This window comes from Rathayibacter sp. PhB1 (genome assembly GCF_004362935.1).
GTDB lineage: Bacteria > Actinomycetota > Actinomycetes > Actinomycetales > Microbacteriaceae > Rathayibacter > Rathayibacter festucae.
On record NZ_SNYD01000002.1, the window covers coordinates 684770 to 796334 of the forward strand.

Sequence of the window (111565 nt, forward strand, 5' to 3'; positions counted from 1 at the left end):
GCGTTCCACCGGGCGGGGCTCACCTCGCTGGTCGTCTCGTACCGCAACGACGGTGACGCTCCGGAGAGCCCGGACCGGCGCTACGCGCTGGGGGAGACGGAGTGGCGCGACGTCGACGCCGCGATCCGGTTCGCCGAGCGTCGCGGCGCGCGCCGGGTCGTGCTCGTCGGCTGGTCGATGGGCGGTGCGATCGTGCTGCAGACCGCGCTGCGCTCGAGCCGCCGCGACCTGATCGCGGGGCTGGTGCTCGACTCGCCGGTGATCGACTGGCGGGTGACCCTGCGGAAGCAGGCCCGGCTGAACCGGATCCCGGCGCCGATCGCGGCGCTCGCGCTCACGGCGATGCAGCGGCCGTGGTCGGCCGCGCTGACCGGCCAGAGCAGTCACGTCCCGCTGGCGGCGATGGACCTGGTCGAGCGGGCCGCAGAGCTGACCGTGCCGGTCCTGCTGCTGCACAGCGTCGACGACGACTTCGTGCCGAGCGGACCGTCCGAGGCCCTGGCGGCGGCGCGGCCCGATCTGGTCGAGCTCGTGCTCTTCCACGGGGCCGGGCACACCCGGCTCTGGAACGACGACCCGGAGCTCTGGGAGGCGTCGGTCGAGCGCTGGCTGGCGGAGCGGGCGCTCAGCCGGTCCGGGTCCAGCGCGCGTAGGTGAAGCCGGCGTCGTCCGCGGCGAGCGACGTCAGGGCGTAGGAGTCGTCGATCCGCTCGCCGGTCGACGCGACGGGGAGGCCCGGCAGCACGACGCGGGGCGCGGTCGTCAGGCAGAGCTCGTCGACGCGGCCGGAGGCGAGGAACTGGCCCGAGAGCGAGGCGCCGCCCTCGCAGACGACCCGCTCGAGTCCGAGGGCGCGCAGGGCCGCGAGGATCGCGTCGACGCTCATCCGCCCGCCGGTCGCGGCCACCGGGACCACCTCGACGCCGCGAGGGAGATCGGCCGGCGTCGCCCGCCCCTCGGGGAGCAGCAGGAGCACGCGCGCGCCCTCCTGCACCTCGAGGCGGTGGCCGGCCAGGTCGCCGGAGGAGGAGACGATGGCGAGCGGCGCGCGCTTCGGCACGCGGTAGCCCTCCGCGCGCACGCTCGCGGCGCCGACGAGGACGACGTCGGCCTGCGCGCGGATGACCCCGAGGATCGTGCGGTCGACGCGGTTGGTCAGCGTCTCGCTGGTGCCGTCGGAGCCGATGCTCGAGCCGTTGACGCTCGCGATCATGTTGAGCCGCACGCGGACGGCGGCGCCGGGGAGGTAGGCCGCCTCGATCGCCGCTCGCGCGCCGTCCTCGCCGAGGCGGATCGGCTCGCCGGCGGGGACGAGCGGCTGCAGGATCACGGTGCCGGGCTCTCGCGCGAGGCTCAGGCGGCCAGGTGGGCGCGGATCTGGCGCTTGGTGCGGCCGAGGAGCGCGCTCATCCCGCGCAGCCGCAGCGGCGAGACCGCCTCGGACAGGCCGATGGTCTGCGGGAAGTCGTCGGGAACCGCGAGCACCTGCTCGGGCGTCAGACCGTCCAGGCCCTGGGCGAGGATCGAGGCGAAGCCGCGGGTGGTCGGCGCCTCGCGCGGCGCGGTCGCGTGCAGGTGGATCACGTCGCCGTCGAACTCGACGACGATGAAGACCGGCGACTGGCACTCCTCGACCCGCTCGAACAGGTCGGGGTGATCGCGGTAGCGCTCGGGCAGCTCGGGGAGGTCGTTCGAGAACTCGAGGAGGAGCTGGAGGCGCTCCGGCTTCTCGAGGGCGAGGAACTCGTCGCGGATCTCGCGGAGCGCGGGGCCGAGCAGGTCGGTGGCGGGGGTGTCGGTGGTCATCGCTTCCATTCTTCCCTACGCGGGGACGACGGGGCAGGACGCCGAGGGCCCCGGCACAGGTGTGCACGGGGCCCTCTGGTCGCGGTCGGAGCGGGCCGGTCAGCGGGGCGCGGGGGCCTCGCCGGGCTCGGCGCCCTGGACGATCGGCACGCGGACGGCGCTGCCCCACTCGGTCCAGGAGCCGTCGTAGTTCTTGACGCCCTCGAAGCCGAGGAGGTGGGTGAGCACGAACCAGGTGTGCGAGGAGCGCTCGCCGATCCGGCAGTAGGCGATGACGGTGTCGCCGTCGGCCAGGCCGGCGCCGTCGCGGTAGATGCCGTTCAGCTCGTCGAGGGAGCGGAAGGTGCCGTCCTCCGCCGCGGCCTTGCCCCACGGCACGTTCTGCGCGCTGGGGATGTGGCCGGCGCGCAGGGCGCCCTCCTCCGGGTAGGCCGGTGCGGTGGTGCGGGCGCCGGAGAACTCCTCGGGGGAGCGGACGTCGATCAGCGGGTTGCCGAAGTGGGCGAGCACGTCCTCCTTGAAGGCGCGGATGTCGCCGTCGCGGCGCTCGACCGCCGGGTACTCGACCGCAACGGGGCTCGAGGCGTCCGTGGTGGTCGGCCGGCCGTCGGCGATCCACTTGTCGCGGCCGCCGTCGAGCAGGCGGACGTCCTCGTGGCCGAAGAGGGTGAAGACCCAGAGGGCGTAGGCGGCCCACCAGTTGTTCTTGTCGCCGTAGATGACGACGGTGCTGTCGCGGGCGATGCCCTTGGCGCCGACGAGCGCGGCGAAGGCGGCGCCGTCGATGTAGTCGCGCTGCACCGGGTCGTTGAGGTCGGTGTGCCAGTCGATCTTGACGGAGCCGGGGATGTGGCCGGTCTCGTAGAGCAGGACGTCCTCGTCGGACTCCACGACCACGAGGCCGGGGGTGCCGAGGCGCTGCTCGAGCCACTCGCCGCTGACGAGCCGTTCGGGGTGCGCGTAGGCGGCGAACTTCGGCGACGGATCGAGTTCAACGGGCAAGGGGGACCTCCAGGATGGTGCGCGGGGCGCAGACGTGGTTCTCGGATGGGCGGCGGTGCGGGCGGGCTACGCTGGAGACCGCCCTCAGCGACAGTACGCGCCCTCGTGCGCGGGTGCACGGACGGCCCCGTAAGAGTTCGACACAGTGCCGCCGGCGTCCGCCGCCGTGCGGCTCGACACAGTACTGCGACCCTGGATGCGAGACCGCGTGACCCCCGACGACGTCCGTTCGACGAGCAGCCTGACCGCGCGCTCGCCGCAGATCAGCGGCCACGAGATCGCCTCGACCCTGGTGCCGCCGCGGCAGTTCGAGGGCGCGACCTTCGAGAGCTACCGGCCGGACCCGGAGTACCCCTCGCAGGCGGAGGCCGTCGAGGCGCTGCGGGCGTTCGCGGCCGGCGGCGGCTCCAAGGGCGGCGGCGGCGGCTTCCTCGGCTTCGGCCGGAGGAAGGCGCCCGCGGTGAAGCCCGGCGTCTACCTCGACGGCGGCTTCGGCGTCGGCAAGACCCACCTGCTCGCGGCGATCTGGCACGCGGTGCCCGGCCGCACCTACTTCGGCACCTTCATCGAGTACACCGCCCTGGTGGGCGCCCTCGGCTACGCGGCGACCGTGTCCCTGCTCAAGGGCTCGGCACTGCTCTGCATCGACGAGTTCGAGCTGGACGACCCGGGCGACACGATGCTGATGACCCGGCTGCTGGGCGAGCTGGTCGCCTCCGGCACCCGCATCGCGGCGACCTCGAACACCCCGCCGAACGCGCTGGGCGAGGGGCGCTTCGCCGCAGCGGACTTCCTCCGCGAGATACACGCGATGGCCGAGCACTTCCAGACGATGCGGATCGACGGCACCGACTACCGCCGCCGCGACATCGAGGGCCACGCGGTCACCCGCTCGGACAGCGCGATCGACGAGCTCGTCGCCACGGCCCCCTCCGGCGCCGTCGTCACCGACGACTCCTTCCGGGCCGCCGTCGACCACCTCGGCTCCGTGCACCCCTCGCGCTACATCAAGGTCATCGACGGGGTCGACGCCATCGTGCTCCGCGACGTCGCCACCCTCACCGACCAGACGGACGCGCTGCGCCTCGTCGCCTTCATCGACCGCGTGTACGACGCGCAGATCCCGGTCCTCGCCTCGGGCGTCGCGCTGGACGAGGTCTTCGGCGGCGACATGCTCAGCGGCGGCTACCGCAAGAAGTACCTCCGCTCGATGTCGCGCCTGATCGCGCTGACCTCGATGCGGCCGTTCGCCTGACGACGGATCGGCTCCTGACGACGGACCGGCGCCTGACGACGCGACGGCGCGCGGCGCCGGTCCTCCGCGGCATCTCCCCGGCTCGTGCGCGGGGGATCCGCGGCGCGCTGTAACGCACTGTTCACACGAGAGCCGCGCTCGTAACATCCGCGAAACCTCGTGCCGCACGGGTCGTAACGTCGCGCGGCCAGACTGTCGGCTACCCGAGGTGACCCGACACCCCCGCGTCCTCCGAGACGCCGTGTCTTCGGGGTCGTGCAGCGACTGCCGGCCCGCATCGGGCTCTGCACTGCCCTCACTCACGACTCCTGCACGACTCTGCTTACTCACGAGAGGTTCAACAATGGATCAAGGCAATACCGCGTTCCTGCTCCTGGCGGCGGCGCTGGTCCTGCTCATGACCCCCGGGCTCGCCTTCTTCTACGGCGGTCTGGTCCGAGCGAAGAGCGTCATCAGCATGATGATGCTGAGCTTCGGCGCGATGGGCCTGATCGGCGTGCTGTGGGTGCTCTACGGCTACGCGATCACCTTCTCCAACGCCGGCGTGGGCGACTTCGTCGGCATCGACGGCGTCCTCGGCATCGACCTCAGCCAGCTCGGCCTCGCCGGTGCCTACGCCGAGGCCCGCGGTGACATCGAGTCCGCGTACCCGACGCTCGCCTTCGCGGCCTTCCAGGCCACCTTCGCGATCATCACCGTCGCGCTCATCTCCGGCGCGATCGCCGACCGCGCCAAGTTCGGCGCGTGGATGGTCTTCGCCGGCGTCTGGGCGACCATCGTCTACTTCCCGGTCGCCTCCTGGGTCTTCAACTTCGCCCTCGACCCCGAGACCGGCGCCACCTCGGACGGCGGCTGGATCGCCTACAACGTCGGTGCGATCGACTTCGCCGGCGGCACCGCCGTGCACATCAACGCCGGTGCGGCGGCCCTCGCCCTCGCCCTGGTCCTCGGCAAGCGCGTGAACTTCACCAAGGGCGCGCACCAGCCGCACAACCCGCCGTTCGTGCTCCTCGGCGCCGGCCTCCTCTGGTTCGGCTGGTTCGGCTTCAACGCCGGCTCCGAGCTCGCCGCCGACGGCATCGCCGCGATCGCCTTCCTCAACACCATCGCCGCTCCGGCCGCCGCCATCATCGGCTGGCTGATCATCGAGAAGATCAAGGACGGCAAGCCCACCTCGATCGGCGCCGCCTCCGGTGCCGTCGCGGGTCTCGTCGCGATCACCCCGGCCTGCGCCGTGCTCTCGCCCTTCTGGGCGATCGTGCTCGGCCTGATCACCGGTGCCGTCTGCGCCCTGGCGATCGACCTCAAGTACAAGCTCGGCTACGACGACTCGCTCGACGTGGTCGGCGTGCACCTCGTCGGCGGTCTGATCGGAACGCTCTACATCGGCTTCTTCGGCACCGATGTCGGCCTCTTCCTCACCGGCGACGCCAGCCAGCTCGGCAAGCAGGCCCTCGCGGCCTTCACCGTCCTGATCTACTCCTTCGTCCTCACCTACGCGATCGGCTGGGTCATCCAGAAGACGATCGGCTTCCGGGTGAAGAACGAGGACGAGATCGCCGGCATCGACACCGCCATCCACGGCGAGGCGGGCTACGTCCTCGCGGACTAGTCCTCCCGCTGCCTCGTCGCGCTCGCCGCGACACCCCGGTGGAGCCGGCTCTTCGGAGCCGGCTCCTTCCGTTTCCGGGCTAGGGTTTTCAGGTGCCCTCCTCACGCTCCGTCGTGTCCCTGCTCCTCCGACTGCTCGGCCGCGCGAGCGCCCCGCGCGCCGACGCCGGCGCCCCCGCGCAGCGGCCGTACCTGAGCACCACGGCGCCCACGCCGGGCGCGAACGGCATCGGCAGGACCTCCGAGGTCGACCCGACCCGGCTGCGCGGCGTCCACCTCGGCTACGCGCCGACGCCGGACGGCGATCCCGACCCGGGCGAGGTCGTCTGGACCTGGGTGCCCTACGAGGAGGACGACGGCCGCGGCAAGGACCGCCCCGTCCTCGTCCTCGCGGTCGAGAAGGCCGGCACGGCGCTGGCGATCCGGCTGAGCTCGAAGGAGCACGACGGCTACCTCGCGGTCGGCGCGGGGCCCTGGGATCCGGAGGGGCGGCCGAGCTTCGCCGATCCGGAGCGGGTCTTCCGCGTGCACCCCGCGGGGATGCGGCGCGAGGGCGCGGCGCTCGAGCGCGCGCGGTTCGACGCGGTGGCGCGGGTCGTCTCGGCGCGCTACGGCTGGCGCTGAGCCGGCGCCGACCTCCGGCTGCTCCGCCTAGGCGCTCGGGGAGATGCGCACGAGCTCCGGGTGCTTGGCCGTCCGGCCGTCGCCGGAGGACGTGCCGGTGAGCCGGCGGCGCAGCCACGGCGCGACGTGGGTGCGGTAGTACTGCGCGGAGCCTCCGCTCGCTGCGGCGGGCCGCTCGGGCGCCTCCTGGGCGGCGGGCGGGACCGGCAGGCCGAGGGAGGCGAGCACGCGGGCGCTGACGCGGTGATGACCGCGGGGGCCGAGGTGCAGGCGGTCCTCGGACCAGAGCGACGGGTCGGCGAAGGCCGGGTCGGTCCAGTTGTCGGCGACGACGATGTCCGGGCGCTGCCGCGTGCGGCGCAGGACAGCCGAGGTGAGGGCGTCACCGCGGCGCTTGATCAGCCGGCCGAGCGGCAGCCGCGCGGACGGGTCCGGGGCGGAGAGGGCGATCAGGGTCACGCCCTCGGCGTCGCAGCGGGCGAGGACCTCGAGGTAGCGGTCCGCGATGCGCTCGATGTCGGCGCGCGGACGCAGCATGTCGTTGCCACCCCCGTTGAAGGAGAGGTGGGTCGGCCGCAGGGCGAGCGCGGGCTCGAGCTGCTCGTCGACGATCGGGTCGATGAGGCGGCCGCGGATGGCGAGATTGGCGTACTCGATCGGCTCGCCGAGCGCGTCCGCCCAGCCCTGCGCGGTGAGGTCGGCCCAGCCGCGGGCGGTGCCGTCGGGGAGCTCGTCGCCGACGCCCTCCGAGAAGGAGTCGCCGATCGAGACGAAGCGGACGGCGGTCATCGGCGCGGCGATCGGGGCGGGGTTCCGGTGCGGGGCATCGTCGCACTGTAGCCCGGGAAAGCGTGTACCGTCGGCCGCATGGACCAGGACTCGCCGACCTCCGTCGAACTGCCGGACGGGGTCGGGCGCCTCGTCCTCCTCGATCCGGAGACACTCGCTCGGGACTCGCCGCGGCCGTACCTGCATCCGCTGCGGACGCCGGCGGGGCGGGTGGTCAGCGATGTTCGGCCCGCCGACCACGACTGGCATCTCGGGCTGTCGCTCGCGATGTCGAACATCACGATCGGCGACGACGAGCTCGACACGAACCTCTGGGGCGGGCCGACCTGGCTGACGGGGACCGGCTACCGGCAGGTGGACAGCAACGGGTCGCAGCGGCCGGAGGGCGCGGACCCGGGGGACCTCGCGCTCGGGTGGTTCGATGCGCGCGGGCGGCGCTTCCTCGACGAGCGGCGGCGGCTGAGCGTCCGGCGGCTCGGCGACGTGACGGTGCTGCGGATCGAGAGCCGCTGGCGCGCGCTCGGGGAGCGTTTGGTCTTCGGGTCGCCGACCACGGCGGGGCGGCCGGACGCGGGCTACGGCGGGCTGTTCCTGCGGCTGGATCCGTCGTTCGAGGGGAGTGCCGTGAGCGGGCCGGACGGGGCCGTCGCGGAGCCGATGGGGATGGTGTCGCGCTGGCTCGCGGTGGCGGACGGGAGCGCGACGATCGCGCTGCGGGCGGACGAGGGCAGTCCCGTCGATCCGTCGACGTGGTTCGTGCGGACGAGCGGGACGCCGATGCTGTGCGCGGCGCCGTTCTTCGGCGCGACGTGGACGCTGGACGCGGGGGCGGAGGCGAGCTGGAGCTGGCAGCTGCTGCTCGCGGACCGGGTGCTGGGTGCGGAGGAGATCGAGGCGAGCTGGGGGCGGGGCGGCTGAATGCTGGCGGGGCCGGGGGTCTCGATACGCCGCTGCGCGGCTACTCGACCAGCATGAAGGGCGATGGCACGGCTGCTCGACCAGCAGGAAGGCGGCTGCGCGGCTGCTCGACGAGCAGGAAGGCGGCTGCGCGGCTGCTCCGGTGGCCTCGAGGGGCGGGCGGTCCATGCTGATCGAGTAGCCCGCGGAGCGGGCGTATCGAGATCCGGCGGCGCCGGAGGGAGGCCTGCGGGCCCGGGTGCTGAGAGGGTGGGTCTCGATACGCCGCTGCGCGGCTACTCGACCAGCATGAGGGGGCTGCTCGGTCGGCAGGAAGTGAGGGGGCGGTGCCCCCGGGAGAGGAGGAGGCGGACATGGGGCGGAGCGGGAGGCTGGTGCTGCACGGCGCGCGGAAGGTCGACGCGGGCGGGACCGTGGAGGACTTCTGGCTCGTTGCGGACGACGGGGTGATCGTCGAGGTCGGGACCGGGGGCGGCTGGGAGCGGGCGGCGGAGGGCGCGCGGGTGCACGACGCGGGCGGGCTGATCGCGACGCCCGGCTTCGTCGACCTGCACGTGCACGGCGGGGCGGGACGCGGCTTCGACGAGGGGGTCGACGCGATGCGGGCCGGACTCGCCCTGCATCGTGCGCACGGGACGACGCGCTCGCTGGTGAGCCTGGTGTCGGCGCCGCTCTCGGCGCTCGAGACGTCGCTGGACGCGGTCGCGTCGCTGGCGGAGGGAGATCCGCTCGTCCTCGGTGCGCACCTTGAGGGGCCGTTCCTCGCGCCGTCCCGCCGCGGAGCGCACGACCCGGGTGCGCTGATCGCGCCGACCGACGAGGCGGTCGAGCGGCTGCTCGACGCGGCCCGTGGAGCTCTCCGGCAGGTCACGATCGCTCCCGAGCTGCCCGGTGCGCTCCGGGCGATCGAGCGGCTGGCCGAGGCGGGGGTGGTCGTCGCCGTCGGCCACACCGAGGCGGACGCCGGGACGACACGCGCGGCGATCGAGCGCGGCGCCCGGCTGGTGACCCATGCCTTCAACGCGATGCCGGGAATCGGGCACCGCGCCCCGGGGCCGATCCCGGTGGCGCTGGCCGACGAGCGGGTGGTGCTGGAGCTGATCCTGGACGGCGAGCACGTGGACGCGGACGTCGCGCGGATCGCCTTCGCGTCCGCCCCGGGACGGATCGCGCTGGTCACCGATGCGATGGCGGCGGCGGGAGCGGGGGACGGCGCGCACCGGATCGGCGGGCTGCGCGTCGAGGTGCGGGACGGCGTCGCCACGCTGGCCGGCACCGCGACCCTCGCCGGCTCGACCCTCACCCTGGACGCGGCGGTCCGCCGGGCGGCCGGTGCGGTCGGGACCGGAGTCGGCCTGGGGCTCGAGGCGGCGGTCGGCGCCGTCACCGCGACTCCGGCGCGCGTGCTCGGCGAGGCGGGCCGGCTCGGCTCGCTCACGGTCGGCCGGGCGGCGGACGTGGTGCTGCTGGACGACGAGTTGCGGGTGCGGGCGGTCTGGGCGGCGGGCGCGAGCGCCGGTCCTCCCGGGCGGTGACCTCCCGGACGGTGACCTCCCCGCCCGGTGATCTCCTCGGGCGGTGATCTCCTCCGGGCGGAGGCGACGGTGCGCCAGGATGCGCAGCCCGCGCCAGCCGCGTTGTCCCGGCCGCGAAGGGATGGTTCCATTCCTCCGTGACGAATGATGCTCCCCGGGCCGCGGCCCGCCTCGTCGGCGTCGACGTGGGCGGGACCAAGACGCACGTCCGCGTGATCGACACGGACGGCGCGGAGGAGGACCTGATCCTCCCCTCGAACGACTGGCGGGCCGGCGAGCTCTTCGCCGACCCGGGCAACCTGCCGCGCCTCGCCGACGTGCTGCTCCGCCTGCGCCCGCTCGCCGGGGACGCCGTGCTGGTCCTCGGCGTGCACGGCTGCGACACCCCGGGGCAGATGCGGGAGGCGACCGCGACGCTGTCGCTCCGCCTCGGCCGGCCGGTGACGGTCGTCAACGACGCGGAGCTGCTCGGCTTCGCGGAGCAGGAGGGTCCGAGCATCCAGATGATCGTGGGCACCGGTGCCGTGATCTGCGGGACGACCGCGGACGGCGTGCGGATCACGGTCGACGGCCACGGCTGGCCGCTCGGCGACCGGGGGAGCGCGCACGATCTCGTGTCGACGGCGGTGCGCGAGACCCTCGCGGCCTGCGACCGCGGCCGGGCTCCCGACGACGGGGCCGAGGACCCTCTGATCGGCGCCGTCCTGTCCGCGTTCGGCGCGAGCGACGCCGCCGAGCTCGCTGCCGGGGCGACGCGCATCGCCGGCGGGGCGTCCTGGGGCGCCTTCGCGCCGCTCGTCTTCGCGCAGGCGGCCGGCGGCTCGGCCCTCGCCCGGCGGATCGTCGAGGACGCGGCGGAGGCGCTCGCCGGCGGGGTCGCCTCCCTCGTGCGGCGGGGCGCGCTCGGCTCCCTGGTGGTCGCGGGCGGCGGCGTGATCGTCAACCAGCCCGCCTACGAGCGGCGGATCCGCGAGCGGCTGGCCGAGGAGGCCCCGCAGCTCGACTTCGTCGTCGTCCGGCGCCCGCCCGTGGTCGGCGCGGTCGCCCACGCGAGAGCTCTCGCGGCGGCGCGGCGCCCGCTCTCGCACGGGGTGGCGGGAGCGTGACCGGCGTCACCTCCGGGGCCACCGCTCCCGGCCCCGCCGTCCGCGTCTTCGACTCCTTCGCGGAGGCCTCGCGGGCCGCCGCCGACCTGGTCGCCGCGCGCGTCCTCGCCGATCCGCGCGCGGTCCTCGGGGTCGCGACCGGCTCGACTCCCGCGCTGCTCTACCGCGAGCTCGCCGCCCGAGTCGCTGCGGGCCGGATCGACTTCTCCGGAGTGAGCGCCTTCGCTCTCGACGAGTACATCGGGATCGCCCCCGGCCACCCCGAGAGCTACCGCGCGGCCCTCGACCGCGAGGTGCGCGTGCCGCTCGGGATCGCCTCCGTGCACGTCCCCGACGGCGCTCGGGCGGACGGCGAGCAGGCAGGCCGCGACTACGACGCCGCGATCCGGGCGGCCGGCGGCATCGACGTGCAGATCCTGGGCATCGGCGGCAACGGGCACATCGGCTTCAACGAGCCGGGCACACCGCACGACATCGGCACGCACGTCGTCCGGCTCGCGCGGAGCACCCGGGAGGCGAACGCCCGGTTCTTCGGCGGGCGCCTCGACCTGGTGCCGGAGTCGGCGATCACGCAGGGGGTCGCGACGATCCTGTCCGCCCGCTCGCTGGTGCTGCTCGCCTCCGGCGCCGTCAAGGCCGAGGCCGTCGCCCGCGCGCTGCTCGGACCGGTCGGCGTGGACTGCCCGGCCTCGGCGCTGCAGGGTCATCCGGACGTCGCGGTGCTGCTCGACCGCGAGGCGGCCGCGGTGCTCGAGCGGCGGCTCGGCTGAGCGGGACCTCGGCGGAGATCGGCGTCCGCGCTCAGCGCCGGTGCCACCACCGGCGGCGCGGCGGCTCCGGGTCCTGCGCCTCGGCGGCCGCGAACCGGGCGCTCCGGCGCTCGGTCCAGGCGGCGACCTCGGCGTCGATGTCGCGGAGCGGCGTGACCACCGGCGGGCCGCCGAGCAGCTGGCGGCGCGCCTCGACGACCCGCTTGTTGAAGTCGGCGAGCACGGCCCGCACCTCGGACTCGCGCATCAGCCGGTCGAGCTGCTCGTCCAGCCGCCGGTCCTCGGCGCGGAGCAGGAAGGCGGCGGGACCGATGCCGGTGAGGTTCTCGCGCTCGATCTTGCGGCGGATCCACCAGTCCGGGTCGTGGTGCTCGCCGAGGCCCTCGAGCGGCTTGCCGGCGCCCGGCAGGCCGTCGAACTCGCCCCGGCGGATCGCCTGCTGGATCGACGTCTCGATGAACGCGGCGCGGTCCTCGGCGTTCTCGGGCAGCGAGCCGGTGCGCTCGTCGCCGGTCTCCGGGCGGCCGCCGGTCGCGCGCTCCGCGGCGTACCGGGCGGCGCGATCCCTGGCTTCGGACATGGGGACCTCCTCTCCCTCCAGGCTAAAGACCCCCGCCGAGGAGGGGTACCGTGCGGTGGCATGCGCGACCTCGTCTACTACATCGCCGCCTCGCTCGACGGCTGCATCGCGGATCCGGCGGGGGACGTCTCCGCGTTCCCGACCGCGCCGGAGACCCTCGCCGACCTGTTCGAGCGCTATCCGGAGACCTGCCCGGCGCACCTGCGCGCGGCGCTCGGCGTCACGGCGTCGCCGCGCCGGTTCGACACCGTGCTGCTCGGCCGCCGGACGCACGCCCCGGCGGTGGACGCCGGGCTCGTCGACGGTGCGTACCCGCACCTGCGCCAGATCGTGGTGACCCACGGACGCCTGCCCACCTCCGACCGGGTGGAGACGATGGCGGGCGACGTGCGGGCGCGGGTCGCGGCGCTCAAGCGGGAGCCCGGGCGCGATGTCTGGCTCTGCGGCGGCGGCGACCTCGCCGCGCAGCTGATCGGGGAGATCGACGAGATCCAGGTGAAGATCTCGCCGCTGCTGCTGGGCGCAGGGGTCCCGCTCTTCGGCGGGCTCCCGCAGCCGGTGGCGCTCGAGGCCGTCGACCTGCGCGCGCTGCCCGGCGGAGTGGCGCTGGCGACCTACCGCAGGCGGGACAGCGGTCAGTTGTAGGACCGCACCGACACGTTCTGGCCGAGGGCCGTCCAGTCGAGACCGGGAACGTCCTCCGGCTCGACGCCGTCGGGATGCACCTGCACCACCACCGAGGTGCGCTGCGACACCTCCAGGTCGCCGCCTCCGCCGCAGCCGCTCACGGGCCCGTCGTCGCCGTCGATGATCACGCAGTGGTCGTCGCCGCGGATCGACGAGCCGAGATAGACGTCCACGCCCTCGGCACTGCCGACGAAGCGCACGGAATCCGGTTCGATCTGCTCGCTCACGTCGCCGAGATCCGGCAGCACGTCGCGCTCGTCCCGCGTCCGGTCGAAGTCCGAGTAGGGCGTCGGTCCCGCGCACCCCGCGAGCAGCGGCAGGGCGAGCAGAGCGATCGCGGCGGCGGTGGCTCTGTTCCGGTGGTTCCGTGGCATCGCGTCCCCCTCGTGCTGCGGTGTGCTCACCCTAGGCGCGCCGCACGGTGAACAGCCAGCCGGAGAGCTCCTCGTCGCCCTCGCTCCGCCGCGCGAAGCCCATCGCGTAGGCGTGCCCCTCGGCGTCGGGCTCCGAGTGCGGCCCCCAGTCGATCTCGGGGACCGGCCTGCGCGTGTCCGCGGTGGAGCGCAGCGGCTCGAGCACCGCGGAGCCGGGCCGGACCGTCCAGACGCCGTCGTCGCGCCGGGTCATGCGGGTCCGGATCGCCGCGACGGACTCGACGACGCCCTCGATCCACACCGTGTCGGCGGCTCCGATCGCGTCGCCGTAGCGGTCGAGCATCCACGGCGTCTCGTCGAGGTCGCCGCCGAAGTAGCCGCCGCGGTGCGGGACGGCGAGCCGCCGGATCCGGTCGCCGACGGCGACGACCTCGCCGTCCTCGTCCAGCTCCGAGGTCGTGCAGAGCGCCCGGAGCAGGACGTCCTCGCCCGCGCTCACGGCCAGAGCGTGCCGACCCGCGCGGCGACCTCGCGGAGCGCCGTGCCGTCGAGCACGACGCGCGATTCGGGAAGACCCTGCGCCGGCCACTGGGCGACGATCTCGAGCGGCCCGGCCGGCGGCAGCGGCCAGAGCCAGTAGCGGTCCTCGGCCGTGTAGACGCGGTCGGACCCGTTACCGCCGCCTCCGGTCGGAGTGAGCCGGTGGCCGCCGTCGGGCTCGACCGGCTCCAGGAACCGGTCGTCGGCGACCAGCCGCTGGCCGTCGCCCAGCGCGACGCCGTAGCGGAGCCGGCCGGGGTTCCCGCGCTCGACGAAGCCGTGGAACTCCTGCTGCGCCAGCTGCCACTCGCGCTCCGACCGGTCTCCCCGCCGGGCTCTGCGCTCGATCAGGATCTCGACGCCGGTGCTGAAGACGCGCACGCCGACCACGACGATCGCGACCAGATCGCCGACCGCGAGCACCTCGGAGACGGCCACGAGGATCGGCAGCTCGTCCTCCGGGGGCGAGCGCCACGGCTCCGGCTCGGGGGAGACCGGCGGTTCGTCGTTCTGCGGCGGGTCCTGCGCGAAGAAGTCCATGGGGCTACCGGACCACGCGGCCCGGTCCTCGCGCAAGAAGGACGGCGGAGCGGCTCCGGCTCGCGAAAGGGCGTCGGGCTCGTCGGAATGGCCCGCTTTAGCGAGCCGAGGCCGGATTCACGAGCCGAAGGTGGGCCTGCACGCTCACGGGCCGCCGAGCCAGTGGTCGATGCGGTGGTGGTCGGGGGTGAAGCCGTGCTCGACGCCCCAGAGGACGGCCTGGGTGCGGCTGGAGGCGCCGATCTTGCCGTAGACGCTGCGGATGTAGGACTTCACCGTGTTGGGGCTGAGGTAGGTGAGGGCGGCGACGTCGGCGTTGCTCTTGCCCTGGGTGATCAGGGCGAGGATCTCGGACTCGCGGTCGGTGATGCCCTCGTGGCGGCCGGGCCAGTCGAGGCCGGGGGCGGTGCCCGCGCGGCGGGGCGGCTCGCTGACGACGAGCTCGCCGGAGCGGACGGCCTCGAGGGCGGCGACGAGCTCGCGGGCGGGCAGGGTCTTGGAGAGGTAGCCGCGCACGCCCTGGTCGAGGGCGTCGGCGACGAGGTCGGGGTGGAAGTTCCAGGTGTAGACGACGACGTGCTCGGCGCGCGGGTTGCGGACGAGGTCGGCGAGCTCCTGCAGGTCCGACTCCGGCTGGGCGAACGAGTCGTAGAGGACGATGTCGATGCGGTCGGAGAGCGCGGCGTTCGCGTCGATCTCGGCGACGACGACGCGGTCGCGGTAGTGGTCGAACATGTGCGCGAGGCCCTTGAGGACGACGTCGTAGTCGTCGACCAGGGCGACGGTCAGGGGCGCCGGCATGCTCTGTCCATCCACGGACCGTACCGCGCCGCCGGGCACCGTGACTACACCCCCAGGGGTGTACCGGCCACCCCTCCGCCCCTGCTTGGGTGGGCCATCGGCTCAGCGACCGCAGAGCCCCACCGCACGGTCCGCCGTGCTCGACAGGAAGGTGACTCCCGTGCTCGGACTCATCATCAGCCTCATCGTCGTCGGCCTCATCGCCGGCGCTCTCGCCCGCCTCATCGTGCCCGGGCGCCAGAACATCAGCATCCTGATGACCATCGTGCTGGGGATCGTCGGATCCTTCGTCGGCGGCTTCCTCGGCTTCCTGATCTTCCAGCACGACCCGATGGAGGGCTTCCTCCAGCCGGCCGGGATCATCGGCTCCATCATCGGCGCGATCATCGTGCTGTTCCTCTACACCCGCTTCGGCGGACGCGCCCGCAGCCGCGCCTGATCGGATGCGGAACGACACGACGCCGGCCCGGGATCATCCGGGCCGGCGTCGTCGTGCGTGCGGAGCGCGCGCGGTGCCGCTACTCGAGCAGCTTGCCCGCGGTGGCGACCTCGCGGATCAGCGCCTGGATCTCCTCCGGGACCGCGGGGATCTCCTCGCGGGTGATGCCGGTGGACGGCGACCAGACCAGGTTCACCTGCAGCGCCGGGTCGATGTCCGGGTAGTCGCTGCGGTTGTGGCAGCCGCGGCTCTCGCGGCGCTCCAGCGCGGCCTCGAGGGTCGCCCGCGCGGCCATCGCGGCCGACTTCAGGTCGAAGGCGTGCGCCAGGTCCTGGAAGCCCGCGATGTCCGGGTGGATGCCGATACCGGCGATGCGCGCCTCGATCGCGTCCAGCTCGGCGAGACCGGCCAGCAGGCCCGCCTCGTCGCGGACGACGCCGGCGTGCTCGGTCATGGTGTTGCGGATCGCGCGCTGCAGGGCCCGCACGTTCTCCTCGCCGTCGGCGGCGAGCAGGTCGGCGATCTCGTCGCGGGCGACCTGCACCGACGCGGCGGAGCGGGTCTGCGCGGTGAGCGACGCGGAGTACTCCGCCGCCGCCTGGCCGACGATGCGGCCGAAGACGAGCAGCTCGATCAGCGAGTTGCCGCCGAGGCGGTTCGCGCCGTGCAGTCCGCTGGACGCCTCGCCGATGGCGTAGAGGCCGGGGACGTCGGTGCTGTGGTCGTCCGAGCGGACCCAGACGCCGCCCATCGAGTAGTGCGCGGTGGGCGCGATCTCGATCGGGTCCTTCGTGATGTCGAGCATCTGCAGCTCGAGCATCGTCTGGTAGACGCGGGGGAGGCGGGTCATGATCGTCTCGCGCGGGAGGTGCGAGACGTCGAGCCAGACGCCGCCGTTCGGCGTGCCGCGGCCCTCCTTGATCTCGGTGTAGCAGGCGAGCGCGACGCGGTCGCGGGTGGAGAGCTCCATCCGCTCGGGGTCGTACTTGCCCATGAAGCGCTCGCCGAGGCCGTTGCGGAGGATGCCGCCCTCGCCGCGGGCCGCCTCGGAGATCAGCGTGCCGGCCGCGTTCTCGGGCTCGATGATGCCCGACGGGTGGAACTGCACCAGCTCGGGGTCGCGCAGGCGGCCGCCGGCCTCGACGGCCAGGCGGAACGAATCGCCGGTGTTCTCGTCGCGGCGCGAGGAGGTGCGGCGCCAGATGCGGTTGTGGCCGCCGGCGGCGAGGATCACCGCGTCGGCGTGGATGAGGTAGCGGGTGCCGTCGACGAGGTCGAAGCCGTAGGCGCCGAAGACGGCGCCGTCCTCGTTGACGAGGATGCGCGTGACGTAGACGGTGTCCAGGATCGGGATGTCGAGCTGCGCGGCCCGGTTGACGAGCGTGCGCTGGATCTCGAGGCCGGTGTAGTCGCCGGCGAACGCGGTGCGGCGGTAGGTGTGCGCGCCGAAGAAGCGCTGCGAGATGCGGCCGTCGTCCTCGCGGGCGAACGGCATGCCGTAGCGCTCGAGGTCCTGGATGCCGCGGGCGGCGTTCGAGGTGACGATCTCGACGGTGTGCGGGTTGGCGAGCTGGTAGGACTCGGTGATGGTGTCGGCCGCGTGCTGCTGCCAGCTGTCGTCGGGGTCCATCGTGGCGAGGGCGGCGTTGATGCCGCCGGCGGCGAGCGAGGTGTGGGCGTCCGACTTCGAGCGCTTGCCCAGCGCGAGGACGTCGACGCCGGCCTCGGCCAGCTCGATCGCGGCGCGGAGGCCCGAGCCGCCGGTGCCGATGACGAGGACGGAGGTGGAGATCCGGCGCTCCGGGGTCGTGGTGGTCGCTGAAGTGGTCATGCCTCCACGCTAGGCAGGGCGCTTCGATTACTCCAATGCATAATGCTGGGGCCGGCCATGCGCTTACGCTATGGTAATGAATTTCGAGCAGCTGTCCGGATTCGTCGAGGTCGCGCGCCTCGGCAGCTTCACCCGTGCCGCGGAGGAGCTGCACCTCGCGCAGCCCTCGCTGAGCCGGCAGATCTCCTCGCTCGAGCAGGACCTCGGCTCCGAGCTGTTCCAGCGGGCGCGCTCCGGCAGCACGCTCACCCCGGCCGGCGAGCTGCTGCTGCCGCTCGCGCGGCGCATGCTCGCCGACGCCGAGTCGGTGCGCCGCGAGCTGGCCGAGCTCGCCGGGCTCGAGCGCGGGCGGGTCCGCTTCGGCGCGACGCCGACGCTCTGCATCAGCCTGGTCGCGGAGGTGCTGCACGCCTTCCACGCGGCGCACCCGGCGATCGAGCTGCACCTGGCCGAGGACGGCTCGCGCAGCCTGCTCGACCGGCTCGCGCGCGGCGAGCTGGACCTCGCGCTGGTGACGACCTCGACGGCGGCGGCCGTCGGCGCGTTCACGGTGACGCCGCTGCTCGTCGAGGAGCTCGTCGTGGTCTCCTCCGCGGCCGAGCCGGCGCTCGCCGACGGCGACGCTCTCGGACTGGCGGCCGTGGCGGGTCTCCCGCAGATCGTCTTCAACTCCAGCTACGACCTGCGCCGGACGACCGACGCGGCCTTCGCGGCGGCGGGCCTGGTGCCCGACGTGGTGCTCGAGGGCGCCGAGATGGACGCGGTGCTGCGCTTCGCCGAGCGCGGCCTCGGCGTCGCGATCGTGCCGGCGATGGTGCTGCAGGGCCGCCCGGGGCTGCGCTCGATCCGGCTCGAGGAGCCGACGCTCAGCCGCACCATCAGCCTCGCGCGCCCGGCGGACCTCGCGCCGACGGCGGCCGTGCGGGTGATGCAGCGCACGATCGCGGCGACGGCGCGGGCGTTCGCGGCGCGGGCGGGTGGCACGATGCGGCTGGCGGAGGGTCAGTCCGAGAGGACTCCCGACCGCGCGTAGCCGCGACTGCGGATCGAGAGGACCGCCGCGCCGAGTGCCGCGGCGATCACGGAGCCGGCCAGCACGCCGACCTTCACGTGCTCGTCGGCCTCGCTCCCGACGCCGAAGGACAGCTCGCCGACGAGGAGGGAGACGGTGAAGCCGATGCCGGCGAGCATCGACATGCCGACCAGGTCCGGCCAGCGCAGCGCCGGGTCGAGGCGGAGGCCTGGCAGGCGGGTGATCAGGAAGGTGGTCGCGAGGATCCCGAGCGGCTTGCCGAGCACCAGGCCGACGATGATGCCGAGGGCGATGCTGTCCTGGAACGACTCGACGAGGCCGGTGAGGCCGCCGATCGTCACTCCGGCCGAGAAGAAGGCGAAGACCGGGACGGCGACGCCGGCCGAGACGCCGCTCCAGCGGTCGGCGAAGTGCGCGGCGAGTCCGTCGTACTCGGGCTCGCCGTCGCTGCCGGTTCCGGTGCGGACGCGGGCGCGGGCGGTCGCGACGACCGGGACCGCGAAGCCGAGCAGCACGCCGGCGACGGTCGCGTGGATGCCGGAGGCGTGCACGAGCGCCCAGGTGGCGACGCCGAGCGGGATCAGGATCCACCAGGTGCGGACGCCGCGCTGGACGAGGACGGCGAAGATCCCGAGCGGGACGAGCGCGAGCAGCAGCGGCAGGAAGGCGATGGCCGAGGTGTAGAAGACGGCGATGATCGTGATGGCGAGCAGGTCGTCGACGACGGCGAGGGTGAGCAGGAAGGTGCGCAGGGCGACCGGGAGGCTCTTGCCGACGACCGCGATCACGGCGACCGCGAAGGCGATGTCGGTGGCGACCGGGATCGCCCAGCCCTGCAGGGCGTCGGGGCCGGCGGTCGCGTTGATCGCGACGTAGATCAGGGCGGGGACGGCGACGCCGCCGAACGCGGCGGCGACCGGGAGGGCGGCGGTGCGCGGGTCGCGGAGCTTGCCGACGACGAACTCCTCCTTGAGCTCGAGGCCCACGACGAAGAAGAAGATCGCGAGCAGTCCGTCGGCCGCCCAGGCGCCGACGCTGAGGTTCAGGTGGAGCGCCTCGGGGCCGAACTCGTAGTCGCGGACGGTCTCGTAGAAGCCGGCCGCGGGCGAGTTGGCGAGGACCAGTGCGAGGACGGTCGCGCCGAGCAGCAGGGCGCCGCCGACGGCGTCGGAGCGCAGCGTCTGGCGCAGGCCCCGCCAGATCGCGTGCGGCGCCTGGTGGGTGGGCTCGGAGGCAGGAGTGTGGGGCACGGAGGGGCTTCCTTCGGGAGGTCGTCGGATCGCGTCAGAACACGGCAGAGGGCCGCGTCCGCCGACCAGACTTCCCGGCACACCGCCGACCATCGTACCGGGCGGTTCCTCCCTACACTCGGACGATCCCTACACTCGGACGATGCGACACGGCATCGTCATCCTCCCGCAGGAGCCCTGGTCCAGCGCCCGCCGCAAGTGGCAGTCCGCGGAGGGGCTCGGCTTCGACCACGCCTGGACCTACGACCACCTCTCCTGGCGCTCGCTCGCCGACCAGGTCTGGCACGCGACGATCCCGACGCTGACGGCCGCCGCGGTGGTCACCGAGACGCTGCGCCTGGGCACCTTCGTCGCCTCGCCGAACTTCCGGCACCCGGTGCCGTTCGCGAAGGAGGTCGCGACGGTCGACGAGATCTCGGGCGGCCGCTTCGTCCTCGGGGTCGGCTCGGGCGGGACGGGCTTCGACGCGACGGTGCTGGGCCAGGAGCTGCACTCGCCCCGGGAGCGGCACGAGCGCTACGTGGAGTTCGTCGCGGCGCTCGACGTGCTGCTGCGGCACGAGACTCCCGGGTCGAGCGGCATCGACCTCGACGGCGCCTGGTTCACGGCGCGCGGCGCCCGGATGGTGGGGGAGCCGGCGCAGTCGCCGCGCGTGCCGTTCGTGCTCGCGGCGAACGGGCCGAAGGGCCTCGCGCTCGTGGCCGAGCGGGCGCAGGGCTGGGTGACGACGGGTCCGGAGGGCCGCAGCACCGAGGAGTGGTGGGCGGCGGTCGCCGAGCTCTCGCAGCGCCTCGACGACGCTCTCGAGGCCGCCGGGCGCGATCCGCGCTCGATCGAGCGGCACCTCTCGCTCGACTCCGGGCCGGACTACTCGCTCGAGAGCGTCGACCGCTACGCCGACTCGGCCGGCCGCGCCGAGGCGCTGGGCTTCACCGACGTGATCGCGCACTGGCCTCGCGCCGACGGCCTGTACGCCGGCGACGAGGACGTGCTCTACGAGGTCGCGGCGCGGTTCTAGCGCTCCCGGCGCTCGAAGACGAGGTGCACGACCCCGGACGGCGAGGGTGTCGCCTCGATGCGGAAGCGCTGCTCCAGGCCCTCGAGCCCGTCCCACAGCCGCTCGCCGCGGCCGAGGACGATCGGGACGAGCACGACGTGCATCCGGTCGACGAGATCGGCGGCGAGGAACTCCCGCACTGTCGCGGCACCGCCGCCGATGCGAACGTCGCCGCCGCGGCCAGCTCGCGGGCCCGCTCGAGAGCGGTCGCCGGGTCGGCGTCGACGAAGTGGAAGCTGGTGCCGCCGGCCATCGTGACGGTCGGGCGCGGGTGGTGCGTGAGGACCACGACCGGCGTGTGGAAGACCGGGTCCTCGCCCCACCAGCCGGTCCACTCCTCGTCCTCCCAGGGACCGCGCTGCGGCCCGAACTTGTTGCGGCCCATGATCTCGGCGCCGATGCCGTCCGCCCAGGCGCCGGCGAACGCCTCGTCGACGCCCTGCGAGCCCTCGCCCGGACCTGGCATGCCCATCCTGCGGAAGGTGCGGGTCCCCATCGCCCACTCGACCAGCCGGGAGCCGGCGTGGCCGAACGGGGTCTCGAGCGACTGGCCCTCCCCGGCGGCGAAGCCGTCGAGCGAGACGGAGAAGTTGTGGACGCGGACCTTCGACACGGGGTCTCCTTCGGGCGGGCGGCGGTTCAGCCGAGCGTAGGCGGGGGCGGGCGTCGCAGTCCACGGGCCGCGAGCGCGACGCAGGCGAGGATCGCGAGCGCGGTCGCCGCGAGCAGCAGCGGCATCGGCAGGGCGACGGCCAGCGCCGCCAGGATCGCCGGCACCAGGAAGCCCGCGTAGGTGACGGAGTAGTAGACGGCGGTGACGCTCGCCAGGTCGCGCGTCTCGACGAGGGCCTGCGAGGCGGTCAGTCCGGAGACCATCGCGAGGCCGTAGCCGCAGCCGAAGACCGGCGCGGCGACGAGGACCGGCCAGAGCTGCTGGCCGACGGCGGCGGGGATCAGCAGCAGCGCCCCGAGGGCGGTGAGCGCGCCGCCGACGAGGGCGCCGCGGCCGCGCAGCAGCGCGAGGAGCGGGCCGGAGAAGAGCTGGGTGACCCAGCCGCAGCCGAGGGTGATCACGGTGACGAGGGTCGCGAAGCCGACGGTGAGACCCGGCAGGCGGTCGGCGACCAGGCTCGGCCCGACCGCGAAGGACAGGGCGGGTGCCGCGAAGACCCAGGGGGCGAGCGGCAGGACGACGGCGGCGAAGCGGGCGCGGGCGGCGCGCGGGATGCTCAGCTCGCCGGTCAGCCGGCCGGCGGAGGGGTCGTAGGCCCGGGTCTCGGGTGCGCGGAGGAGCACGAGGACGGCCGCGACGCAGGCGGCGGACTGGACGATGTAGGGGAGCACGGTCGGCCAGGGGCCGAACTGCGCGAGCGCGCCGCCGACTCCCGCGCCGCCGCCGAAGCCGATGGTGAGCATCGCGGAGGCGCGGCGGGCGCCGGCCGAGGACGCGCCGGTCGCGATCGAGAGCTCCTTGATCCAGGCCGTGCCGACGACCATCCCCGCCGCGACGCTCAGCCCGCTGATGAAGCGGCCGACGCCGAGCCCGAGCACCGAGGCGGGGGAGCAGGCGAGCACGACGCTGCCGAGGATCCCCAGCACGAGGCCCGCGAGCAGCACCGGCCGCCGCCCGAAGCGGTCGGACCAGCCGCCGGCCAGCGCGAAGCCGGGCACGATGCCGAGGACGTAGGCGGCGAGCAGGATCGTGACCTGCGTCTGGGTGTAGCCCTCGAGCTGGCGGTAGAGCTGCATCAGCGGCAGGAACTGGTTGCCGCCCCAGCCGAGGACGACGAGCGACGGCGCGACGAGGAGCCAGGAGCGCGCGGAGGGAGCGGACGATCCGGCGGGAGAGGGGAGCGGCACGGTCCATAGTGGCGCACCCGAGCGGCTCGCGGTCAGAGCCGCACGACGAGCTTCCGCGCGGACACGCCCCCGTGCAGCCGGTCGAGCGCGCCCTGCACGGCGCCGAGACCGGTGCCGACGACCTCGGGCTCGGGCGCGCAGCGGTGGCGGCCGTCGGCGAGCGCGCTCGGCAGGTGATCGCGCCAGAGCATCGGTCCGACCTCGTTGCCCATCAGCGTGGCGCCCCAGACGTAGCGGGCGCGGATGCCGCGACGGCGGGCGGCGAGCTGGAGGCGGAGGTTCGCGCCGACCAGCCGCGACATCGTCCGCACGAACGGGAGCGAGAGCCCCGCCCTGCGCGGCAGCGAGCCGAAGGAGACCGAGGGGCTGGCGAGGGCGACCCGGCGGGCTCCGGTGGCGGCCGCGACGGCGACGCAGGGCTCGGCGGAGCCGGTGCCGACCGCGAGGATCCCCGCCACCTCCGCGCCGCCGATCGCGGCGACGACGTCCTCGACCGCGCTCGGGCCGCGGTAGTCGACGACCACGTCGGCGCCGAGCTCGCGGAGGCGGGCGTGGTTGCCGGACGAGGCGGTGGCGACGACGCGGTGGCCGGAGGCGACGGCGAGCTGGATCGCGTTGCTGCCGACGCTGGTGGCGCCGCCCCAGACCACGACCGTCCGGCCCGTGGCGACCGGCTCGGCCGAGGGGTGGGGCAGCGCCAGGTGGTCCTTCTGGAAGAGCGCGGTCGCGGCGGTGGAGACGGCGAGCGGCAGCACCACGGCCTGCTCGTCCGTCAGCTGCGGCGGGATCGGCGCGGCGAGGTCCGCGCGGACGACCGTGTACTCCTGGAAGCCGCCCTCGGCGTCGTGCCGGCGGCCGCGCTCCATGCCGACCGCGTAGGCGACGACGCGGTCGCCGACGGCGAAGCGGTCGACGCCGGGCCCGACCGCCGCGACCTCGCCGGCGACGTCCTCGCCGAGGATCGAGGGGTAGGGGAGCCAGCGGTACATCAGGTCGCCGGTCCACTGCTTGAGCTCGTCGAGCGGATTCACGGCGATGGCGCGGTTGCGCACCAGCAGCTCGCCGGGCCCGGGCTCGTGCAGCGCGGCGGGACCGACGACGAGGTCGGCGCGGGGCGAGGGGAGGCGCGCGGCGGTGTTCGTGAGTGCGGCGGTGTTCGAGGGCAAGGGGTCTCCAGTGCTCGACGGCATGACGTGTCATCACTCTAGCCCTGATGACACGTCGTGTCATCGGCTAGCCTGGCTGCATGTCACGCTGGGCCCCCGATGCCGCACTGCGCCTGGAGCGCGCCGCGATGGAGCTGTTCACCGAGCACGGCTACTCCGCGACGACGGTGCCGTTGATCGCCGAGCGGGCCGGGCTCACGACCCGCACCTTCTTCCGGCACTTCGCCGACAAGCGCGACGTGCTGTTCCTCCGCGAGCGGGAGTTCCCGGAGGTGGTGGCCAGGCTGCTCGCCGGCGCGCCCGCGGGCCTGGATCCGCTCGGGCTGCTGATGCACGGGCTGGAGACGGTCGCGGCGGGGGACCTCGAGGGCTGGCGCGGCGAGATCGCGGCACGGCGGGCGGTCGTGCTGTCCGAGCCGGCGCTGCGCGAGCGCGAGCTGCTGAAGTCGGCCGTGCTCACCGACGCGATGCGCGACGCGCTGGTCGAGCGGAGTGTCCCGGCGGAGGACGCGGCGCTCGCCGCCCGTACGGCGGCCGCGCTCTTCGACGCGTCGCTGGAGCAGTGGCTCGGGGAGCGAGACAGCACGCTGGTCGTGGTGCTCCACGAGCAGTGCCTGCGGCTCCGGAGACTGGTGAGCGCGGTGGAGCAGGCGGGCTCGCCCGAGTAGGCGAGCCCGCCGCGACTCACGCCTTCGAGGTGGCCGTCGCGTTGCCGACGACGCCCTGGGGGGTGGACGTGGTGTCGGTCAGCACGAAGCGGATCTCCTGCGGGAAGGCGGTCGGCTTGACCCGCACCCAGGTCGTCTCCGCCGCGCGGGTCAGGGTCCAGGAGTAGGTGTAGAGGCCGTCGGTCAGGACGCCCTGCACGCCCGGGGCGAGGCTGGTGGTGTCGTAGGTGATCGTCGACACCGGCTTCGCGGAGGTGATGACGTACGTCCAGCCGGTCTTGTACGAGGCGTAGTCGCCGTCGTCCGGGACCGCGGTGAAGTCGGTGCGGGCGTAGCCGGTGTTGTTGGTCGCCTTCAGGCTCGGGTCGCCGACCGACTGGCGGGTCGCGGAGAAGGTCGGGTTCGGGTAGGTGTCCGGCTGGCCGGGGACGACCTCGACGGTGGAGGCGCTCGCGAGCGGCGCCGCGGCGGCGACGGCGATCACGGGCAGCGACCAGGCCGCGGCGACGGCGACGGAGCGGCGGGAGGGGGAGAGGGGGGAGGAGGTGAGCACGGGGTCCTTTCGGGGCAGGGAGGGGGGAGTTCCGTCCAGAAAGTAGCGACAGCCGCCCCGTCCTTCCGCGCCAGCGCCCGCCCCGCCACGGCCCCTCTCAGGGGGAGGGAGCACGCCGTTCCTGGGCTCCGGCTGACACGGCCGGGTAGAACCGCCTAGTCCCGGAGAGGTCCTCGTTAGCCTGGTCCGCATGGCCAGAACCGTCTCCACCACCACCGCCGTCGACCGCGACGGCATGCTCGACTTCGTGCGACCGCGGCACCGGATGCTCGTCGCCACCACCCGCGCGGACGGCCGGCCGCAGATGTCGCCGGTGTCCGGCGGTGTCGACGTCGAGGGCCGCCTGGTGATCTCGACCTATCCCGGCCGGGCGAAGACGCGGAACGCCGAACGGCGCTCCGCGGCGTCGGTCCTCGTGCTGTCCGACGACTGGAACGACGCGTGGATCCAGGTCGACGGCGACGCGGAGGTCCTGCACATGCCGGAGGCGGAGGACGCGCTCGTCGACTACTACCGCAGCATCTCGGGGGAGCACCCGGATTGGGACGAGTACCGCGCGGCGATGCGCCTGCAGGACAAGTCGCTCCTGCGCATCACGCCGACGCGCTGGAGCCCGATCGCGACCGGCGGCTTCCCGGCCGACGTCGCGGCGCGGCTCGACGCCCCTCGCCCCGATGTCCTGAACCCCGACGACCGGGCGTGATCCGCCCTCGCCTCGCCCGGGCCGGCCGGGCCTGGCGTGACGCGGTCGCCGGCCCGAGGCTGCTGCTCGCGCTGAAGACCGCGGTGGCGGTGGGCATCGCCTGGGCCGTCGCGCCGCACGTGCCCGGCGTCGCCGAGCAGTATCCGTACTACGCGCCGCTCGGCGCGCTGGTCAGCATGTACCCGACGCTGATGGGCTCGGCGAAGACCGGGCTGCAGACGCTGCTGGGGCTGGCGGCCGGCATCGGGCTGGCGGTGCTGGTCGTGGTGACGGTCGGCCCGACCTGGTGGACGATCCCGCTGATCGTCGGGATCGGCGTGGTGCTCTCGGGCACCGGCTGGTTCGGTGCGGGCCGCGAGTACGTGCCGATGGCGGCGCTCTTCGTGCTGATCATCGGCGGCGCGAAGGCGGAGGACTACTCGCTCGGCTACCTCGTGCAGATGGCGGTCGGCGTGGTGGTCGGGCTGCTGGTCAACCTCCTCGTCGCTCCTGGGCTGACCTCCGAGGCGGCGTCCGCGCGTGTGGACGAGTTCGAGCGCCAGCTCGGGCGCCACCTGCACGACATGGGCGCGGCCCTCGAGGAGACCTGGCCGCCCGAGCACGAGGCCTGGTCGACCAACGGCGAGCAGTTGGCGGCGACCGCGACCGAGGTGCGGCGGGCGCTGGTCGACGGCGACGAGAGCCGCAAGGGCAATCCGCGCGCGCTGCTGCACCGGCACAGCTCGCAGACCGACCACCTCCGGCTGGCGACCCTGGACGGGACGCTCTTCCACGTCCGCGACATGACGGCGGCGCTCGCCGACACGATCTGGAACCGCCCGGGTGCCCTGCCGTTCGACGCGGAGCTCGCGGCGCCGCTGAGCGCGGCCTGCCACGCGGTGGGCGACGCGGTGGTGACGGGCGGCTCGCCCGAGGACCGCTCCCTGGAGCCGGCGGAGCGGGCGGTCGACGAGCTCGCGCGCGCCGTCGACGCCCGCGCTGCGGCGACCGGAACGAGCATGGGCCCGGGTGTGCTGGTCGCGATCCACCTGCGCCGAATCCTCGTGGAGCTGCGCAGGGACGACCCCGTGCGAGCTCCAGGGGCGAGTGCGGAGGGATCGCGTGCGGAAGGATGAGGGGATGACTCCGGAGCTCCTCGACAGGTTCGCGCACTGGTTCGACGAGGGGGCGCCGGTCGCGCCGTCGCTGAGCTGGGCGCTGTTCGACCGCGACGGGCTGATCGCCCGGCACGGTCGCGGGGAGCACCGGCTCGACGGCGCCGCGCCGGACGCCGGCACCGTGCACCGCATCGCGTCGATGTCGAAGAGCTTCGAGGCGGCGGCGGTGCTGATCCTCCGTGACCGCGGGCTGCTCGACCTCGACGACCGCGTCAGCGCCCACGTGCCGGAGTTCGCGGACCCGGTCGACGCCGCGGGCCGGGAGCTGCCGGTGACGCTCCGGATGCTCCTCAGCAACTGCTCGGGGCTGCCCGAGGACAACGGCTGGGCCGACCACGTGATGGCGATGCCGCAAGTCGAGTTCCTCGCGCTGATCGCGCGCGGGCTGACCTTCACCGAGCGGCCGGGCGAGGTCTACCAGTACTCGAACATCGGCTTCTGGCTGCTCGGGGTGATCGTCGAGAACGTCTCCGGCGAGGACTTCGTCGCCTTCGCGACCCGGACGATCCTCGAGCCGCTCGGCCTCGCGAGCACGCGCTACGACGTGGGCGCCTACCCCGAGGGCACCGACCTCGCGCAGGGCTTCAGCAGCTTCGACGAGGGCGCCACCTGGATCGCCCGCCCGCACACCGGCACCGGTGTGGGCGCCTGCGCCGCGAGCATGTTCAGCACCGTCGGCGACATCGCGCGCTGGAGCGCCTGGCTGTCGTCGGCGTTCGCGGGCGCCGACGCAGGCGTCGAGGGCGGGACCGCCGACGACGCCGTCCTCAGCCGCGCCTCGCGCCGCGAGATGCAGCGCGGCTGGACCCCGTTGTCCGCGCTCAGCCCGCGCGCCGGGGAGAGCACGCTCGACGGCTCCGCCTACGGGCTCGGCCTCGTGATCGAGCAGGACGTCCGCTTCGGCGCGATCGCGCACCACTCCGGCGGCCTGCCCGGCTGGTCCTCGAACATGCGCTGGCACCTCGAGTCGGGCCTGGGAGTCGTGGTCTTCGCGACCACGAACGGCGCCAAGCTCGCGGCGGCGGCCACGGGCCTGCTCCGCGCGGCGCTCGAGGACGCGGAGCCGCCGGCGCGCACCATCGCGGTGCACCCGTCGACACTGGCGGCCGCGGCCGCCGTCGAGGCGGCGATCGTCGGTGCCGGCGACCCCGCTCGGGCCGAGGAGCTCTCCGGCGGCGTGCTGTTCAGCCCGAACCTCCTGAGCGACGTGCCCGCCGAGGTGCGCGCCCGCCGCCTCGCCGCGGTGCTGGCGGAGGTCGACGGACTCGCGGACGAGCCGACCGCCCGGCCCCTGCGCGACCGACTGCTCTGGAGCGCCTCCGCGGCGCAGGTCGCCTTCTCCCTGCCCGGCCGGGACGGCGAGCTGGAGGTCCGGCTCGAGATGACGCCGACGATCCCGGCGCTGCTGCAGCGCCTCGACGTCGTGAAGCGGGAGGCGCTCGAGTCGCCCCCGGTCGTCCGCGCGTACCGCCCCACCCTGGACTGAGCGCACATCGGAACAGGGCAGGCTGGTCCGATGACTGCGCGCACTCCCGACGACCACCGCCTCGACCGGGTCCGCGTCCGCGGCGCCCGCGAGAACAACCTCCGCGACGTGGACGTGGACATCCCGCGCGACGCGCTGGTCGCCTTCACCGGCGTCTCCGGCTCGGGCAAGAGCTCTCTCGCGTTCGGCACGCTCTACGCGGAGGCGCAGCGCCGCTACTTCGAGTCGGTCGCGCCGTACGCGCGGCGGCTGATCGATCAGGTCGGGGTGCCGGACGTCGACGCGATCGACGGACTCCCGCCGGCCGTCGCGCTGCCGCAGCGGCGCTCCGGCGGCTCGGCGCGGTCGACCCTGGGCAGCGCGACCACGCTCTCGTCCGTGGTGCGGATGGTGTTCTCGCGGGTCGGCACCTACCCCGAGGGCGCGCCGATGCTCCTCGCGGAGGACTTCTCCGCGAACACCGTCCAGGGCGCCTGCCCGGCCTGCCACGGGATCGGCCGCGTCTACGACGTGCCCGAGGAGCTGATGGTGCCGGACGACTCGCTCTCGATCCGCGACGGCGCGCTCGCGGCCTGGCCGACCGCCTGGCACGGCAAGCAGCTGCGCGACAGCCTGATCTCGCTCGGCTACGACATCGACGTGCCCTGGGCGACCCTGCCGGCGGAGGAGCGCGAGTGGATCCTGTACACGCAGGAGTCGCCGCAGGTGCCGGTCTGGACGGATCGCGGGCCGGCCGAAGTGCGGGCGGCGGTGGCGGCGGGGGCCGAGCCGCGGTACATGAGCACGTTCCTCGGCGTGAAGCGCTACGTGATGGACACCTTCGCGGGCTCCAAGAGCGCCCGGATGCGCGAGCGCGCGGCCACGTTCCTGGTCAGCGTCGCCTGCCCGGACTGCCACGGCGAGCGGGTGAAGCCCGAGGCGCTGGCGGTGAGCTTCGAGGGGTTCGACATCACCGAGCTCTCGGCGCTGCCGCTCGAGGAGCTCGCGGCGCTGCTGGCCCGCGTGCTCGAGCCGAACTGGGTGCCCGTGGGCGGTGGCCCGCTCGCCCCGGAGACCCGGCTGGCCGCCCAGCGCCTCGTCTCGGACCTGCTCGGCCGGATGGCGCCGATCGTCGACCTCGGCCTCGGCTACCTGTCGCTGGACCGCTCCACGCCGACCCTGTCCTCGGGTGAGCTGCAGCGGATGCGCCTCGCCACCCAGGTGCTCTCCCGGCTGTTCGGGGTGGTGTTCGTCCTGGACGAGCCGTCGACGGGGCTGCACCCGGCCGACACGGAGGCGCTGCTCGGCATCCTGCGCGCGCTGAAGAACAGCGGCAACACGGTCTTCTTCGTCGAGCACTCGCTCGACGTGATCCGCGAGGCCGACTGGATCGTCGACATCGGCCCGGCGGCCGGCTCGGGCGGCGGCACCGTCGTCTACTCGGGTGAGCTCGACGGGCTGCGCGAGGTGGACCACTCGATCACTCGGCGCTACCTCTTCCCCGAGACCGCGGAGCCGACGCCGCCGCTGCCCGCCCGGCGGACGCCCGACGCGCAGGTCCGGCTGGTCGACGTGGCGCGCAACAACCTCCGCGGGCTCGACGTGTCGTTCCCGCTCGGCGCGCTGACCGCGGTGACGGGGGTCTCCGGGTCGGGCAAGTCGACGCTGGTCAATCGGGCGCTCCCCGACCTGCTCCGCGCGAGCCTGCAGGCGGATCTGGCGGGGGAGGGCCCGGTGCCGGACGAGTCCTCCTCCGACGACCCGCTGCTCGACGCCGACACCGCCGTCACCACCGGCAGCGCGACCGGTCCGGCGGAGCGGCTGCGCCGGGTCGTGCAGGTCGGCCAGACGCCGATCGGGCGCACCTCGCGCTCCAACGTCGCGACCTACACCGGGCTCTTCGACCGCGTCCGCGCGCTGTTCGCGGCGACTCCCGAGGCGAAGCGGCGCCGCTACGGTGCCGGCCGCTTCTCCTTCAACATGCCCAGCGGTCGCTGCCCGGTCTGCAAGGGCGAGGGGACCATGGAGGTCGAGCTGCTCTTCCTGCCGACGGTGCAGGCGCCGTGCACGGAGTGCGGCGGGACGCGCTACAACGCCGAGACCCTCGAGGTGACCTGGGGCGGGCGCTCGATCGCCGAGGTGCTCGCGCTGAGTGTCACCGAGGCGCGCGAGGTCTTCGCCGAGGAGACGGAGATCGGCCGGCACCTCGATGCGCTGCTCGACGTGGGTCTCGGCTACGTCGCGCTCGGGCAGCCGGCGCCGGAGCTGTCCGGCGGCGAGGCGCAGCGGGTGAAGCTCGCGTCGGAGCTGCGGCGGGCTCAGCGCGGCGACACGCTCTACCTGCTCGACGAGCCGACGTCGGGACTGCACCCGGCCGACGCCGACCGGCTGCTCGGCCACCTGCAGCACCTCGTCGACGCGGGCAACACGGTGATCGTCGTCGAGCACGACATGCGGATCGTCGCCGACGCGGACTGGGTGATCGACCTCGGACCCGGCGCCGGGGACGCGGGCGGCGCGATCGTCGCGACCGGCACGCCGGAGCAGGTCGCGCGGGCGGAGGGCAGCCGGACGGCGCCGTACCTGCTGGCCGCGCTGGAGCGGCGCTCGTAGGGCATCGGCGTCGCGCGGAGGGGGAGTGTCCGGCGGGTGGCCGAGGGGCTAGCGTGTGCCGCATGCCCGCCTCCTCCCGCCGTGTCGTCCCGGCGCTCCTCGCCTCCGCCCTCGTCGCCGGGGCTCTCGCCCTGCCGACGCCCGCCCTCGCCGACACCGCTGTGAAAGCGGGGACGAGCGGAGGCACCAGCTCCGGCGACCCGTACTTCCCCGGCCTCGGCAGCTCGGGCTTCGACGCGCTCAGCTACAGCCTGTTCCTCACCTACGACCCGGCGCCGCGGGCGCTCACCGGCCGGGCCGTCGTGACCCTCTCGCCGACGCAGGAGCTGAGCTCGTTCTCCTTCGACCTGCGCGGACTGACGGTCTCGAAGGTGTCGGTGAACACGAAGGGCGCCGCCTTCACGCAGGTCGGCGACGAGCTGACGATCACGCCGTCCCGCTCGCTGAAGAAGGGCGCGCCGACCCTGGTCGACATCCGCTACGCCGGCACGACCGGCAATCCGGTCGACGGCACCGGCGCCCCGTACGGCTGGTGGTCGACCGACGACGGCGCCCTGGTCGCCAGTGAGCCCGACGGCGCCTCGACCTGGTACCCGGTGAACGACTCGCCCGCCGACAAGGCCCGCTACTCCTTCACCCTCACGGTCCCGGAGGGGCGCACCGCCGTCGCCAACGGGGTGCCGGTGGGCTCGCCGGTCACCCGCAACGGCTGGACCACGTCGAGCTGGGTCGAGACGAGCCCGATGGCGAGCTACCTCGCGATGGTGAACATCGGCGACTACGACCTCGTCCGCTCCCGGGCGGGCGGCGTCGTCAGCATCGACGCGGTCGATCGCGACATCACCGGCGAGGCGCGGGCGAGCACCGAGGCCGCCCTCGCGCGCCAGGGCGAGATCATCGATTACTTCACGGGCGTCTTCGGCGCCTACCCGTTCCGCTCGGGCGGAGCCGTCGTCGACGACGAGGAGATCGGCTACGCGCTCGAGACGCAGGGACGCTCGTTCTACTCGGGCAGCGCGGACACCTCGACCGTCGCGCACGAGATCTCGCACCAGTGGTTCGGCGACAGCGTCACCCCGCGGCTCTGGTCGGACATCTGGCTGAACGAGGGCTTCGCGACCTACGCCGAGTGGCTGTGGGCGGAGCACGACGGCGGCCCGACCGTCGAGGAGTCGGCCGCGGACGTCGCGGCGATCCCCGCGGACGACCCGTTCTGGGCGACGCAGGTCGCGGATCCGGGGGCGCTCGGCCTCTTCGACAGCCCGATCTACGCGCGCGGCGGATTGACGCTGGTCGAGCTGCGCTCCACCATCGGCGACGAGGCCTTCGGCACGCTGCTGCAGCGCTGGGCGGCCGAGAACCGCTACGGCACCGTCACGACGGCCGACCTCCAGGAGCTCGCCGAGTCCGTCTCCGGCCAGGACCTGACCGCCTTCTTCGACACCTGGCTCCGGACCCCGTCGAAGCCCGCGGGCCTCTAGCCGCCGGGCACCGCCTCGCGGAGTGGTGGATCTCGATACGCCCTCTGCGAGGGCTACTCGATCAGCATGGGCGGTACCGGGGCAGAGCGTGTGTCAGCGTGTCGGCGCAGCATGGGCGGGCGCGGGCGCGGGCGCGCGCATTTCATGTTGGTCGAGTAGCGCGGAGCGCGTATCGAGACCTAGCCACCGGGTGACGGTGGATCTCGATACGCCCTCTGCGAGGGCTACTCGATCAGCATGTGCGGCCCATGCTGGTCGAGTAGCGCGCAGCGCGTATCGAGACCCGCCCGCCGGGTGACGGTGGATCTCGATACGCCCTCTGCGAGGGCTGCTCGATCAGCATGGGGTGGCGCAGGTGCAGACCCGCGTCCGTCAGAACGGGGGCGGTGCGTCCCTGAAGCGCGGGCCCGGCGGGGCACCGGCGAGTGCGGGTGGGCGGATCGTGACGAGGCGGCCGGTGGGGGTGGTCCAGACGATGCTGCCGTCCTTGCGGGGGACGTAGGTCCAGCGGTCGCCGTGGCGGACGTGGTGGTGCGAGGTGCAGAGGCAGACGAGGTTCTCGAGGGACGTCTCGCCGCCGTTGCGCCACTCGATCGTGTGGTCCGCCTCCGCCCGCGACGCGGAGCGGGTGCAGCCCGGGAAGCGGCAGGTCTGGTCGCGCAGCTGCAGGTGCAGGCGCATCTGGGGCGGTGGGACCCGGTAGGTGCGGCCGACGGAGACGACCGCGCGGGTATCGGGGTCGGTGAGGACTCGGGTGAAGGAGGCGCCGGTGGCGACCAGGGCGCGGGCGAGGTCGGCGGAGATGAGGCCGTAGCCGTCGAGGTCCGCGGGGGCGTCGTCGAGGCCGACGGCGGTGGATGCGGCGAGGGTGAGGCGCACCTCGGCGCGGATCCCGGGGACGAACGATGGGGTCACTTGAGGACCGTCGCCTGCGGGGGTGGTGCCGGCGATGTCGCCGTCGCGCAGCAGATCCGTGAGCACGTCGGCCTTCAGTTGCGCCAGGGTGCGCTCGTCGCCATCGTCGCCATCGTCGCCATCGTCGCCATCGTCGCGGAGACTGCGGGCGATGCGGTCGACGCGCTCGGCGATGCCCATCGCATCGAGCGCGGGGAGCAGGGCGCAGAGCGTGGCCATGCCGTCGACCTCCGGCGAGACCCAGACGGCGCGGTCCTGCCGGGCGCGGACGTGCCGTTGGGTGAGGGGCTCCTCGTGGAGCTCGTCGCGGAGTCGGGCGACGATCCGCTTCAGCTGCGTGGGCGTGACCTCCGGCGCGACCTCGGCGGCGCGCTCGTCGAACCGGGCGCGGGAGCCGGGAGGCAGGGTCGCGGCGGTGGCGCAGACGATCTCGCTCGAGTCCCAGAGCAGTCGGCCCTCGGCCAGCAGCGCGCGGGTGCACGGGAGATCCTCGACGAGCAGCCGGGCGTGTTCGAGGACCGTCTCAGTGGCACGCTCGGACAGGCGGAGCTTGACTGCGAACTCGGCCCGGATCGACCGCTCGACCAGGGTGCGCGCTTCGCTGCGGGAGAGCGAGCTCCCGCGGGCGAACGCGTCCGGGATGGTGACCGCGGCGCGGTAGGCGAGGTGCAGGGTCTGCGCGCGGGTGAGGAGCAGCTGTGCGGAGGTGCGTCCGATCTCCGCGGCGATGTCGGTCAGCGCGTCCACAGCGGCGAGCGCGCTCGACTGCCCTGCCGCTCCCGGGTCGCTGTGCTCATCCATACGCGTATTGAAGCAGGGACCACCGACACCCGAGCCCCCCTTGGGCGGAACCCCGGGAGAACCCGCGAATGTCCGATCTGTGGAGGAGCTATGCCCCCACGTCGGCCGTCGCACCGGCGGCCCGCCCGCGCAGGGTGACGATCGGCGCCACCTCCGTCCAGCCGAGGCTCGTGTGGAGCGCGCGCCCGCCGACGCTCGCCATCAGGAGTCCCGTGATCGCGCCGTTCTCCGCCGCCCAGGCGCTGAGGCCGGTGATCACCAGGCCGCCGAGGCCGCGGCGGCGGAACCGCGGAGTCGTCTCGATCCGGTCGAAGACGACGTCGTCGCCGCTCAGCGCCGCCTGCCCGCGGGCCGCGACCTCGCCCTCCGCCTCGATGCGGGCGTGCGCGACGCGACCGCTCGTCTCGATCCGCACCTGCGGCGGCCTCGCGGCCCTTCGGAGCCGGGTGGTCATCATCCGCTCGTCGCTGGTCACGGGGTCGAGGCCGGCCACCGCGTCGCGACCGCGCTCATCGAGGTCGCCGACGATCGTCAGCCAGACGTCGGGCGCGGTGACGGCGGCGGCCAGGCGGCGCAGCTCGGGCAGCGACGGCTCGGCGATCACGTACTCCCGGGAGCGGGTCTCCGCCGCGACCGCGACGAGCCGGCCGTCGCCGTCGCGCCGCGCGAGCATCCCGCGAGATGCGCACCACCCCGCCACCCCGCGGTCCACCAGCTCTCGCGACGCGTCCATCACGGCACCGTACCCGGACAACCCGGCCCGGTCGCTCCTGCCGATCACGGCGCGAGGTGCTGGGTGATCGATCCGCTCGCGCCGTTCAGCCGGACGTCCGCGAGCGCGCCGTTCACCAGCGGCAGCTGCGGTGGCTGATGTCCCGTGTCGAAGTCCAGGACCACGGGGAGATTGAGATCACCGAGCGCCCGACGCACCGCCTCGTCCTGGCTGAGTTCGGGAACGGCACCGCCGCCGGTCCGGCCGATGAGGACGCCGTTCGCGTCCTCGAACCAGCCCGCGAGGCGCAGCGAGGTGAGCATCCGGAGGACGGTGACGGCGTCGGACTCGGCCGCCTCCAGGTGGACGATCGTCCCCTCCGGTGCCTGCCGGCGCACGAATCCGGGGACGTCGCCGTACGGCGTGCCCGCCAGCAGCGAGACCGTCTCGAGGCAGCCGCCGATCAGACGGCCGCGGATCGCGACGTCCGCACTCCCGTCGAGGGAGCGCCAGCGGGTGGGCGTCTCGTAGGCGCGATCGCGGTCGAGCGGCTCGTCCGCCCACGCTCCCCAGGGCCGGCCCCGGCGGCGCGGCGCGGCGCGCTGGGTGAAGGAGCTCCCGGGCGGGAGGGCGGCGACGTCCGTCCACCGCTCGAACTCGAGCGGGAGCTCCCACGGCTCGTCCATCAGGTTCGCGCCGTTCAGCGTCGCCAGCCCGGTGATCGTCGTCAGCGGGAGGAGCAGGGTCGAGACGTCCGACCAGCCCACGAACCACGCACGAGCGTCGGCCAGAGCCTGCCAGTCGACCGCGTCGAGCAGCTCGATCGCCAGCTCGCCGCCCCACGGCGGCAGGACCGCGTCGCCCGTCCGGAAGGCGTCGTGCAGATCGGCGACCCGCGCCGCAGCGGACGCCGGCACGAGTCCGGACGTGAGGGCGTGCGGGCGGACCCGGACGTCGAAGCCGCGGGCCGAGAGGCTCCCGACCGCGGCATCGAGCCGCTCGTGCAGGTGCTCCGGCACGCCCATCGACGGCGCGGGGACCTCGACGCGCGCTCCCGGGCGCAGCGGAGCGGGGTAGGTGGTGCTCGCCATCAGGCGACGGTAGCAATCCCGTCCGGCGAGGATTCGCGACGAGAGCGCTCGGCGCAGGACGACCCCGGCACGAAGCGCGGGCGGAGCCTCCTCGGGGCCGACGTCGTCCGGTGGTGGATCTCGATACGCCCTCTGCGAGGGCTACTCGATCAGCATGCTTGTGCGCAGGCGTGAGCACGGGCCGCAGCGTGGGCCGACGCGGGTGCGCTGGGCGGATTCGTGCGTCCCATGCTGGTCGAGTAGCGCGCAGCGCGTATCGAGACCCACCTCCGGCAGGACGGTGGATCTCGAGACGCCCTCTGCGCGGCCTGCTCGATCAGCACGGCGCCCGCATCACTTCTCCGGGGTGACGACGAGGCCGACGCCGCCGCCGCGGCGGACGGGCTCGGCGGCGGCGGTCATCAGGCCCGAGGGGTCGACCTCGATGGCGGCCACCGCGCCGATCTGCGCGGCCGAGGTGAAGGTGTCGCCGGAGGGCGTCAGCTGCTGGCCGAAGGGCGCGAGGTCGTCGGCGTAGGCCTCGATGAAGCCGGGCTCGGCGGAGGTCGACGCGGTGTTGCGCTGCGACGCCCGCGGCGCGGCCACCGCCTCCGGCAGGGTCATGCCGAGGTCGATGCGGTTGACCAGCGTCTGCAGGACGGTCGTGATGATCGTCGCTCCGCCCGGCGAGCCGACGACGAACTTCACCGCGCCGTCCTCGAGCACGATCGTCGGCGACATCGAGGAGCGCGGGCGCTTGCCGGGCTCGATCCGGTTCGGGTCGCCCTCGACGGGGGTCGCGGAGAAGTCGGTCAGCTCGTTGTTGAGCAGGAAGCCGCGGCCGGGGACGGTCATCGCCGAGCCGCCGGTCTGCTCGATCGTCAGCGTGTAGGACGCCGCGTTGCCCCACTTGTCGACGACGGAGAGGTGCGTGGTCGAGACGTTCTCGGTGTCCGGCTGCTCCGCGGTGAGGGCGGTCGCGCAGCCGACGCCGTCGAGCGCGCCCGGGGCGACCGGCCGCGTGGAGGCGGCCGCGGGGTCGATGGTGCAGTCGCGGGAGTCCGCGAACTCCTGGCTGAGCAGCGTCTCGGTCGGCACGTCGACGAAGGCCGGGTCGCCGACGTACGCGCCGCGGTCGGCGAAGGCGCGGGCCGACGCCTCGAGGTAGAGGTGCAGGGCGCTGCCGGTGTCCTCGGCGGCGAGGTCGTGGTTCTCGAGGATGTTCAGCGCCTCGCCGATCGCGATCCCGCCCGAGGAGGAGGGCGCCATGCCGTAGACGTCGAGCCCGCGGTAGGAGGTGTGCGTGGGCGCCTGCTCGGCGACCGAGTAGCCGGCGAGGTCGTCCTCGGTCATCGAGCCGGCCGGGGCGGGGAGGGTCGAGCCCTCCGCGAGGCGCGGGTTCTGCACCGTGTCGGCGATCTCGGCCGCGAGCGGTCCGTCGTAGAACGCGCTCGGCCCGCGGGCGGCGATCCGGGCGAGGGTCTTCGCGAGGTCCGGGTTGCGGAAGGTGCTGCCGACCGCCGGGGCGTCGCCGCCGGGGAGGAACAGCTCAGCGGTGTCGGGGAACTGCTGGAAGCGCTCGAGGTTGTCGAGCGTCTGGCTGCGGAAGGTCTCGTCGACAGGGAAGCCCTTGGCCGCGAGCACGATCGACGGGGCCAGCACGACCGGGAGCGGGAGGGTGCCGAAGCGGTCGACCGCGGCGTCCCAGGTCGCCACGGTGCCGGGGACGCCGACCGCGACTCCGGACGAGACGAGCTGCGGGCTGAACGGGTACGGCGCACCGGTCGCCGGGTCGAGGAACGCGTCCGGGGTGATGCCGGCCGGTGCCGTCTCGCGGCCGTCGATGGTGCTCACCTCGCCGGTCTTCGCATCGAAGTAGACGAAGTAGCCGCCGCCGCCGATCCCGGCGCTGTACGGCTCGGTGACGCCGAGGGCCGACGCCGTCGCGACGGCGGCGTCGGCCGCGTTGCCGCCGCGCTTGAGCACCTCGAGGCCGACCCGGCTCGCGAGCGCGTCGACCGAGGAGACCGCGCCGCCGTAGCCGACCGACGTCGACGGCGAGACGACCGGACCGCCGAGGGCGTCGCGGAGCTCCTGCGCCGACGGGAGACCGCGGTCTGGGACGCCGGGGAAGGGCCAGTCGAGCGCGGCGGCCGGTGCGGCGCCCGCCACTCCGAGGGAGGCGACGGCGACCAGCGCGAGCGCCGCCCGTCGGAGACTGCGGATCGTGGCCATGGGGTTCCTCCATCGGAACTCGGTGCGGGCGGAGCAGGTGCGTCCAACCTAGGCCGGTGGCGGGTCGAGGGGCCAGCACTCCGCGCCTCCGAGACGGGGGAGGGCGGGCCGGGGACGGCGGAAGGGCCGCCCCGGTGGGACGGCCCTTCTGCGATCAGCGCCCGAGGATCAGTGCCCGGCGATCAGTGCCCGGGGCTCAGCGCCCGGGGATCAGCGCTTCACGGTGAAGGCGAGGGTGATCGCCTTGCCCGACTGCGCGCCGGTGACCGTCACGCTGTAGTCCCCGGGGGTGGTCGGGGCCTTCGCGGTGGCGGTCAGCGCGCCGTCGTTGAGGTCGCGCGTCGCCGTGCGCTCGGTGAAGAGCGGCGCGGAGCCGATGAGCTGCGTGTCGCCCCGGAAGCCCTCCGCCGTCAGGGTGATCCGGGCTCCGGGGGCGAAGGTGCTGCCCGAGAGCTCGGCGGTGGCGCCGAAGCTCAGGTTCCGGATGTCGCGGTCGAGGCCGAGCGCGTTCGCGATGGTGAAGAACGTGTCGGTCTGGTCGGTGAGGCCGGCGACGTTGGCCGCGCCCGGTCCGTAGGCCGCGATGCGCAGCTGCGTGCCGGTGTGCTGCTGCGAGCCGCCCTCGGCGGCCGTGCCGTAGGACACCTTCATCGTGCTGCCGTCGACCGTCTTCAGCGCGGTGCTGAGCGAGGTCGGCGGGGTGGAGTCGACGATCTGGCTGGAGTGGGCGTGGTCGGCGGTGACGATGACGAGGGTGTTCCCGTCCGCCTCGGCGAACGCGAGCGCGGCCTGGACGGCCTCGTCGAGGTCGACGGTCTCGCCGATCTGACCGCAGGCGTTCGCGGCGTGGTCCTGCTTGTCGATGCTGGCGCCCTCGACCTGGAGGAAGAAGCCCTCGTCGCTGGTGTCGAGCAGGTCGATCGCCTTCTCGGTCATCGCGCGCAGGGTGGGCTGCTCGGCGGGACGCGAGGGATTCGCGACGCAGGTCTGCGGCGCGGCGTCGGCGCCGCCGACGGTCGCGGGGGTCGGCGCGTAGCGCACGGGCAGGTTGCCGGAGTTGAACAGGCCGAGCACCGGCGCGTCCTGGTCGGCGACGGTCAGCGCGTCGAGCTGGTCCGCTGTACCGGCCGTCGTCGCGTCGCCGAGCACCTGGTAGCCGCGCGCGTCGGCCTGCTGGAACAGGGTCTGCCCGGCCCAGTCGCCCGCCTTCGCGGTCTGCGCGAACGTGGCGGAGCCGCCGCCGAGGGTGAGGTCGGCGCGGGTGTCGAGGATCTGCTCGCTGATCGAGCCGAGTCCGCCGTTCTCGAGCGCGTCGTTCCCGCAGCTGGCGCTGTCGGGTCCGTAGCAGCTGCGCGCGTCGACGTGCGCGGCCTGCACGGCCGGGGTCGCGTCCTGGATCTCGGCGGTGGTGACGTTGCCGGTCTTCAGGCCGTTCGCCTTCGCGATCTCGAGGAGGGTGTCCTTGCGCTCCTGGTCGATGTCGACCGAGATCGCGTTGTCGTAGGTCTTGGTGCCGGTCGCCCAGGCGCTGCCGGTCGCGGCGGAGTCGGGCACGTAGTCCGGGGCGCCCTTGACGGCGCCGGTCGCGGGGTCGTCGGCGCGGTAGAGCGAGTACGTCGTGTACTGGCCGGTGATCGGCAGGGCGTCGATGCCGGGGAAGCGGCCGGCCGCGCCGTAGGCGTAGTTGCGAGCGACGGTGATCTCGGAGTCGCCCATGCCGTCGCCGATGAGGAGGATGACGTTCTTCGCGTCCTGCTCCTTCACCGCCGCGCGCAGCGAGTCGGAGAGGTCGGCGTCGACCGGGGAGATGCGGGCGGCGCCACCGGTGGCGGCGAGGTCGGCGGCGCCGATGGCGGTGGCCGCGCCGGGGGCGGCCAGGGCGGCGGCGCCGACCAGGGCGACGGCCGTGAGGGCCAGTGCGGTGCGTCCGCGGTGCGCGGAGCGGGGCAGTCGTGTCACGTCGGGGACTCCTTGGGGTGAGGGCCCCTGAGAAGGGGCTCACCCAGCACACTCCTGATTCCCTCTCCCGTGGGTGAACGGAGATGCATAGCCGGGTGAACTTTCCGCGCGCCGGTCCCCGTGGCGACCGCGTGCGGTGACCCCGTGCGGGGGACAACCCGGCTGGATCCGGCCCCGGGCCGACCGGCGGGCGCTAGCGTGACGCCCGGTGTCCCCCGCACCGCCGAACCCGCCGAGAGGACCCCATGACCACGCCCCGCCCCGTCTCGCGCCGCACCGCGACGACCGCCGCCCTGTGGAGCGCCCCGGTCCTCCTCGCCGCCTCCGCCGCCCCGCTCGCCGCGGCCTCCGGAGAGGTCGGCGCCGCGCTCGGTGTCTCCGGCGGCCTCTCGAACGGCGGCGGCGACCTCTACGCCGGCCAGTTCACCCCGGTGGTCTCGGCCTCGCAGGGCAGCGAGCCCGTGCGCGACATCGTCGCCCGGGTGACGTTCGACACGGGCGACAGCGACGTCGTGCTGTCCGACTTCGTCCTGGAGGAGGGCCCCTGGGTCGTCGTGGAGCCGCTCGGCTCCCGCACGCCGGGCGTCGTCGTCCTCGCCTGGTCGGACGCGACCGGCCTCCGCGACGGCGAGTCTCCGGTCCCGCCGCAGTTCAGCGTCCACGCGTCGGGCTACATCGTCAGCTGCCTCGTGGAGCTGTCGAGCACCTCGGCCGCTCCGGCCAGCGACTACCTGATCATCGCGGTCGTCTGACCGGCGGCCCTCAGAGCGTGACCGGCGGCCCTCAGAGCGCCCGCGGCCGGTAGGTCTCGATCAGCGCGTCGAAGAGCCGGTCCATCCGCTCGTCGACCGTTCGGCGGGCCGGGTCCGCGTCGTGCCACTCGACGATCTCGCGCGCGCCGTCACTGAAGCGGGTGACGGGCGAGAACTGCGGCACCAGGCTCCGGATCTTGGCGTTGTCGAAGACCATCGAGTGCGCCTTGTCGCCGACGATGCCCGCGCCCAGCTCCGGGTCGGCGGCGGCGATCGCGTCGGAGGTGACGTGCACGATCCGCGCCTCGGTGCCGGCAGCGGCCGCGAGGTCGTGGTGGATGCGGTCCCAGGTGGGCGTCTCGTCGCCGGTGATGTGGAACGCCTCGCCGATCGCCGCCGGCGCGCCGAGCAGCCCCACGAGGCCGACGGCGACGTCGCGGCTGTGGGTGATGGTCCAGAGCGAGGTGCCGTCGCCGGGCACGACCACCTCGAGTCCGCGCCGCATCCGGTCGATGACGGTCCAGCCGCCGTCGACCGGGAGCGAGGTGCGGTCGTAGGTGTGCGAGGGGCGGACGATCGTCACCGGGAAGCCGGTGCGCCGGTACTCGCCGACCAGCAGGTCCTCGCAGGCGATCTTGTCCTGCGAGTAGCTCCAGTACGGGTTCCGCAGCGGCGTCGACTCCGTCACCGGCACGCGCGCCGGCGGCTTCTGGTACGCCGACGCGGAGCTGATGAAGACGTACTGGCCGGTGCGGCCGGCGAACAGGTCGATGTCCTGCTGCACGTGCTCGGGGGTGAACGCGGCGAACTCGATCACCGCGTCGAAGCGCTCCTCGCCGAGGGCCTCGCGCACGGAGGCCGGATCGCGGACGTCGGCGGTCAGCGTCCGGACGCCGTCGGGCAGCGGGCGGATCGAGGTCCGGCCGCGGTTCAGGACGGTCACCTCGTGGCCGACGGCGAGAGCGCGGCGGACGCCCTCCGAGCTGATGATGCCCGTTCCTCCGAGGAACAGAACGCTGAGGGGCACGGCGGACCCGGCCTTTCCTGATGAGGGCTGCGCGCTCCGCTCCGGAAGGGGAGGGACGTCGTCGAGCACCGCCTCCATCAGCGCACACTCCGGCGCTCCCGTCGAGGGGGTGGCGGGACCCTCCCTCCGGCGGCGATCGCGTCCTAGCGTGGAGGCATGACCCTGCAGCTCACCCTCAACAACGGCGTCACCCTTCCCGCTCTCGGGCTCGGCGTCTTCCAGAGCGCGCCCGAGGAGACGACCGCCGCCGTGCAGTCCGCCCTCGAGGCCGGCTACCGCCACATCGACACCGCCGCGGCCTACGGCAACGAGCGCGAGGTCGGCGAGGGCCTCCGTCGCTCGGGCCTGGACCGCTCGGAGGTCTTCGTCGAGACGAAGGTCTGGGTCACCGACTACGGCTACGACGAGACCCTGCACGCGTTCGAGAAGGCGACCGGCAAGCTCGGCGTCGAGCAGCTCGACCTGCTGATCCTGCACCAGCCCGTCCCGTCCCGCTTCGACACCACCGTCGCCGCCTACCGGGCGCTGGAGAAGCTCCTCGCCGACGGCGGCGTGCGCGCGATCGGCGTCAGCAACTTCACACCCGCGCACCTGGCGCGCCTCCTCGCCGAGGTCGACGTCATCCCCGCTGTCAACCAGGTCGAGCTGCACCCCTACTTCGCGCAGCCCGACCTCCGCCGCGAGCACGCCGAGCGCGGGATCCTCACCCAGGCCTGGTCGCCGATCGGCGGCATCACCTTCTACCCCGGCTGGGGCGACGAGCGCCGCAGCGTGATGGACGACGCGACGATCGGCGCCATCGCGACCGAGCACGGCAAGAGCCCGGCGCAGGTGATGCTGCGCTGGCACCTGCAGCAGGGCCGCTCCGCGATCCCCAAGTCGACGAACCCCGAGCGGATCGCGGCGAACATCGACGTCTTCGACTTCGAGCTCTCCGACGACGAGCTCGCCCGGATCGACGCCCTCGACACCGGCGTCCGCAGCGGGCCCGACCCCGACGTGGAGCGGCCGGCGCTGTTCGAGCGCACGATCCCCGAGGCGTGAGCCGTGACGACGTCTCCCGACGCCCCGCACCCCGACCCGCACCCCGCACAGGAGGAGACACCATGACCGACCCGATCGGCATCCCCGAGGCCACCGCTCTCGAGAGCACCCGCCGCACCATCGCGATCCTCGGCGCGGGCGGCGATCTCACCGAGCGGCTGCTCCTGCCGGGGCTCGGCCGCGTCGCGGAGCTCGCCCGCGACTCCGAGCTGACCCTGATCGGCGCCGCCCGCACCCCGCAGACCGACGACGAGTGGCAGGGGCTCGTCCGCCGCAGTCTCGAGGCGGCCGGGATCGCGGCGCACACCGTCGACGACCTCGCCGCGCGCGCCCGCTTCGTCGCCACCGACGCCTCCGACCCGGAGCAGCTGAAGGCCCTGCTCGACGCCTGCCCGACGACGCCCGTGCTCTACGTCGCGCTGCCGCCGGCGATGGGCCACAAGGTCGCCGACTCGCTCTCGAAGCTGGACCTCCCGGAGGACCTCGTCGTCGCGATCGAGAAGCCGTTCGGCGAGGACCTCGACGACGCGATCGCGCTGAACGCCGCCTTCGCGCCCGTGATCTCCGAGGACCGGTTCTGGCGCATCGACCACTTCCTCGGCAACGCCACTGTGATGGGCATGCTCGGACTGCGCTTCGGCAACCGGCTGCTCGAGGCGAGCTGGAGCGCCGAGCAGATCGAGAAGATCGAGATCGTCTACGACGAGACGCTCGGGATCGAGGGGCGCGCCGCCTTCTACGACGGCACCGGCGCCCTGCGCGACATGCTGCAGAGCCACCTGCTGATGGTGCTCGCGCTCACCACGATGGAGCGCCCCGAGGAGGTCTCGCCCGAGGACGTGCACGAGCGGATGGCCGAGGCGCTCGGCGCCGTCCGCCTCTGGCGGGACGACCCCGCCACCGCCCGCCGCGCCCGCTACACCGAGGGCCGGGTCGACGGCCGGTTCTTCCCCTCCTACGTCGACGAGCCCGACGTCGATCCGGAGGCCGGCACCGAGACGCTCGCACAGCTGCTGCTCCAGGTCGACACGCCTCGCTGGGCCGGGGTGCCGTTCGTGCTCCGCTCCGGCAAGGCGATCGGCGACCCGCGCCACGAGGTCGCGGTGCACTTCCGCGCCGCGACGCCGCCGCGCGGCCTGGCCGGCGCCGACGACGGCGCGGGCACCGTCCTGCGGATGTCGCTCAAGGGCGGCGACGTCAGCCTCGACCTGCTGGTGAACAGCGCCGACGACCTGACCGACCTCGAGCGCACGACGCTCCAGGCGCAGCCCGGCGCCGCCACGCTCGACCCCTACGCGCAGGTGCTCGCCGGCATCCTCCAGGGCGACACCCTGCTGTCGGTGCCGGGCGCCGTCGCCGAGCAGTGCTGGCGCATCATCACCCCGGTGCTCTCGCACTGGGCCGAGGGCGGCACCCCGCTCGACGAGTACGAGGCCGGAAGCGCGGGCCCCGAGGGCTGGTGACGACCGCGCTGCCTGCTGGTCGAGCAGCCTCGCACGGGCGTGTGAGCTTCATGCTGGTCGAGTAGCCCCGCAGGGGCGTATCGAGACCCGCCGTCGCCGGCAGGGTGGATCTCGATACGTCCGGTGCGCGGGCTACTCGATCAACACGCCTTCCTCATACGTACGAGGTACCGTTCGAAGGAGACCCGCCGGCACCGCTCTCAGACGTCGACGAGGAGCGTCCGGGACGGGAGGCCGAGGAACGCGGGGGCCTCGCCCTTCGTCTCGGGCGTGCCCGGGCCTCGCGTCACGGTGGCCGTGACGCGGAAGCCGCCCGGGGGAACCGGCGTCAGCGCGCAGTACATCCGTCCCGGGCCGAGGGGCGCGACCTGCATCACCCGCCCGTCGCGGTCCGTGTAGGTGCCGCGGCTCCGGTAGCTCCCGGCCGGGACCACGAGGTGGGCGGAGCGCGGGCGGTCGACGACGAGCCACTCCGACCAGTGCTCGACGTCGTGCTCGGCGGTCACGTCCATCCGGGCGTCGCTGAGGAGCTCGACCGGTGCTCCGGACTCCCCGCTGCACGCTGCCCGGAGCTCGACGATGAAGTTCCCCGAGGACAGGGAGTCCAGGAAGAGACCGACGTACGGTCCGGCCTCGAGTGGTCGCGGAGCGGTTGCGGCGGACCCGGGGGCGCCGACCGCCGCGGCGAGGACGGGCGCCGTGCAGACCATCGCGATCGCGGCGCGGCGGGTGACTCCCGGACCGTCCGAACGACTGCCGGACATGAGATCTCCCTCCGGTCGCACGGCTCCTCGCGACCCGTCGTGCCGCGAGCCCTCGGCTCGCCGACACCGGACGGATGCCGCAATGCTCGCTCACCTGTCCGGATCCGCCGAATCGCTGGCGCGATGCGGTGAACCTGGCGCTGGGACGTCGATCGGCAGGCAGGGGCGCCCGCCGTCGTCCGCAGCGCAGGCCGCGGGTCAGCTCGCGGTCAGGGCGTCGCGGAGGCGGACGCGGGAGCCCATCCGCAGCAGCGAGTTGGTGTAGATGCGGCTCGCGACGGCCATCACGGCGGCGGTGGCGACGACGAGGAGGCCGAGCGAGACCAGCGGCTCATACCACTCCGCCTCGCCGAAGAAGAGCCGGACCGGCATCGCGACCGGGGCGCTGAAGGGCACGTAGGACAGGATCGTCATCACCAGCGGGTTGTCGCCGAAGATGACGACGCCGAAGTACGGCACCATCACGAGCATCATCGCGGGGGTCATCACCGAGCCGGTGTCCTCCTGGCGGGAGACGAGCGCGGCGCCGGCCGCGAAGACGCTCGCGACCAGAACGAAGCCGAAGACGAAGAACACGACGAACCAGATCAGCGGCGCCGAGAGCAGGTCGAGCAGCTCGGTCTGCCCTGTGATCGCCAGCCCGAGGGCGGACGCGGCGGCGATCGCGGCGGCCGTGCCGACGCCGATCACCGAATTGCCGAGGATCTTGCCGGCCAGCAGCGCCCGGGCGGGCACCGCGGCGAGCAGGATCTCGACGATGCGCGACTGCTTCTCCTGCACCGTGTTCTGCATGATGGTCGCACCCGAGCCGAGCACGGCGAGCATGAACACCAGGCCGAACGCCAGGCCGATCAGCGTGCGCAGGCCGGAGGGAGTCTCGGAGGGCTCGAGCAGCTCGACCGCCGGGCTGACGGAGAGCGCCGCGACCAGGCCCTCCGGCGCCTCGTCGAGGGCGAGCACGGAGAAGCCGACCGCGTCGTCGCTCGGGACGAGCGCGGCGTCGACGTCGCCGGCTCGCACCAGCTCCTCCGCCTCCGCGACACTGCCGACCTCGGTGACGTCGAGGGCGTCGGCGGCGGCCAGGGAGGACCCCGCGGAGCCGACGACCGCGACGGGGGTCGCGTCGGCGGTGCGGCTGCTCAGCACGTTCCCGAGCACGATGCCGCCGATGACCAGCACGAGCGTGATGACCGTCGAGACCAGGAACGCCTTCGACCGGACCTGGGAGAGGATCTCGCGCTCGGCGACCAGGAGCGTCGCGCCCCAGGTGCTCAGCCGGCCGTCCTGGGCGCCGGTACCGCTCGCGCTCCTCGTGCTGCTCGTCGTCATCGGACCGCCTCCGTCTTCTTCTCGGCGCCCGCAGGCGCGCTCACCACGATGTCCCGGAAGATCTCCCCGAGGGTCGGCCGCACCGGCCGGAACGACGCCACGATGCCGCGCTCGACGGCGGAACGCAGCACGGCGTCGGCAGCCGCCCGGTCCGCGTGGAAGAGCACCGACGTCCCGGCCAGCTCCGCGACCTCGACGCCGAGGACCCCGCGGACCCAGCCCGCGTCGCCGTCCGTCTCGAGCGCCCAGCGGTCGCCGGAGTACTGCTCGCGCAGCGCCTCGCGCTCGCCCGCGGCCTTCACCTGGCCGCCCGCGATGATCACCAGGTCGTCGCAGAGCCGCTCGACCACGTCCAGCTGGTGGGAGGAGAACAGCACCGGGATGCCCCGGGCCGCGTGCTCGGCGATCACCGTGACGACGTCGTCGACGGCGAGCGGGTCGAGGCCGGAGAACGGCTCGTCCATGATCAGGACGTCCGGGTCGTGCACGAGGGCGGCCGCCACCTGCACGCGCTGCTGGTTGCCGAGCGAGAGCGCCTCGAGCTTGTCGCGGCGGCGCTCGATCAGGCCGAGGCGCTCGAGCAGATCGTCCGCCCGCTGGACGGCGGTGGCCTTGTCGATGCCGTGCAGCCGGGCGAGGTAGGCGAGCTGCTCGCCGATCTCCATCTTCGGGTAGAGGCCGCGCTCCTCGGGCATGTAGCCGAAGCCGTGCAGCGCGGCCTGGCCGACCGGCGTGCCGTCCAGGGTCACCTCGCCGGAGTCCGGCCGGAGGACGCCCAGGATCATCCGCATGGTCGTGGTCTTCCCGGCGCCGTTCCCGCCGACGAAGCCGGTGAGCCGGCCCCGACCGACATCGAAGCTGACGTCGTCGACGGCGCGGTGCGTCCCGAAACTGCGACTGATGTTCTGCACGCTGAGCATGCGACCTCCTCGGATCCGACTGACCCCTCCACGCTACGGAGGGCGCGTCTCCGGCACCTCCGGCGCGGGGGTGAACGGCGGTCTCCACCTCAGGACGGAGGAGCCTCCGAAGTCCGCCGCGGGTCGACCAGGCCGGAGCGGTAGGCGAAGGCCACGGCCTGGACGCGGTCGCGGAGCGAGAGCTTGGCGAGCACGTTCGACACGTGCGTCTTCACCGTCGCGCGGCCGACGACCAGCAGCTCGGCGATCTCGTCGTTGGAGAGGCCCTGCGCGAGCAGGCGGAGCACCTCGGTCTCGCGGGCGGTCAGGTTCTCGGGCGCGGTGCCGGGCTGCGCGCTGTGCCCCGCGGGCGGCTCCGCGAGCGGCGTGCGCTCCCGCTCGCGGGCGACGGCGCGCTCGATCACCGCGCGGGTCAGCTCGGGCGCGAGCAGGGCGTCGCCGGCGGCGATCGCGCGGACGCCCGCGACGAGGCGCTCCGGCGGCGAGTTCTTGAGCAGGAAGCCGCTGGCGCCGGCTTCGAGCGCCGCCAGCAGGTAGTCCTCGCGCTCGAAGGTGGTCAGCACGAGCACCTGGACCGTCGCTCCGGGCTCCGCGAGGATCCGCCGGGTCGCCTCGAGCCCGCCGATGCCGGGCATCTCCACGTCCATGCAGACGACGTCGGGCCGGGTGCGCGCCACGACCTCGACGGCCTCCTCGCCGCTGGACGCCTCACCCACGACCTCGATGCCGGCCTGCAGCGAGAGGATCGTGCGGATGCCCTGCCGCATCAGTGCGTGGTCGTCGACGAGGACGACGCGCACGCCGCCCGCAGTGCCGCTCATGCCCGCACCGCCGCTCATGCCCGGACCGCCAGGGGCACGGCGACGCGGACGACCCAGCCGGAGCCGGCCCGCGGCCCCGCCTCCACCGTGCCGTCGAGGGTCGCCGCGCGCTCGCGCATCCCGAGCAGGCCGAGCCCGCCACCGCGCGGGCGCGGACCCGGTCGCCCGAGGCCGTCGTCCGCGATCTCGAGCTCCACCGACTCGCCCTGGTAGCGCAGGTGGACGCGCGCCCGGGTGCCGGGTCCGGCGTGCTTGAGGACGTTCGTCAGCGACTCCTGCGCGATGCGGTAGAGGTTCAGACCCACCAGCGCGGGGAGCTCGACGGGCTCGCCGACCACCTCCAGCGAGACGCGCAGGCCGGAGGACTCGGCGTCGCGGACCAGCGCCGGCACTCCGCTCAGATCGAGTGAGGCCGTGACCGGGTCGAGCGCGGACTCCTCGTCGCGGAGGGTGCCGAGCAGCTGGTAGAGCTCGCCGACCGCCGCGCGGGAGGTGCCCTCCAGCGCCTGGAGCTGCTCGTGCGCCTTCGCGGGGTCGGCGTCGACGAGCATCCGCGCCGCTCCGGCCTGGACCCCCATCAGCGAGACGTGGTGCGCGACGGCGTCGTGCAGCTCCCGGGCGATCCGCAGTCGCTCGATGGTGATCGCCTGGCGGGCGACGGTCGACTGCTCCTCCTCGAGCTGCCGGGTGCGCAGGTCGGTCAGAGCGCGCTGGCGGGCCGAGGCCCAGGCGTGGTCGCCGAACCACCAGGCGCCGGCGAAGTAGAGGACGTTGATCAGGATCTGCTGGAGCATGTAGGCCGCGATCGGAGTGAGCGCGCCGATGCCGGCACCCTCGAAGTCGAGGTCCTGCGTGCTCGCGCGGAAGAAGGTGATCAGCAGCCAGACCGCCATCACGGCGACCAGCACGCCGCGCGCCCAGCCCGCCCGCGTCCGGTTCTGCTCCCAGGCGCCGACGCTGTACAGCGCCATGAACAGCGCGATGTTGCTGATCGTCAGCTCGGGCACCTTCAGCTCGCCGACCAGCAGGAACGCGGCCCCGATGACGGCGAGGACCGCGACGGGCGCCGTCCGCCGGAACGCGAGCGGGAGGACGACGACGGCGAGCACCGCGGCGCTCAGCGCGGGCGACGCGGGATCGGTGAACAGCCCGATCGCGCGGCCGAGCACCAGCGAGAGCACGGCGGCGCCGAAGAGCACGGCGGCGGTCGCGACGTCGGCGCGGCGCTGGTCGGGCGTGGCGGGCGACCGCCGCCAGGCGCGGGAGTCCGGAGCGGCAGTCATCCCGCCAATCTAGCCGCGGGGCTCAGGCGTGCGGGTGCGGGTGGGTCCGCTCGAGCGCGGCGCCCTCGAGGTCGACGTCCGGCAGGAGCCGGTCGAGCCAGCGGGGGAGCCACCAGGCGGAGCGGCCGAGCAGGTGCATCAGCGCCGGCATCAGCAGCATCCGGATGACGAACGCGTCGAGCAGGACGCCGAAGGCCAGGCCGAAGCCCATCGAGCGGATGATGGTCGACTCCGAGAAGATGAAGCCGCCGAAGACCGCCACCATGATCAGCGCCGCCGCGATCACGACCGCCTTGCCGGCCTGGAAGCCCTGGGCGACGGCGAGCCGGGCGTTCGCCCCGTGCACGTAGGCCTCGCGCATCCCCGAGGCGAGGAAGAGCTGGTAGTCCATCGCCAGCCCGAACAGGATGCCGACCAGGATCACCGGCAGGAAGCTCAGGATCGGCCCGGTCGAGTGCAGCCCGATCAGGTCGGCGCCCCAGCCGAACTGGAAGACCGCGACGATCAGCCCGTAGGTCGCGAACAGCGACAGGATGAAGCCGCCGGTCGCGATCAGCGGCACGAGCAGCGAGCGGAACACCAGGATCATGATCAGCAGCGAGAGGCCGACGACGACCGCGAGGTAGGTCGGCAGGACGTCGTTCAGCCCCTCGGAGATGTCGATGTTGGTGGCCGCCTGGCCGGCGACGCCGAGAACGACGTCGTCGTCCACCGGCGGCAGGGCGCGGAGGTCTTGCACGAGGGCCTCGGTCGAGGCGCTGTTCGGGCCCTCGGTCGGCAGCACCTGGAAGGCGAGCAGCGTGCCGTCGTCGGAGGCGGCGACGGGCGCCACGGCGACGACGTCGTCCTGCTCGGCGATGGTGCGGGCGACGTCGACCCGGGTGGCGAGCAGCGCGTCGTCGGCGACCCCGCCGGGGACCGTCGCGGTCACGAGCAGCGGGCCGTTCGCACCGGCACCGAACTCGTCGCCGACGATCTCGAAGGTGCGGGCGCTCGTGGAGCCCTCGGGCTCGCTCGCTCCGTCCGGCAGACCGAGGCGCATCGAGAGCGCGGGGATCGCGATGACGAGCAGCACGGCGACGGTGCCGACGACGGTGAGGACCGCGCGCAGCGTGGACATCGGCGCGACCGTCTTCACCGCCGCGTGGTGCACGACGGCCGAGCGGGCCTTCCGGCGCAGGAGCCGGGTGCCGAGCAGGCCGAGGATCGCCGGGGCGAGCGTGACCGCGATCAGCACGGCGACCGCGACGCAGACCGCGCCGACCGTTCCCATCAGGCCGAGGAACGGGATGCCGGTGACGTTCAGGGCGAGCAGCGCGACGACGACCGTCGTGCCGGCGAAGACGACGGCCGTGCCGGAGGTGCCGTTGGCGAGGCCGATCGACTCGCGGACCTCGACGCCCGAGAGCAGCTGCTTGCGGTGCCGGTTGACGATGAAGAGGGAGTAGTCGATGCCGACCGCGAGGCCGAGCATCACGCCGAGCACCGGGGTGACCGAGGCCATGTCGATGACGCCCGAGAAGGAGAGCGAGGCGGTGACGCCGACGCCCACGCCGACCAGGGCGGTGACGATCGGGAGCGCGGCGGCGACGAGCGAGCCCAGCATCACGATCAGGACGACACCGGCGAAGACCAGGCCGACCGCCTCGCCGACGCCGAAGATCTGCGGGACGCCCTGGGCGAGATCGGTCGCGAACGTGACGTGGGCGCCGGCGACCGGTGCGGACTCGAAGTGGTCGATGACGCCCTGCTTGACCTCCTCCGGGAGCTCCAGGCGCGGCTCGGTGAAGGAGACGTTGACGATGGCGGTCGAGCCGTCCGCCGAGACGACGCCGATGCCGTCCGCGAGGGCGAGCAGCTCCTCGCCCTGGTCGAGCGGTGCCGCGCCGGCCTCGAGCTCCGTGCGGGAGGCGTCGAGCGCCGCCTGCTGCGCGGTCAGCTCGGCCTGCTGGGTGTCGAGCTGCGCCTGCTGGGCGTCGAGGGCGGCGAGCTGCTGCGCCGGCGCGCCGGCGGCGACCGCCTGCTCGCGAGTCGCGGTCAGCTGCTGCTGGCCCGCCGTGAGCTGGGCCTGGCCCGCGTCGAGCTGCGCCTGCCCGGCGTCGATCTGCTCCTGCCCGGCCTCGAGCTGCGCCCGGCCGTCGGCGAGCTGCTGTGCTCCGTCGAGCTGAGACTGGCGCGCGGCGAACGGATCGACGACGGCGGCGACGCCCTCGAGGTCCTCGGCGGAGGCGGCCAGCGCGGAGATCGCCGACTCCTGCTCCGCGGTCAGCGCGGAGCCGTCCGCCGTGCGGTAGACGACGGTGCCGGTGCCGCCGGCGGTGTCCGGCAGCTTCTCGGCCAGCTGGTCGGTCACGGCACCGGACGCGGTGCCCGGGATGTCGAAGCTGTTGGTGAGCGTGCCGCCGACCGCGAGGAAGGCGCCGACCGCGACGCCGAGGATCACGACCCAGGCGACGATCACCGCCCAGGCGCGGCGAGCGGCGAAGGTGCCCAGACGGAACAGCAGGGAGGCCAAGGGTGTGTCCGATCGAGAGAAGGTCAGGCGTGAGCGGGGGCGGCGGTCGCTAGATCATACGGTACGTCTCGTCTAGAGCCGCTGTACGCTCGTCGCATGACGGAGCACCGGAGCGGACCGGTTCGCAGCGCCGCGGCACGCGAGTCGGTCCTCGAGGCGACCGCTCGGCTGTTCCTGCAGCGGGGCTGGGACCACCTCACGATGGAGGGCATCGCGAAGGACGCCGGGGTCTCCAAGCAGACCGTCTACCGCTGGTGGCCCTCCCGCGGCGCGCTGATCGCCGACTGCATGATCGAGGGCCGGCTCGTCGCGATCGAGGTGCAGCTCCCGGACACCGGCGACCTCCGCCGCGACCTCGGGGTGTGGCTCGCGCCGATCCTGGAGCTCGCGGGCAGTGAGCCCGGCGCGTCGCTGGTGCGCTCGCTGATCGCCGCCGGTGCGGAGGACGCCGCGGTGGGGGAGCGGCTGGGCCGCGCGTTCGGCGTGGACCAGACGCTCTCGGACCGCTTCGCGAAGGCGGTCGAGGCGGGGCAGCTCCCGGCCGACGCCCCGGTCGACGAGCTCGGGCTCTCGATCCTCGGGGCGATCATCCTGCCCGTCGTCGGACGCCGGCCGCTCGTCGCGGCGTCCGTGCTCGGGCACGTCGACTTCCTGCTCCGGCCGCGCGGCTGAGGCGGCGGCCGGAGCAGGCTCACGTCAGGATCAGGCCCAGGCCCAGGAGGCGAGCACCGACTCGGCGACGGCCTCGCGCTGGTCGTCGTCCACGGTGGGGCTGAACGAGAAGGTGACGACGTAGGTCTGGCCCTCGTCGGTGACGTAGTACTGCTCGACGGCGTAGCTGGTGCCCGACGCGCTGAGGTTCGCGCTGAGGTGCGCGGACTCGGCTCCGGCGACGACGACGCGGTCGTTCGCCTCGACGTCGGTCGCCCCGGCGTTCTCGAGCTCGGTGACCCCGGCGTCCTCGACCTGCTCGGCGGAGACCTCGCCGGCGGGGCTGAGGACGACGTTCACGTTGTCGGCGAAGCCGTCGGTGTCGGTGAGGTCGGCGGCGAGGGTGTCCGCGCCCATGCTCGCGGGGTCGGCGTCGGGGGTGCCCCAGCCCTCGGGCACGGAGTAGGAGTAGCCGTCGCCGGTGATCGTGTCGCCGGTCGCGGCGGCCGTGTCGATGGTGTCGGCGTCGCTGCCGGAGTCGGTGCCGGCGGGGGAGGAGCAGCCGGCCAGGAGGACGAGGAGGGCAGCGGCGGCGGTGGTGGTGGCGCCGAGGCGCGCGGGAGCGCCGTGGCGCGTGATTCGTGACATCCCTGCACGCTAGCGACGCCGACCGGGCCGCCGCATCCCCCTCGCCGGGGACGACGGCGCCGCGACTACGCTGGTGGCCCTATGGCATCCGACAGCGAACCCTCCGTCACCCTCACCGATCCGCTCGAGGAGCGCCTGCGCGCCCAGGTCGCCCGCGAGGGCGAGCGCGCGGTCGCCCTGCGCTCGGCCGCGCTGCTCACCGGCGGCTACGAGGGCGAGGCCTTCCTGCTCACCGTCGGCGGCGAGCACGCGGCGGGCGTCCTGCAGGGTGCTCCCTCGCTGTACTGGCCGGAGCTGTGGGGCGCGCGCGCCCTGCTCTACGTCTGGGACGACACTGCGGCCGACGCGGTCCTCGCCGGGCTGGCCAACCCGGCCTGGCGGGTGCGCGAGATGTGCGCCCGGGTCTGCGCCGAGCGGGTCCTCGGCGGGCAGAAGAAGCTGGCGCGGCTCACCACCGATGAGCACGCGCGCGTCCGCGCGGCCGGTGCGCGGGCGCTCGTCGCCGCCGCGGTCGCCGGGATCGGCTCGGGGCGCGACGCGAAGGGCGAGTTCGCGGCGAGCGTCGAGCAGACGCTGACCTCGATGGTCCGCGACCCGGACAAGGACGTGCGGCGCGACGTGCGGGCCGCGCTGGACAAGCTCCGCGACGCCCGCCGCTGAGAAGCCCCTCGGGGGCGCCGCTCAGCCGCCGACGTGCGAGCCGAAGCCGGACTTGCCCGTGCCGCCGAAGCCGCCCGCGAGGGTGGCCTTCGAGCCGGGAGCCGCTCCGGCCGGCGCCTTCTGCACCACGTCGGGCTGGGTCGCCCCGCGCGCCGCGAAGCCGCCGGTGGTGACCGGCGCCCAGCTGGTGGCGCGGGTCGAGTTCCAGCGCGACGACGCGAAGATCAGCGGGCCGACCCAGAAGCCGCCGGCGTAGTGCCCGCGGTACTCGTCGGTCGCCTCGCAGAGCTGCTCGGGATCGTCGCCGACCTCCTCGCCCTGGGCCTGCAGCTGCGCGATCTGCTCCCGGACGTCCGCCAGGCAGTCCTCGCGGCTGGCATAGACCGGGCGCTCGGCGTTCTCCGGGATGACGTAGTCCTGGCCGTCGGCGCCGGTGGTGACCACGCCGTCGGTCGAGGGGTTCGCGGAGTTCAGCGCGACCGCGAGCCCGAGCACGCCGACGGCGACCACGCCGCCGATGACGAGCCCGCGGCGCTTGGAGGCGATGCCGCTGACGCCGACGTCGCCGGAGCGGCGGCGGGTGCGGGTGGTGCCCGGGTCGCCGGCGGGGGAGTCCTGCGGAGCGTCCTGGGGTCGGTTCTCGGGACGGTTCTCGGGACGGTCGTCGGGGGTGGTCATCGGGTCTCCTCGTCCTGCGGGCGGTTCTCCCGCGCGTCCTGGGGTCGCGTGTCCTGGGGTCGGCCGTGCTCGGGGCCGCCCTGCTCGGGTCGGCCGAAGACGGGCTCGTCGCGGGGGGTCCGGCCCTCCTCGATGAAGTGCGGCACGAACTCCGCGAGGTCCCCGGTGATCGGTCCGCCGGTCTCGCGCACGTCGATGCCGGCCGGCGTCTCGCCGACGATCCAGCTGCCGATCACGACCGTCCGGCCGTCGATCCGGGCGAGGTCGGCCCGGGCCTGGTGCACGAAGCCCTCCTCGCCGTAGGCGCCGCCGTTCTCCGCGACGACCGCGCCGTCCGCGTCGAGGATCGTCACGTTCGCGCCCTCCCGGCCGAGCCTGGGCTTGCGCACCTGCGCCGTGCCGACGAGCGGCTCGACGGAGGCCGGGAGCAGGTTCGGGTGGCCCGGGAACAGCTCCCAGAGCACCACGAGCAGCTGCTTGTTGCTGAGCAGCAGCTTCCAGGCCGGCTCCACCCAGCGGGTGCGCTCGCGCCGGTCGAGCAGGAGCCCGCCGAACTGCTCGCCGAGCATCCACTCCCAGGGGTAGAGCTTGAAGATTCGCCGGATCGGCTCGCCGTCGGCGTCGAGGAAGCCGGCGCCGTCGAGCTCGTAGCGGATGTCCTCCACGAAGATCAGCTTCGGGTCGAAGCCCGCCTGCGCCGCGGTCTCGGCCATGTAGGCGACGGTGTCCGCGTCCTCGACGATCAGCTCGCCGTCGCCGGAGTCGTGCAGCGAGGCGAGGTGCAGCCGCGCGCCCTCCTCCAGCTGCCAGCGGTCGACGCGGAGGTGCCGCCACTGCTCGACGAGCTGCTCGTGCAGGCCGTTGAACTGGTCGGCCTCGGGGCCGCGCGTCTCCTCCAGCCACTGCCACTGCGCGGCGGCCGTCTCGACCAGCGAGGTCGGGGTGTCGGCGTTGAACTCGAGGAGCTTCACCGTGCCCTCGCCGTCGTAGGCGAGGTCGAACCGCCCGTAGACCGTGGGGTCGTCCTCGTCCCAGGAGGTGCGGACCAGCTCGTGGAAGCGCTCCGGGATGCCGAACTCCGCGAGGCGGCCGGTGCGGACGACGTGCTCGCAGGCGTCCATGCAGCGGTCGAAGAGCTCCTGGGTCGCCGTCTCGAGCAGCTCGATCTCGGCGAGCGAGAAGCCGTAGGCCGCCGACTCGTTCCAGTAGGGCCGGCCGCCCTCCGAGGGGAGGTCGTAGAAGCTGAAGCCGACCTCGTCGCAGCGGGCTCGCCAGTCGGGACGCGGGGTCAGGCTGTGTCTTCGCATGGGGTGGTCAGTCTACGACCGACCTCCGACACGCCCTCGGGGCCGGTCGCACCGGGCCGGGCGCCGCGGCGGGTCAGAGGTAGTCGACGCCGTAGAGGTCGTCGTAGTCCGGCGCCGCGTCGCCGTGCGGGGCTGTCGGGAGCGGGGCCTCGTCGTGCAGCTCGAGCACGACCGAGCTGGCTGCGGTCAGCAGCACCTCGACCCGCCCGCCGAGCACCGTCGTGAGGGACAGGAAGGCCGGGGCGGTGCGCATCGCCTCGAGCACGTCCTGCTTCGTCCGCTCCATCGTCGCGTCCGCGGCGAGGAGGTACGTCCGCTCGGACACCGTCACCTGCAGCATGGTTCCCCCGTCTCGTGGGGCCTCTCGGCCCGAATCCTCAGCGTACGGAGCGGAGCGGATCGGGATGACCGCGTTGACCGGCCGACGGCCGTCGGCTAGGGCGCGCTCCCGCGGCCGGTGCCAGCGGGGGGCCGGGGCGGTGATCCTCATGCGCTGTCCCGCCACTCCGGCCACGGCGTGACGACCGTCATCGGACCCGCGGCACCCGCACCGCCCGCGCCGCCGGGGGACAGCAGCTCCGCCAGCCGGAGCGCCGCCGCCCGGGCGATCAGCGCGCGGTCGATGGTGAGCGAGGTCAGGCTCGGGAGCATCGCCGCGCCCAGGCTCAGGCCGTCGATCCCCGCGATGCGGACGTCGCGCGGCACCTCGAGCCCGAGGCGGCTCGCCCGCTGCAGGGCGCCGAGCGCCATCATGTCGTTGAACGCGATGACGGCGTCGACCTCGGGGTGCGCGGCCAGCAGCTCGCCGAAGGCGTCGGCTCCGCCCGCGATGGTCTCGCCGCCGGTCGCGACGAGCGCGGCCTCGCCGGGCGCGAGGCACTCCTCGAACCGCAGCCGGCGCGCGCTCGGGGCGTACTCGTCCGGCTCGGCGTGGTCGAGCATCCCGATGGTGCGCGCCCCGCGCTCGCGCAGCCCGTCGACCAGCGCGCGCATCCCGGGTGCGAAGTCCACGGCGATGGCGTGCACGCCGGGCAGCTCGTCGTCGCGCTCGATCAGCAGGACCGGCACCCCGCGCGCCGCCCGGCGGATCGACTCCAGGCTCTCCCGGGCGAGATAGCCGACGATGACGTCGACCTGGGTGGCCAGGTCCGCCACGATCTGCTCCTCGGACTCGTTCGTCTCGGCGACGACGACGACCTGCCAGCCGCGTGCGGCGAACTCCTCCAGCAGGTCGGCGGCGAGGTCGGTGTAGTACGGGTTCCGCAGCGAGGTGATCACGAGGCCGACCGCGATGCTCTTCTGCCGGGCCATGTTGGCGGCGAACCGGCTGGGGACGTAGCCGAGGGCCTCGCTCACCGCGAGCACCCGCTCGCGGGTCGCGGCGCTGATCTCGGACATGCCGTTCATCGCGCGCGTCACGGTCTGCCGCGAGACGCCGGCCTCCCGGGCGACGTCGCGGATGGTGGCGCGGCGACCCGGCTGGTCTCTCGGCGGACGAGGGGGCATCGGCGGTTCGCCGGAGCGGTCCACGGCGGCCCTCTCTTTCTCAGTCTCGTCTGGCAACACGCATGTGGCGACAGCGCCTCGCGTCTTCGGCGACAGCTGCCTTGACAGGTCGACGGCCGCCAGCTTAGCGTGTGGGCACTCGCGGTCCGTGACCGTTCACGTGAACGGTCACGGTCACCGCGCTCCGCTGCCCCGCTCACCCTTCGATGGAGAAGAACACCATGCCCCTCGTCTCGAACACCCTGCTCCGGCGATCGCTCGCCGGAGCGACCGCGCTCTCGCTGACGGCGGGCCTGACGGCCTGCACGGACAGCGGTCCGGCCGCCGACGACGGCGCCGTCGACGTCCTCGTCGCGCAGAGCACGGCGCAGGTGCCGGTCGGCGAGACCCCCTGGGCGGCGGCGCTCGCGGCCGAGACCGGCTGCACGGTGAACTGGAACACGATCGACGACACCGCGTGGACCCAGCAGAAGAACCCCTCGCTCGCCGCGGGGGACGTGCCGGACATCGCGCTCCGCGCGGTCGGCGCGAACGACGCGGTGCAGTACCCGGGCCTCTTCGAGGACATCGCGCCGCACCTGGACGACCTGCCGAACGTGCGGCGGTTCTTCGAGGAGAAGCCCGAGGCGCGCCGGCTGGTCGAGAACGAGAAGGGCGAGATCCACTCGCTCTCCTCGTCCCGCGGCAGCGGCTACCGCGGCTCCGGCCAGCACATGATGATCAACCGGGCCTGGCTCGACACCCTCGGCCTCGAGGTCCCGCGGACCTGGGACGAGCTGACGACGGTGCTGCAGGCGTTCAAGACGCAGGACCCGAACGGCAACGGGCAGGCGGACGAGGTCCCGTTCAACGTCCGCCGCCTCGAGACGGCCGGCTTCGGCTGGTACAGCCCGTTCCTGCTGCTGAACTCCACCGGCATCGCGACCTCGTTCAACAAGGGTCCGTCGGCGCAGGGGATCCACGTCTCCGACGGACGGGTCGCCAACTTCCTCGTCTCGGACGAGTACCGCCGGGTGGTCGCGTACCTGCACGAGCTGCTCGCGGCCGGCCTGATCCCGGCCGACGCGCTCACCAAGGACGATTCGGCGTACTACGCCGCTCAGGCGGGGGACGGGGAGACCGCGCAGATCGGCCTGATCTTCGGCTGGTCGCTCGCCGACTTCGGTGATCTCCGCGACCAGTACGTGGCGATGCCCGCTCCCGCCGCCTCCGCGAGCATGTCCGCCGAGGACGTGGTCTGGGACGGCTCGGACAACGAGTTCGAGGGCGGGAAGCTCGCCGTCTCGGCGGCCGCCGCGGGCGACGAGTGCGTGTGGAAGGTGGTCGACGCCCTCTACAGCGAGAAGTACTCGATCCAGCAGTTCACCGGATCGATCCCCGAGTTCGTCACCGACGACGGCGACGGCACGTACTCGGTCACCGAGGCGTACCGGGCCGCCGTCGCGGACGGTCGCGACCCCGCGCTCGCCGACCGCCTGGCCGGCTGGATCCCCGACTCCGTCACCCTGAACGGCGACTGGAACCGGGACGATCTCCGCGAGGTGGACGACGTCTACACCGAGCAGTACTCGCACTACGACCACGTGCGCGACCTGATGCCCGACTACGTCCGGCTGTCCGCCGAGGACGCGATCACCGCCGCCAACAACGACACCGCCGTGCTCAACTACGCGCTGCAGAAGACGTCGCAGTGGATCGCGGAGGGCGGAGTCGACGAGGAGTGGGACGAGTACGTCGCCCAGCTCGAGTCGGTCGGCCTCGTGCAGAACGTCGAGCTCTGGCAGAAGGCCTACGACCTCGCGACCGCGGCGTCATGACGCGGACGGCTCTCGACGCGTCCGCGGCCGGAGCACCCGTCGCCCCGGCCGCGGGGGCGACACTCCCGGTCCCGGTCCCGCCCCGGCCGCTGCGCGCGCTCCGCAGTGTGCGGAACCAGTGGCAGCTCTGGCTGATGGTGCTGCCGGCGCTGGTCTTCACCGCCGTCTTCGCCTACGTGCCGCTCTACGGGCTCCAGCTCGCCTTCCGGACCTACGTCCCCGCGCGCGGGCTGAGCGGGGGCGAGTGGGTCGGCCTCGACTACTTCGTGCAGTTCTTCGAGTCGCCGCTGTTCTCGACGATCGTGCTGAACACCGTGCAGATCAGCCTCTGGACGCTCGCGATGGGATTCGTCGCGCCGATCGTGCTGGCGCTGCTGATCAACCAGATCAGCGCCGGCCGCCTCAAGAGCTTCGTGCAGACGATCACCTACATGCCGCACTTCATCTCGGTCGTGGTGATCGTCGCGATGATCAACATCTTCCTGCGGCCCGAGAACGGGCTCCTCGGCCGGTTCCTGCCGGGTCAGAACCTCCTCGCCGAGCCGGACGCCTTCTCGGCGATCTACTGGGTGAGCGAGGTCTGGCAGCACTGCGGCTGGAACGCGATCATCTACCTCGCCGCGCTCTCGACCGTCGACACCTCGCTCTACGAGGCCGCGAAGATCGACGGCGCCGGGCGGCTCCGGCTCATCCGCTACGTCGACATCCCGACGATCCTGCCGACCGCAGCCATCCTGCTCATCCTCAACATGGGGTCGGTGCTGAGCGTCGGCTTCGAGAAGGTCTACCTGATGCAGAACTCGCTCAATCTGTCCTCCGCGGAGGTCATCGCGACCTACACCTACAAGATCGGCATCCTCAGCAACCAGTTCTCGTACTCCACCGCCATCGGCCTCTTCAACACGGTGATCAACTTCACCCTGCTGATCGTGGCCAACCAGCTCGCCAAGCGCGCCACGGGTTCCAGTGTCTTCTGAGCGCGGAGGGTCTTCCGAGCGCGGAGGGTCGTCGGAGCGCGGAGGGCCGAGCCGCCGCTGGGACCCCTGGACCCCGAGGGAGAGGACGTCCATGACGCCTGCACCGGACACCCGCGGCATCGCCGTCGCCGACGCCCGGACCGGCGGCGGCGCACCCCTTCTGCCGCGCCGACGGCGCCGGACGGTGCCGAAGCGGCCGCTCGACCGGGTGATCGACGCCGTCGCCGGCCTCCTGATCGCGATCGTCGTGCTCGCCGTGCTCTACCCGCTCTGGTTCATCGTGGTGGCGTCGTTCTCCGATCCGGGCGCGGTCTCCTCGGGGCGGCTCACGCTGATCCCGGAGGGGTTCCGGCTCTCGGGCTACGAGCGGCTGCTGCAGGACGAGCGGATCTGGAACGGCTACCGGAACTCCGTCGTCTACGCCGTCCTCGGGACGGCGCTGAACCTGCTCGTCACGATCCCGGCGGCGTTCGCGCTCTCCCGGCCCGAGTTCCGGCCGCGGCGGGTGCTGCTGCTGGTGTTCGCGGTGACGCTGTTCTTCTCCGGCGGACTGATCCCGAACTACCTGCTCTACCGCGATCTCGGGCTGCTGAACTCGATGTGGGTGTTCGTGCTCCCGGGCGCCCTCAGCGTGTTCAATCTGATCATCGCCCGGTCGTTCTTCGAGACCTCGATCCCCGAGGAGCTGCACGACGCGGCCCGCATCGACGGGGTGACCTACCTCGGCTTCTTCCTGCGGATCGTGCTCCCGCTCTCCGCCGCGATCATCGCCGTGATCGGGCTGTACTACTTCGTCGGGCACTGGAACGACTACTTCACGGGCCTGGTCTTCGTCCGCGACGCCTCGCTCCTGCCGCTGCAGAACGTGCTCCAGAGCATCCTGCTCGCGAACCAGTCGGTCGCGGGGCAGGGCGGCAGCGGCGGTCAGTCCGCGCAGCAGCTGCAGGAGACCGCGGACCAGATCAAGTACGGCGTGATCATCGTCTCGACGCTGCCGCTGCTCGTGCTCTACCCGTTCCTGCAGCGCTACTTCGACAAGGGCGTGCTGGTCGGGGCGGTGAAGGGCTGATGGCGTCGCTCGCCGAGCGCTACGAGGCGGCCTGCCGGGTCGTGCTGCTCGTGCTGGTCGTCTCGGCGGCGATGCTGCTCTTCACGCTGCGCGGCGCGGTGGTCACCGGATTCTTCCCCTCGGTGGCCGCCGCGCACGCGGTGCACCGCGCCCGGCTGCTCGACCCGGACGGTCCGTGGTCGCTTCGGCAGACCGTCTCGCTGTTCGCGCGGTGCTGGCGCGACGAGTTCCCGCGGGCGAACGTGCCGGGGTACGTCCTTCTCGGCGTCGGCGCGGTCCTCTGGGTCGACCACCGGATCCTCGGCGGCGTCGAGGTCGACGGACTCGGCGTGGCGGTGACCGGTGTCCTCCTCGTGGTCTCGACCCTCTTCGCGCTGTTCGCCGTGGAGTTCTGGGTGGTCCGCGCGCACTTCGCGGAGCGCACGCGCTGGCAGCTGCGCACCACGGCGCAGCTGCTGCTCGCGCGGCCGCTCTGCACCCTGATGCTGGGCGCGGTGCTGCTCCTGCTGCTGGCGCTCGCGACGAGTCTCCCCGGGCTCGGGCTCGCGGCCGCCGGGGCCGTCCTCCCGTTCGCCGCGACCGCCGTCGTCGCCGCCTTCGGCCGGCTGCCCGGCCTCAGCCGATCGGCGGCTCGGTGCTGAGGGAACGGACGCGGCGTCGCCCCATGATGCTGGTCGAGCAGCCCCGCGGGGGGGACATCATGCTGGTCGAGCAGCCCCGCAGGGGCGAGATCATGCTGGTCGAGTAGCCCCGCAGGGGCGTATCGAGACCCGCCGTCGGCAGCAGGGCGGTCTGCAGACTCGTCTTCTGACGCTGGTGGGTCTCGATACGCCGCTCCGCGGCTACTCGACCAGCATGAATCGAGACACGACTGCGCGGCTACTCGACCAGCAGGTGTCGGCGCCCCGCATGCTGATCGAGTAGCCCTCGGAGAGGGCGTATCGAGATCCACCGTCGTCCGGTGCGTGGGTCTCGATACGCCGCTGCGCGGTTACTCGACCAGCATGTGTCGAGACGCGACTGCGCGGCTCTCGACCAGCATGCGGCGGCGGTCAGAAGCGGGGCGGGAGGGCGGCGAGCAGCGTGTCGGGCTGCACGGGGAGGTCGCGGACGCGGACGCCGGTGGCGTGGAAGACGGCGTTGGCGACGGCCGCGGCGGTGCCCACGTTGCCGATCTCGCCGATGCCCTTGCCGCCCATCGGGGCGAGGTGCGGGTCCTCCTCGTCCAGCCACTCCGCGCGCAGGTCGACGACGTCGGCGTTCGCCGCCACGTGGTAGGTCGCGAAGTCGTGGTTGGCGTAGTCGCCGAGTACCGGGTCGAGGGCGCCGTGCTCGTGCAGCGCCATCGAGAGACCCATGGTCATGCCGCCGAGGAACTGCGAGCGGGCGGTGCGCGGATTGAGGATCCGGCCCGCGGCGAAGACGCCGAGCATCCGCGGCACCTGGATCTCGCCCGAATCGAGGTCCACCCGCGCCTCGACGAAGTGGGCGCCGTAGGCGTAGCGGGCGAAGTCGCCCATCCCGGCGACGTCCTCCGTGGTGTCGACGACGACGTCGAGGCCCTCCGGGGGCAGCGGCTGCCCGTCGGCCAGCAGGGCGAGCAGGCGGTGGCAGGCCTTCGTGACGGCCCAGCCCCACGATCCGGTGCCCGAGGAGCCGCCGGCGACCGGGCCCTGCGGCAGCGCGCTGTCGGCGATGACGATCTCGATCCGGTCGACCGGCACGTCCAGCGCGTCGGCGGCGACCTGGGTGAGCACCGTGCGGGCGCCCTGGCCGATGTCGGTCGCGTTGACCGCGATCACGAAGCGGCCGCCGGGCAGCGCGGTGGCCCGTGCTCCGCTCGGCGAGGTGAGCACGGGGTAGGTGGCGCCCGCGACCCCGGTGCCGACCAGCCAGCGGCCGCGACGGTCCCTGCCGGCCCGCGGATCGCGGTCCTCCCAGCCGAACAGCTCCGCTCCGCGGCGGAAGCACTCGAGGTAGTGCCGGCTGGAGAACGGCGAGCCCGAATCGGGATCGACGTCCGGCTCGTTGCGCACCCGCAGCTCGATCGGGTCGATCCCGGCGGCGACCGCGAGCTCGTCCATCGCCGACTCGAGCGCGTACATGCCGGGGCACTCGCCTGGCGCGCGCATCCAGCGCGGCGTCGGCACGTCGAGCGCCGCGACCCGGTGGGTGACCAGTCGGTTCGGCGCCGCGTAGAGGTGGCGGGTGGCCTCGCCGGTCTGCTCGGCGAACTCCTGGATCGTGGAGGTGTGCGAGAACGCCTCGTGCGCGATCGCGGTGAGCCGCCCCTCCGCGTCGGCCGCGAGCCGGACGTGCGAGATCGTCGGCGTGCGGTAGCCGGCCAGCGCGAACATCATCTGCCGGGTGTAGGCGATCTTGATCGGCCGGCCGGTGAGGATGGCCGCCATCGTCGCGAGGACGACGTTCGGCCGCGGCGAGCCCTTCGAGCCGAAGCCGCCGCCGACGTGCTCGCTGCGCACCCGGATGACGGAGGGATCGAGCGAGAAGAGCGTCGCCAGGGTCGACTGGACCGAGCTCGTTCCCTGCGAGGAGTCGAGGACGTCGAGGCGGCCGTCGGACCAGGTGATGACCGAGGCGTGCGGCTCCATCGGCGAGTTGAACAGCGCCGGCGTGGAGTAGCGCGCGTCGATCGAGACGGCCGCCGCCGCGATCGCCGCGTCCACGTCGCCGTCGGAGCTGTCGGTCGGGAAGCCGGCGTTGACCTGCTCCGGCGCGTAGAGCTTCGGCTGGTCCTCGGTGAGCACGACGTCGGTCCCGGAGTCGACGTACTCGACGTGCAGCGCGGCGGCGGCCTCGCGGGCGGTCTCGAGCGTGTCGGCGAGGACGAGCGCGATCACCTGGCCGCGGTAGGCGACCGCGTGCGACTGCAGCACCTGCAGCTCGCCGTCGTCCGCGTCCTCGAGGGGCAGCGCAGAGTCGGGGGTGATCACCGAGTGCACGCCGGGCAGCGCGAGCACGGCGTCGACGTCGATGCGCCGCACCATGCCCGTCGCGACGGCCGACTGCACCGGCCAGGCGTGCAGCAGACCCTCCGGCGAGTGCTCGAAGGCGTAGCGGGCCGCGCCGGTGACCTTGTCGCGGCCCTCCAGCCGGGCCAGCGGTGTGCCGAGCGCGGTCATGCCGCCACCTCCTCGTCGAGTCCGGCGAGCTCGGCGAGGACGCCGACGATCAGCCGCGTGAGCAGCGGGATCTTGAAGGCGTTCTGCTCGGTCGGCGTCGCGGCGGCGAGCTCCGCCTCCGCCGCACGCGTGAACGCCTCGACGGTCGCGGGGCCGCCGCGGAGCAGGTCCTCCGCGATGCGAGCGCGCCAGGGCGCGTGCGCGACCGCGCCGAGGGCGAGGCGGACGTCGGTCACGGTCCCGTCGGTCACGTCCAGCGCCGCGGCGACCGAGCCGAGCGCGAAGGCGTAGGACCGGCGGTCGCGGGCCTTGCGGTAGGTGGAGGTCGCGGCGAACGGCAGCGGCGGCAGCTCGACGGCGGTGATCAGCGCTCCGGCCGGCACGTTCGTGTCGCGCTCGGGGTGCTCGCCGGGGAGCCGGAAGAAGTCGGTGATCGGCAGGCTCGCCGGCCCGTCGACGGTCTCGAAGCGGACGGCGGCGTCGAGGGCGGTGAGTGCGACGGCCATGTCGCCGGGGTGGGTCGCGATGCAGACGTGCCCGGGGTCGGCGTCGGTGGCGATGCCGAGGATCGCGAGCTCGCGGGAGACGCCCCTCAGCGCGGAGCAGCCGGTGCCCGGCTCGCGCTTGTTGCACGGCTTCGAGACGTCGGTGAAGGAGGTGCAGCGGGTGCGCTGCAGCAGGTTCCCGCCGGTAGAGGCCTGGTTCCGCAGCTGGCCGGAGGCGCCGGCGAGCAGGGCGCGGCTGAGGGCCGGGTAGCGGCGCCGGACGAGCGGGTGCGCGGCGAGGTCGCTGTTCGCGACTCCCGCGCCGATCAGGAGTCCGCCCGCGGCCGTCTCCTCGATGCCGCCGAAGTCGACGCGGCTGACGTCGACCAGCACGGCGGGGCGCTCGACGCCGAGCTTCATCAGGTCGACGAGGTTGGTGCCGCCGGCGAGCGGCTTCGCCTCGGGTGACGCGGCGAGCAGGCGCACGGCGTCGGCGACGTCCGCGGCCCGCTGGTACTCGAAGGTCCTCATCGCGCGGTCTCCGTCTCGCTCGGGTGCTCCGCTGCGTCGTGGACGGCGGGCACGATGTTGGCGTAGGCGCCGCAGCGGCAGAGGTTGCCGCTCATCCGCTCGCGCACCTCCTCGTCGTCGAGCACCACGGCGTCGTCGGTGCTCAGCTCGGCGGTGACGTGGCTGGGCATGCCCGCGCGCGCCTCGGCGAGCATCCCGACCACCGAGCAGATCTGCCCCGGCGTGCAGTAGCCGCACTGGTAGGCGTCGCGCTCGAGGAACGCCCGCTGCACCGGATGCAGGTCGTCGCCGTCGGCCAGGCCCTCGATCGTGGTGACCTCGCGGCCGTCGACCGACACCGCCAGCACGAGGCAGCTGTTGGTCCGGCGTCCGTCGAGCAGCACGGTGCAGGCGCCGCACTGGCCGTGGTCGCAGCCCTTCTTCGAGCCGACGAGGTCGAGCCGCTCCCGGAGCAGATCGAGGAGGGTGGTGCGGTTGTCGACGTCGACCGCTCTCGACTCGCCGTTCACGGTGACGTCGATCGCGGTCGACGGCACGGAGCTGGTCTCGCTGCGCTGCGCCATGGCTGAAAGCTACCCGCGGGAGAGGCCGCACGAGGGGGCCCTTCTCGGGCGGGCTGCGGAGGGCTACCCTCCGCCCGCCGAGGTGCGCGCCGGGTAGAGCGCGACCGCCTCCGGATCGATCACGAAGTCGACCTCGTCGTCGATCCCCGCGCCGAGGGCGGCGAGCTGTGCGGGGGAGAGGTCGGCCGCGATGCCCGCGGCGCGCACCCGCACGAGGTCGCCGCGGCGCTCGAGGTCGCGGATGCGGGCGCGGATCCGGCCGGCGGCGGGCGATCCCGGCAGGGTCGGCGCGACCGTCACGGAGGCGGGCCGGAACGCGGCCGCGGCCCGCACGCCCGCGGCGACGGAGCCCGCCGCGCGCAGCTCCACGCCGTCGTCGGTCCGCAGCCCGGTACCGGTCGCCGTGCCCGTCAGCAGATTGAGCGCGGCCAGCTCGGCGGTGAACGGGCTCTGCGGCCGCTCCAGCACCTCGTGGGTGGGGCCGTCCTCGATCACCCGACCGCCGTGCAGCACCACGACGCGGTCGGCCAGCGTGTAGGCGTCGAGCACGTCGTGGGTGATCAGGATCGTGGTCCGCCCGGGCAGGACGCGGCGCAGCATCCGCCGCAGCAGCGGGGCGACCGCGACGTCGAGCGCCGCCATCGGCTCGTCGAGCAGGAGCAGCTCCGGACTCGGGGCGAGCGCCCGGGCCAGCGCCACCCGCTGCGCCTGCCCGCCCGAGAGCTGCGCCGGTCGGCGGTCGGCGAGGTCGACGGCGTCGACGGCGTCGAGCCAGGTGCGCGCCGTCTCGGCCGCGGCGGAGCGGCCGGCGCCGGTGCTGCGCGGGCCGAAGGCGACGTTGTCGAGCACGCTGAGGTGCGGGAAGAGCAGCGGGTCCTGGGCGAGCAGCGCGACGCTGCGGCGGTGCGGCGGCAGGTGCAGGCGGCGGGCGGAGTCGAACAGGGTCGCTCCGGCCAGGGTCGCGCGCCCCTCGTCTGCGCGGAGCAGGCCGGCGAGCAGCCCGACGAGCGTGGACTTGCCGGCGCCGTTCGGGCCGAGGACGGCCGTGGTCGTCCCGGTCTCGACCCGCAGCGCGACGTCGACGCCGCGGGCGTGCAGCCGCGCGTCGATCTCGAGCGTCACGGGCGCACCTCCGTCCGGGCGGCGCGCGGCCGGCGATGCGCGAGCCCGATCACGAGGACCGCGACGACGACCAGCACCAGCGAGAGGGCGACCGCGGCGTCCGGGTCGGTCTCGCGCTGCAGGTAGATCTCGAGGGGAAGGGTCCGCGTCACGCCCTGCAGGCTCCCGGCGAAGGTCAGCGTCGCGCCGAACTCGCCGAGCGCGCGGGCGAAGGAGAGGATCGCGCCGGAGAGCAGCCCGGGCAGGATCAGGGGGAGGGTGACCCGGCGCAGCACGGTCGAGGGCCGGGCGCCGAGGGTCGCGGCGACGCTCTCGTAGCGGTCGCCGGCCGAGCGGAGCGCCCCCTCGAGGCTGAGCACCAGGAACGGCAGCGCGGCGAAGGTCTGCGCGAGGATCACCGCGGTGGTGGAGAACGCGATCCGGATCCCGAGCGCCTCGAGGGCGCCGCCGAGCAGGCCGAGCCGCCCGAAGGTGTAGAGCAGGGCGATGCCGCCGACCACCGGGGGCAGCACGAGCGGGAGCAGCACGAGGGCGCGCACCAGGCCCTGGCCGGGGAAGGAGGTGCGCGCGAGCGTGAGCGCCATCGGCACGCCGATCACGACGCAGAGTGCGGTGGCGGCGGCGGCGGTGCGCAGACTCAGCAGGAGCGCGGCGATCGAGGAGTCCGAGGTGATCAGCGGGACGAACCCGGCCCAGTCGACGCGGGTGAGGATGCCGACCAGCGGCAGCAGCACGAAGGAGCCGCCCACGACCGCGACGGCGACGACCCAGCGGGGGACTCCGGCGGAGAGCGTCACCGGCCGGCGGGTCGCGGGCGAGCGGGTCACGGGTGCGCGGTTCACGCCTTCCCGCTCGGGGTCTCCACCACGACCATCGTCGCCTTGACGATCGCGATCGCGGGCGAGCCCGGCTCGAGGCCGAGCTCGCGGACGGCCTCGGCGGACATCAGCGAGACGACGCGGTGCGGGCCGCACTGCAGCTCGACCTGGGCCATCACGCTGTCCGAGACGACCTCGGTGACGATGCCGACGAAGCGGTTGCGCGCCGAGCGGCCCACCTCGCTCGGGTCGACGGGGAGGATCGCGTTCTGCCGGGCGAGCCGGGCGAGGTCGAGCCCCTCGACGACGCTGCGGCCGGCGGCGTCCTTGCTGCTCGCGAGGGTGCCGTTCTCGATCCAGCGGCGGACGGTGTCGTCGCTGACGCCGAGGTAGTCGGCGGCGTTCCTGATCCGGATCTGCGGCATGGTCAGCGTGCTCCTGTCTCGGGGGCCCCGAATCCGGCAGCGGCGAGGACACGGCGGCCCTCGTCACCGGCGACGTAGGCGGTGAAGGCGGCGGCGAGGTCCGGGTTCGCGGAGGCGGCGACCGGGGCGATCGGGTAGGTGTTCACGGCCTGCGACGATTCGGGGAACTCGATCCCCGTCACCGCGTCGCCGGCGGCGGCGACGTCGGTGACGTAGACCAGGCCGGCGTCGGCCTCGCCCGAGGTGACCTTGCCGAGGACGTCGGTGACCGACGACTCCTCGCTGACCGGCCGGAGGTCGACGCCCGTCGCGGTCTCCACGGTGACCGTCGCCGCGCCGCACGGGACCTGGGCAGCGCAGACGACCGTCTTCACGCCCTCGCGGGCGAGGTCGGCGAACGAGGCGATTCCTGCGGGGTTCGCCGGCGGGACGGCGATCTCGAGGGTGTTGGTCGCGAAGTCGACGGGGTCGCCCTCGATGAGGTCGGCGTCGGTGAGCTTCGCCATGTTCTTCTCGTCGGCCGAGGCGAACACGTCGGCGGGGGCGCCGTTGGTGATCTGGGTCACCAGGTCAGACGAGCCGGCGAAGGTGAGCTCGACGGTGGTGCCCGGGTGCTCGGCCTCGAAGGCGGTCGCGATCTCGGTGAAGGTGCCCTTCAGCGACGCGGCGGCGTAGACGGTGATCGAGCCGGAGAGCGCGCCCGGGGAGCCGGTCGCGGCGGGCGTCGCGGAGGCGGAGCAGCTCGCCAGCGCGAGGACCGCGGCCGCGGCGGCGAGGGCCGCGGCGGCGATGCGGGGGAGTGGCATGGGAGGGACCTTCCGGCGTGCGGGGGCGGGGAGGTTCTCCGCATTCGCGTCTTCGAGATCACTCTACTGCCGCAAATCGGGAACTGCATGCTGATCGAGTAGCCCGCACAGCGGGCGTATCGAGATCCACCCGCCCGGCAGTGCCGGGTCTCGATACGCCGCTGACAGCGGCTGCTCGACCAGCATGAACCGCTCGACCGGCAGAGTCGGGTCTCGATACGCCCCTGCGGGGCTACTCGACCGGCATGATGGCGGCGGCCACGCCCTTCCGACTCCTGGGAGGGAGCGTCCTCTTCGTGTCGGCCGTTCCATGCTGATCGAGTAGCCCGCGCAGCGGGCGTATCGAGATCCACCGGCGTCAGCAGGACGAGTCTGCAGACCTGACGTGCTGGTGACGGCGGTCTCGATACGCCCCTGCGGGGCTACTCGACCAGCATGAGGCGCGATATGCCGCCCACGGCGGCTACTCGACCAGCATGAGCTGTCACCGGGTGGCGGCGAGCACGTCCGCGTAGCGCTCGCTCGGGTCGAGGGCGAGGCCGGGCTTGACCGCGCGGGCGACATCGTCCGCGAGGACCTCGGCGGCGCCGCGCTCGAGGCCGTCGAGGGCGGCCGTCACGATCGCCTCGGGGCTCGACTTCGGAGCGTCCGACCACGAGGCCATGTCGGTGTCGACGAGGCCCATGTGCAGGCCGAGCACCTGGGTGCCCTGCGGGGCGAGGGCCAGGCGCAGGCCGTCGGTGACGCTCCAGGCCGCGGCCTTGGACATCGAGTACGACTCCGAGCCCGGGAACGAGACGAAGGCCGACACGGAGAGCACGTTCAGCACGGCGCCGCCGCCCGCGCGGCCGAGGCTCCCGGCGAAGGCGCGCGCGAGCATCAGCGGCGCGAAGGCGTTGGTCTCGACCGTGCGGCGGATCTCGTCGAGGTCGCCGGTGACGAAGTCGACGGTGGGGGCGATGCCGGCGTTGTTGACGACGATCGACACGTCGCCGAGGGTCGCCGCGAGCTCGGCGATGCGGTCCTGATCGGTCACGTCGAGCGCGATCGGTACGACGCCCGGCGCGGCGGCGATCGTCGAGGCGTCGCGCGCCGCGGCGTAGACGGTGCGGGCGCCGCGGGCCGTCAGCTGCCGGACGAACTCGGCGCCGATGCCGCGGTTGGCGCCGGTCACGAGTACGACGGAGTCCTGGATCTGCATGGGAGTGCCTTTCTGTAATGGTCGATAAAGAACTGGTGCGACGCACGCTAGCACGTTCCGTAGCGACTGTTATAGAATCGGAGCATGGCAGGACGACCGAGGGGCTTCGACCGCGACGAGGCGCTCGACACGGCGATGCGCCGCTTCTGGAGCGACGGCTACGACGAGACGACGGTCGCCGTGCTCACCCGCGAGATCGGCATCTCGGCGCCGAGCCTCTACGCGGCCTTCGGCGACAAGGACGAGCTCTTCCGTGCCGCGGCGAGCTGCTACGCGGACACCGCCGACGCCGCCCTCGCCCGGCTCCTCGACGCGCCGACGGCCTGGGACGCGCTGGCCGCCGTCGTCCGCTCGAGCGCCGCGGGCTACTCCGACCCGGGCACGCCCTCCGGCTGCTTCGTGCTGAGCGAGCCGCGCCTGGCCGAGCGCCGACGTTCGATGGAGGACGTCATCGCCGCGCGGATCGAGCGGGGGATCGCCGAGGGGGATGTGCCGGTGGGCACCGATGCCGCCCGCACGGCCGCTTTCGTCGTCGCGGTGCTGACGGGGATGTCGACGCAGGCCCGCGACGGCGGCAGCGCGGAGCGCGTCGCCGAGATCGGCGAGCTCGCCCTCGCGGCGCTGCCCCGCACGTGACCGCCGCGCCCGTGACCGCCCCGCCAGGGACTGCACGGCAGCACCTCGCCGCCGCCGCCGATCTCGCCCGCCGGCACCTGGAGCACCCGGAGCGCGCCGCCGCGCTGAACCTGCGGCTGCACCGGGTCACGGCGCCGACCTCGCTGGTCTACACGCGCTTCCCGCCGACGCTGAGCCTCGTCCTTTCCGGCCGCAAGCGCTCGATCGTCGGCGACTCGGACGAGCAGTGGGGCGCCGGCCGCTTCCTGATCACGCCGGTCGACCTGCCGGTCATCGCGGCCGTCGTCGAGACCGGCGAGCAGGGCGACTTCGTCTCGGCCAACTGGCACCTCGATCCGGTGCTCGTCGCCGAGGTCGCCGGGCTGGTCGCGCACCGGCCTACCGCGGCGATCCCGGAGCGGATCGGCACGATCACCCCGGAGCTCGCCGACGCGCTGCACCGCCTGTTCCGGCTCCTCGACGCGCCGGAGGAGATCCCGGTGCTCGGGCCGGCGGTGTCGCGCGAGCTGGTGCTCCGGCTGCTGCAGAGCGACCAGGCGCCGCGCCTGCTGTCGGCGTCGTCCGCCGTCCGCTCGGCCGCGGTGACCCGGGCGGTCGACGCGATGACCGGCGCTCTCGCGCGCGGCTGGACGCTCGACGCGCTGGCCGCTGAGGCGAGCACGAGTGTGCCGACGCTCACCCGGCGGTTCCGCGAGCTGACCGGGATGTCGCCGCTCGGCTACCTGCGCTGGCTGCGGCTGGGCGAGGCGCGGCGCCTCCTGCTGGTGCGCGGCGAGACGGCCGCGGGCGCAGCGGCGGCCGTCGGCTACGCCAGCGCGTCGCACTTCGGCCGCGACTACCGCCGCGCCTACGAGACGACCCCAGCCGCCGACGCCGCGCTGCACCCAGGCCGGCTGGTGCAGGTCGACTGACCTGCTCCCCGGCGCCGACTCCGGTCAGCGCCGCGCGCCGACGATGCCGCCGTCGACCAGCAGGGTCGTGCCGTGCACGTAGGACGCCTCGTCGGTCGCGAGCCAGCGCACGGCCTGGGCGATCTCGTCCGGGCGGCCGGGGCGGCCGGCAGGGGTCGGGGCGGTCATCGCGTCGAGGATCGCCGAGGCGTGCTCGTTGCCGGGGGTGAGCGTCGCGCCGGGGGCGACCGCGACGACGCGCACGCCGTCCGCGCCGTACTCGGCCGCCCAGGCGCGGGTCAGGTGGTCGAGCGCCGCCTTGGTCGCCGGGTAGAGGGCGGTGCCGAGGGTGCCGACGCGCGCCATCCACGAGGTGATGTTGATGATCACGCCGGAGCCGCGCTCGGCCATCGTCGGCGCGATCGCTCCGACGAGCTGGTGCGGGACCCGGATGTTGGTGACGAGCAGCGCGTCGACGTCGGCGTCGCTCAGCTCGGCGGTCGGGCCGACGGGGAAGACGCCGGCGTTGTTGACGAGCACGTCGATCCGGCCGCCGAGCAGGCGCAGCGCCTCGGCGGCGACGGCGCGGGTGGCGTCGGGAGCGCCGCCGAGGTCGGCGACGAGCACGGAGGCGGTGCCGCCGGCCGCGGCGATCGTCTGCGCGACCGCCTCGGTGCGCGCGCGGTCGCGGCCGTGCACGAGGACGTGCGCGCCGGAGGAGGCGAGCCGGTGGGCGATGGCCTCGCCGAGCCCGCTGGAGGAGCCGGTGACGAGGGCGGTGCGGCCGGCGAGCCGGTCGTCGGCGGGGAGATCGGTGGGGAGGAAGGCTGTGATGTCGGTCATGGATCCAGCCTCGCGGCGGGGGTCGACGGTGGGTGTCCTGATCGGATTGAGGGCTGTCGCGATCCGATCACGACGCTGCCCCTGCCCCGGACGCGTGCTGATCGAGCAGCTCCTGCCTGCTGATCGAGTAGCCCGCGGAGCGGGCGTATCGAGCGGAGGGGGCGCCTTTGGCGCCAGCGCAGGACGGGGAAGAGACCGACGTCTTTGGGGTGGGTGGGTCTCGATACGCCCCTGCGGGGCTACTCGCCCGGCCTTTTTGCGGTCGTCCCTTCCCAGTAGATCCACCGTGCCGACCTGGGCGGGTCTCGATACGCCCCTTCTGGGCTGCTCGACCAGCATGTGCGGGTCCGGAGCGCACGCCTGTGTCGCGCGCGCTGCCTGCTGATCGAGTAGCCAGCGCAGCGGGCGTATCGAGATCCACCGTCGTCAGAACGGCGCGGGGACGTCGACGAAGCGGGGCTTCGGCGGCGGCTCGGGCGGTCGGCCGGGGAGCGGCGGCGGGCGGTTGCTGATCCGCCGGCCGGTCGGGCTCGTCCAGACGATCATTCCGTCGTCGTGTCTGACGTACGTCCACTGGTCGCCGTGCCGGATGTGGTGGTGCGAGGTGCAGAGCGAGACGAGGTTCTCGAGCGAGGTCTCGCCGCCGTTGCGCCACTCGAGGGTGTGGTCCGCCTCGCTGGTGGCGGCGGGCCGGGTGCAGCCGGCGAAGCGGCAGGTCTGGTCCCGCAGCTGGAGGTGCAGGCGCATCTGCGGCGGCGGGACCCGGTGGGTGCGGCCGACGGAGACGACCGCGCCGGTCTCCGGATCGGTGAGGACGCGGGTGAACGAGGCGCCCGTGGCGATCAGTTCGCGGGCGATCTGGGCGGGCACGGGGCCGTAGCCGTCGAGGTCCGCGGGAGCGTCGTCGAGACCCACGGCGGTGGAGGCGGCGAGGGTCAGCCGGACCTCGGCCCGCACTCCTGGGACGAAGGTCGGGTCGGGCCGGTGCTCGGGGTCCGGGGTCGTTCCCGCGATGTCGCCGTCGCAGAGGAGATCGATGGCCGCGTCGGCGCCGAGCTGCTGGAGGGTTCGGGGGTCGCCGTCGTCGCGGAGGGTGCGGGCGATGCGGCGCAGCCGGTCGTACGCGCCCGTCACCGCCGGCGCGGGAGCGTGGACGCAGAGGGTCGCCATGCCGTCGATGTCCGGGGTGACCCAGACGGCGCGGTCCTCTTTCGCGCGGGCGTGCCGCTCGGCGAGGGGCTGCTCGTGCAGCTCCTCCCGCCAGCGGGTCAGGGCTCGGCGCAGCTGCGTGGTCGTCATCGTGAGCGCGGCGTCGGCGGCGCGCTCGTCGAGTGCCGCGCGGGAGGCTTCCGGGAGGCTGCTCGCGGTTCTGCAGATCGCCTCGCCGACCTCCCAGAGAATCCGTGCGTCCCGCAGCAGGGCGCGCGTGAGGGGGAGGTGCTCCATCAGCATCTGCGCGGTCTCGAGGCGGCGGCAGACGTCCCGCTCGGACACGCCGAGCGTCACCGCGAGCTCGGCGCGGATGGAGCGCTCGACGAGGTCACGGGTCTCGCTCCGGGTCGCACCGCGGGCGAAGGATTCCGGAACGGTGAGCGCGACGCGGTAGCCGCGGTGGATGCGTTCCGCGGCTCTCAGGCGCGTCGGGGATGCGGCGCGCTCGGCGGCCGCGGCGTCGGTGAAGCAGTCGCTCACCTCCGCGAGTGCTGCCGCGTTCTCATCTTCTGACATACGCGTATTGAAGCAGGGACCACCGACACCGAAGTCGGAACCATGGGCTGATCGGGGATAACGCGGTCGGATCGACGAGTGTGGAGGAGACTCGCTCCCGGATGCTTCGGTGATGGTGGGTCTCGATACGCCGCCGGAGGCGGCTACTCGACCAGCATGCATGGGCATGAGCAATACGCGTGGACTTCGCGCGCCGCATGCTGATCGAGCGGCCCCTGCATGGTGATCGAGTAGCCCGCGGAGCGGGCGTATCGAGATCCACCGTGCTGAGCTGGGCGGGTCTCGATACGCCCCTCCGGGGCTGCTCGACCAGCATGAATGGCGCCGGAGGCGGCTGCTCGACCGGCATGAAGGGCGGCGAGGGCGAGACCAGGGGCGGCCGAGGCGGCTACTCGGCAGGCACGGCCGTCTGCCCGCGGACCGCGGCGACGACGGCCGCGACCGCGCGGTCGACGCTCGCCGCGCGTGCGGCGGCGTCCTCCTGCTCGGAGTCGTGGACGAAGGCCGTCGTGCCGCGGACCGCGCCGCAGTACTCGACGACGCCGTGCTCGATCTGGGTGCGCAGGGACTGCTCGTAGGCGTGCCGGTCGTACACTCCGGCGCTGTCGCCGGCGATCGGCAGTAGGTGGACGGTGAGCCCGCCGAGCTTCCGGCGCATCCCGTCGGCCGGATCGATCTCGAAGGCCCAGCCGTTGACGAAGACGCGGTCGATCCAGCCCTTCATCAGCCCGGGCATCGACCACCAGTAGACGGGGAAGACCAGCACGAGGTGCTCGGCGGCGTCGAGCCGGCGCTGCTCGCTCGCAACGTCGGCCGGGTACTCGCCCGCGACGCGGTAGGTGTGCCGGTCGGCCGCACTGAAGCGCGGGTCGAAGCCCTCCGCGGCGAGATCGGCGAGCTCGGCCGGCTGCAGCTCCTCCGCGAGCCGTCGGGCCAGAGCGAGGGTGAGCGAGTCCTGATCGGGGTGGGCGGCGACGATGAGCGCGGTCATCCGTCCATCCAAGCGCAGCCGGCCGAGAGCACCGTGCGACCCGTCACCGCCGCGGCGTGCGACGATGCGGCATGCGACAGCACGACCGCGGAGGAGACCGATGACCGAGCCGGACCCGCAGGAGGTCCTGCACCGCGACGGCAGCCTCCGCGCTCGCGGCGCCACGCTCGAGGGCGAGCTGCACGGGTACTGGGAGTGGTTCCGCCTGGACGGCACCCGGCTGCGGAGCGGGTCGTTCGATCGAGGGCGCCAGGTCGGAGTCTGGACCACCTACGACCGCACCGGCGCTCCGCACAGGGAGACGCGCTTCGGCGACTGAGGGGGCCGCGTCTCGGATCGCGCGTCTCAGGAACCGCCGCGCGCCAGGACACCGGTGACGAGCAGCTGCACGAGGGCGTCCGTGTCGTAGCGCGGGTCGCCCGCGCCGCCGATGCAGAGGTTGCCGATTCCGCGCAGCAGGCCGTACGCCTCGACGGGCGGGGCGTCCGGCGCGATCGCCGCCTCGAGCAGCGTCGCGCAGACCGGCACCAGCCGGTCGACGAAGAACGCGTGCAGGGCATCGGAGCCCGCGCCGTCGCCCTGCAGCGCATCCGGCAGCCCGTGCTTGGTGACCAGGAAGTCGACGAACAGCGCCAGCCACGCGCGCAGCGCCGCCTCGGGTGAGTCGCTCTCGGCGAGGAGTCGCGGCCCGGCCTCGGCGCAGGCCTCGACCTGGTGCCGGTAGACGGCGACCACGAGGTCGGCCCGGGTGGGGAAGTGGCGGTAGATCGTGCCGGTGCCCACGCCGGCGCGCGTCGCGATCTCGCGAACGGGGGCGTCGACGCCGGACTCGACGAAGACCGCGGCGGCCGCGTCGAGGAGCGCCTGCGAGTCGCGCCGAGGCCGGCCGACGCGGGGGGCCGCCGGGCCGGTGCCGCCATGATCCGTCACTGCTGCTCCTCCTCCGAGCGCTCTATCCGAACGCTCCGCTTGCTTAACGGAACAGTGCTCCGTATTGTTGCGGAACGTCGCTCCGATAACCAGTATCGCAGAGCGCGAACCGGAAGGCACCAGCATGACCAGCACCGTCCCCACCTCTCTCCCCGAAGCACTCCCCGAAGCACTCCCCGTCGTCGCGGTCGCCCCCGTCGAGCTCGATGCTCCGGGCCGCCCCGTCCCGCTCACCGTGCGGATCTCCGCTCCGGTGACCGGCACGGACCTGCCCGTGGTGCTCTTCTCGCACGGCAACGGCTGGAACCACGACGGCTATGCGCCGCTCACCGCGTTCTGGGCCTCGCGCGGCTTCGTCGTGATCCAGCCGACGCACCTCGACTCGAGGCGTCACGGCTTCGGCTTCGACCACCCCGTCTTCCCGACGATCTGGGAGCAGCGGATCGCCGATCTCACGCGCGTGCTCGACCGGCTCGACGTCCTCGAGGCGACCGTGCCCGGTCTCGCCGGTCGTATCGACTCGAGCCGAGTCGCCGTCGCCGGGCACTCCTGGGGCGCGCAGACGGCGCAGACGCTGCTCGGCGCCCGCATCGTCGGAGAGGACGGCTCGCTCAGCCCGGACCGCTCCGACCGCCGGGTGCGCGCCGGCGTCCTGCTCGCCGCGACGGGGGTCGCCGGCGACGACCTCGAGCCGTTCGCGCAGGCGGCCTTCCCCTTCCTCCGCCCCTCCTTCGCGCAGCTGAGCACGCCGACCCTCGTCGTCGCGGGCGACCGCGATCAGTCGCGGCTCTCCCGGCGCGGGCCGGACTGGTTCACCGACGCCTACACGCAGAGCCCGGGCGCGACCGACCTGCTCACCCTGCACGGCGGCGAGCACTCGCTCGGCGGCATCGTCGGCGAGGAGGTCGCCGAGACGACGGACGCGGATCCCGCGCGCCTGAGCGCGATCCAGCAGCTGACCACGGCCTACCTCCGCACCGCGCTCGGCGTCGACGCGAGCAGCTGGTCCGCCGCGCGGGCGGCGTTCCGCGAGGACGGGCGCGAGATCGGCCGCATCGACAGCGAGTGACGCCGCGCACTGCCATCGGGCGTCAGTCCTTCGCCGCCGCGGCCCCTCCGGCGAGGTCGTCTTCCGTCGGCTCGGTCACCCCGATCGTGCTGATGATCGGCATCGTGCCCGTCCGCGCGAGCGGCTCCTCGGCGGTCGGCGCCGGCTCCGGATGCGGGGAGCGGCGCGCCCGGACCGGCGCCACCGCCCGGACGACCGGAGTGCGCAGCCGCCGGTACGCGATGCGGCCGAGGGTGACGCCGCCCGCGAGCCCGATCGCGATCATGCCCGCCTGGAGCAGCAGCTCGATCCCGCCCTCGGGGCCGCGGCCGGAGGTGAGGTCGAGCACGCCGCGGTAGAGGGTGAGGCCGGGGAGCAGCGGCACGATGCCGCAGGCGGTGGTCACCACGGCGGGCACGCGCCAGCGCTCGGCCAGGGTCTCGCCGAGCAGGCCGATCACGATCGCGGGCACGGCGCTGGCGAGCAGCGGCGCGGCGCCCAGCCCGCTCAGCGCGTCGGAGGCGACCCACGCTCCCGCGCCGGTGAGCGCGGCGACGAGCGCCGGCCGCGGGGGCGTGTGCGACGAGAGCGCCCAGGCTCCCGCCGCGATGCCGGCGCCGAGCACCTGCACGCTGGCCGGCCAGGGGCGGGCGTAGGAGTCGACCAGCACCAGCTCGACGCCGAGGGTGCGCGCGCCGTCGAGCACGGCGGCGATGCCGACGACGATGCCGAGCGTCAGCAGCCCGACCTCGAGCAGCCGGCCGCCGGCCGTGATCGGGAAGCCGTTGATGGCGTCGTCCGCCGCTCCGACGAAGGAGAGCCCGGCGAGCAGCACGACGACCCCGGAGGCGACCACCAGTGCCGGCGGCAGCACGGCGAACTCGACCGGCAGCTGCGGCACGACCGCGAGCAGCAGCACCGCGACCCCGGTCGCGAGCGCGGCTCCGGCGATCTGCTGGAAGAAGGCGGGCAGCCCCCAGCGGCCGAGCAGCTGGTTGACGCCGTCGATCGCGGCGGTCGTGAGCGCGGCGAGGAGGACGATGAGCGGCCCGCCGCCGAGCAGGATCGCGACGCCCGCGGCCATCACCGCGAGGGTGAGCGTCACGACGCTCCGCCGGTAGCGGTGCGGCTGGACGAGGATCGCGTCGAGCCGCTCGTGCGCGTCCTCGAACTGCTGCCGGGCCTCGTCGCGCGCGGTCGACGAGTCGACGGTGTCGGCGACCCTGACCTCGGGGGAGCCGTCGGTGATCGCGGTGACCAGCGTCGTCACGCGGGCGAGCCGCTCGTAGTCGGCGCTGCGGGAGGCGACGACGCGCAGCACGCTGACGCTGGGCGAGTCCTCGCTCCCGTCGTGCACGACCAGGATCGAGGTGAAGGTGAGGTCGACCTGCACCTCGATGCCGTACGCGCGGCAGACCCGCTCGATGGTCTCGGTGACCTCCGCCGCCGCGGACCCCAGCGAGAGCAGGGTCTCGCCGAGCCGCACCGCCAGCTCGAGCACACCGCGCACGGTCTGCTCGGCGAGGACCGCGCGCTGCGAGCGCCGGCTCACCGGCGCGGCGGGGCGCTGGCCGCTCAGCGTGCCGACGAGCTGCCGGAGGAGTCGCTGCTGGAAGGGTCGAGGATGGGGCACCCCCCGAGCGTACGGAAGACCACCGTCACCGGAGGACCGTCACTGGAGGACCGGCTCCTGAGGACCAGCACCGCACCGCCGTCACCGCGCCTCCGTCACCAGGGCACCACCGCGCCGCGGAAGTCGCGGTAGGCGATCCCGGGCGTGCCGAGGCGGCCGATCAGCACGTCGACCACCTTCGGCACGTTGTCCTCGATCGTGAACGGCGCGTCGTCGCCGCCGAGCGCGGTCCGGATCCAGCCCGGCGCGATCAGCACGATCGCCCGGCCCGTGCCGGACTGCCGCACCGCGAAGCTCTTCAGGAACTGGTTGAGCGCCGCCTTGCTGCCGCGGTAGACCTCCCGCCCGCCGCCGGTGTTGTTCGCGATGCTGCCCTGCCCCGAGGACATCGCGCCGATCAGGCCGTCATCCGCGACGAGGTCCTGCAGTGTCTCGATCACCCGCATCGGGCTGAGCGCGTTGGTGACGAAGACCTCGATGAAGTCCGCCGTCGAGACCTGGCCGATGGGGGTGCCCTCGCTCGTCGTGGTGCCGGCGTTCACGAAGAGCAGGTCGAGCACGCGACCCGTCAGGCGCTGCCGGAGCGCCCGCGTCTCCTCCTCGTCGGTGATGTCGAGCCGCTCGATCGCCAGGCGGTCCGCGCCGACCTCGTCCTGGAGCTCGTGCAGAGGGGTGCGCCTGCCGGGATCCCGGACGGTGCCGATCACGTCCCAGCCGCGGCCGAGGAACTCCGCGGCGAGGGCGTGACCCAGCCCGCGGGAGGCTCCGACGAGGAGGGCGGTGCGGGCGGCGCCGGACGGGGGAGTCGGTGTGGTCGATGTCGTGGTCATCCCGTCACTCTCACCCTGCCGCAGGTCGATCCGCGCGGTCTGTCAGCGAACCGTGCGCTGCGCGGCGCCGGTTCTCAGAGTCGGGCGGGCGGACCCGTCGTCACCGGGAGTCCCGCCACCGCTCCCAGCATCGGAAGAGCTGGAGCAGTCCAGCGAGAGCCGTCACGACCCCCGCCAGCGCCAGGATCAGCGTGAGCGGCTCGAGGGACCCGCCGATCTGCTCCCGATCCGCAGAGACTCCGGCCTCCAGTAAGTGCTGAACGGCGAGAGCGGCGAGCAGCGTCCCGACGACGACGAGCGCGATGCCCGATAGCAATCTCATAGGTCGACCGGTGTCATGTCGGGTTGCACAATGCTGCAGCGGTCGCAGCGTAACCGACGTCCGGCCGCCATGAATCGAGGTTCCACGGGGTCTTGAAGTACACGGCGTTAGCCCAGTGGCAGACGAGCTGGTCGTGGAACTTCGCGCCCTCATAGCTCGAAGGCACGAGAGCGTCGTATGCAGGCAGCCCTGTGCTTCGTGGCATTCTCCCCCAGTTGATGTTCGGAGCCGGGGTCACGGACACGACATTCTTCGCAGTTGCCATATCGATGTTCAGGGTGACATTCGAGTAGAGGGAGTTGCCACCGAAGTCTTGTGTCGGGTCTGCGACGATCGGGTACTCGAACGAGTCAGTCGTGTGATCCACAACCTGCGTCAACGTACCGCCGGAGACCTCGTAATGAGTGGGCACCGAGGTTCCTGCGGCATCGATCGCCCAAGGTTCTAGAAAGTACCCCACCATCTCCTGGCCCCGCCATATCATCACTCCGCCGTCGTCGGCCTGCTTCAGGGTACCGACGTCCCTGTAGCCGTAGCTGTAGCGCGATGGCGCCCGCGGACTGTCAAGGATTGAAACGAAGGTGACTGAGTCGTCGGAATTCGCGAGGACGACCGTGGTGGACTCGTCTCCATTCCGATAGGTGATACCTGCGTCGGGCGTCCCGGACTGGACGGCCGAATCGGCTGCGGGCAGCACGACACTCGCAGTGATGTCACCCACGGTGATGGTCACTCCGTCCTTCGCGTCCTGGGGCGTTCTGACCGAACCCGACGGCAGGGACAGCACGGCGCCATCAGGCATGGCTGTCACGCGCGAAGGCTCGGCCAGCTCGATGACGTCCGGCGCAACCGCCGCGATGATAGCCGTGGATGCGCTCGGCGCCTCTTTCGCTTCGACGGTGGAGGTGACGAGAAGTGCGTTGCCGCTGGCGAACACCAGAATTGCGACGGCTCCTGCAATCCCTGTCCTCTTTGCATGTGGCACAGATATCCCTTTCGATCTCGACTCTGACGAGAGTTCGCAAGAACCACCTCGATGTGGTTCTTGTGTTGGAATGGTGCACCTGGGTCTCATGGGAAGCAAGCGCGTTCGCTGTACGTCGGGTATCTCGCGCCAGGACGCCATAGTCGACAACGTGTGACCGGCACTGTCAGGGCGCGGGCGTGCGGGCGGGGAGGCCGCGGGTCTGGTCCCGCACGAGGAGGCGTAGGTGCCCCGAGGAGGCGGCCCTGCGCCGGATCGGACGGACGGCTTCGGCTCACGGCCCGACGGTGGTGGGCCTCGAGACGCCCAGTGGTCTACTCGACCAGCACAGAGGGCGGTGCGCGTCGATCGAGGGTTCGCGGGCTGCTCCACCAGCGTCTGGTGCGGTGCGCGTCGACCGTCTGGTGACCGGTCGACCGCTGCGCAGGTGCTCAGAATCGTTTCTGTGGCGACGTTCCGGCCGTCGTGTCGCGCCAGAGCGGCCCTTCTCGCCATCCGCTCCCAGGTCTGCTCCGAACCATGCGTACACATCAACCTCACGACCGGAGCCCGCATGCTCGCCACCGCCACTGCCCCCACCGCCGCAGCCCGCCGCTCGCGCACCGTCCTCGCGCCCGCGCTGCCGCTGCTCCCGCCCGACTCCGACCGGATGCTCGTCATCCGCTCGGCCTCGGGCGACGACCGCGCGTTCGCCGAGATCGTCCGCCGGCACACCTCCCTGCTGCGCGCGACGGCGCTGCGCATCCTCCGCGCCTCGAGCGAGGCCGACGACGTGGTGCAGGAGACGTTCCTCGCCGCCTGGACGCACATGGACAGCGTGATCGACGGCGAGACGATCGTCGGCTGGCTGCTGACCACGGTGCGCCGGCGCTGCTACGACCGGCTGCGCTCGATCGACCACCAGAACCACGCCGAGCTGGAGCAGGACGTGCCGGAGTCGCTCGACCACTGCCCGACCGCGGTGTCGGAGCGCGCGGCGCTCGTCGCCGAGGCGCGCGCCGTGCTCGGCCGGATGCCGGAGCTGCAGCGCCGCTGCTGGGAGCTCCGCCAGCTGCAGCAGCGCAGCTACGACGACATCGGCGCCGAGCTCGGCGTCAGCGCGACCGTGGTCCGCGGGCAGCTCTCCCGCGCCCGCCTGCTGATGGAGGCCACGCTCGCGCACTGGCGCTGAGGCCCCGAAGCGCTCCCCGCGGGCGGTCGATCCGTCGCGGACGGCTCTCGCCGACGCGCCGAGGGAGCCGTTGGCGACGGGTCGATCGGCCGATCGCCGCGGCTTCGGGGGTGAGCGCACTCGGCTCGGGACGGACTCGGCGGTTAGCGTGGAGGGCATGGAACCCAGCTTCGGAGCCCTGCTCACCGGTCTCGTGATCAACCTCTTCTGGTTCGCGCTCGTCCTCGTCGCGGTCTACTTCGTCGTCCGGGCGGCGGTGACGAGCGCGCTCAGGCGCGCCGGCGTCATCACTCCGGCGAGCGCCGCCGCCCTCGATCGCGAGGACGAGGCGCACCGCCGCGCGATCGACGACGAGCGGCGTCCGGAGGCCTGAGCCCGGCGCACCCGAGCCCGGCGCCCTCGAGCCGGGCACACTGCCGCGGCCTCAGCTCCCGAGGATCGCGAGCACCGTCGACAGGATCCCGCAGGCCGCGCCGGTGCCGACCAGGATCAGGCCGGTCAGCCGCAGCGCCCGCACCGGATCCGCGCGCCGGTGCAGCCGGATCCGCTCCGGGTCCTCCTCGCGGTAGTAGACCTCGCGCTGGTCCGAGCCGACCGGCGTCAGCGGGTCGTCGGCGGCGAGCGGCCGCGAGCGGACCTCGCCCGCGCGGGTGACCCAGTGCAGCGCGCGCGGCGGCCCGTCCTCGAGGTAGGCGGTCGTCGTCGACCACCGCCCGTCGATCAGCAGCCCCACGAACGCCGCGAACAGGAACAGCAGCCCCAGCGGGAGCGTGATGAGGGAGAGGGCCTCCAGGATCGTCTCCAGCACCGGTCGCCTCCCTCTCGGATCCGCTGACGAGCGTACCGGGCGGAGCCGGCGCGGGCTGCGCCGACCGGCCACCGTTCCCCGCCGACGCCGGGCGGCGCGGCGGCGCTTCCGTACACTGGCGGCGACCGCGGCTGCTCCGCCGCGCAGACGGCGGCACGAGCTGCGGGGGTGACGGGGACGGATGGCGACGACGGGTGGCGCACGGCACGGACGGCTCAGGCCGCGCTCGAGCGTTCGGACTCTGCTCCGCGGCGCTGCCGCCGCCGTCGCGGTCCTCGCCGTGAGCGGCACCTGCCTGGTCGGGATCGCGACAGCGAGCATCACGAGCAACGTCGCCGGCAACGCGGTCGACCTCGGGATCGCGCCCTCCGCGGAGCCGCGGGCCGTGCAGCTGGGTGCGATCGAGGGCGGCTTCAGCGTCCTCATCGTCGGCACCGACAACGACGCGGTGCAGGGCGACGCGTTCGGGGTCCGCGACGGCACGCTGAACGACGTCACGATCCTGCTGCACGTCTCCGCCGACCACCGCAGTGCCACGGTGATCAGCTTCCCGCGCGACCTCGTCCTGGACCGCCCGGCCTGCACCGATCCGGAGACCGGCGAGGTCACGGAGGCGACCGCCGACGTCCCCCTGAACTCCGCGTTCGAGGCCGGCGGGCTCTCCTGCGTCAACGACACGGTCCAGCGGTTCACCGGCCTGACCGTGCCGTACGCGGGCTGGGTCTCCTTCAACGGCGTGATCGAGATGAGCAACGCCGTCGGGGGAGTGCCGATCTGCCTCACCGGGCCGATCCGGGACACCGACTCCGGGCTCGACCTGCCCGCCGGCACCAGCACCGTCTCGGGAGCGACCGCGCTCGCGTTCCTCCGCACCCGGCACGGCGTCGGCGACGAGAGCGACCTCAGCCGGATCTCCTCGCAGCAGCAGTACCTGGCCTCGCTGATGCGCACGGTCCGCTCGGCGGACACGCTCTCGAACGTGCCCGCGCTCTACGGACTCGCGCAGGCGGTGTCCTCGAACGTGCACCTCTCCACCACGCTGACGAACCCGTCGACGATGATCTCGCTCGCGCTGGCCCTCAAGGACGTCGACCTCGCGCAGATGGTGTTCGTGCAGTACCCGGCGCTGGACGACCCGGACCGGCCGGGCAAGGTCGTGCCGGACACCGTGCTCGGCGGCGAGCTGATGGCGCGGGTGCTGAACGACGAGCCGGTCGTGCTCGCGTCGACGCCCGTGGAGGAGCAGCCCGCTCCGCCGGTCGAGGCGGGCACCTCCGCTCCTGCGCCGAGCGACCCCGCCGCCGCGCAGCCCGCTCCGGAGCCGCTCGACGCCCCCGGGCAGACCGCCGCCGAGGAGACCTGCGCCGTCCCGTCGGAGTGACGCGCGGAACCGGCCGCGGGTGAGTCGTCAGGCCGTCGCGTCCGCGCCGGTGTCCCGCACGTTCCTGACGACGCGGGCCGGGGCGCCGACGACGACCGCTCCCGCCGGGACGTCCTTCGTGACGACCGCGGCGGCGGCGATCACCGCGTCGTCGCCGATCGTGACGCCGGCGAGCAGGACGGCCTTCGCGCCGATCCAGACGTTGGAGCCGACGACGATCGGAGCGGGGTGCAGGTCGCCGCGTCGCGCCGGATCGAGGTCGTGGTTCAGGGTCGCGAAGACGACGTCGTGCCCGATGAGGCAGTCGTCGCCGATCGTGATGCCGCCCTGGTCCTGGAAGGCGCAGCCGGAGTTGATGAAGACCCGCGCGCCGATCCGGAGATTGCGGCCGAAGTCGGCGCGGAGCGGCGGGAACAGGGTCACCGACTCGTCGATCGGCCGGCCGGTCAGCTCCGCCAGCAGCTCGCGCACGCGCTCCGGCGGGTGGTAGCCGCTGTTCAGCTCCCCGGTGATGCGCAGCGCCTCCTGGCTCGCCGTGTGCAGGACGGCGTGCAGCGGGGAGCCGCCCTCGATCGTCCGCCGCGCGTCGAACGCGGCGATCAGGTCGTCCAGGTCCTTCAGGTCCAGGTCCAGGTCCAGGTCCGGCTCCGGGTCCATGTCGTCGTCCTCTCCTCGGGTCCGCCCAGGCTAGGAGCGCCGGGCGCGCGGCTGGGACTCCCTGCCGGGGCACCCCTGCCGCGGGTCGGCCCGCCGTCAGCCGTCACGCCTCCATGAGGCGTCCCTGCACGGTCGAGACGTCCCGCTGGAACGGGCTGGCTCGACCGCTCGGGGACGCCTCGCGCGTCACGCCCCGACGCCGCGGGGGAGACTCCGCTCCAGGAGGGTGGCCCGGCGGGCGGCCAGGGCGAGTGCGAGCAGCACAGCGGCGACGACGAGGAGCGGCAGGACCACCCGGGCGGCCGGGACGTCCGTGAGCACCGTCGCGCCGAGGGCGTCGACGGCGGTCAGCAGCGCCGACAGACCGACCAGCAGGAGGACCGACATCACGGCCGCCACCCGACCGCGCCAGGGCACGACCGCGAGGACCCCGAGCGCCGCCACCGGCCCCGCCGTCGACAGGTCGGGACCGAGCCAGCCGGCCGCCGCGGCGACGAGCGCGATGCTCAACTCGGTGGCGGAGGCGAGCAGGGCGGTGACCCGTGCGGCGCCGGTCCGGGCGGCGAGGGCGAGGCCGAGGGCGATCGCGAAGAGCGTCCCGGCGAGGAAGGAGGGGTTGGTGAACGGTCCGATCGCACCGGGGTAGCCGACACCGGGGGACCAGTTGACGACGGCGTAGAAGAGGAAGAACGCCGTGGCGAGCGCGAGGGGGACGATCGTCGACGGGGAGCGCCCGGGAGCGGACCGGAGGCGGTGGCGCAGACCGCCGACCGCGAGGGTGATCCGCTGCCCGATGCCCGGACCGCGGTGCCCGCGGTCGTCGGCCTCGTCGAGCAGGATGCCCAGCAGGACCTCGCCGTGCTCGTCGCGCCAGGCGGCCGGGTACCAGCGCAGCGCGCGGCGGAAGCGGTCGGTGCGCCGCGCGTCCTCGTTCGTCGTCATGCCGTTCTCCTTCGTCGGGTGGTCGGGTCAGAGCGCGGCGGACGGCGAGAGCCCGAGGTTGATCCGCGCCCGCACGGCGCTCGCCTCCATCCGGGCGACCTCGGCGCCGAGTGCGGATCGGCCGCTGTCCGTCAGCCGGAAGTAGCGGCGCACGCGGCCGGTGATCCGCTCGTCGCCGTCGGGTGCGATCAGGCCCGCCGACCCCAGCCGCTCGAGCGCCGCGTAGAGCGTGGTCACCCGCAGCCGCACGCGGCCCTCCGACTGCTCCTCGATCTCCTGCAGCAGCGCGTAGCCGTGGCGGCGCCCGAGAGCGAGCGCGGTCAGGATCCAGAAGGTCGTCTCTCGCATCTCCTCGGGCACGGGCGACACCATACTCCAACGGCAGGAGTATCGGGCGGCCGTCACTCCCGCCGGTCGTCTCCCGGGGCCGGCGAGGCCGCGAGGAACGCGCCGCGCTCCTCGAGCAGCCGGCGCAGGTGGCGCGCGAGGACGAGCCGCTCGGCGATGCGGCCGAGGACACCGAAGGGGGCGTGGAAGGTGAGCCGGTCGGTCATCACCGAGCCGCTGCCGTCCGGCTCGAAGAGGTGCTCGTGCCGGAAGGAGCGGAACGGGCCGCGGGTCTGCTCGTCCGTGAAGGAGTGCGGCGCGTCGAGGGCGGTGATCCGGCTGGTCAGCCGCAGGCGGACGCCGAAGTGCCGGGCCCGCCAGGTCACCTCCTCGCCGAGGCCGATCCGGCCGCTGACCACCCCGGCGACCGCGCGCTCACCGGCCGCGGCCTGCGACTCCGTGTGCAGGTCGATGCTCCGCGCGCGGTCGAACATGTCGTCGACGGAACGGTGGGAGCGGGTGACGACCTCGACCGACGCGACCATGACTCGATCATGGCGCAGTGCCGTGATGGTGCAGTGCCGTCACGGTGCAGTGCGGTCACGGTGCAGTGCGGTCACGGTGCAGTGCGGGATGGCCGGCGGCTCGGCATCGCCGCACTCGTTCGAGCACCGGCTCCGGCTCCGAGGAGCACCCGGAGAGCAGCAGAGCGACCGCGGAGGCGACCGCCAGTGCGCCGCACGTCCCTCGCACGATCGAGCTCCGCCGGTCAGTGGAAGTTCAGCGTGGACGGCGACGGCGCCTTCCACGCCTCCGACCGGTAGGCGTGCGGATCGTGCGGCGCCCGCGGCGGCTCGCCGAAGGGGTCGACCGGCAGTTCGGCCGGAGTCCTCGAGACGGCGCTGCGCAGTGCTGCGGCGAGGGATCGGAGGCGATGGACCACGGCGTTCACGGCGTTCACGGCGTTCACGGCGTTCACGGCGTTCTCCCGTTCTCCGGTCAGGGCTGACCGTCACGGTCGACGCTACCGGGATCCTCCGACATCGCGCTCGTCGACTTTCCGCGCCTCGGCGACCCCGACACCGACCGCCCGGTCGGCCGGGTCTGCTCCGAATCCGGGTCGGCTCCGCGCCGGGGTCAGCTCCGGGTCGGGTAGTCGCCCGCCTCGAGGTCCGCGAGCAGGCTCGGGTGGGTCGGCGCCCAGCCGTAGGTGCTGCGGGTCCAGGCGCTCGACGCGGGCTGGTCCATCGCGAAGATCTCGCCGAGGGGTCCGAACGTCTCCGCCGGCACCTGCTCGACCGGCAGGCCGAGGCGCCGCCCGATGACCGTGGCGATCGCGAGCATCGTGTCGCCCTCGTCGGCGACGGCGTTCACGGCCGTCCCCGCCTCGCCCCGCTCGATCATCAGGCGGAACAGCGACGCCGCGTCGCGACGGTGCACGGCCGGCCAGCGCTGGCCGCCGTCGCCGACGTAGGCGGAGACTCCGGAGCGCTGCGCGGCCTGGATGAGGAGACCGGCGAAGCCGTAGGCGACGTCGCGCTCGTGCACCGAGCGGGGGAGCCGGACGGCGGTCGTCCGGACGCCCTGCGTCGCCAGACCCAGGACCCGCGCGGCGTTGACCCCGCGGCCGCCGACCGGGCCGGTGGTGGTCAGCGGATCGTGCTCGGTCGCGACGGCACCCGCGGAGAAGGTCGTGCCCGAGACGAGGGAGAACGGCTTGCCGGTGCCGACGAGTGCGGCGCCGATCGCGTCCATCGCCGCGCCCTCCTCCGCGATGCTGCGCTCGAGGTCGGAGAAGTCGTTGCTGAAGGCGAGGTGGATCGCGCCGTCGGCGGCACGGGCGGCGTCCAGCAGCAGCTCGAGGTCGGCGAGCTCGCCGCGGAGGGGCTCGCCGCCGGCATCGAGGACCCGGCGGACGGCCGACTCCGACCGGGCGAGACCGAGCACCTCGTGACCGTGGGCGACGAGATCCTCGGTGACGGCGAGGCCGATGGCGCCCGGGGCGCCGGTGAGGAGGATGCGCATGGGAGGACTCCTTCTGGGTGATGGGATCGATGTCCCATCACTGTAGACCCGGGATGGGACTCGTGTCGCGTCACGGTAGGATCTCCCCATGCCACGCTGGGAACCCGATGCCCGCGAGCGGTTCGTCTCCGCCGCTCTGCACCTGTTCACCGAGCAGGGCTACGACGAGACCACGGTGGCGCAGATCGCCGATCGGGCCGGGCTGACCCGGAGCACGTTCTTCCGGCACTTCCCCGACAAGCGCGACGTGCTCGCCGCCGGTCAGGAGACGCTCTCGGCGCTGCTCGCGCAGGGGGTGCGCGAGGCGCCGGCCGGGGCGACGCCGATGCAGGCGGTCGCCGCCGGGCTGGTGTCGGCCTCCGCCGCGATGACGCCCTTCAACCGTGAGCTCGGGCCGCGGCTCGAGGCGGTGATCGCCACCAGCGCCGAGCTGCAGCAGCGGGCCCTGCTGAAGAAGGTCGGCATGGCGACGGCGATGGCCGACGCCCTTCGCGAGCGCGGGGTCGCCCCGGCGGTCGCCGATGCCGCCGCCGAGCTCGGGGTGCTCGCCTTCAAGGAGTCGTTCGCCGAGTGGTCCGAGGGCCGGGACGGCGAGCTGCCGGCCCTCGCCACCGCCGCGCTCGACCGCCTGCGGGAGGCGTTGACGCAGCTCGGCTGAACCCGCGCCGTCAGCCGGTGCGCGCCCAGTGGTCGCGGCCGCTCCGGCGCCACTGCTGGCGCGGTCCGTCCGACTCCGTCGCGGTGTCCGTCAGCCACAGGGTGCTGTCCGGAGCCCAGCCGGCGATCACGGAGGCGTAGCCGTCGTCGACCGGGATGAGCCGGGTCGCGCTCGAGAGGTAGCCGAGCACGGTGAGGTGCACGGCGTCCCAGTCGGCGGCGACGCGCTGCCAGTCCGGGAGCAGCCAGCGGCCCTCCCCGCCGGTCACCCGGTACCAGTCGTGCCGGCGGGAGGCGGTGACCTCGGCGGGGAAGGCGCGGCAGAGCGCGGCCCAGTCCTCGGCGCTGCCGAGCTCCAGCGTGCGGCCGGCGCCGGTCACCGGGATCACGGTCGCGGCGTCGAGTCCGCCGGCGTCCTCGACCAGCTCCAGCAGGTCCTCGATCCGGGACTGCGTGCGCAGCAGCCGGAGGGGGAGCGACCACCAGGAGCCGGAGAAGCTCGCGCGCGGGTCGGCCGGGCGATCGCGGGCGGACTGCTCCTCGTCGGCGCGGCGGGCGGCGGACCACTCGTCCAGGAGCGCGGCGGCGCCGGTCGGGAGCGGGCGGGCCGTGTCGGCGCGCCAGTCGACGGCCCACTGCTCCCGGGTGGCGGGGCTCGTCCACGTCGCCGCGGCAGGGGAGGCGAGCACGCGCTCGGCGACGGGAAGCAGCGCGGCGCGGAGCTCCGGCAGCGCGGCGAGGACGTCCTCGGCGTCGGGTTCCTGCCAGGAGTACGCGGTGTCGACGCTCCTGCGGAACGCGGCGCGGACCGCGTCGTCCTCCGCCGGGGTCGGCGGGAGTGCCGCGATCATCGCGGCGAGGCTCTCGGGAGTGGGGACGGGCAGATCGCGAGCGTCCGTGCCGTCCTCGGAGGCGTACAGCAGAACCGACTCCCCGCCGCCGCCCGAGGCGTGCGCGAGCAGGAACGCCGCAGTGTGCAGCGCGGGATCCGCCGCCGTCGCGTACTCCCAGCAGAGGCGGCGCCCCCGGGGCCCGCTGAGGAGGACGTCGGCTGCAGCAGTCATGTGCCCACTATGCCCGCCTGCGGCGCCGAGGCGTCCCCGAACGGTCGAGGCGTCCCGGTGCAGGTGGACGTCTCGACGGTTCGAGGACGCCTCGACTGCCGCCGGTGCGGGCGTCAGGCGTCGGGGTTCATCCAGAAGGGGGAGTAGTGGTAGCCGTCGGGGTCGTCGAACTGGCGCTGGTACATGAAGGGGTACTCGTCGGTGTCGCCGATGCGGCCGCCCGCGGCGCCGGCGCGCTCGGTCAGCTCGTCGACGGCCTCGCGGCTGCCGAGATCGAAGGAGACCGTCATCTTGGACGGGGTGTCCGGGCCGCCGATCAGCTCCTCGGTGCCGCCGACGCTCGCGTACATCTCGCGGCTGCTGAGCATCAGGTACTGATCCGGCGCGATCGCGAAGCAGGCGACGTTCTCGTTCGACATCGCCTCGTTCCGGCTCCAGCCGAGGACCGTGTAGAAGGCGGTGGCGCGCTCGACGCTCGCGACGGGGCAGGAGAGGTAGAGGCTCATGCGGGCAACACTGCCCAGAAGTGCGCGGCACGACAAGAGGCCGGGGAGCATCTGCTCCCGGAGCGACCGCCGGGCGTCTGCCAGAGTGCTGGCATGCCCTCTCCGCAGACCCTGACCGAGGAGGACCGCCGGCTCGTCGCCGCCTGGGCCGCCGACTGCGCCGAGCGGGTCCTGCCGCTCTTCGAGGCGGAGGCGCCCGACGACGACCGGGCCCGGGACGGGATCGCCCGGGCACGTGCCTTCGCCCGTGGCGAGCTGAGCGCGGCCGGGGAGATCCGGCGCCGCTTCGAGGCGGGCCGGGCGTCGCAGTCGGCGACGTCGCCCGCGGCGAAGGCGGCGGCCTGGTCGGCGGGGCAGGCCTCCGGAGTCGCGCACCTCGGCGCGCACGCGCTCGGGGCGGCGGCGTTCGCGGCCAAGGCGGCCGAGCTGGCCGACCCGGGCCGCGGCGGCGCGGCCGAGATCGACCGGCAGCTGGCGGGGATGAGCGCCCCGGTGCGGACGGCTCTGGCGCGCCTGCCGCTGCTCGGTGAGGACCCGTCCGGTCCGCTCGGGCCGGGACTCCTGGCCTCCGGCGCGCTCGGCGCGGTCATCCGCACGCTGCAGGCGGCGCTCGCCGCGGGGGACGATCGGTAGAGAGGGAGTCGGCGGCGGTGTCTCCGCCCGGGCAGCCGCACCGGAGCCTCAGTCGCTCGGGAGCAGTCGACACCGACGCAGTCGGCACCGACAAGGGTGGATCTCGATACGCCCGCTTCGCGAGCTGCTCGATCAGCAAGTGCATGCTGGTCGAGTAGCCCCGCAGGGGCGTATCGAGACCCGCCCACCGCAGAGACGTCGGGCCTGCGGGCTCTCGTGCCGGCGACGGTGGATCTCGATACGCCCGCTGAGCGGGCTACTCGATCAGCAAGCACTGTCTCGCCCGCCGACCCGAACATGTTGGTCGAGTAGCCCCGCAGGGGCGTATCGAGACCCGCCCACCGCAGAGACGTCGGGTCTGCAGGCTCTCGTACTGGCGGTGGTGGATCTCGATACGCCCGCTGCGCGGGCTACTCGATCAGCAAGCAGCTCGGCGACTCCGCAGGACGGCCGAGAGCAGGACCAACGCGGCGGCGGCCAGCGCCCACGGACCGGTGAAGACGAGTGCGCGCTCGATCGGACGCCAGAACGGCGCGACGAGTCCGCCGAGGAGCAGGCCGGCCGCCCCGCCGACGAGGGCGTTCGCCACGACCTGCGCGGCCAGGCGCCCTCCGCTGCTGGTCCAGACACGCTCAATCAGGCGGTCCAGCAGGTACGTCGCGGCGCCGACCGGCAGGCTCGCCACCGCCGCGCAGACGGCGAGCCCGCCGAGGGCGAGGAGGACGAAGGACGGGTCGGCCGACAGGGGAGTGGCCGCGGTCCCGTCCGCGATGTCGACGAGCGCCCCGATCGCGAGCGGCACGAGCGCCAGCATCGCGCCCAGGACGGCGCGGACGGCGTTCTCGCGCCCGCGGGCTCCGGGCGCGCGGCCGGCCGAGCCTCCGGGTCGTGCGCCGCTCACGAGCACCTCCGTGTCGCCGGCACCGAGGAGACCGCCGGGGCGAGGGCGGCGGGGATCTCGCGACCACCGGACAGGCCGGCGCCGAGCACGACCTCGACCACGGGGTCCCGGCCGTAGCTCGTCGCGACGACGACGGCCGCGTCGCTGTCGTCGATCGTCCAGTCGACGTCGCGCTCGGTGATGCACGCGGCCGAGGGGCCGGGGTCCGGGACTCCGCAGCGCAGCAGGACCAGGGCCGGCTCGCCCCAGGCCCCCGTGCCCTGCGCGTCCGTCGCCCGCTTCGTGAGCCCGACGACGTCGGAGGGGAGCCGCGCCGCGATCTCCGCGCAGCCGATGTCGGCCGCGGTCGGCGCGGGCTGCATCGGAACGGTGCCCGTGCAGCCGGACGTCGCGAGAGCGAGCAGCGCGACCACCGGCAGCGCGCGGCGGGATCGGTCGGCGGAGGAGGACACCCGGCGATCCTGTCAGTCCTCCGCGGTCCGCCGCCGCACGCCGCCGTCGAGCACGCGGTCGAGCCAGTCGCGCAGCAGCTCCCGCTCGGCGGGCCGGAGATCCGCGAGCCGCGGGGCGAGGGCGCGGACGGCGACGACGGCGGCGAGTGGCGCGTCGTCCGCGGCGGGCGGCTGCTCGGTCAGGATCCCGGCGAGCACCGCCTCGAACGCGGCGTCGGCGAGACCCGCGTCGCGCTCGGCCGCGGGGGAGGAGAGCAGGGTCGTCACGACGCCGGTCCCCGCGGTCTGGATCAGCCCGACGGCGCGCTCCTCGGGGACGCGGAGGCGACCGGCGGCCGCGACCCGGTGGACCCGCGCCGCGAGAATCCGCCTCCCCGACCGCGCCGCCGGCGAGGCCGCCGCGCGGGCCGGGTCGCTGAGCAGGCGGAAGAGCGCGGGATTCGCGAGGCCGAACTCGATCTGCGCCGTCCAGCCGGCGCGGAGATCCTCGATCGGGTCGACGTCGCCGGCCGCGGCCTCCTCGACGACGGCCGACTTCTCGGCGACCCAGCTGCTCAGCACGTGCTCGGCCACCGCCTCGAGCAGGCCGTCCTTGTCACCGAAGAGGCGGTAGATCGCCGGAGCCTGCAGGCCGGCCGCCTCCGCGACGCCGCGGGTGGTGACGGCCGCTGGGCCGGCCTCGCGCAGGAGGCGGGCCGCGGCGTCGACGATGCGGGCTCGGGTGTCCGTGGGGGGCGCGGTCATGGATCGACGATATCGCACTATTGCTATCGCTGGTATTCCAGGGTTATCGTTCGAGCAGTATCACCGATACCCCGGTGGTCCCCCCATCGAAAGGCTCTCCATGATCATCGTCACCGGCGCCACCGGAGCGCTCAACGGCGCCACCGTCGACCACCTCCTCGACTCCCTCCCCGCCGCCGAGATCGTCGTCGTCGCGCGGGACACCGCGAAGGCCGCGCGCTTCGCCGACCGGGGTGTCGTGGTGCGGAGCGGCGACTACGCCGATCCCGCGTCCCTGCCCGGCGCGTTCGCGGGCGCCGACCAGCTGCTCCTCGTCTCCTCGAACGACCCGGGAGCCGATGCGCCGGCCCTGCACCGCACCGCGATCGAGGCCGCCGTCGAGGCCGGGGTCGGCCGCATCCTCTACACGAGTCACCAGGGCGCCTCGCCCGACACCCCGTTCGGCCCCGGCCGCGATCACGCCGCGACCGAGCAGCTGCTGGCGGAGTCGGGAGTCGCCTGGACCTCGCTGCGGAACGGCTTCTACGCCCACAGCCTCGCGTTCTTCCTCGGCGACTGGCGCTCGACCGGCGTCATCGAGGTGCCGTCCGACGGCCCCGTCTCGTGGACGGCCCGGGAGGACGCGGCGGAGGCCGCCGCTCTCCTCCTGCTCGCGGACGAGGCGCACGACGGACCGGTCACCCTCACCGCCCTCGAGGCGCCGACCTTCGCGGAGGTCGCGGAGCTCGCCGCGGACGTCGCGGGACGGCCGATCGAGTTCCGGATCCTCGGCGACGACGAGTGGCTCGCGCGCCGCGTCGCCGCCGGGCAGCCGGAGCCGCAGGCGCGGTTCCTGCTCGGCATGCATCAGGCGGCGGCGGCCGGCTTCTTCGCGGGGACGGACCCGACGCTCGCGAGCCTGCTGGGACGCGAGCCGCGCACGGTCCGGGAGCTGCTCGCCGCGGGCGACGGGCGCTGACCGGCCCGCGGACGTCCGGCTCGTCGGAACCGCCCGGGCTCGTGGAACCCGCGTGCTCCGACGAGCCGGAGCAGGTTCCGCGAGCCCGAGCTCGGCGGTCAGCGCTCCTCGGTGCGCGGGATCCGCGCCGGTGCCGGGCGGGCACGAGGCCGGCGCCTCCCGGGCCGTGCACCGCTCGTTCTCCCGCCGTTGGCCGGGCGGCGCTAGCGTGCCGCCCATGGCGGAGCGAGAGACGGTGAGGACCCCCGCGCAGGACGTGCGGAGCGGACAGGGATCGCCGCGCGGGGTGCTGCTCGCCGTCGCGCTCCTGCTCGGGGCGGCGCTGCTGCAGCTGCAGGCCTCGCTGCAGCGCTGGGTCACCGCGAGCGAGGGCTGGACGCGGACGGACCGGTCGGTCGAGGACCATCTCTTCGACTACATGATCCCCGCGGATCCGTGGGAGCCCCTCGGCACGGCGGCGCAGGTGCACGGCGCGGGCCTGCTGCTCGTCGCGATCGCGCTGCCGGTGTCGGCGCGGGCGATCGGCGGGGGCGGGCTCCTCCGGCTGACGGCGCTCCTGGTCGCCGGCGTCCTCGGGCTGAACGGGCTGCACGGAGTGCTGTCGGGGCTGATCGGCGCCCCCACTCCGCTGCAGCTCCCCTTCCTGCAGATGATGCTGGGACTGGTGCCCGTCGTCGGCCTCGGTGCCCTCGCCGCGAAGGCCTACCGGAGGTCGGTGTCGGCGGCGCTGGCGTACGCCTGCCTGCTCGGCAGCACCCTCCCGGGACTGCTGATCGCGACCTTCGTCGTCGCGCCCGCGATCACCGGCTACCAGTCCTTCGACACGACCCCGTGGACGGAGACCGTCGTCGCCGCGACCGTCGCCGCGGCGGGCTGCGCGATGCTCAGCGCCGCCGCCGTCCTGGCGCTGCGCGGTCGCTCGCGGCGGGGAGGCGCCTGACTCCGAGTCACCGTCCGTCCGGAACGGCGAGGCGTCCCGGTGCGGTCGAGGCGTCCACGCGGAGCAGGACGCCTCGACTGCGGCGGGACGTCTCGCCGAATGAGCGCCGCTGGTCGGGGGGGTCGCGCCTACCTCGACTTGTCAGCGGGCCTCGCGTCCGGCTCCCTGCCGAAGCGGCGGAAGTAGATCTCCCGCATCTCCCGGAGCTGCGCCCGCTCGCTGTCGCTGATCGGCTCGGCCCTGCCTTCTGCGATCCGCCGCTGCAGATCGCTCGTCCCCTTGCTCACCGGCGCCACAGCGACCATCTCCCCTGTCGATTCTCGCGAGGTCCGGGCGACGTCTCCACGTTCTCGTCACCGGCGAGGGCCGGGACGCGACGCGAGACCCCCGTGGCGCGGGAGCCGGGGCGCTTGCGCCCTGGTCGACAGGGGACCGCTCTCGGCAGGCGGCACGCGAGGCGAGCTTCCGGGGTGTGCGGGCGAGGGGGGGACCTCGACAGGCACCCTGCGGGCGCTACTCGATCAGCAGGGGACGGCGTGACCACTCGATCAGCAGGGGAGAGAAGGGGGGCGACGTCCTGCTGGTCGAGCAGCCGCCGCCGGCGGCGTCTCGAGACGCACGCCGCTTCGCGTCTCGGTGGTGAGGGAAAGGACGCGGCGGCGCCCCGTCATGGTGGTCGAGTAGCCGCGCAGGGGCGTATCGAGACCCGCCACCACCAGCAGGGCGGGTCTGCAGACTCGCGTTCTGACGGTGGTGGATCTCGATACGCCCGCTGCGCGTGGCCGTGCCCCCCGCGAGATGCCACTTGTGAGCGCGACACGCCGGTAGAAGCGTGCACAAGTGGCATCTCGCGGAGGGGGAGAGGGGAGAGGGCGTCAGGGGCGGAGGAGGGTCCAGGCGTAGGGGGCGAGGTGGAGCGTGTCGACGGGGCGGCCGGTGACGAGGTCGGTGCCGGAGACGGCGACGTCGACCGGGTCCTGGCCGTGGTTGATCACCGTGAGGACGTCGCCGCGGCGGGCCGCCTCGACCCAGGGGCTCCCGGTGCGCAGCACGGGGGCGATGCCGGACTGCTCGGCGAGCCAGGCGGTCAGCGCGAGCATGCCCGCGTCGTCCGGGATCGTCGCGAGGTAGTGCGCCGTGCCCGCGCCGGTGCGCCGCGCGGTCAGCGCCGGGGTGCCCGCCGCGGGTCCGGAGGAGTAGCGGCCGAGGACCTCGACCGGCCGCTCGTCGGACGGGTCGACGAGCACGCCGAGCTCCTCCGCCAGCAGCTCGCCGCGCAGGACGCCGCAGGGAGCGCCGGCGACCTCCGCGCCGGCCGCCCCGATTCCGGCGAACTCGAGCACCGTCAAACCGAGCACCTCGCGCAGTCCGACCTGGAAGCCGCCCTCGCGGAAGGCGTCGTCCTCGTCGACCACGTCGCTGAAGGCGGTGACCAGCAGCCGGCCGCCGCGCTCGACGAACGCCGTCAGGTTCTCCGCGGCCGCGTCGGTGAGCAGGTAGGAGTGGGCGAGCAGCACGAGGTCGTACGCGGCCAGGTCCGCGGTCGGCAGCACCAGGTCGACCGCGAGGTTCTGCCGGTGCAGCGCGGAGTACCAGCGCTGGACGAGCTCCAGGAGGTCGAGCACGACCGGGTGGTCCGGGTTGCCGATCGCCCACCAGTTCTCCCAGTCGAGGACGAGCGCGATGCGGGCGCCGGAGCCGGTCGGCCCGCCGGCCGATCCACCGGCTGTTCCGCCGGTCGAAACACCGGTGGACGACTCCGCCGAGAGCTCCGGCAGCTCGCCGAGCACCCGGCCGAGCTCGACGACCTCGCGCCAGGTGCGCGTCTCGACGCCCGCCTGCGGCAGCATCGCCGAGTGGAACTTCTCGCTGCCCCGCCGCGACTGCCGCCACTGGAAGAACAGCACGCCGTCCGCGCCGCGCCCCACCGCCTGCATCGACAGCGCGGCCATCTGCCCGGGCGCCTTGACGGCGTTCGAGGGCCGCCAGCTGACGGCGCCGGTCGCCTGCTCCATCAGCAGCCACGGCACGCCCGGCTTGAGCGACCGCATCAGGTCGCGCGTGAAAGCGGCGGTGCGGAACGACTCCGGATCGGCGGGATCGAAATAGTTGTCGTCGCTGACGACGTCGACCTCGGCCGCCCACTTCCAGTAGTCGAGCGGCGGGAAGGCGCCCATGAAGTTGGTCGTGATCGGCTGCGTGGCTCCCGAGGCCCGGATGATGTCGCGCTCCATCGTGTAGAGCTCGAGCAGCGCGTCCGAGGTGAAGCGGCGGAAGTCGAGCAGCCCAGCGGGATTGTGGCTGTAGGGCGCCTTCCGCGGCGGAACGATCTCGGCGAAGGACGCGTAGCGCTGCGACCAGAAGAAGGTGCCCCAGCGCCGGTTGAGCTCGTCGATCGAGCCGTACTTGCGCTCCAGCCAGACCCGGAACGCGGCGGCCGCGTCGTCGGAGTAGTCGTGGTGCAGGTGGCAGGCGTACTCGTTGTTCACGTGCCAGAGCACGATCGCGGGGTGGTCGTGATACCGCTCGGCGATCGCCGTGACCAGCCGGGCCGCGAGCCGGCGGTAGTCCGGGGAGGTGGGGCGGTAGGCCTGGCGGCTGCCCGGCCAGTAGGTCGCGCCGTTCTCGTCCTGCGGCAGGATGCCCGGGTAGCTGCTCGTGGCCCACGGCGGCGGCGAGGCCGTGGCCGTCGCCAGGTCGACCGCGATGCCGTGCTCGTGCAGCAGGTCGAGGATCCGGTCGAGCCAGCCGAAGTCGAAGGTGTCCTCGTCGGGCTGGATCCGCGCCCAGGCGAAGATGCCCAGGCTGACGGTCGTGACGCCGGCCTCGCGCATCCGCCGCGCGTCCTCCGGCCAGACGCTCTCGTCCCACTGCTCCGGGTTGTAGTCGCCGCCGTAGTGGATCATCCGAGCCGTGGGCCTTCCGTGGTCATGGTCGTCGAGTGGTGATGGGGGTGGGAGGGGTCGTGCTCAGCGCGCCGCGGGCGCCGTCCGCGACAGCCGGACGGCGAGCGCGGCGAACACCGTGCAGCCGAGTGCCGGCACCACCAAGGGTGCCAGCTGCCAGGTGACCACGGCGGCGAGCACCAGCGCCACCAGCAGCGCCCCGGAGCCGCGCAGGTCGCGGACCGCCACCGTCGCGGCCTCGCGGAGGAGCGGGACCCAGCGCGAGTCGGGCACCCAGAGCGCGGACGCCGTCAGCACGACCACGAGCGCCGCCGCGAGGAGCGCCGCGCAGACCACCGCGACCGCGGTCGCTCCGGGCAGGGCGCCGGTCGAGGTGACCAGCAGGTCGAGGCCGAGCACCGCCGTCAGGGCCAGCAGCGCGAGACCGACGGGCAGCGAGCGCAGGACTCCGGTGCGCGCCTCCGCCAGCGCCGTGCGCAGCGAGGACGGCTCGTCGAGGACGAAGCGGCGCAGGTGCCGTGCCCCGACCGCGAGGGCGAGCGGCAGCGTCACGAGCGGCAGCGCGAGGATCGTGACGAGGAGCCCCGTGAAGAGGACCTCGGCGAACAGCGCGAACCGGTTCGCCGCCCCCGGCCAGCGCAGCGCCGTGCCGTCGGCGGCGGCGGCGCGTGCCTCGCGCTGCGCCCGTGACGCGCGGCTCATCCCTTGAGGCCCTGCGTGGCGACGCCGTCGACCAGGAAGCGCTGGAAGACGATGAAGAAGATCAGCACCGGCAGCAGCGCGAGCACGGAGACCGCGATCGTCGCGCCGTAGTCCGACGCCGAGGTCTGGTCGTTGTAGACGCGGAGCGCGAGCGGCAGCGGCTGCTGGTCGGGCGTGTTCAGGTAGAGCAGCGGGCCGAGGAAGTCGTTCCAGCTCCAGATGAAGGCGAAGATCGACGAGGTGATCAGCGCGGGGCGGATCAGCGGGATCGTGATCGAGCCGAAGATGCGCAGGTGGCCGGCGCCGTCGATCCGCGCCGCCTCGTCGAGCTCGCGAGGCAGGTTGCGGATGAACTGCACCATCAGGAAGACGAAGAACGCCTCGGTCGCGAGGAACTTGCCGATCAGCAGCGGCCAGTAGGTGTCCATCATCCCGAGGGTGCGGAAGATCGTGTACTGCGGGATGAGCAGGACGTGCATCGGCAGCAGCAGTGTGCCGATCATCAGCGCGAAGTAGAGCGGGCGGCCGCGGAAGTCGAGCCGGGCGAAGGCATAGGCCGCCATCGAGGAGGAGATCACCACTCCGATGACCGAGCCGACCGCGAGGATCGTCGAGTTGAGGAAGAACCGCCAGAGCGGGACTCCGCCGACCCCGGCGAGCACCTTCACGAAGTTGTCGAGCGTCGGGTTCTGCGGCAGCAGCGAGGTCTGCCCGCCGAACTCGCTGTTCGGCTTGAACGCCGCGGCGCCCATCCAGACCAGCGGGTAGAGCACGATCGCGGTGAGCACGATCATCGCCGCGATCCAGATCAGCGTCGCGGTCTTCGGGCGCTTGCGGCGCGGGCGGCGGCGGGGCGACGGCTCGGTCAGCACCTGCGTGTCGGCCGAGGGGAGCGTGGTGTCGAAGGTCGTCATCGTGTGTCTCCCGAGTAGTGCACCCAGCTCTTCTGGGTCTTGAAGAGGACGAAGGCGAGGACGCCGACGAAGAGGAGGAGGACCCAGGCCATCGCCGAGGCGTAGCCCATCTGGTTGTTCGTGAACGCCCGGGTGTAGAGGTACACCGTGTAGAAGTTCGTGGCGCCGGCCGGGCCGCCGGTGCCGTTGCCGATGATGTACGCCGAGGCGAAGACCTGGAAGGCGTTGATCATCTCGAGCAGCAGGTTGAAGAAGATGACCGGCGAGAGCATCGGCAGCGTGACGCTGCGGAACTTCCGCCAGGGGCCCGCTCCGTCGACCATCGCGGCCTCGTAGAGCTCGGCCGGGACCTGCTTGAGGCCGGCCAGGAAGATCACCATCGGGGCGCCGAACTGCCAGACGGCCAGGATGATCATCATCGGCAGGATCAGGGCGGGCACGCCGACCCAGCCGCCGATCTGGATGCCGAAGATCTGCAGTCCCGAGTCGACCGGTCCGTCGGTCGAGAACATCGCGCGCCAGACGATCGCGATGCTGACGCTCGCGCCGATCAGCGACGGCGCGTAGAAGGCGGAGCGGAAGAAGCCGGTGCCCTTCGCGCTGTAGTTGAGGAGCATCGCCACGACGAGGGCGGCGGCGAGCTTGACGGGCGTGCCGATGAAGACGTAGGCGAGGGTGAGCTGCACCGACTGGAGGAACTTCGGGTCGCCGAACAGGCGCTCGAAGTTCCCGGTGCCGATCCACTCCGGCGCCCGGAAGAGGTTGTAGTCGGTGAAGGAGAAATAGAGGGACATCAGCATCGGGCCGAGCGTGAGCCCGACGAAGCCGACCAGCCACGGCGAGAGGAACACGTAGCCGGCCAGGGTGTCCCGCTTGGGGCGTCGCCGCGCCTGAGGGCCGACCGGACGAGGAGTGCTCGTCCGGTCGGCGATCGGCGCGACGCGACCGTCCGCGGCGGTGCCGCTGGGGGTCGACGTCGTCGTCATGTGATGCCTTTCCTGGCCTGGATGAAGGGGATCAGTGCGGATCAGTGGGGAGCGGTGCAGGGCGGCCGGATCAGCCGGCCGGGTCAGTTCTGGAGCGTGACGTCGGTCTCGTCGAAGAACTGCTGGACCGCCTCGTCGACGCTCACCGCACCGAGGCCGAGGCTGGTGCCGAGGTCGAGGAAGTTCGCCTCGATCGCGCCGTAGCCGGCGACCGGGGCGGCCGGAGCCTCGCCCAGGCGGTCCTCGACGGAGTCGAGGTAGTCGGCGACCTGCTTGTCCGGGCCCTCGAGGTTCGCGCCGGCGAGCTGCTCGGAGGAGGCGGGGATGCCGAGGGTGGCGCCGAAGATCTCGCCGACCTCGGGGCTGTTGATCAGGAAGTCGAGGAACGTCGCGGCGGCCTCGGGGTGCTCGGTCGCCGAGGAGATCGCCTGCATCAGGCCGACCTTCTGGTAGAGGTCCTTGCTGCCCTCGTCCGCGGTCGGGGGAGCGGTCATCACGATCTCGGAGGCGCCGCTGTCGCCGATGTAGCCGCCGAGGAAGTTGCTCCAGCTCATCTCGCTGGTCGCGATGCCGGCGCCGAAGCCGGACTTGGGCAGCAGCTCCTGGAGGCGCGCGGCCGGAACGCCGGTGCTCGTGCGCATCTCGTCGCCCTGCTCCCAGAACGCGGCGAGGTCGTCCTCGGTGAAGCCGAGCTCGCCGTCCTCGGTGAACAGCTCCTTGCCCTCGGCGCGCAGCTGCAGCTCGAAGTTCTGGATGCGGCCGGTGTAGTCGGTGCCGCCGTAGACGGCGCCGCCGGTCTTCGCGGTGACGTCGGCGACGTAGGCCGCGTAGTCCTCCCAGCTGCCGCCGCCGGCGTAGGGCTCGACGCCGTTCGCCGCGAGGAGGTCCTGGTTCTGGAAGACCGCCCAGGCGCTGTAGCCGGTGGGGATCGCGTAGGTCGCGCCGTCGAGCTCGCCGGTGGCGAGCAGCTCCGGGGAGATGGTGGTCTCGTCGACCGCGCCGCCGAAGTACTCGGACAGGTCGCCGAGCAGGCCGTTGTCGCCGTACTGGCGGAGGTAGGTGTAGTCGAACTGCATCACGTCGGGGAGTCCGCCGCCGGCCGCCTCGGTCTGGCGCTTCTCCCAGTAGCCGGGGTAGTCCGTGAAGGTCGAGTTGATGGTGATGTTCGGGTGCTCGTCCTCGAACAGGGCGATCGCCTGGTCGTAGCGGGCGGCGCGGTCGTCGTTGCCCCAGAACGTGTAGTCGAGGGTGATCTCCTCGTCGGGGTCCAGGGTGGCGGAGGCCCCGGAGCCTCCACCGGAGCAGCCGGTCAGAGCGAGGGCGGCCACGGCCACGGCGGCCACCGCCGAGTAGCGCTTGCTGGGTGAGCGGAACATCGTCGTCCTTTCGAGAACATCATCGTTTCGAGCCCCGAACTGCAATGAAACGTTTCGGGAAAGCGTTTGCCCCAAAATACGTGCCGGGGTCTCGCCCGTCAAGCCGGGCTCGCGGCGGGGTCTCGATACGCCGCCTGCGGCATCTGCTCGACCGGCACGTACATGCTGATCGAGTAGCCCGCGGAGCGGGCGTATCGAGATCCGGCCCCGCCGGACGCGAGGGCCCGGCAGCCGGCGTGCTGAGGACGCGGGGTCTCGATACGCCGCCTGCGGCGGCTACTCGACCAGCATGGGGTGGCCAGCCGCCTGCCGCCTGCCGGGGTGGCGGCCCCTCATGCTGATCGAGTAGCCCGCGGAGCGGGCGTATCGAGATCCGGCCCTGCCGGACGCGAGGGTCCGGCAGCGGGCCAGCTGAAGGCGCGGGGTCTCGATACGCCGCCTGCGGCGGCTACTCGACCAGCATGGGATGGCCGCCCGCCTGCCGCCTGCCGTGGTGGCGGCCCCTCATGCTGATCGAGTAGCCCGCGGAGCGGGCGTATCGAGATCCGACCCTGCCGGACGCGAGGGCCCGGCAGCCCGCATGCTGCGGCCGCCCACGGCGGCTACTCAACCGGCACGCTGTCGGCGGCGCAGGACAGCGCGCCGTCGGCGACGGTGAGCACGGCCGCGCGGACGTGCGAGCGGCGCAGCGCCGCGCTCGGCGGCATCGACGCGAGGTCGCTGCCGTCCCAGCCGGGGTGGGTGAAGTAGACGATCAGGGCGCGGTCGTCGTCGAGCGGGACGACGTCCGCGTGCCGGGCGACGATCGGCGCACCGTCCAGCCGCTCCGGAGCGGTGAGGATCAGACCCTCCCGCTCGGTCTGCCGCCGCCAGTCGCCGACCCCGTCGGGGGAGTGGTGCACGGCCAGCCCGCGCCACTCGTCGGTGATCAGCCTGTACCGGCCGGCCAGCGGGAACACCTTCGGCCCCTCGTGCGGGCGCCCGGCGACGGCGACGCCCTCGAGCCGCCAGGACGCCGGGTCGCCGGGATCGTCGCTGACGGCGACGACGGTGCTGGAGTCGCGCCGCTCGTCCTTCGCCCAGAGCCGGTACCGCCCGTCGCCGGTGCGCGCGACGGCGGCGTCGATCACCCGCTCGGAGCCGAGGTCGATCTCGCCGAGGAGCCGCCAGGTCTCGAGGTCGTCGCTCTCGAACTGCGCGATCGTCGCCCGTCCGGTCCAGTCGCAGGGGGTGCCGTCGATCCGGGTGACGAACATCTGCCAGCGATCCCCGATCCGCACGACGTCGGGCGCCCAGAGCGTCGGCAGCTCGGCCGACAGTCCGGCGTCGAGGCCGGGGACGGTGCCGCGGTACCGCCAGGTGGCCCCGCCGTCGCTCGACACCGCAACGCCGATCGCGCTGCCGTGCACCCACTCGACCCCGGGCAGATCCAGCGTCGCGCGCCGCTGGGTGTAGAACAGGCGCCACTCGCCGCGGAGGGTGTCGGCGACCAGCACCGGGTCGGTCGGTCCGTCGAAGACGGGATCGCGGTAGGGCATGGCGAAGGCGTCCTCGCGCAGGGGCATCGGCTCGGTCATCGGGATCCTCACGGGTCTGGCGCACCGGCTCGCCCGCACGCATCGATCGGCAGAACCCTAGCCAGGAAAACGCTTGCCCACGACCGCGCCGCCCGGGTAGCGTCGAGGGCGTCCCCGCCGGAGCGGTCGCTCCCGAAGGCGCTGCGGACACCCCGATCGGAGTCGACCGTCTCGTGAGAGAAGCCCGTCCCTCGCAGGCCCCGCTGCTGCTCGACCGCCGCCACCCCGGCCGCTCCGCCCTCGCGCTGCTCGGCCGCTACCGCCCGCGCGTGGTCGTCGCCGTGCTGTTCTTCGCGGTCAAGGACACCCCGCTCTGGCTGCTCCCGGTGGTCACCGGGGCGATCGTCGACGTCGTCGTCGCCGGCGGTCCGGAGTCGACGCTGTGGCTGTGGGCGGGCATCGCCCTGCTCGCGCTGCTGCAGAACTACCCGAACCACGTGATGTACACCCGGCTCTACATGAGCGCCGTGCGCCAGACCGGCACGGACCTCCGCAACGCGCTCGCCGCCCGGCTGCAGAACCTCTCCATCGGCTTCCACTCCCGCGCCAGCTCGTCGATCGTGCAGACCAAGGTCGTCCGCGACGTCGAGAACATCGAGACGATGTACCAGCAGGTCGGCCACCCGCTGCTCTCCGCGACGATGGTGGCGATCGGCGCGGTCGTGATGACCGCGATCGAGGTGCCCGCGTTCCTCCCCGTCTACGCCTGCGCCATCCCGCTCGCGGTGCTGCTGCGCGCCTTCCTGCGCCGCCGCTCGCGCCGCAGCAACGAGCAGTTCCGCCGCGAGGTGGAGCACTTCTCGGCGCGCGTCGGCGAGATGGCGACGCTCATTCCGATCACCCGCGCGCACGGTCTCGAGCAGCCCGCGGTCGCCCGGGTCGCGGCCGGCGCCGAGGGCGTCCGCTCGGCCGGCTACAGCCTCGACCTGCTGAACGGCCGCTTCGCCTCGCTCTCCTGGGTGAGCCTGCAGCTGCTCGGCATCGGCTGCCTGGTGCTCGCCGCGTGGGTCGCGATCAGCGGCTGGCTGCCGATCACGCCCGGCCAGGTCGTGCTCCTGAGCTCCTACTTCGCGCTGCTGACCGGCGCGATGACCAACCTGCTGATGCTGCTGCCCGTCATCGCCCGCGGCACCGAGTCGATCCGCTCGATCGGCGAGCTGCTGGAGGACCCGGACCTGGAGCAGAACGAGGGCAAGGCCCGCGCGGCCGAGGTGCGCGGGCGCATCCGGCTCGAGGACGTGACCTACCGCTACGGCGCGGACGGGGTCGGTGGCGCAAGCGGCGCCGGCGCGGCGAGCACCGTCGGCGTCCGGAGCATCGACCTGGACATCGAGCCCGGCCGGACCGTCGCCTTCGTCGGCTCCTCCGGCTCCGGCAAGTCGACGATGCTCAACCTGGTGCTGGGCTTCCTCCGCCCGACCGGCGGCCGCATCCTGCTGGACGGCGTCGACGCCGAGACCCTCGACCTGCGCACCTGGCGCCGCTCCGTCTCCGTCGTGCCGCAGGACTCGGTGCTCTTCGAGGGCTCGATCCGCGACAACGTGGCCTACGGGCTGACCGGCGTCGGGGAGGAGCGGATCCTCGCCGCCCTCCGCGACGCGAACGCCCTGGAGTTCGTCCGTGAGCTGCCGGACGGGCTCGACGCGGTCGTCGGCGAGCGCGGCGCCCGCCTCTCCGGCGGGCAGCGCCAGCGCATCGCCATCGCCCGCGCCCTGGTCCGCGACCCGCGGGTGCTCCTGCTCGACGAGGCGACCAGCGCGCTCGATCCGGAGTCGGAGGCGGCCGTCAAGGAGGCGCTGCTGCGGCTGATGCGCGGCCGCACGACCCTGGTCGTCGCGCACCGGCTGTCGACGATCCGCTCGGCCGACACGATCGTCGTGCTCGAGCGCGGGCGGATCGTCGAGACCGGCAGCCACGAGGAGCTGCTCGCGGCGGGCGGGCGCTACGCGACGCTGCACGCGGTGCAGGCGGGGCGCTGAGCCGGCACGCCTGATCCGCGGGTCAGCCCTGCGGCCGCCCGACGCCGATCGACCAGGCGAGCGGCGGCGGTGTGCCGTTCAGCGCCCACTCGCCGACGATCCGCTGCTTGTAGATCACCGGGTTGTGCGCGCCGACCGTGCGCGCGTTGCGCCAGTGCCGGTCGAGCGCGGCTCCCGTCGCGACCCCGGAGGAGCCGAGCGCGTCGAAGAGCAGGGTCGCGGCGCGCGGCACCGACTCGGTGAGCAGCACCTGCGCCCGGTACACCTCGGCGCCGGCCGCGGGCACCAGTGACGGATCCGCTGCCGCCTCGCCGACGGCCTCCGCCGCGACCAGCACCGCGGCACGGGCGCCGAAGGCGATCGCCGAGATCGCGCCGACGACCTCCTGGATCTGCGCGTCGTCCCGGCCGTGATCGGCCAGGCCGTGGCTGTAGACCCGCGAGCGGGTGCGGACGGCCGCGACCGCATCGCGCTCGACCGCGGCGGCGATCCCGGCGAGCACCGCGAGCAGCTCGAGCTGGAAGAACGGCGTCTGGTGCGGCGCCCTCAGGACGGAGGCGAAGACGTGCTCCGGCTCGACGAGCGCGTCGGTGAAGACGGTGGTGCCGCTGCCGGAGAGCCGCTGGCCGAAGCCCGACCAGTCGTCGGTCGCGACCACGCCCGGCTGGTCGACGCGCACCACCACGGCGGTGTCCGTGCCGTCCTCGCGGCGCACGACGACGTCGGTCCAGTCCGCGAAGATCGTGCCGGTGGAGTAGTACTTGGTGCCGTTCACGACCAGCTCATCGCCCCGGCGGGTGAGCGTGGTCTGCGTGACGCCGACCGCGGCCGTGCCGATCTCACTCCAGGCGTTGCCGACCAGCTCGCCCGCCGCGAGCCGGTGCAGCCAGCCGTCGCGCGCCGACGACGGCGCGAAGGACAGCTGGTCCTCGACGAAGGCGAAGTGACCGCGGAGCGCCTGCGCAACGTTGGAGTCCGCCGTCGCGAGCTCGATCAGGAGCGACGCGGTCTCGCGCAGCGAGAGCCCGCGGCCGCCGTGCTCGACCGGCACCCGCAGGCCGCCGAAGCGGGCCGCGCGCAGTCGCGCGATCGGCTCGAAGGGCAGCTCGCGGTCGAGCTCGCGCTGGACGGCGCCCGCCGCGATCTCCTCGAAGACCGGGCGGAACACGGCCTGCGCCTCCGCGAGGCCCGACGCTCCGATGCCGCTCACATGTCCGGTGCCGCTCACGTGTCCGGTCCCGCTCATGTGTACAGGGAGAGCGGCTGGACGTCGCCGGTCAGGTAGTTCGCGCCGACCTCGAGCTTCTTGTAGTCGACGGGGTCGTGCAGCGAGTGGGTGCGGACGTTCCGCCAGTAGAGGTCGAGCCCGATCGAGCTCTTCGCGGAGGAGGAGCCGGTCGCCTCGTAGATCCGGGTCGTCACGTCGAGCGCGAGCGCGTCCGTCACGATCTTCACCTTCGCGATCTGGATCGCCTGGGCGGCGCGCGACTCGGCCGTCACCGCCGCGCCGCGGGCGACCTCGGCGTCGTGCAGCGCGCCGACGCGGTCGGCCAGCGCCTCCGCGGCCGCCGTGTGCGCGACCAGCTCGCCGTAGAGGCGCCGCACGAACGGATCCTGGGCATAGGTCTCGACGCCCGAGAGGAACCAGGAGTTCTTCCGGCCGAGGGTCAGCCCCCGGCCCTTCGCCAGCGCGCCCTGGGCGATGCCGAGGTAGAGGTTGCCGAAGCCGAGCTGGATCGAGGGCGTGATCAGGGTCGCGAACGGCTCGTCGACGAGCGCGCCGAGGATCTCGGACGCGTCCACCCGCACGCCGGTGAAGCGCACCGAGCCGGAGGCGCTCTGTCGCTGGCCGAGGAAGTCCCAGTCGCCGAGCGGCTCGATGCCCGCGCGGTCGCGGGGGAGCACGAAGGTCAGCGTCTCGCCGGAGCGGTCGCCGCCGGAGATCACCGCGTTCACCAGCACCGCGTCGCCCGAGGAGACCCCGGTCGAGAAGCGCTTGAGCCCGTTCAGCTCGAAGCCGTCGCCGCGGGGCGTCAGCTCGAGGTCGGGATCGACCGGGTTCACCGAGTCGCCCCAGAGCCATCGGCCCTCGATCGTCGCGCGGTAGAACCGCTCGCGCTCCGACTCCGGCGCCGAGAAGGCGATGTTGGCCGAGTTGACGTAGTGGTACAGCAGGATCTGCGCGAGCGAGGCGTCCGCGGCGGCGAGGATCCGGATCACCCGGAACGCCGTGCTCCAGACCGCGCCGCCGCCGCCGTACTCGGCCGGGTCGAGCAGGTTCACGAGGCCCGAGGAGCGCAGCGGCTCGAGCTCGGTGGTCGGGTCGAGGTTGCCGCGGTCGCGCTGGAGGACGTCGGCCGCGAGGATCTCGGCGACGCCGGACGCGACGGCGTCCCAGTGCGCGTGCTCGGCGGCGGTCGCGACGCGGTCCCAGTGCGAGCGGGGCGCAGCCGTGCGAGGCCGGGGCGAGAGGGGCTGGGTGGGGAGGGGCGGGGTCATCGGACGGGCTCCGGGTCGAGGGCGGGCAGAACGGAGAGGACGCTGTCGGGCAGGCCGTCGGCGGCGCTGGGCGAGCCGGTGTACGCGCCGCGGTAGGCGGCGGCGGGGTGCGAGTCCTTCACGCGGGCGCTGCCCGGGCCCTGGAGGTACTCGCGGAGGGTCGCGCCCTCGTACTCCTCCCAGACCCGGCCGCGCCGGCGCAACTCGGGCACGGCGAGGTCGACGAAGTCCTCGAAGGTGCCGGGGGTGACCACGTAGGCGAGGTTGAAGCCGTCGATCCCGGCGACGTCGACCCAGCGCTCCAGCTCGTCCGCGACGGTGCTCGGCGAGCCGACGATCACCGGGCCGATGCCGCCGATGCCGAGGTACTCCGCGACGTCGTCCGGGGTCCAGGCGCGGTCCGGGTCCGCCTTCGTGAAGATCGAGAGGGCGCTGCGCACCGCATCGGTGTCGACGTAGTCGAGCGGCACGTCCGCGGGGAACTGCGAGAGATCGAGCCCCGCCCAGCCGCCGTAGAAGGCGAGCGCCCCCTCGCGGGACGAGTACGTCTTGAAGTCGGCGTACTTGGCCTGCGCCTCGGCGTCCGTCTCGGCGACGATGACGGTCGCGAGGATGAGGATCTTCGGGTCGGTGCGCGCGCGGCCGTGCTTCTCCGCGGCGTCGCGGATGGCATCCGTGGTCCGCCGGGTCAGCTCCGGCCGGATCGCGTTGATGAAGACGGCCTCGCCGTGCTTGGCCGAGAAGTCGATGCCGCGCGGCGAGGCCCCCGCCTGGAAGATCACCGGCGTGCGCTGCGGCGACGGCTCGGAGAGGTGGATGCCCGGCACGCGGTAGTGGGTGCCGGAGTGGCCGATCGGGTGCACCTTGCGCGGATCGGTGAAGACGCCGCGCTCGCGGTCGCGCAGCACCGCGCCCTCCTCCCAGGAGCCCTCCCAGAGCTTGTAGCTGACGTCGAGGAACTCCTCGGCGATGTCGTAGCGCTCGTCGTGCGGGATCTGCCGCTCGAGGCCGAGGTTCTGCGCGGCACTGTCGAGGTAGGAGGTGACGACGTTCCAGCCGATCCGCCCCTTGGTCAGGTGGTCGAGCGTGGAGAGCCGGCGCGCGAGTGCGTACGGCTGCTCGTAGGTCGGCGAGATGGTGACGCCGAAGCCGAGGTGCCTCGTGGCGGCGGCCATCGCGGGGATCTGCAGCAGCGGGTCGTTGACGGGGACCTGCGCGGAGTCGATCAGCGCGGGCCCGACCGAGCCGCGGTAGACGTCGTAGACGCCGAGCACGTCGGCGAGGAAGAGCGCGTCGAAGGTGCCGCGCTCGAGCGTCCTCGCGAGGTCGATCCAGTACTCGAGATCGTTGTAGCGGTCGGCCTGCGAGTCGGGGTGCCGCCAGAGGCCGGGCGCCTGGTGTCCGACACAGGTCATGTCGAAGGCGTTGAGGACGATGCGGGACGCCATGGGACTCCGTTCGGTTCGGGGCTGGTGCGCTTCGGACCCTAGGAGGGACGGCCGACACCGCGTCGCCACCGGCGCAATCCGGCGTAACGAACGGCCGCCGTGTTGCGCCGTGTGACGCCGCGTTGCGGTGGATGACCGGCGGGCGTGACGCGCCGCCGCGCCGCCGCCACGATGGCCAGCAGCGCCGCCCGGTCCACCTCGGATCCGGCAGCGTCCCACTCCCGCACCGACGTCCCACACCGAAGCAGGCCCTCCCATGCGATTCCGCTCCCTCACCTCCGCGGTGGCGCTCCTCGCCGCCGCGACGCTGGTCCTCACCGGCTGCTCGCTCAAGGAGGAGTCCTCCGGCGCGAACGCCGCGAACGCCGCCGCCGCCGAGGCGACCACCGCCGCGGCCTCGACCGCCGACGTCCCGAGCCTCGAGGGCAGGACGGTCGGCGTCGCGGCGAAGGACATCGTCCACGACTTCTCGCGCATCGTGTACCAGTCGGTGCAGGACCGCGTGGAGGCGCTCGGCGGCACCGTCGTCGCCACCCAGGCCGAGGCCAAGGACGACAAGCACGTCTCGGACATCGAGAACCTCGTCGCGCAGAAGCCCGACGCGATCATCGTGATCCTCGGCGACGCGACGACCCTCGCGCCGGCGCTGAAGGAGGTGCACGACGCGGGCATCCCGCTGTTCACCATCGACAACGTGTCCGAGTACTCCGAGAACAACGTCACCAGCGACAACTGGCAGATCGGCTCGACGCTCGCCCGCACCATCGCCGAGGACATCGGCGGCTCCGGGCAGATCCTGGTCTTCAACGGCTTCCCGGGCGTCGCGCCCTGCCGCATCCGCTACAACGAGCTCAAGCTCGTGCTCGAGGACTACCCGGACATCTCGATCCTCCAGCCCGAGCTGCAGGACAAGTACGAGGGCACGATCGAGGACGCGAAGCAGCAGATCGGCGATGCGCTCTCGCGCTACCCGAAGGGCGAGATCTCGGCGATCTGGTCCTGCTGGGACACCCCGCAGATCGGCGCCGCGCAGGCCGTCGACGCGGCGGGCCGCGACGAGATCAAGATCTACGGCGTCGACGCCGACCAGGGCGCGCTCGACCTGATCGCCGACCCCGACTCCTCCTACACCGCGACCGTCGCGCAGCAGAACCTCGCCATCGGCGCCGGCTCGGCCGACAACGTGGCCCGCTTCCTCGGCGGCGAGGCGGACGCGGTCACGCCGACCACCTACTTCGCCCCGGTGCTCATCGACAAGGCGAACATCGCCGAGAAGACCGCGGAGCTCGGTCTCGGTGGCTAGTCCGTCTGCAGCGGCTCCGGCCGCCCGGCCCTCGGCCCCTCCGGCGCCGGCCCTCGAGATGGCGGGGATTTCCAAGTCCTTCGCCGGCGTGCCGGTGCTGCGCGAGGTCGCTCTCACGGTCGGCCGCGGCGAGGTCGTCGCCCTGGTGGGCGAGAACGGCGCGGGCAAGTCCACGCTGATCAAGATCCTCACCGGCCTGTACTCGGCCGACGCGGGCTCGATCGCGATCGACGGAGCGCCGGTGGCGATCACCGCCCCGCGCGACGCCGAGCGGGCGGGCATCCGGGTCGTGCACCAGGATCGGCACCTCGCCGGCCGGCTGACCGTGGCGGAGCAGCTCTACCTCGGCCACGAGCGGTTGCGCCGCCGGGGCACCTCGGCCGAGGCCGTGCTCGCCGAGCTGGTCGGCCTCGTCGTCCGCGGCGGCACCCTCGTCGACGACCTCACCGTCGCCGAGCAGCAGCAGCTGCAGATCGCCCGCGCGCTGCTGGTCGAGCCGCGGATCCTGGTGCTCGACGAGCCGACCGCGCCGCTGGCCGCCGAGGAGGTGGCGGCGCTGTTCGCCTCGATCCGCCGGCTGCAGGCGCGCGGCGTCGCGGTGATCTACATCTCGCACTACCTCCAGGAGGTGCAGCGCGTCGC

The 111565-nt window shown here is 73.5% G+C and carries 108 protein-coding genes and 1 pseudogene (2 of these 109 cut by a window edge); 41 read left to right on the forward strand and 68 right to left on the reverse strand.

All coding sequences use genetic code 11. The features are described from left to right. Positions 1-657, forward strand: the 3' portion of a protein-coding gene (locus EDF17_RS07335) for an alpha/beta fold hydrolase (protein ID WP_123445866.1). The gene continues 561 nt to the left of window position 1, outside the view; the window shows 657 of its 1218 coding nt (coding positions 562-1218); the start codon falls outside the window, past its left edge; its stop codon occupies positions 655-657. On the opposite strand, the gene EDF17_RS07340 is transcribed toward EDF17_RS07335, so the two are convergent. The 3 genes from EDF17_RS07340 to EDF17_RS07350 form a co-directional block, all read right to left on the reverse strand. After that, positions 626-1330 carry a dihydrofolate reductase family protein gene (locus EDF17_RS07340; RefSeq protein WP_123445867.1) on the reverse strand — a complete coding sequence of 235 codons (705 nt, stop codon included), beginning with the start codon at positions 1328-1330 and terminating at the stop codon, positions 626-628. The genes EDF17_RS07335 and EDF17_RS07340 overlap by 32 nt on opposite strands. 23 nt (positions 1331-1353) lie before the next feature. Further along, positions 1354-1806 (reverse strand): SufE family protein, encoded by a 453-nt coding sequence (locus tag EDF17_RS07345; protein ID WP_123445868.1) that lies wholly within the window; start codon positions 1804-1806, stop codon positions 1354-1356. A 99-nt stretch (positions 1807-1905) separates the two neighbouring features. After that, the gene (locus tag EDF17_RS07350) at positions 1906-2808 is read right to left on the reverse strand and encodes a sulfurtransferase (RefSeq protein WP_123445869.1); all 903 of its coding nucleotides are present in this window, start codon (positions 2806-2808) and stop codon (positions 1906-1908) included. 208 nt (positions 2809-3016) lie between these two features. Here EDF17_RS07350 and zapE point away from each other — a divergent pair, with 208 nt between their 5' ends. From zapE to EDF17_RS07365, 3 genes are all read left to right on the forward strand, one after another. Beyond that, a complete protein-coding gene (gene zapE, locus EDF17_RS07355) occupies positions 3017-4063 on the forward strand; it encodes a cell division protein ZapE (protein ID WP_243586756.1) in 1047 nt (348 codons plus the stop codon). Positions 4064-4406: 343 nt separating this feature from the next. Beyond that, a complete protein-coding gene (locus EDF17_RS07360) occupies positions 4407-5675 on the forward strand; it encodes an ammonium transporter (RefSeq protein ID WP_123445871.1) in 1269 nt (422 codons plus the stop codon). 92 nt (positions 5676-5767) lie between these two features. Further along, positions 5768-6298 carry a type II toxin-antitoxin system PemK/MazF family toxin gene (locus EDF17_RS07365; protein WP_166649619.1) on the forward strand — a complete coding sequence of 177 codons (531 nt, stop codon included), beginning with the start codon at positions 5768-5770 and terminating at the stop codon, positions 6296-6298. Between the two features lie 27 nt (positions 6299-6325). Here EDF17_RS07365 and EDF17_RS07370 read toward each other — a convergent pair whose 3' ends face one another. Beyond that, a complete protein-coding gene (locus tag EDF17_RS07370; RefSeq protein WP_123445872.1) occupies positions 6326-7087 on the reverse strand; it encodes an SGNH/GDSL hydrolase family protein in 762 nt (253 codons plus the stop codon). Between the two features lie 78 nt (positions 7088-7165). On the opposite strand from EDF17_RS07370, the gene EDF17_RS07375 reads away from it, so the two are divergent. The 4 genes from EDF17_RS07375 (at position 7166) to EDF17_RS07390 (ending at position 11416) form a co-directional block, all read left to right on the forward strand. Beyond that, positions 7166-8005 carry a DUF6807 family protein gene (locus EDF17_RS07375; protein WP_123445873.1) on the forward strand — a complete coding sequence of 280 codons (840 nt, stop codon included), beginning with the start codon at positions 7166-7168 and terminating at the stop codon, positions 8003-8005. 353 nt (positions 8006-8358) lie between these two features. Further along, positions 8359-9540 carry an amidohydrolase family protein gene (locus tag EDF17_RS07380; RefSeq protein ID WP_123445874.1) on the forward strand — a complete coding sequence of 394 codons (1182 nt, stop codon included), beginning with the start codon at positions 8359-8361 and terminating at the stop codon, positions 9538-9540. A gap of 137 nt (positions 9541-9677) precedes the next feature. Beyond that, positions 9678-10646, forward strand: a complete 969-nt coding sequence (locus tag EDF17_RS07385; protein WP_123445875.1) for a BadF/BadG/BcrA/BcrD ATPase family protein — start codon at positions 9678-9680, stop codon at positions 10644-10646. After that, positions 10643-11416, forward strand: coding sequence for a glucosamine-6-phosphate deaminase (locus tag EDF17_RS07390; RefSeq protein ID WP_123445876.1), 774 nt, complete (start codon positions 10643-10645; stop codon positions 11414-11416). Before EDF17_RS07385 ends, EDF17_RS07390 begins: the two co-directional genes overlap by 4 nt. A gap of 31 nt (positions 11417-11447) precedes the next feature. Here EDF17_RS07390 and EDF17_RS07395 read toward each other — a convergent pair whose 3' ends face one another. Then, positions 11448-11996, reverse strand: a complete 549-nt coding sequence (locus EDF17_RS07395; RefSeq protein ID WP_123445877.1) for a DUF1992 domain-containing protein — start codon at positions 11994-11996, stop codon at positions 11448-11450. A gap of 60 nt (positions 11997-12056) precedes the next feature. Between EDF17_RS07395 and EDF17_RS07400 the strand changes: the two genes are divergently transcribed. Beyond that, complete coding sequence (locus EDF17_RS07400; protein ID WP_123445878.1) at positions 12057-12641, forward strand: dihydrofolate reductase family protein; 585 nt, start codon at positions 12057-12059, stop codon at positions 12639-12641. Here the strand turns inward: EDF17_RS07400 and EDF17_RS07405 are convergent. The 4 genes from EDF17_RS07405 to EDF17_RS07420 form a co-directional block, all read right to left on the reverse strand. After that, a complete protein-coding gene (locus tag EDF17_RS07405) occupies positions 12632-13057 on the reverse strand; it encodes a hypothetical protein (protein WP_123445879.1) in 426 nt (141 codons plus the stop codon). The genes EDF17_RS07400 and EDF17_RS07405 overlap by 10 nt on opposite strands. A gap of 31 nt (positions 13058-13088) precedes the next feature. Then, complete coding sequence (locus tag EDF17_RS07410; RefSeq protein WP_123445880.1) at positions 13089-13556, reverse strand: hypothetical protein; 468 nt, start codon at positions 13554-13556, stop codon at positions 13089-13091. After that, complete coding sequence (locus tag EDF17_RS07415) at positions 13553-14137, reverse strand: hypothetical protein (RefSeq protein ID WP_123445881.1); 585 nt, start codon at positions 14135-14137, stop codon at positions 13553-13555. Before EDF17_RS07415 ends, EDF17_RS07410 begins: the two co-directional genes overlap by 4 nt. A gap of 144 nt (positions 14138-14281) precedes the next feature. Next, a complete protein-coding gene (locus EDF17_RS07420; RefSeq protein ID WP_123445882.1) occupies positions 14282-14938 on the reverse strand; it encodes a response regulator transcription factor in 657 nt (218 codons plus the stop codon). A 160-nt stretch (positions 14939-15098) separates the two neighbouring features. On the opposite strand from EDF17_RS07420, the gene EDF17_RS07425 reads away from it, so the two are divergent. Next, positions 15099-15377 carry a GlsB/YeaQ/YmgE family stress response membrane protein gene (locus EDF17_RS07425; RefSeq protein ID WP_123445883.1) on the forward strand — a complete coding sequence of 93 codons (279 nt, stop codon included), beginning with the start codon at positions 15099-15101 and terminating at the stop codon, positions 15375-15377. Positions 15378-15456: 79 nt separating this feature from the next. Here the strand turns inward: EDF17_RS07425 and EDF17_RS07430 are convergent, their stop codons facing one another. Beyond that, positions 15457-17208 (reverse strand): FAD-dependent oxidoreductase, encoded by a 1752-nt coding sequence (locus EDF17_RS07430; protein WP_123445884.1) that lies wholly within the window; start codon positions 17206-17208, stop codon positions 15457-15459. A gap of 76 nt (positions 17209-17284) precedes the next feature. On the opposite strand from EDF17_RS07430, the gene EDF17_RS07435 reads away from it, so the two are divergent. Next, positions 17285-18241: a LysR family transcriptional regulator gene (locus tag EDF17_RS07435; RefSeq protein WP_166649620.1), complete on the forward strand. Its 957-nt coding sequence runs from the start codon at positions 17285-17287 to the stop codon at positions 18239-18241. Here EDF17_RS07435 and nhaA read toward each other — a convergent pair. Beyond that, complete coding sequence (gene nhaA, locus EDF17_RS07440; RefSeq protein WP_243732828.1) at positions 18211-19431, reverse strand: Na+/H+ antiporter NhaA; 1221 nt, start codon at positions 19429-19431, stop codon at positions 18211-18213. The two genes, EDF17_RS07435 and nhaA, sit on opposite strands and share 31 nt — an antisense overlap. Before the next feature lie 202 nt (positions 19432-19633). On the opposite strand from nhaA, the gene EDF17_RS07445 reads away from it, so the two are divergent. Next, positions 19634-20509: an LLM class flavin-dependent oxidoreductase gene (locus EDF17_RS07445; protein WP_123445887.1), complete on the forward strand. Its 876-nt coding sequence runs from the start codon at positions 19634-19636 to the stop codon at positions 20507-20509. Here EDF17_RS07445 and EDF17_RS07450 read toward each other — a convergent pair. From EDF17_RS07450 to EDF17_RS07460, 3 genes and pseudogenes are all read right to left on the reverse strand, one after another. Then, positions 20506-21161: pseudogene (locus tag EDF17_RS07450) on the reverse strand (dihydrofolate reductase family protein). The gene EDF17_RS07445 and the pseudogene EDF17_RS07450 overlap by 4 nt on opposite strands. Before the next feature lie 26 nt (positions 21162-21187). After that, entirely contained in the window at positions 21188-22408 is a 1221-nt protein-coding gene (locus EDF17_RS07455; RefSeq protein WP_123445888.1) for an MFS transporter, read from the reverse strand. A gap of 32 nt (positions 22409-22440) precedes the next feature. Further along, complete coding sequence (locus tag EDF17_RS07460) at positions 22441-23574, reverse strand: zinc-binding alcohol dehydrogenase family protein (protein ID WP_243732814.1); 1134 nt, start codon at positions 23572-23574, stop codon at positions 22441-22443. An 80-nt stretch (positions 23575-23654) separates the two neighbouring features. Between EDF17_RS07460 and EDF17_RS07465 the strand changes: the two genes are divergently transcribed. Continuing rightward, complete coding sequence (locus EDF17_RS07465; RefSeq protein WP_123445890.1) at positions 23655-24242, forward strand: TetR/AcrR family transcriptional regulator; 588 nt, start codon at positions 23655-23657, stop codon at positions 24240-24242. A 16-nt stretch (positions 24243-24258) separates the two neighbouring features. Here the strand turns inward: EDF17_RS07465 and EDF17_RS07470 are convergent, their stop codons facing one another. Next, positions 24259-24795, reverse strand: coding sequence for a hypothetical protein (locus EDF17_RS07470; protein WP_123445891.1), 537 nt, complete (start codon positions 24793-24795; stop codon positions 24259-24261). 190 nt (positions 24796-24985) lie between these two features. On the opposite strand from EDF17_RS07470, the gene EDF17_RS07475 reads away from it, so the two are divergent. From EDF17_RS07475 to EDF17_RS07495, 5 genes are all read left to right on the forward strand, one after another. Next, a complete protein-coding gene (locus tag EDF17_RS07475; RefSeq protein WP_123445892.1) occupies positions 24986-25498 on the forward strand; it encodes a PPOX class F420-dependent oxidoreductase in 513 nt (170 codons plus the stop codon). Continuing rightward, positions 25495-26613 (forward strand): aromatic acid exporter family protein, encoded by a 1119-nt coding sequence (locus EDF17_RS07480; protein ID WP_243732815.1) that lies wholly within the window; start codon positions 25495-25497, stop codon positions 26611-26613. Before EDF17_RS07475 ends, EDF17_RS07480 begins: the two co-directional genes overlap by 4 nt. Before the next feature lie 4 nt (positions 26614-26617). After that, positions 26618-28141, forward strand: a complete 1524-nt coding sequence (locus tag EDF17_RS07485; RefSeq protein ID WP_123445893.1) for a serine hydrolase domain-containing protein — start codon at positions 26618-26620, stop codon at positions 28139-28141. 30 nt (positions 28142-28171) lie between these two features. Further along, positions 28172-30733, forward strand: a complete 2562-nt coding sequence (locus tag EDF17_RS07490) for an excinuclease ABC subunit UvrA (RefSeq protein ID WP_123445894.1) — start codon at positions 28172-28174, stop codon at positions 30731-30733. 62 nt (positions 30734-30795) lie between these two features. Then, on the forward strand, positions 30796-32214 hold the full coding sequence (locus EDF17_RS07495) for a M1 family metallopeptidase (protein WP_123445895.1): 1419 nt from the start codon (positions 30796-30798) through the stop codon (positions 32212-32214). Positions 32215-32586: 372 nt separating this feature from the next. On the opposite strand, the gene EDF17_RS07500 is transcribed toward EDF17_RS07495, so the two are convergent. The 5 genes from EDF17_RS07500 to phoA form a co-directional block, all read right to left on the reverse strand. Beyond that, on the reverse strand, positions 32587-33930 hold the full coding sequence (locus tag EDF17_RS07500; protein WP_123445896.1) for an HNH endonuclease signature motif containing protein: 1344 nt from the start codon (positions 33928-33930) through the stop codon (positions 32587-32589). 88 nt (positions 33931-34018) lie between these two features. Further along, a complete protein-coding gene (locus EDF17_RS07505) occupies positions 34019-34663 on the reverse strand; it encodes a GNAT family N-acetyltransferase (protein WP_133671944.1) in 645 nt (214 codons plus the stop codon). A 44-nt stretch (positions 34664-34707) separates the two neighbouring features. Then, entirely contained in the window at positions 34708-35733 is a 1026-nt protein-coding gene (locus EDF17_RS07510) for a S66 peptidase family protein (RefSeq protein WP_123445898.1), read from the reverse strand. A gap of 333 nt (positions 35734-36066) precedes the next feature. Next, positions 36067-37947 carry a gamma-glutamyltransferase gene (ggt, locus tag EDF17_RS07515; RefSeq protein ID WP_123445899.1) on the reverse strand — a complete coding sequence of 627 codons (1881 nt, stop codon included), beginning with the start codon at positions 37945-37947 and terminating at the stop codon, positions 36067-36069. Between the two features lie 210 nt (positions 37948-38157). Continuing rightward, a complete protein-coding gene (gene phoA / locus EDF17_RS07520) occupies positions 38158-39906 on the reverse strand; it encodes an alkaline phosphatase (RefSeq protein WP_185019961.1) in 1749 nt (582 codons plus the stop codon). A 245-nt stretch (positions 39907-40151) separates the two neighbouring features. Between phoA and EDF17_RS07525 the strand changes: the two genes are divergently transcribed. Next, entirely contained in the window at positions 40152-40658 is a 507-nt protein-coding gene (locus EDF17_RS07525; RefSeq protein WP_123445900.1) for a hypothetical protein, read from the forward strand. Between the two features lie 31 nt (positions 40659-40689). On the opposite strand, the gene EDF17_RS07530 is transcribed toward EDF17_RS07525, so the two are convergent. Continuing rightward, entirely contained in the window at positions 40690-41685 is a 996-nt protein-coding gene (locus tag EDF17_RS07530) for an SDR family oxidoreductase (protein ID WP_243732816.1), read from the reverse strand. Positions 41686-41841: 156 nt separating this feature from the next. On the opposite strand from EDF17_RS07530, the gene EDF17_RS07535 reads away from it, so the two are divergent. Next, positions 41842-42729, forward strand: a complete 888-nt coding sequence (locus tag EDF17_RS07535; RefSeq protein WP_123445902.1) for an aldo/keto reductase — start codon at positions 41842-41844, stop codon at positions 42727-42729. 62 nt (positions 42730-42791) lie between these two features. Beyond that, positions 42792-44192, forward strand: coding sequence for a glucose-6-phosphate dehydrogenase (locus EDF17_RS07540; RefSeq protein ID WP_208110577.1), 1401 nt, complete (start codon positions 42792-42794; stop codon positions 44190-44192). Between the two features lie 200 nt (positions 44193-44392). Here EDF17_RS07540 and EDF17_RS07545 read toward each other — a convergent pair whose 3' ends face one another. The 6 genes from EDF17_RS07545 to EDF17_RS07570 all read right to left on the reverse strand — a co-directional run bounded on the left by EDF17_RS07545 (position 44393) and on the right by EDF17_RS07570 (position 51824). Then, positions 44393-44956 carry a hypothetical protein gene (locus EDF17_RS07545; RefSeq protein WP_123445903.1) on the reverse strand — a complete coding sequence of 188 codons (564 nt, stop codon included), beginning with the start codon at positions 44954-44956 and terminating at the stop codon, positions 44393-44395. A gap of 198 nt (positions 44957-45154) precedes the next feature. Beyond that, positions 45155-46285: an ABC transporter permease gene (locus EDF17_RS07550; RefSeq protein WP_123445904.1), complete on the reverse strand. Its 1131-nt coding sequence runs from the start codon at positions 46283-46285 to the stop codon at positions 45155-45157. After that, the gene (locus EDF17_RS07555) at positions 46282-47205 is read right to left on the reverse strand and encodes an ATP-binding cassette domain-containing protein (protein WP_123445905.1); all 924 of its coding nucleotides are present in this window, start codon (positions 47203-47205) and stop codon (positions 46282-46284) included. Before EDF17_RS07555 ends, EDF17_RS07550 begins: the two co-directional genes overlap by 4 nt. A gap of 89 nt (positions 47206-47294) precedes the next feature. After that, on the reverse strand, positions 47295-48026 hold the full coding sequence (locus EDF17_RS07560) for a response regulator transcription factor (protein ID WP_123445906.1): 732 nt from the start codon (positions 48024-48026) through the stop codon (positions 47295-47297). A gap of 14 nt (positions 48027-48040) precedes the next feature. Next, entirely contained in the window at positions 48041-49309 is a 1269-nt protein-coding gene (locus EDF17_RS07565; RefSeq protein ID WP_123445907.1) for a histidine kinase, read from the reverse strand. Between the two features lie 22 nt (positions 49310-49331). Then, on the reverse strand, positions 49332-51824 hold the full coding sequence (locus EDF17_RS07570) for an MMPL family transporter (RefSeq protein WP_123445908.1): 2493 nt from the start codon (positions 51822-51824) through the stop codon (positions 49332-49334). A 96-nt stretch (positions 51825-51920) separates the two neighbouring features. Between EDF17_RS07570 and EDF17_RS07575 the strand changes: the two genes are divergently transcribed. Beyond that, on the forward strand, positions 51921-52496 hold the full coding sequence (locus tag EDF17_RS07575) for a TetR/AcrR family transcriptional regulator (protein ID WP_123445909.1): 576 nt from the start codon (positions 51921-51923) through the stop codon (positions 52494-52496). A 30-nt stretch (positions 52497-52526) separates the two neighbouring features. On the opposite strand, the gene EDF17_RS07580 is transcribed toward EDF17_RS07575, so the two are convergent. Continuing rightward, positions 52527-53123, reverse strand: coding sequence for a hypothetical protein (locus tag EDF17_RS07580; RefSeq protein ID WP_123445910.1), 597 nt, complete (start codon positions 53121-53123; stop codon positions 52527-52529). An 81-nt stretch (positions 53124-53204) separates the two neighbouring features. On the opposite strand from EDF17_RS07580, the gene EDF17_RS07585 reads away from it, so the two are divergent. Continuing rightward, a complete protein-coding gene (locus EDF17_RS07585; RefSeq protein ID WP_166649621.1) occupies positions 53205-53783 on the forward strand; it encodes a HEAT repeat domain-containing protein in 579 nt (192 codons plus the stop codon). 21 nt (positions 53784-53804) lie between these two features. Here the strand turns inward: EDF17_RS07585 and EDF17_RS07590 are convergent, their stop codons facing one another. The 4 genes from EDF17_RS07590 to EDF17_RS07605 form a co-directional block, all read right to left on the reverse strand. Next, complete coding sequence (locus EDF17_RS07590) at positions 53805-54461, reverse strand: hypothetical protein (RefSeq protein ID WP_123445911.1); 657 nt, start codon at positions 54459-54461, stop codon at positions 53805-53807. Next, positions 54458-55768, reverse strand: a complete 1311-nt coding sequence (locus EDF17_RS07595) for a glutathionylspermidine synthase family protein (RefSeq protein ID WP_123445912.1) — start codon at positions 55766-55768, stop codon at positions 54458-54460. The genes EDF17_RS07590 and EDF17_RS07595 overlap by 4 nt, the downstream gene beginning before the upstream one ends. Before the next feature lie 73 nt (positions 55769-55841). After that, the gene (locus tag EDF17_RS07600; RefSeq protein ID WP_127886538.1) at positions 55842-56099 is read right to left on the reverse strand and encodes a hypothetical protein; all 258 of its coding nucleotides are present in this window, start codon (positions 56097-56099) and stop codon (positions 55842-55844) included. A 155-nt stretch (positions 56100-56254) separates the two neighbouring features. Then, entirely contained in the window at positions 56255-57274 is a 1020-nt protein-coding gene (locus tag EDF17_RS07605; protein ID WP_133671945.1) for a LacI family DNA-binding transcriptional regulator, read from the reverse strand. Positions 57275-57495: 221 nt separating this feature from the next. On the opposite strand from EDF17_RS07605, the gene EDF17_RS07610 reads away from it, so the two are divergent. From EDF17_RS07610 to EDF17_RS07625, 4 genes are all read left to right on the forward strand, one after another. After that, complete coding sequence (locus tag EDF17_RS07610) at positions 57496-59091, forward strand: extracellular solute-binding protein (RefSeq protein ID WP_123445915.1); 1596 nt, start codon at positions 57496-57498, stop codon at positions 59089-59091. Further along, a complete protein-coding gene (locus EDF17_RS07615; RefSeq protein ID WP_123445916.1) occupies positions 59088-60068 on the forward strand; it encodes an ABC transporter permease subunit in 981 nt (326 codons plus the stop codon). The genes EDF17_RS07610 and EDF17_RS07615 overlap by 4 nt, the downstream gene beginning before the upstream one ends. 91 nt (positions 60069-60159) lie before the next feature. Further along, positions 60160-61137 (forward strand): carbohydrate ABC transporter permease, encoded by a 978-nt coding sequence (locus EDF17_RS07620; RefSeq protein WP_123445917.1) that lies wholly within the window; start codon positions 60160-60162, stop codon positions 61135-61137. After that, positions 61137-61778: a DUF624 domain-containing protein gene (locus tag EDF17_RS07625; RefSeq protein WP_123445918.1), complete on the forward strand. Its 642-nt coding sequence runs from the start codon at positions 61137-61139 to the stop codon at positions 61776-61778. Before EDF17_RS07620 ends, EDF17_RS07625 begins: the two co-directional genes overlap by 1 nt. Positions 61779-62189: 411 nt before the next feature. Here the strand turns inward: EDF17_RS07625 and EDF17_RS07630 are convergent, their stop codons facing one another. The 8 genes from EDF17_RS07630 to EDF17_RS07665 all read right to left on the reverse strand — a co-directional run bounded on the left by EDF17_RS07630 (position 62190) and on the right by EDF17_RS07665 (position 70231). Next, the gene (locus EDF17_RS07630; protein ID WP_123445919.1) at positions 62190-64280 is read right to left on the reverse strand and encodes a xanthine dehydrogenase family protein molybdopterin-binding subunit; all 2091 of its coding nucleotides are present in this window, start codon (positions 64278-64280) and stop codon (positions 62190-62192) included. Then, positions 64277-65296, reverse strand: coding sequence for a xanthine dehydrogenase family protein subunit M (locus EDF17_RS07635; RefSeq protein WP_123445920.1), 1020 nt, complete (start codon positions 65294-65296; stop codon positions 64277-64279). The genes EDF17_RS07630 and EDF17_RS07635 overlap by 4 nt, the downstream gene beginning before the upstream one ends. Further along, the gene (locus EDF17_RS07640) at positions 65293-65859 is read right to left on the reverse strand and encodes a 2Fe-2S iron-sulfur cluster-binding protein (protein ID WP_123445921.1); all 567 of its coding nucleotides are present in this window, start codon (positions 65857-65859) and stop codon (positions 65293-65295) included. Before EDF17_RS07640 ends, EDF17_RS07635 begins: the two co-directional genes overlap by 4 nt. Positions 65860-65922: 63 nt before the next feature. After that, complete coding sequence (locus EDF17_RS07645; RefSeq protein WP_123445922.1) at positions 65923-66981, reverse strand: ABC transporter ATP-binding protein; 1059 nt, start codon at positions 66979-66981, stop codon at positions 65923-65925. Beyond that, the gene (locus EDF17_RS07650; protein WP_243732817.1) at positions 66978-67823 is read right to left on the reverse strand and encodes an ABC transporter permease; all 846 of its coding nucleotides are present in this window, start codon (positions 67821-67823) and stop codon (positions 66978-66980) included. Before EDF17_RS07650 ends, EDF17_RS07645 begins: the two co-directional genes overlap by 4 nt. Next, positions 67820-68224: a TOBE domain-containing protein gene (locus EDF17_RS07655; RefSeq protein WP_123445923.1), complete on the reverse strand. Its 405-nt coding sequence runs from the start codon at positions 68222-68224 to the stop codon at positions 67820-67822. Before EDF17_RS07655 ends, EDF17_RS07650 begins: the two co-directional genes overlap by 4 nt. 2 nt (positions 68225-68226) lie before the next feature. Continuing rightward, positions 68227-69030 (reverse strand): molybdate ABC transporter substrate-binding protein, encoded by an 804-nt coding sequence (gene modA, locus EDF17_RS07660; protein WP_123445924.1) that lies wholly within the window; start codon positions 69028-69030, stop codon positions 68227-68229. A gap of 484 nt (positions 69031-69514) precedes the next feature. After that, positions 69515-70231, reverse strand: a complete 717-nt coding sequence (locus EDF17_RS07665; protein ID WP_123445925.1) for an SDR family oxidoreductase — start codon at positions 70229-70231, stop codon at positions 69515-69517. Positions 70232-70315: 84 nt separating this feature from the next. On the opposite strand from EDF17_RS07665, the gene EDF17_RS07670 reads away from it, so the two are divergent. Both EDF17_RS07670 and EDF17_RS07675 read left to right on the forward strand, forming a co-directional pair. After that, positions 70316-70867 (forward strand): TetR/AcrR family transcriptional regulator, encoded by a 552-nt coding sequence (locus EDF17_RS07670; RefSeq protein WP_123445926.1) that lies wholly within the window; start codon positions 70316-70318, stop codon positions 70865-70867. 11 nt (positions 70868-70878) lie between these two features. After that, on the forward strand, positions 70879-71778 hold the full coding sequence (locus tag EDF17_RS07675) for an AraC family transcriptional regulator (RefSeq protein WP_123446029.1): 900 nt from the start codon (positions 70879-70881) through the stop codon (positions 71776-71778). 24 nt (positions 71779-71802) lie between these two features. Here the strand turns inward: EDF17_RS07675 and EDF17_RS07680 are convergent, their stop codons facing one another. The 3 genes from EDF17_RS07680 to EDF17_RS07690 form a co-directional block, all read right to left on the reverse strand. Beyond that, on the reverse strand, positions 71803-72600 hold the full coding sequence (locus EDF17_RS07680) for an SDR family oxidoreductase (protein WP_185019962.1): 798 nt from the start codon (positions 72598-72600) through the stop codon (positions 71803-71805). Between the two features lie 426 nt (positions 72601-73026). Further along, complete coding sequence (locus tag EDF17_RS07685; protein ID WP_166649622.1) at positions 73027-74328, reverse strand: HNH endonuclease signature motif containing protein; 1302 nt, start codon at positions 74326-74328, stop codon at positions 73027-73029. Between the two features lie 388 nt (positions 74329-74716). Then, the gene (locus tag EDF17_RS07690) at positions 74717-75319 is read right to left on the reverse strand and encodes an NAD(P)H-dependent oxidoreductase (RefSeq protein ID WP_123445928.1); all 603 of its coding nucleotides are present in this window, start codon (positions 75317-75319) and stop codon (positions 74717-74719) included. Positions 75320-75419: 100 nt separating this feature from the next. On the opposite strand from EDF17_RS07690, the gene EDF17_RS07695 reads away from it, so the two are divergent. Next, positions 75420-75638, forward strand: a complete 219-nt coding sequence (locus EDF17_RS07695; protein ID WP_123445929.1) for a hypothetical protein — start codon at positions 75420-75422, stop codon at positions 75636-75638. Positions 75639-75664: 26 nt separating this feature from the next. Here the strand turns inward: EDF17_RS07695 and EDF17_RS07700 are convergent, their stop codons facing one another. Continuing rightward, complete coding sequence (locus EDF17_RS07700) at positions 75665-76249, reverse strand: TetR/AcrR family transcriptional regulator (RefSeq protein WP_243732818.1); 585 nt, start codon at positions 76247-76249, stop codon at positions 75665-75667. A gap of 124 nt (positions 76250-76373) precedes the next feature. Between EDF17_RS07700 and EDF17_RS07705 the strand changes: the two genes are divergently transcribed. Continuing rightward, positions 76374-77318 (forward strand): alpha/beta fold hydrolase, encoded by a 945-nt coding sequence (locus EDF17_RS07705; protein WP_123445930.1) that lies wholly within the window; start codon positions 76374-76376, stop codon positions 77316-77318. A gap of 22 nt (positions 77319-77340) precedes the next feature. Here the strand turns inward: EDF17_RS07705 and EDF17_RS07710 are convergent, their stop codons facing one another. From EDF17_RS07710 to EDF17_RS20120, 3 genes are all read right to left on the reverse strand, one after another. Then, positions 77341-78930 (reverse strand): threonine/serine exporter family protein, encoded by a 1590-nt coding sequence (locus EDF17_RS07710; RefSeq protein ID WP_123445931.1) that lies wholly within the window; start codon positions 78928-78930, stop codon positions 77341-77343. 95 nt (positions 78931-79025) lie between these two features. After that, positions 79026-79760 carry an SDR family NAD(P)-dependent oxidoreductase gene (locus EDF17_RS07715; protein ID WP_123445932.1) on the reverse strand — a complete coding sequence of 245 codons (735 nt, stop codon included), beginning with the start codon at positions 79758-79760 and terminating at the stop codon, positions 79026-79028. Positions 79761-80095: 335 nt separating this feature from the next. Beyond that, positions 80096-81019, reverse strand: a complete 924-nt coding sequence (locus EDF17_RS20120; protein ID WP_208110578.1) for a DUF2599 domain-containing protein — start codon at positions 81017-81019, stop codon at positions 80096-80098. A 601-nt stretch (positions 81020-81620) separates the two neighbouring features. On the opposite strand from EDF17_RS20120, the gene EDF17_RS07725 reads away from it, so the two are divergent. Together EDF17_RS07725 and EDF17_RS07730 are read left to right on the forward strand one after the other, a co-directional pair. Further along, complete coding sequence (locus tag EDF17_RS07725) at positions 81621-82238, forward strand: sigma-70 family RNA polymerase sigma factor (RefSeq protein WP_123445934.1); 618 nt, start codon at positions 81621-81623, stop codon at positions 82236-82238. Between the two features lie 157 nt (positions 82239-82395). Continuing rightward, positions 82396-82611, forward strand: a complete 216-nt coding sequence (locus EDF17_RS07730) for a hypothetical protein (RefSeq protein WP_123445935.1) — start codon at positions 82396-82398, stop codon at positions 82609-82611. A 51-nt stretch (positions 82612-82662) separates the two neighbouring features. Here the strand turns inward: EDF17_RS07730 and EDF17_RS07735 are convergent, their stop codons facing one another. Continuing rightward, positions 82663-83046, reverse strand: a complete 384-nt coding sequence (locus EDF17_RS07735; RefSeq protein WP_123445936.1) for a hypothetical protein — start codon at positions 83044-83046, stop codon at positions 82663-82665. A gap of 280 nt (positions 83047-83326) precedes the next feature. Between EDF17_RS07735 and EDF17_RS07740 the strand changes: the two genes are divergently transcribed. Then, positions 83327-84427 carry an LCP family protein gene (locus tag EDF17_RS07740; RefSeq protein WP_166649623.1) on the forward strand — a complete coding sequence of 367 codons (1101 nt, stop codon included), beginning with the start codon at positions 83327-83329 and terminating at the stop codon, positions 84425-84427. Positions 84428-84454: 27 nt separating this feature from the next. On the opposite strand, the gene EDF17_RS07745 is transcribed toward EDF17_RS07740, so the two are convergent. From EDF17_RS07745 to EDF17_RS07770, 6 genes are all read right to left on the reverse strand, one after another. Then, on the reverse strand, positions 84455-85084 hold the full coding sequence (locus EDF17_RS07745) for a DapH/DapD/GlmU-related protein (RefSeq protein ID WP_123445938.1): 630 nt from the start codon (positions 85082-85084) through the stop codon (positions 84455-84457). Between the two features lie 186 nt (positions 85085-85270). Continuing rightward, on the reverse strand, positions 85271-86026 hold the full coding sequence (locus EDF17_RS07750; RefSeq protein ID WP_123445939.1) for a hypothetical protein: 756 nt from the start codon (positions 86024-86026) through the stop codon (positions 85271-85273). Positions 86027-86053: 27 nt separating this feature from the next. Then, entirely contained in the window at positions 86054-86386 is a 333-nt protein-coding gene (locus tag EDF17_RS07755) for a PadR family transcriptional regulator (protein WP_243732819.1), read from the reverse strand. A gap of 41 nt (positions 86387-86427) precedes the next feature. Then, positions 86428-86898, reverse strand: a complete 471-nt coding sequence (locus EDF17_RS07760; protein WP_123445940.1) for an SRPBCC family protein — start codon at positions 86896-86898, stop codon at positions 86428-86430. A 224-nt stretch (positions 86899-87122) separates the two neighbouring features. Beyond that, the gene (locus EDF17_RS07765) at positions 87123-87332 is read right to left on the reverse strand and encodes a hypothetical protein (RefSeq protein ID WP_123445941.1); all 210 of its coding nucleotides are present in this window, start codon (positions 87330-87332) and stop codon (positions 87123-87125) included. Positions 87333-87490: 158 nt separating this feature from the next. Continuing rightward, positions 87491-88378, reverse strand: a complete 888-nt coding sequence (locus tag EDF17_RS07770; protein WP_123445942.1) for an NAD-dependent epimerase/dehydratase family protein — start codon at positions 88376-88378, stop codon at positions 87491-87493. 88 nt (positions 88379-88466) lie between these two features. Here EDF17_RS07770 and EDF17_RS07775 point away from each other — a divergent pair, with 88 nt between their 5' ends. After that, positions 88467-89036, forward strand: a complete 570-nt coding sequence (locus EDF17_RS07775) for a TetR/AcrR family transcriptional regulator (RefSeq protein ID WP_123445943.1) — start codon at positions 88467-88469, stop codon at positions 89034-89036. Between the two features lie 10 nt (positions 89037-89046). Here the strand turns inward: EDF17_RS07775 and EDF17_RS07780 are convergent, their stop codons facing one another. Continuing rightward, complete coding sequence (locus tag EDF17_RS07780; RefSeq protein ID WP_123445944.1) at positions 89047-90099, reverse strand: hypothetical protein; 1053 nt, start codon at positions 90097-90099, stop codon at positions 89047-89049. A gap of 113 nt (positions 90100-90212) precedes the next feature. Beyond that, a complete protein-coding gene (locus tag EDF17_RS07785; protein WP_123445945.1) occupies positions 90213-90605 on the reverse strand; it encodes a VOC family protein in 393 nt (130 codons plus the stop codon). Positions 90606-90698: 93 nt separating this feature from the next. Between EDF17_RS07785 and EDF17_RS07790 the strand changes: the two genes are divergently transcribed. Next, positions 90699-91238, forward strand: a complete 540-nt coding sequence (locus tag EDF17_RS07790; protein ID WP_123445946.1) for a putative immunity protein — start codon at positions 90699-90701, stop codon at positions 91236-91238. 418 nt (positions 91239-91656) lie between these two features. Here the strand turns inward: EDF17_RS07790 and EDF17_RS07795 are convergent, their stop codons facing one another. Genes EDF17_RS07795 through EDF17_RS07805 form a run of 3 tightly spaced genes read right to left on the reverse strand, consistent with a single transcriptional unit; the run spans position 91657 to position 93335 of the window. Then, positions 91657-92139, reverse strand: a complete 483-nt coding sequence (locus EDF17_RS07795; RefSeq protein WP_123445947.1) for a hypothetical protein — start codon at positions 92137-92139, stop codon at positions 91657-91659. Further along, positions 92136-92591 carry a DUF3515 family protein gene (locus tag EDF17_RS07800; protein ID WP_123445948.1) on the reverse strand — a complete coding sequence of 152 codons (456 nt, stop codon included), beginning with the start codon at positions 92589-92591 and terminating at the stop codon, positions 92136-92138. The genes EDF17_RS07795 and EDF17_RS07800 overlap by 4 nt, the downstream gene beginning before the upstream one ends. Positions 92592-92603: 12 nt before the next feature. Continuing rightward, positions 92604-93335 carry a TetR/AcrR family transcriptional regulator gene (locus EDF17_RS07805; protein ID WP_123445949.1) on the reverse strand — a complete coding sequence of 244 codons (732 nt, stop codon included), beginning with the start codon at positions 93333-93335 and terminating at the stop codon, positions 92604-92606. A 100-nt stretch (positions 93336-93435) separates the two neighbouring features. Between EDF17_RS07805 and EDF17_RS07810 the strand changes: the two genes are divergently transcribed. Next, on the forward strand, positions 93436-94293 hold the full coding sequence (locus tag EDF17_RS07810; protein ID WP_123445950.1) for an NAD(P)H-binding protein: 858 nt from the start codon (positions 93436-93438) through the stop codon (positions 94291-94293). Between the two features lie 217 nt (positions 94294-94510). Further along, complete coding sequence (locus tag EDF17_RS07815; protein ID WP_133671947.1) at positions 94511-95233, forward strand: hypothetical protein; 723 nt, start codon at positions 94511-94513, stop codon at positions 95231-95233. Between the two features lie 875 nt (positions 95234-96108). Here EDF17_RS07815 and EDF17_RS07820 read toward each other — a convergent pair. The 6 genes from EDF17_RS07820 to EDF17_RS07845 form a co-directional block, all read right to left on the reverse strand. Beyond that, positions 96109-98139: a beta-galactosidase gene (locus tag EDF17_RS07820; protein WP_123445952.1), complete on the reverse strand. Its 2031-nt coding sequence runs from the start codon at positions 98137-98139 to the stop codon at positions 96109-96111. 63 nt (positions 98140-98202) lie between these two features. After that, positions 98203-98841, reverse strand: coding sequence for a hypothetical protein (locus EDF17_RS07825; protein ID WP_123445953.1), 639 nt, complete (start codon positions 98839-98841; stop codon positions 98203-98205). Continuing rightward, positions 98838-99755, reverse strand: a complete 918-nt coding sequence (locus EDF17_RS07830) for a carbohydrate ABC transporter permease (RefSeq protein ID WP_123445954.1) — start codon at positions 99753-99755, stop codon at positions 98838-98840. Before EDF17_RS07830 ends, EDF17_RS07825 begins: the two co-directional genes overlap by 4 nt. Continuing rightward, positions 99752-100741, reverse strand: coding sequence for a sugar ABC transporter permease (locus EDF17_RS07835; protein WP_123445955.1), 990 nt, complete (start codon positions 100739-100741; stop codon positions 99752-99754). The genes EDF17_RS07830 and EDF17_RS07835 overlap by 4 nt, the downstream gene beginning before the upstream one ends. 83 nt (positions 100742-100824) lie before the next feature. Next, the gene (locus EDF17_RS07840) at positions 100825-102117 is read right to left on the reverse strand and encodes an extracellular solute-binding protein (protein ID WP_123445956.1); all 1293 of its coding nucleotides are present in this window, start codon (positions 102115-102117) and stop codon (positions 100825-100827) included. 602 nt (positions 102118-102719) lie between these two features. Further along, positions 102720-103694 carry a glycoside hydrolase gene (locus tag EDF17_RS07845; RefSeq protein WP_123445957.1) on the reverse strand — a complete coding sequence of 325 codons (975 nt, stop codon included), beginning with the start codon at positions 103692-103694 and terminating at the stop codon, positions 102720-102722. Positions 103695-103867: 173 nt separating this feature from the next. On the opposite strand from EDF17_RS07845, the gene EDF17_RS07850 reads away from it, so the two are divergent. Further along, on the forward strand, positions 103868-105673 hold the full coding sequence (locus EDF17_RS07850) for an ABC transporter ATP-binding protein (protein ID WP_123445958.1): 1806 nt from the start codon (positions 103868-103870) through the stop codon (positions 105671-105673). 22 nt (positions 105674-105695) lie between these two features. Here EDF17_RS07850 and EDF17_RS07855 read toward each other — a convergent pair whose 3' ends face one another. From EDF17_RS07855 to EDF17_RS07865, 3 genes are read right to left on the reverse strand one after another with little or no spacing between them, the layout of a single operon-like run. Further along, the gene (locus tag EDF17_RS07855; protein WP_123445959.1) at positions 105696-106919 is read right to left on the reverse strand and encodes an acyl-CoA dehydrogenase family protein; all 1224 of its coding nucleotides are present in this window, start codon (positions 106917-106919) and stop codon (positions 105696-105698) included. Then, the gene (locus tag EDF17_RS07860; protein ID WP_123445960.1) at positions 106916-108172 is read right to left on the reverse strand and encodes an acyl-CoA dehydrogenase family protein; all 1257 of its coding nucleotides are present in this window, start codon (positions 108170-108172) and stop codon (positions 106916-106918) included. Before EDF17_RS07860 ends, EDF17_RS07855 begins: the two co-directional genes overlap by 4 nt. Continuing rightward, a complete protein-coding gene (locus EDF17_RS07865; protein WP_123445961.1) occupies positions 108169-109620 on the reverse strand; it encodes an LLM class flavin-dependent oxidoreductase in 1452 nt (483 codons plus the stop codon). The genes EDF17_RS07860 and EDF17_RS07865 overlap by 4 nt, the downstream gene beginning before the upstream one ends. 256 nt (positions 109621-109876) lie before the next feature. Between EDF17_RS07865 and EDF17_RS07870 the strand changes: the two genes are divergently transcribed. After that, the gene (locus EDF17_RS07870; RefSeq protein ID WP_123445962.1) at positions 109877-110923 is read left to right on the forward strand and encodes a sugar ABC transporter substrate-binding protein; all 1047 of its coding nucleotides are present in this window, start codon (positions 109877-109879) and stop codon (positions 110921-110923) included. A 58-nt stretch (positions 110924-110981) separates the two neighbouring features. Further along, positions 110982-111565 carry the 5' portion of a sugar ABC transporter ATP-binding protein gene (locus EDF17_RS07875; RefSeq protein WP_123445963.1) on the forward strand. 904 nt of this gene lie beyond the right edge of the window, so 584 of the gene's 1488 nt are visible here — the first part of the coding sequence; the start codon lies at positions 110982-110984; its stop codon lies beyond the right edge, outside the window.

Excerpts from the sequence above, each read along its gene's own strand:
- EDF17_RS07345 (WP_123445868.1), bottom strand. The coding sequence starts at position 1,806 with ATGACCACCGACACCCCCGCCACCGACCTGCTCGGCCCCGCGCTCCGC.
- EDF17_RS07360 (WP_123445871.1), top strand. The coding sequence starts at position 4,407 with ATGGATCAAGGCAATACCGCGTTCCTGCTCCTGGCGGCGGCGCTGGTC.
- EDF17_RS07370 (WP_123445872.1), bottom strand. The coding sequence starts at position 7,087 with ATGACCGCCGTCCGCTTCGTCTCGATCGGCGACTCCTTCTCGGAGGGC.
- EDF17_RS07375 (WP_123445873.1), top strand. The coding sequence starts at position 7,166 with ATGGACCAGGACTCGCCGACCTCCGTCGAACTGCCGGACGGGGTCGGG.
- EDF17_RS07380 (WP_123445874.1), top strand. The coding sequence starts at position 8,359 with ATGGGGCGGAGCGGGAGGCTGGTGCTGCACGGCGCGCGGAAGGTCGAC.
- EDF17_RS07395 (WP_123445877.1), bottom strand. The coding sequence starts at position 11,996 with ATGTCCGAAGCCAGGGATCGCGCCGCCCGGTACGCCGCGGAGCGCGCG.
- EDF17_RS07400 (WP_123445878.1), top strand. The coding sequence starts at position 12,057 with ATGCGCGACCTCGTCTACTACATCGCCGCCTCGCTCGACGGCTGCATC.
- EDF17_RS07405 (WP_123445879.1), bottom strand. The coding sequence starts at position 13,057 with ATGCCACGGAACCACCGGAACAGAGCCACCGCCGCCGCGATCGCTCTG.
- EDF17_RS07415 (WP_123445881.1), bottom strand. The coding sequence starts at position 14,137 with ATGGACTTCTTCGCGCAGGACCCGCCGCAGAACGACGAACCGCCGGTC.
- EDF17_RS07420 (WP_123445882.1), bottom strand. The coding sequence starts at position 14,938 with ATGCCGGCGCCCCTGACCGTCGCCCTGGTCGACGACTACGACGTCGTC.
- EDF17_RS07430 (WP_123445884.1), bottom strand. The coding sequence starts at position 17,208 with ATGACCACTTCAGCGACCACCACGACCCCGGAGCGCCGGATCTCCACC.
- EDF17_RS07435 (WP_166649620.1), top strand. The coding sequence starts at position 17,285 with ATGAATTTCGAGCAGCTGTCCGGATTCGTCGAGGTCGCGCGCCTCGGC.
- EDF17_RS07445 (WP_123445887.1), top strand. The coding sequence starts at position 19,634 with ATGCGACACGGCATCGTCATCCTCCCGCAGGAGCCCTGGTCCAGCGCC.
- EDF17_RS07465 (WP_123445890.1), top strand. The coding sequence starts at position 23,655 with ATGTCACGCTGGGCCCCCGATGCCGCACTGCGCCTGGAGCGCGCCGCG.
- EDF17_RS07475 (WP_123445892.1), top strand. The coding sequence starts at position 24,986 with ATGGCCAGAACCGTCTCCACCACCACCGCCGTCGACCGCGACGGCATG.
- EDF17_RS07485 (WP_123445893.1), top strand. The coding sequence starts at position 26,618 with ATGACTCCGGAGCTCCTCGACAGGTTCGCGCACTGGTTCGACGAGGGG.
- EDF17_RS07490 (WP_123445894.1), top strand. The coding sequence starts at position 28,172 with ATGACTGCGCGCACTCCCGACGACCACCGCCTCGACCGGGTCCGCGTC.
- EDF17_RS07495 (WP_123445895.1), top strand. The coding sequence starts at position 30,796 with ATGCCCGCCTCCTCCCGCCGTGTCGTCCCGGCGCTCCTCGCCTCCGCC.
- EDF17_RS07500 (WP_123445896.1), bottom strand. The coding sequence starts at position 33,930 with ATGGATGAGCACAGCGACCCGGGAGCGGCAGGGCAGTCGAGCGCGCTC.
- EDF17_RS07505 (WP_133671944.1), bottom strand. The coding sequence starts at position 34,663 with ATGGACGCGTCGCGAGAGCTGGTGGACCGCGGGGTGGCGGGGTGGTGC.
- EDF17_RS07510 (WP_123445898.1), bottom strand. The coding sequence starts at position 35,733 with ATGGCGAGCACCACCTACCCCGCTCCGCTGCGCCCGGGAGCGCGCGTC.
- ggt (WP_123445899.1), bottom strand. The coding sequence starts at position 37,947 with ATGGCCACGATCCGCAGTCTCCGACGGGCGGCGCTCGCGCTGGTCGCC.
- EDF17_RS07525 (WP_123445900.1), top strand. The coding sequence starts at position 40,152 with ATGACCACGCCCCGCCCCGTCTCGCGCCGCACCGCGACGACCGCCGCC.
- EDF17_RS07535 (WP_123445902.1), top strand. The coding sequence starts at position 41,842 with ATGACCCTGCAGCTCACCCTCAACAACGGCGTCACCCTTCCCGCTCTC.
- EDF17_RS07540 (WP_208110577.1), top strand. The coding sequence starts at position 42,792 with ATGACCGACCCGATCGGCATCCCCGAGGCCACCGCTCTCGAGAGCACC.
- EDF17_RS07545 (WP_123445903.1), bottom strand. The coding sequence starts at position 44,956 with ATGTCCGGCAGTCGTTCGGACGGTCCGGGAGTCACCCGCCGCGCCGCG.
- EDF17_RS07550 (WP_123445904.1), bottom strand. The coding sequence starts at position 46,285 with ATGACGACGAGCAGCACGAGGAGCGCGAGCGGTACCGGCGCCCAGGAC.
- EDF17_RS07555 (WP_123445905.1), bottom strand. The coding sequence starts at position 47,205 with ATGCTCAGCGTGCAGAACATCAGTCGCAGTTTCGGGACGCACCGCGCC.
- EDF17_RS07560 (WP_123445906.1), bottom strand. The coding sequence starts at position 48,026 with ATGAGCGGCACTGCGGGCGGCGTGCGCGTCGTCCTCGTCGACGACCAC.
- EDF17_RS07565 (WP_123445907.1), bottom strand. The coding sequence starts at position 49,309 with ATGACTGCCGCTCCGGACTCCCGCGCCTGGCGGCGGTCGCCCGCCACG.
- EDF17_RS07575 (WP_123445909.1), top strand. The coding sequence starts at position 51,921 with ATGACGGAGCACCGGAGCGGACCGGTTCGCAGCGCCGCGGCACGCGAG.
- EDF17_RS07580 (WP_123445910.1), bottom strand. The coding sequence starts at position 53,123 with ATGTCACGAATCACGCGCCACGGCGCTCCCGCGCGCCTCGGCGCCACC.
- EDF17_RS07585 (WP_166649621.1), top strand. The coding sequence starts at position 53,205 with ATGGCATCCGACAGCGAACCCTCCGTCACCCTCACCGATCCGCTCGAG.
- EDF17_RS07590 (WP_123445911.1), bottom strand. The coding sequence starts at position 54,461 with ATGACCACCCCCGACGACCGTCCCGAGAACCGTCCCGAGAACCGACCC.
- EDF17_RS07595 (WP_123445912.1), bottom strand. The coding sequence starts at position 55,768 with ATGCGAAGACACAGCCTGACCCCGCGTCCCGACTGGCGAGCCCGCTGC.
- EDF17_RS07605 (WP_133671945.1), bottom strand. The coding sequence starts at position 57,274 with ATGCCCCCTCGTCCGCCGAGAGACCAGCCGGGTCGCCGCGCCACCATC.
- EDF17_RS07610 (WP_123445915.1), top strand. The coding sequence starts at position 57,496 with ATGCCCCTCGTCTCGAACACCCTGCTCCGGCGATCGCTCGCCGGAGCG.
- EDF17_RS07615 (WP_123445916.1), top strand. The coding sequence starts at position 59,088 with ATGACGCGGACGGCTCTCGACGCGTCCGCGGCCGGAGCACCCGTCGCC.
- EDF17_RS07620 (WP_123445917.1), top strand. The coding sequence starts at position 60,160 with ATGACGCCTGCACCGGACACCCGCGGCATCGCCGTCGCCGACGCCCGG.
- EDF17_RS07625 (WP_123445918.1), top strand. The coding sequence starts at position 61,137 with ATGGCGTCGCTCGCCGAGCGCTACGAGGCGGCCTGCCGGGTCGTGCTG.
- EDF17_RS07630 (WP_123445919.1), bottom strand. The coding sequence starts at position 64,280 with ATGACCGCGCTCGGCACACCGCTGGCCCGGCTGGAGGGCCGCGACAAG.
- EDF17_RS07635 (WP_123445920.1), bottom strand. The coding sequence starts at position 65,296 with ATGAGGACCTTCGAGTACCAGCGGGCCGCGGACGTCGCCGACGCCGTG.
- EDF17_RS07640 (WP_123445921.1), bottom strand. The coding sequence starts at position 65,859 with ATGGCGCAGCGCAGCGAGACCAGCTCCGTGCCGTCGACCGCGATCGAC.
- EDF17_RS07655 (WP_123445923.1), bottom strand. The coding sequence starts at position 68,224 with ATGCCGCAGATCCGGATCAGGAACGCCGCCGACTACCTCGGCGTCAGC.
- modA (WP_123445924.1), bottom strand. The coding sequence starts at position 69,030 with ATGCCACTCCCCCGCATCGCCGCCGCGGCCCTCGCCGCCGCGGCCGCG.
- EDF17_RS07665 (WP_123445925.1), bottom strand. The coding sequence starts at position 70,231 with ATGCAGATCCAGGACTCCGTCGTACTCGTGACCGGCGCCAACCGCGGC.
- EDF17_RS07670 (WP_123445926.1), top strand. The coding sequence starts at position 70,316 with ATGGCAGGACGACCGAGGGGCTTCGACCGCGACGAGGCGCTCGACACG.
- EDF17_RS07680 (WP_185019962.1), bottom strand. The coding sequence starts at position 72,600 with ATGACCGACATCACAGCCTTCCTCCCCACCGATCTCCCCGCCGACGAC.
- EDF17_RS07685 (WP_166649622.1), bottom strand. The coding sequence starts at position 74,328 with ATGTCAGAAGATGAGAACGCGGCAGCACTCGCGGAGGTGAGCGACTGC.
- EDF17_RS07690 (WP_123445928.1), bottom strand. The coding sequence starts at position 75,319 with ATGACCGCGCTCATCGTCGCCGCCCACCCCGATCAGGACTCGCTCACC.
- EDF17_RS07695 (WP_123445929.1), top strand. The coding sequence starts at position 75,420 with ATGACCGAGCCGGACCCGCAGGAGGTCCTGCACCGCGACGGCAGCCTC.
- EDF17_RS07705 (WP_123445930.1), top strand. The coding sequence starts at position 76,374 with ATGACCAGCACCGTCCCCACCTCTCTCCCCGAAGCACTCCCCGAAGCA.
- EDF17_RS07715 (WP_123445932.1), bottom strand. The coding sequence starts at position 79,760 with ATGACCACGACATCGACCACACCGACTCCCCCGTCCGGCGCCGCCCGC.
- EDF17_RS07725 (WP_123445934.1), top strand. The coding sequence starts at position 81,621 with ATGCTCGCCACCGCCACTGCCCCCACCGCCGCAGCCCGCCGCTCGCGC.
- EDF17_RS07730 (WP_123445935.1), top strand. The coding sequence starts at position 82,396 with ATGGAACCCAGCTTCGGAGCCCTGCTCACCGGTCTCGTGATCAACCTC.
- EDF17_RS07745 (WP_123445938.1), bottom strand. The coding sequence starts at position 85,084 with ATGGACCCGGAGCCGGACCTGGACCTGGACCTGGACCTGAAGGACCTG.
- EDF17_RS07750 (WP_123445939.1), bottom strand. The coding sequence starts at position 86,026 with ATGACGACGAACGAGGACGCGCGGCGCACCGACCGCTTCCGCCGCGCG.
- EDF17_RS07760 (WP_123445940.1), bottom strand. The coding sequence starts at position 86,898 with ATGGTCGCGTCGGTCGAGGTCGTCACCCGCTCCCACCGTTCCGTCGAC.
- EDF17_RS07770 (WP_123445942.1), bottom strand. The coding sequence starts at position 88,378 with ATGCGCATCCTCCTCACCGGCGCCCCGGGCGCCATCGGCCTCGCCGTC.
- EDF17_RS07775 (WP_123445943.1), top strand. The coding sequence starts at position 88,467 with ATGCCACGCTGGGAACCCGATGCCCGCGAGCGGTTCGTCTCCGCCGCT.
- EDF17_RS07780 (WP_123445944.1), bottom strand. The coding sequence starts at position 90,099 with ATGACTGCTGCAGCCGACGTCCTCCTCAGCGGGCCCCGGGGGCGCCGC.
- EDF17_RS07785 (WP_123445945.1), bottom strand. The coding sequence starts at position 90,605 with ATGAGCCTCTACCTCTCCTGCCCCGTCGCGAGCGTCGAGCGCGCCACC.
- EDF17_RS07790 (WP_123445946.1), top strand. The coding sequence starts at position 90,699 with ATGCCCTCTCCGCAGACCCTGACCGAGGAGGACCGCCGGCTCGTCGCC.
- EDF17_RS07805 (WP_123445949.1), bottom strand. The coding sequence starts at position 93,335 with ATGACCGCGCCCCCCACGGACACCCGAGCCCGCATCGTCGACGCCGCG.
- EDF17_RS07810 (WP_123445950.1), top strand. The coding sequence starts at position 93,436 with ATGATCATCGTCACCGGCGCCACCGGAGCGCTCAACGGCGCCACCGTC.
- EDF17_RS07815 (WP_133671947.1), top strand. The coding sequence starts at position 94,511 with ATGGCGGAGCGAGAGACGGTGAGGACCCCCGCGCAGGACGTGCGGAGC.
- EDF17_RS07820 (WP_123445952.1), bottom strand. The coding sequence starts at position 98,139 with ATGATCCACTACGGCGGCGACTACAACCCGGAGCAGTGGGACGAGAGC.
- EDF17_RS07825 (WP_123445953.1), bottom strand. The coding sequence starts at position 98,841 with ATGAGCCGCGCGTCACGGGCGCAGCGCGAGGCACGCGCCGCCGCCGCC.
- EDF17_RS07830 (WP_123445954.1), bottom strand. The coding sequence starts at position 99,755 with ATGACGACCTTCGACACCACGCTCCCCTCGGCCGACACGCAGGTGCTG.
- EDF17_RS07835 (WP_123445955.1), bottom strand. The coding sequence starts at position 100,741 with ATGACGACGACGTCGACCCCCAGCGGCACCGCCGCGGACGGTCGCGTC.
- EDF17_RS07840 (WP_123445956.1), bottom strand. The coding sequence starts at position 102,117 with ATGTTCCGCTCACCCAGCAAGCGCTACTCGGCGGTGGCCGCCGTGGCC.
- EDF17_RS07845 (WP_123445957.1), bottom strand. The coding sequence starts at position 103,694 with ATGACCGAGCCGATGCCCCTGCGCGAGGACGCCTTCGCCATGCCCTAC.
- EDF17_RS07855 (WP_123445959.1), bottom strand. The coding sequence starts at position 106,919 with ATGAGCGGGACCGGACACGTGAGCGGCACCGGACATGTGAGCGGCATC.
- EDF17_RS07860 (WP_123445960.1), bottom strand. The coding sequence starts at position 108,172 with ATGACCCCGCCCCTCCCCACCCAGCCCCTCTCGCCCCGGCCTCGCACG.
- EDF17_RS07865 (WP_123445961.1), bottom strand. The coding sequence starts at position 109,620 with ATGGCGTCCCGCATCGTCCTCAACGCCTTCGACATGACCTGTGTCGGA.
- EDF17_RS07870 (WP_123445962.1), top strand. The coding sequence starts at position 109,877 with ATGCGATTCCGCTCCCTCACCTCCGCGGTGGCGCTCCTCGCCGCCGCG.